This window comes from Reyranella sp., assembly GCF_030651995.1.
GTDB lineage: Bacteria > Pseudomonadota > Alphaproteobacteria > Reyranellales > Reyranellaceae > Reyranella.
The window spans coordinates 1-111,280 of the sequence record NZ_JAUSBN010000041.1; the positions used below are offsets into that span (position 1 = coordinate 1).

General features: G+C 66.0%; 107 protein-coding genes and 2 tRNA genes. 66 read left to right on the forward strand and 43 right to left on the reverse strand.

Translation table 11 applies throughout. The annotated features are described in order from the left end of the window. Positions 1-146, forward strand: a 146-nt coding sequence (locus tag Q7V45_RS12215; RefSeq protein WP_370692596.1) for an integrase core domain-containing protein, incomplete at its 5' end; no start/stop codon positions are given. 278 nt (positions 147-424) lie between these two features. Here the strand turns inward: Q7V45_RS12215 and Q7V45_RS12220 are convergent. The 4 genes from Q7V45_RS12220 to Q7V45_RS12235 are packed head-to-tail and all read right to left on the reverse strand — an operon-like array spanning position 425 to position 4,461. Beyond that, on the reverse strand, positions 425-793 hold the full coding sequence (locus Q7V45_RS12220) for a Bug family tripartite tricarboxylate transporter substrate binding protein (RefSeq protein WP_370692593.1): 369 nt from the start codon (positions 791-793) through the stop codon (positions 425-427). A 6-nt stretch (positions 794-799) separates the two neighbouring features. Further along, complete coding sequence (locus tag Q7V45_RS12225; protein ID WP_304852240.1) at positions 800-1,768, reverse strand: D-isomer specific 2-hydroxyacid dehydrogenase family protein; 969 nt, start codon at positions 1,766-1,768, stop codon at positions 800-802. A 12-nt stretch (positions 1,769-1,780) separates the two neighbouring features. Beyond that, positions 1,781-2,746: a peptidyl-alpha-hydroxyglycine alpha-amidating lyase family protein gene (locus tag Q7V45_RS12230; RefSeq protein WP_304852242.1), complete on the reverse strand. Its 966-nt coding sequence runs from the start codon at positions 2,744-2,746 to the stop codon at positions 1,781-1,783. Positions 2,747-2,757: 11 nt separating this feature from the next. After that, a complete protein-coding gene (locus Q7V45_RS12235; RefSeq protein ID WP_304852244.1) occupies positions 2,758-4,461 on the reverse strand; it encodes a GMC family oxidoreductase in 1,704 nt (567 codons plus the stop codon). Positions 4,462-4,579: 118 nt separating this feature from the next. Here Q7V45_RS12235 and Q7V45_RS12240 point away from each other — a divergent pair, with 118 nt between their 5' ends. From Q7V45_RS12240 to pobA, 5 genes are all read left to right on the forward strand, one after another. Beyond that, the gene (locus tag Q7V45_RS12240) at positions 4,580-5,002 is read left to right on the forward strand and encodes a nuclear transport factor 2 family protein (RefSeq protein ID WP_304852246.1); all 423 of its coding nucleotides are present in this window, start codon (positions 4,580-4,582) and stop codon (positions 5,000-5,002) included. Then, positions 5,002-6,720: an amidohydrolase family protein gene (locus Q7V45_RS12245; protein WP_304852248.1), complete on the forward strand. Its 1,719-nt coding sequence runs from the start codon at positions 5,002-5,004 to the stop codon at positions 6,718-6,720. The genes Q7V45_RS12240 and Q7V45_RS12245 overlap by 1 nt, the downstream gene beginning before the upstream one ends. 108 nt (positions 6,721-6,828) lie before the next feature. Then, positions 6,829-7,545: a bifunctional 2-polyprenyl-6-hydroxyphenol methylase/3-demethylubiquinol 3-O-methyltransferase UbiG gene (locus Q7V45_RS12250; RefSeq protein WP_304852250.1), complete on the forward strand. Its 717-nt coding sequence runs from the start codon at positions 6,829-6,831 to the stop codon at positions 7,543-7,545. After that, positions 7,542-9,707, forward strand: coding sequence for a hypothetical protein (locus tag Q7V45_RS12255; protein WP_304852253.1), 2,166 nt, complete (start codon positions 7,542-7,544; stop codon positions 9,705-9,707). Before Q7V45_RS12250 ends, Q7V45_RS12255 begins: the two co-directional genes overlap by 4 nt. 76 nt (positions 9,708-9,783) lie before the next feature. Continuing rightward, positions 9,784-10,965 carry a 4-hydroxybenzoate 3-monooxygenase gene (gene pobA, locus Q7V45_RS12260; protein WP_304852255.1) on the forward strand — a complete coding sequence of 394 codons (1,182 nt, stop codon included), beginning with the start codon at positions 9,784-9,786 and terminating at the stop codon, positions 10,963-10,965. Between the two features lie 13 nt (positions 10,966-10,978). Here the strand turns inward: pobA and Q7V45_RS12265 are convergent, their stop codons facing one another. The 4 genes from Q7V45_RS12265 to Q7V45_RS12280 all read right to left on the reverse strand — a co-directional run bounded on the left by Q7V45_RS12265 (position 10,979) and on the right by Q7V45_RS12280 (position 14,738). After that, a complete protein-coding gene (locus Q7V45_RS12265) occupies positions 10,979-12,010 on the reverse strand; it encodes a uroporphyrinogen decarboxylase family protein (RefSeq protein WP_304852257.1) in 1,032 nt (343 codons plus the stop codon). A 78-nt stretch (positions 12,011-12,088) separates the two neighbouring features. Continuing rightward, positions 12,089-13,495 carry an amidase gene (locus Q7V45_RS12270; protein WP_304852259.1) on the reverse strand — a complete coding sequence of 469 codons (1,407 nt, stop codon included), beginning with the start codon at positions 13,493-13,495 and terminating at the stop codon, positions 12,089-12,091. A gap of 11 nt (positions 13,496-13,506) precedes the next feature. Further along, a complete protein-coding gene (locus Q7V45_RS12275) occupies positions 13,507-13,869 on the reverse strand; it encodes a VOC family protein (RefSeq protein WP_304852261.1) in 363 nt (120 codons plus the stop codon). Continuing rightward, positions 13,866-14,738 (reverse strand): LysR family transcriptional regulator, encoded by an 873-nt coding sequence (locus Q7V45_RS12280; protein WP_304852263.1) that lies wholly within the window; start codon positions 14,736-14,738, stop codon positions 13,866-13,868. Before Q7V45_RS12280 ends, Q7V45_RS12275 begins: the two co-directional genes overlap by 4 nt. 96 nt (positions 14,739-14,834) lie before the next feature. Between Q7V45_RS12280 and Q7V45_RS12285 the strand changes: the two genes are divergently transcribed. Continuing rightward, positions 14,835-15,908, forward strand: a complete 1,074-nt coding sequence (locus tag Q7V45_RS12285) for a nitronate monooxygenase family protein (RefSeq protein WP_304852265.1) — start codon at positions 14,835-14,837, stop codon at positions 15,906-15,908. An 11-nt stretch (positions 15,909-15,919) separates the two neighbouring features. Here Q7V45_RS12285 and Q7V45_RS12290 read toward each other — a convergent pair whose 3' ends face one another. Continuing rightward, complete coding sequence (locus Q7V45_RS12290; protein ID WP_304852267.1) at positions 15,920-16,900, reverse strand: LysR family transcriptional regulator; 981 nt, start codon at positions 16,898-16,900, stop codon at positions 15,920-15,922. Between the two features lie 81 nt (positions 16,901-16,981). Here Q7V45_RS12290 and Q7V45_RS12295 point away from each other — a divergent pair, with 81 nt between their 5' ends. Both Q7V45_RS12295 and Q7V45_RS12300 read left to right on the forward strand, forming a co-directional pair. Beyond that, positions 16,982-18,583, forward strand: a complete 1,602-nt coding sequence (locus tag Q7V45_RS12295) for an arylsulfatase (RefSeq protein ID WP_304852269.1) — start codon at positions 16,982-16,984, stop codon at positions 18,581-18,583. Between the two features lie 116 nt (positions 18,584-18,699). Continuing rightward, complete coding sequence (locus Q7V45_RS12300) at positions 18,700-19,614, forward strand: formylglycine-generating enzyme family protein (RefSeq protein WP_370692594.1); 915 nt, start codon at positions 18,700-18,702, stop codon at positions 19,612-19,614. On the opposite strand, the gene Q7V45_RS12305 is transcribed toward Q7V45_RS12300, so the two are convergent. After that, on the reverse strand, positions 19,595-20,188 hold the full coding sequence (locus Q7V45_RS12305; protein ID WP_304852273.1) for a TetR/AcrR family transcriptional regulator: 594 nt from the start codon (positions 20,186-20,188) through the stop codon (positions 19,595-19,597). The two genes, Q7V45_RS12300 and Q7V45_RS12305, sit on opposite strands and share 20 nt — an antisense overlap. Positions 20,189-20,233: 45 nt before the next feature. Here Q7V45_RS12305 and Q7V45_RS12310 point away from each other — a divergent pair, with 45 nt between their 5' ends. After that, on the forward strand, positions 20,234-20,701 hold the full coding sequence (locus tag Q7V45_RS12310) for a VOC family protein (RefSeq protein WP_304852276.1): 468 nt from the start codon (positions 20,234-20,236) through the stop codon (positions 20,699-20,701). Here Q7V45_RS12310 and cutA read toward each other — a convergent pair. After that, positions 20,698-21,012: a divalent-cation tolerance protein CutA gene (gene cutA / locus Q7V45_RS12315; protein ID WP_304852278.1), complete on the reverse strand. Its 315-nt coding sequence runs from the start codon at positions 21,010-21,012 to the stop codon at positions 20,698-20,700. The genes Q7V45_RS12310 and cutA overlap by 4 nt on opposite strands. Positions 21,013-21,135: 123 nt before the next feature. On the opposite strand from cutA, the gene Q7V45_RS12320 reads away from it, so the two are divergent. Next, positions 21,136-21,588, forward strand: coding sequence for a nucleoside deaminase (locus Q7V45_RS12320; RefSeq protein WP_304852280.1), 453 nt, complete (start codon positions 21,136-21,138; stop codon positions 21,586-21,588). Between the two features lie 3 nt (positions 21,589-21,591). On the opposite strand, the gene Q7V45_RS12325 is transcribed toward Q7V45_RS12320, so the two are convergent. Genes Q7V45_RS12325 through Q7V45_RS12340 form a run of 4 tightly spaced genes read right to left on the reverse strand, consistent with a single transcriptional unit; the run spans position 21,592 to position 26,447 of the window. Then, complete coding sequence (locus Q7V45_RS12325) at positions 21,592-23,022, reverse strand: glutamine synthetase family protein (RefSeq protein WP_304852282.1); 1,431 nt, start codon at positions 23,020-23,022, stop codon at positions 21,592-21,594. Between the two features lie 4 nt (positions 23,023-23,026). Further along, positions 23,027-24,358 carry an aromatic ring-hydroxylating dioxygenase subunit alpha gene (locus tag Q7V45_RS12330; RefSeq protein WP_304852285.1) on the reverse strand — a complete coding sequence of 444 codons (1,332 nt, stop codon included), beginning with the start codon at positions 24,356-24,358 and terminating at the stop codon, positions 23,027-23,029. A gap of 46 nt (positions 24,359-24,404) precedes the next feature. Next, on the reverse strand, positions 24,405-25,034 hold the full coding sequence (locus tag Q7V45_RS12335; protein WP_304852287.1) for a hypothetical protein: 630 nt from the start codon (positions 25,032-25,034) through the stop codon (positions 24,405-24,407). After that, complete coding sequence (locus tag Q7V45_RS12340) at positions 25,035-26,447, reverse strand: hypothetical protein (protein ID WP_304852289.1); 1,413 nt, start codon at positions 26,445-26,447, stop codon at positions 25,035-25,037. 84 nt (positions 26,448-26,531) lie between these two features. On the opposite strand from Q7V45_RS12340, the gene Q7V45_RS12345 reads away from it, so the two are divergent. Genes Q7V45_RS12345 through Q7V45_RS12370 form a run of 6 tightly spaced genes read left to right on the forward strand, consistent with a single transcriptional unit; the run spans position 26,532 to position 32,203 of the window. Next, a complete protein-coding gene (locus Q7V45_RS12345) occupies positions 26,532-27,419 on the forward strand; it encodes an alpha/beta fold hydrolase (protein WP_304852291.1) in 888 nt (295 codons plus the stop codon). Next, entirely contained in the window at positions 27,416-28,435 is a 1,020-nt protein-coding gene (locus Q7V45_RS12350; RefSeq protein WP_304852293.1) for a zinc-binding dehydrogenase, read from the forward strand. The genes Q7V45_RS12345 and Q7V45_RS12350 overlap by 4 nt, the downstream gene beginning before the upstream one ends. A gap of 40 nt (positions 28,436-28,475) precedes the next feature. Further along, entirely contained in the window at positions 28,476-29,090 is a 615-nt protein-coding gene (locus Q7V45_RS12355) for a glutathione S-transferase family protein (RefSeq protein ID WP_304852296.1), read from the forward strand. A 22-nt stretch (positions 29,091-29,112) separates the two neighbouring features. Next, positions 29,113-30,276 (forward strand): NEW3 domain-containing protein, encoded by a 1,164-nt coding sequence (locus Q7V45_RS12360; RefSeq protein ID WP_304852298.1) that lies wholly within the window; start codon positions 29,113-29,115, stop codon positions 30,274-30,276. 9 nt (positions 30,277-30,285) lie between these two features. After that, positions 30,286-31,242: an ABC transporter ATP-binding protein gene (locus Q7V45_RS12365; protein ID WP_304852300.1), complete on the forward strand. Its 957-nt coding sequence runs from the start codon at positions 30,286-30,288 to the stop codon at positions 31,240-31,242. A gap of 49 nt (positions 31,243-31,291) precedes the next feature. Continuing rightward, complete coding sequence (locus Q7V45_RS12370; protein WP_304852302.1) at positions 31,292-32,203, forward strand: ABC transporter permease; 912 nt, start codon at positions 31,292-31,294, stop codon at positions 32,201-32,203. Between the two features lie 69 nt (positions 32,204-32,272). Here Q7V45_RS12370 and Q7V45_RS12375 read toward each other — a convergent pair whose 3' ends face one another. Beyond that, a complete protein-coding gene (locus Q7V45_RS12375) occupies positions 32,273-33,109 on the reverse strand; it encodes a GntR family transcriptional regulator (protein WP_304852304.1) in 837 nt (278 codons plus the stop codon). Positions 33,110-33,146: 37 nt separating this feature from the next. Here Q7V45_RS12375 and Q7V45_RS12380 point away from each other — a divergent pair, with 37 nt between their 5' ends. The 7 genes from Q7V45_RS12380 to Q7V45_RS12410 all read left to right on the forward strand — a co-directional run bounded on the left by Q7V45_RS12380 (position 33,147) and on the right by Q7V45_RS12410 (position 39,448). Then, a complete protein-coding gene (locus Q7V45_RS12380; RefSeq protein ID WP_304852306.1) occupies positions 33,147-34,124 on the forward strand; it encodes a tripartite tricarboxylate transporter substrate binding protein in 978 nt (325 codons plus the stop codon). 10 nt (positions 34,125-34,134) lie between these two features. Next, positions 34,135-35,241, forward strand: a complete 1,107-nt coding sequence (locus Q7V45_RS12385) for a TauD/TfdA family dioxygenase (protein WP_304852309.1) — start codon at positions 34,135-34,137, stop codon at positions 35,239-35,241. A 150-nt stretch (positions 35,242-35,391) separates the two neighbouring features. Further along, positions 35,392-36,267 (forward strand): oxaloacetate decarboxylase, encoded by an 876-nt coding sequence (locus Q7V45_RS12390; RefSeq protein WP_304852311.1) that lies wholly within the window; start codon positions 35,392-35,394, stop codon positions 36,265-36,267. 38 nt (positions 36,268-36,305) lie between these two features. Further along, a complete protein-coding gene (locus tag Q7V45_RS12395; RefSeq protein ID WP_304852313.1) occupies positions 36,306-37,181 on the forward strand; it encodes an oxaloacetate decarboxylase in 876 nt (291 codons plus the stop codon). Between the two features lie 34 nt (positions 37,182-37,215). Then, positions 37,216-38,352, forward strand: a complete 1,137-nt coding sequence (locus tag Q7V45_RS12400) for an amidohydrolase family protein (RefSeq protein WP_304852315.1) — start codon at positions 37,216-37,218, stop codon at positions 38,350-38,352. A gap of 164 nt (positions 38,353-38,516) precedes the next feature. Next, on the forward strand, positions 38,517-38,789 hold the full coding sequence (locus Q7V45_RS12405; RefSeq protein ID WP_304852317.1) for a hypothetical protein: 273 nt from the start codon (positions 38,517-38,519) through the stop codon (positions 38,787-38,789). Continuing rightward, complete coding sequence (locus tag Q7V45_RS12410; protein ID WP_304852319.1) at positions 38,786-39,448, forward strand: hypothetical protein; 663 nt, start codon at positions 38,786-38,788, stop codon at positions 39,446-39,448. Before Q7V45_RS12405 ends, Q7V45_RS12410 begins: the two co-directional genes overlap by 4 nt. Here the strand turns inward: Q7V45_RS12410 and Q7V45_RS12415 are convergent. The 3 genes from Q7V45_RS12415 to Q7V45_RS12425 form a co-directional block, all read right to left on the reverse strand. Continuing rightward, complete coding sequence (locus Q7V45_RS12415; protein WP_304852321.1) at positions 39,420-40,190, reverse strand: RluA family pseudouridine synthase; 771 nt, start codon at positions 40,188-40,190, stop codon at positions 39,420-39,422. The genes Q7V45_RS12410 and Q7V45_RS12415 overlap by 29 nt on opposite strands. Continuing rightward, entirely contained in the window at positions 40,175-41,596 is a 1,422-nt protein-coding gene (locus tag Q7V45_RS12420) for an amidase (RefSeq protein ID WP_304852323.1), read from the reverse strand. Before Q7V45_RS12420 ends, Q7V45_RS12415 begins: the two co-directional genes overlap by 16 nt. A gap of 132 nt (positions 41,597-41,728) precedes the next feature. Further along, positions 41,729-42,865 carry a fumarylacetoacetate hydrolase family protein gene (locus Q7V45_RS12425; protein ID WP_304852325.1) on the reverse strand — a complete coding sequence of 379 codons (1,137 nt, stop codon included), beginning with the start codon at positions 42,863-42,865 and terminating at the stop codon, positions 41,729-41,731. 59 nt (positions 42,866-42,924) lie between these two features. Between Q7V45_RS12425 and Q7V45_RS12430 the strand changes: the two genes are divergently transcribed. Then, entirely contained in the window at positions 42,925-43,866 is a 942-nt protein-coding gene (locus Q7V45_RS12430) for a dihydrodipicolinate synthase family protein (RefSeq protein WP_304852328.1), read from the forward strand. Positions 43,867-43,892: 26 nt separating this feature from the next. Here the strand turns inward: Q7V45_RS12430 and Q7V45_RS12435 are convergent, their stop codons facing one another. Next, on the reverse strand, positions 43,893-44,339 hold the full coding sequence (locus Q7V45_RS12435; RefSeq protein ID WP_304852330.1) for a nuclear transport factor 2 family protein: 447 nt from the start codon (positions 44,337-44,339) through the stop codon (positions 43,893-43,895). A 263-nt stretch (positions 44,340-44,602) separates the two neighbouring features. Between Q7V45_RS12435 and Q7V45_RS12440 the strand changes: the two genes are divergently transcribed. The 5 genes from Q7V45_RS12440 to Q7V45_RS12460 all read left to right on the forward strand — a co-directional run bounded on the left by Q7V45_RS12440 (position 44,603) and on the right by Q7V45_RS12460 (position 47,126). Further along, on the forward strand, positions 44,603-44,998 hold the full coding sequence (locus Q7V45_RS12440; protein WP_304852332.1) for a hypothetical protein: 396 nt from the start codon (positions 44,603-44,605) through the stop codon (positions 44,996-44,998). Beyond that, the gene (locus Q7V45_RS12445; RefSeq protein WP_304852333.1) at positions 44,961-45,386 is read left to right on the forward strand and encodes a hypothetical protein; all 426 of its coding nucleotides are present in this window, start codon (positions 44,961-44,963) and stop codon (positions 45,384-45,386) included. The genes Q7V45_RS12440 and Q7V45_RS12445 overlap by 38 nt, the downstream gene beginning before the upstream one ends. 188 nt (positions 45,387-45,574) lie before the next feature. Continuing rightward, positions 45,575-46,030, forward strand: a complete 456-nt coding sequence (locus tag Q7V45_RS12450) for a GNAT family N-acetyltransferase (protein WP_304852335.1) — start codon at positions 45,575-45,577, stop codon at positions 46,028-46,030. Next, positions 46,027-46,503 (forward strand): GNAT family N-acetyltransferase, encoded by a 477-nt coding sequence (locus tag Q7V45_RS12455; RefSeq protein ID WP_304852337.1) that lies wholly within the window; start codon positions 46,027-46,029, stop codon positions 46,501-46,503. Before Q7V45_RS12450 ends, Q7V45_RS12455 begins: the two co-directional genes overlap by 4 nt. A 104-nt stretch (positions 46,504-46,607) precedes the next feature. Further along, positions 46,608-47,126, forward strand: coding sequence for a hypothetical protein (locus Q7V45_RS12460; RefSeq protein ID WP_304852339.1), 519 nt, complete (start codon positions 46,608-46,610; stop codon positions 47,124-47,126). 3 nt (positions 47,127-47,129) lie between these two features. Here the strand turns inward: Q7V45_RS12460 and Q7V45_RS12465 are convergent, their stop codons facing one another. After that, positions 47,130-47,774: a glutathione S-transferase family protein gene (locus Q7V45_RS12465; RefSeq protein WP_304852341.1), complete on the reverse strand. Its 645-nt coding sequence runs from the start codon at positions 47,772-47,774 to the stop codon at positions 47,130-47,132. Positions 47,775-47,891: 117 nt separating this feature from the next. On the opposite strand from Q7V45_RS12465, the gene Q7V45_RS12470 reads away from it, so the two are divergent. After that, on the forward strand, positions 47,892-48,245 hold the full coding sequence (locus tag Q7V45_RS12470; protein ID WP_304852343.1) for a cupin domain-containing protein: 354 nt from the start codon (positions 47,892-47,894) through the stop codon (positions 48,243-48,245). A 158-nt stretch (positions 48,246-48,403) separates the two neighbouring features. Here the strand turns inward: Q7V45_RS12470 and Q7V45_RS12475 are convergent, their stop codons facing one another. Together Q7V45_RS12475 and Q7V45_RS12480 are read right to left on the reverse strand one after the other, a co-directional pair. Continuing rightward, positions 48,404-49,936 (reverse strand): long-chain fatty acid--CoA ligase, encoded by a 1,533-nt coding sequence (locus Q7V45_RS12475; protein ID WP_304852345.1) that lies wholly within the window; start codon positions 49,934-49,936, stop codon positions 48,404-48,406. After that, positions 49,936-51,495 (reverse strand): long-chain fatty acid--CoA ligase, encoded by a 1,560-nt coding sequence (locus Q7V45_RS12480; RefSeq protein ID WP_304852347.1) that lies wholly within the window; start codon positions 51,493-51,495, stop codon positions 49,936-49,938. The genes Q7V45_RS12475 and Q7V45_RS12480 overlap by 1 nt, the downstream gene beginning before the upstream one ends. Positions 51,496-51,555: 60 nt before the next feature. Between Q7V45_RS12480 and Q7V45_RS12485 the strand changes: the two genes are divergently transcribed. From Q7V45_RS12485 to Q7V45_RS12500, 4 genes are read left to right on the forward strand one after another with little or no spacing between them, the layout of a single operon-like run. Beyond that, complete coding sequence (locus tag Q7V45_RS12485) at positions 51,556-52,791, forward strand: cytochrome P450 (RefSeq protein ID WP_304852349.1); 1,236 nt, start codon at positions 51,556-51,558, stop codon at positions 52,789-52,791. 17 nt (positions 52,792-52,808) lie between these two features. Then, positions 52,809-53,516 carry a PP2C family serine/threonine-protein phosphatase gene (locus Q7V45_RS12490; RefSeq protein WP_304852351.1) on the forward strand — a complete coding sequence of 236 codons (708 nt, stop codon included), beginning with the start codon at positions 52,809-52,811 and terminating at the stop codon, positions 53,514-53,516. Next, entirely contained in the window at positions 53,513-54,514 is a 1,002-nt protein-coding gene (locus Q7V45_RS12495; RefSeq protein ID WP_304852353.1) for an asparaginase, read from the forward strand. The genes Q7V45_RS12490 and Q7V45_RS12495 overlap by 4 nt, the downstream gene beginning before the upstream one ends. 8 nt (positions 54,515-54,522) lie before the next feature. After that, positions 54,523-55,776, forward strand: coding sequence for a class I SAM-dependent RNA methyltransferase (locus Q7V45_RS12500; RefSeq protein ID WP_304852355.1), 1,254 nt, complete (start codon positions 54,523-54,525; stop codon positions 55,774-55,776). A 28-nt stretch (positions 55,777-55,804) separates the two neighbouring features. On the opposite strand, the gene Q7V45_RS12505 is transcribed toward Q7V45_RS12500, so the two are convergent. Beyond that, a complete protein-coding gene (locus Q7V45_RS12505; RefSeq protein WP_304852357.1) occupies positions 55,805-56,560 on the reverse strand; it encodes a hypothetical protein in 756 nt (251 codons plus the stop codon). Positions 56,561-56,739: 179 nt separating this feature from the next. Between Q7V45_RS12505 and Q7V45_RS12510 the strand changes: the two genes are divergently transcribed. Beyond that, positions 56,740-57,507: an SDR family NAD(P)-dependent oxidoreductase gene (locus tag Q7V45_RS12510; protein ID WP_304852359.1), complete on the forward strand. Its 768-nt coding sequence runs from the start codon at positions 56,740-56,742 to the stop codon at positions 57,505-57,507. 124 nt (positions 57,508-57,631) lie between these two features. Here the strand turns inward: Q7V45_RS12510 and Q7V45_RS12515 are convergent, their stop codons facing one another. From Q7V45_RS12515 to Q7V45_RS12525, 3 genes are all read right to left on the reverse strand, one after another. Then, complete coding sequence (locus tag Q7V45_RS12515) at positions 57,632-58,420, reverse strand: exodeoxyribonuclease III (RefSeq protein ID WP_304852361.1); 789 nt, start codon at positions 58,418-58,420, stop codon at positions 57,632-57,634. Between the two features lie 93 nt (positions 58,421-58,513). Then, on the reverse strand, positions 58,514-58,846 hold the full coding sequence (gene erpA / locus Q7V45_RS12520) for an iron-sulfur cluster insertion protein ErpA (RefSeq protein ID WP_304852363.1): 333 nt from the start codon (positions 58,844-58,846) through the stop codon (positions 58,514-58,516). A 49-nt stretch (positions 58,847-58,895) separates the two neighbouring features. Beyond that, on the reverse strand, positions 58,896-59,792 hold the full coding sequence (locus Q7V45_RS12525) for a DMT family transporter (RefSeq protein ID WP_304852366.1): 897 nt from the start codon (positions 59,790-59,792) through the stop codon (positions 58,896-58,898). 73 nt (positions 59,793-59,865) lie between these two features. Here Q7V45_RS12525 and Q7V45_RS12530 point away from each other — a divergent pair, with 73 nt between their 5' ends. Genes Q7V45_RS12530 through Q7V45_RS12540 form a run of 3 tightly spaced genes read left to right on the forward strand, consistent with a single transcriptional unit; the run spans position 59,866 to position 64,187 of the window. After that, positions 59,866-62,109, forward strand: a complete 2,244-nt coding sequence (locus Q7V45_RS12530) for a CHASE2 domain-containing protein (protein ID WP_304852368.1) — start codon at positions 59,866-59,868, stop codon at positions 62,107-62,109. Further along, positions 62,090-63,010, forward strand: coding sequence for a DUF4392 domain-containing protein (locus Q7V45_RS12535; protein ID WP_304852370.1), 921 nt, complete (start codon positions 62,090-62,092; stop codon positions 63,008-63,010). Before Q7V45_RS12530 ends, Q7V45_RS12535 begins: the two co-directional genes overlap by 20 nt. Positions 63,011-63,020: 10 nt before the next feature. Further along, positions 63,021-64,187 (forward strand): acyl-CoA dehydrogenase family protein, encoded by a 1,167-nt coding sequence (locus Q7V45_RS12540; protein WP_304852567.1) that lies wholly within the window; start codon positions 63,021-63,023, stop codon positions 64,185-64,187. Between the two features lie 91 nt (positions 64,188-64,278). On the opposite strand, the gene Q7V45_RS12545 is transcribed toward Q7V45_RS12540, so the two are convergent. From Q7V45_RS12545 to Q7V45_RS12560, 4 genes are read right to left on the reverse strand one after another with little or no spacing between them, the layout of a single operon-like run. Next, the gene (locus Q7V45_RS12545; protein WP_304852372.1) at positions 64,279-65,394 is read right to left on the reverse strand and encodes an aromatic ring-hydroxylating dioxygenase subunit alpha; all 1,116 of its coding nucleotides are present in this window, start codon (positions 65,392-65,394) and stop codon (positions 64,279-64,281) included. A 21-nt stretch (positions 65,395-65,415) separates the two neighbouring features. Beyond that, positions 65,416-66,042 carry an exopolysaccharide biosynthesis protein gene (locus Q7V45_RS12550; RefSeq protein WP_304852375.1) on the reverse strand — a complete coding sequence of 209 codons (627 nt, stop codon included), beginning with the start codon at positions 66,040-66,042 and terminating at the stop codon, positions 65,416-65,418. Further along, positions 66,039-66,902 (reverse strand): CoA ester lyase, encoded by an 864-nt coding sequence (locus tag Q7V45_RS12555; protein ID WP_304852377.1) that lies wholly within the window; start codon positions 66,900-66,902, stop codon positions 66,039-66,041. The genes Q7V45_RS12550 and Q7V45_RS12555 overlap by 4 nt, the downstream gene beginning before the upstream one ends. Positions 66,903-66,908: 6 nt before the next feature. Continuing rightward, positions 66,909-67,364 (reverse strand): MaoC family dehydratase, encoded by a 456-nt coding sequence (locus Q7V45_RS12560; RefSeq protein WP_304852380.1) that lies wholly within the window; start codon positions 67,362-67,364, stop codon positions 66,909-66,911. A gap of 107 nt (positions 67,365-67,471) precedes the next feature. Between Q7V45_RS12560 and Q7V45_RS12565 the strand changes: the two genes are divergently transcribed. From Q7V45_RS12565 to pcp, 11 genes are all read left to right on the forward strand, one after another. After that, a complete protein-coding gene (locus tag Q7V45_RS12565; RefSeq protein WP_304852382.1) occupies positions 67,472-68,449 on the forward strand; it encodes an NADPH:quinone oxidoreductase family protein in 978 nt (325 codons plus the stop codon). Positions 68,450-68,465: 16 nt separating this feature from the next. Continuing rightward, positions 68,466-69,221: an SDR family NAD(P)-dependent oxidoreductase gene (locus Q7V45_RS12570; protein WP_304852384.1), complete on the forward strand. Its 756-nt coding sequence runs from the start codon at positions 68,466-68,468 to the stop codon at positions 69,219-69,221. Between the two features lie 684 nt (positions 69,222-69,905). Next, positions 69,906-72,986: a hypothetical protein gene (locus Q7V45_RS12575; protein ID WP_304852387.1), complete on the forward strand. Its 3,081-nt coding sequence runs from the start codon at positions 69,906-69,908 to the stop codon at positions 72,984-72,986. Next, a complete protein-coding gene (locus Q7V45_RS12580) occupies positions 72,986-73,780 on the forward strand; it encodes a hypothetical protein (RefSeq protein ID WP_304852389.1) in 795 nt (264 codons plus the stop codon). The genes Q7V45_RS12575 and Q7V45_RS12580 overlap by 1 nt, the downstream gene beginning before the upstream one ends. A gap of 227 nt (positions 73,781-74,007) precedes the next feature. Next, on the forward strand, positions 74,008-75,105 hold the full coding sequence (locus tag Q7V45_RS12585; protein WP_304852391.1) for a M14 family metallopeptidase: 1,098 nt from the start codon (positions 74,008-74,010) through the stop codon (positions 75,103-75,105). A 63-nt stretch (positions 75,106-75,168) separates the two neighbouring features. Further along, positions 75,169-77,100: a hypothetical protein gene (locus tag Q7V45_RS12590; protein ID WP_304852393.1), complete on the forward strand. Its 1,932-nt coding sequence runs from the start codon at positions 75,169-75,171 to the stop codon at positions 77,098-77,100. A 22-nt stretch (positions 77,101-77,122) separates the two neighbouring features. Continuing rightward, positions 77,123-77,587 carry a carbon monoxide dehydrogenase subunit G gene (locus tag Q7V45_RS12595; RefSeq protein WP_304852395.1) on the forward strand — a complete coding sequence of 155 codons (465 nt, stop codon included), beginning with the start codon at positions 77,123-77,125 and terminating at the stop codon, positions 77,585-77,587. 263 nt (positions 77,588-77,850) lie between these two features. Beyond that, complete coding sequence (locus tag Q7V45_RS12600; protein ID WP_304852397.1) at positions 77,851-78,336, forward strand: (2Fe-2S)-binding protein; 486 nt, start codon at positions 77,851-77,853, stop codon at positions 78,334-78,336. A gap of 4 nt (positions 78,337-78,340) precedes the next feature. Continuing rightward, positions 78,341-80,725 (forward strand): xanthine dehydrogenase family protein molybdopterin-binding subunit, encoded by a 2,385-nt coding sequence (locus Q7V45_RS12605; protein WP_304852399.1) that lies wholly within the window; start codon positions 78,341-78,343, stop codon positions 80,723-80,725. 15 nt (positions 80,726-80,740) lie between these two features. Continuing rightward, positions 80,741-81,538, forward strand: coding sequence for a xanthine dehydrogenase family protein subunit M (locus Q7V45_RS12610; protein WP_304852401.1), 798 nt, complete (start codon positions 80,741-80,743; stop codon positions 81,536-81,538). Positions 81,539-81,610: 72 nt separating this feature from the next. After that, complete coding sequence (pcp, locus tag Q7V45_RS12615; RefSeq protein ID WP_304852403.1) at positions 81,611-82,252, forward strand: pyroglutamyl-peptidase I; 642 nt, start codon at positions 81,611-81,613, stop codon at positions 82,250-82,252. A 176-nt stretch (positions 82,253-82,428) separates the two neighbouring features. Here the strand turns inward: pcp and Q7V45_RS12620 are convergent, their stop codons facing one another. Together Q7V45_RS12620 and Q7V45_RS12625 are read right to left on the reverse strand one after the other, a co-directional pair. Further along, positions 82,429-85,533: an efflux RND transporter permease subunit gene (locus Q7V45_RS12620; protein WP_304852405.1), complete on the reverse strand. Its 3,105-nt coding sequence runs from the start codon at positions 85,531-85,533 to the stop codon at positions 82,429-82,431. A 41-nt stretch (positions 85,534-85,574) separates the two neighbouring features. Further along, on the reverse strand, positions 85,575-86,729 hold the full coding sequence (locus Q7V45_RS12625; RefSeq protein WP_304852407.1) for an efflux RND transporter periplasmic adaptor subunit: 1,155 nt from the start codon (positions 86,727-86,729) through the stop codon (positions 85,575-85,577). A gap of 110 nt (positions 86,730-86,839) precedes the next feature. On the opposite strand from Q7V45_RS12625, the gene Q7V45_RS12630 reads away from it, so the two are divergent. Continuing rightward, positions 86,840-87,502: a TetR/AcrR family transcriptional regulator gene (locus Q7V45_RS12630; protein WP_304852409.1), complete on the forward strand. Its 663-nt coding sequence runs from the start codon at positions 86,840-86,842 to the stop codon at positions 87,500-87,502. A 3-nt stretch (positions 87,503-87,505) separates the two neighbouring features. Here the strand turns inward: Q7V45_RS12630 and Q7V45_RS12635 are convergent, their stop codons facing one another. From Q7V45_RS12635 to Q7V45_RS12650, 4 genes are read right to left on the reverse strand one after another with little or no spacing between them, the layout of a single operon-like run. Further along, complete coding sequence (locus tag Q7V45_RS12635; RefSeq protein WP_304852411.1) at positions 87,506-88,693, reverse strand: TMEM43 family protein; 1,188 nt, start codon at positions 88,691-88,693, stop codon at positions 87,506-87,508. A 30-nt stretch (positions 88,694-88,723) separates the two neighbouring features. Further along, on the reverse strand, positions 88,724-89,533 hold the full coding sequence (locus Q7V45_RS12640; RefSeq protein WP_304852413.1) for a phytanoyl-CoA dioxygenase family protein: 810 nt from the start codon (positions 89,531-89,533) through the stop codon (positions 88,724-88,726). Beyond that, a complete protein-coding gene (locus tag Q7V45_RS12645) occupies positions 89,530-89,832 on the reverse strand; it encodes a putative quinol monooxygenase (RefSeq protein WP_304852415.1) in 303 nt (100 codons plus the stop codon). The genes Q7V45_RS12640 and Q7V45_RS12645 overlap by 4 nt, the downstream gene beginning before the upstream one ends. Before the next feature lie 29 nt (positions 89,833-89,861). Beyond that, positions 89,862-91,547 (reverse strand): amidohydrolase family protein, encoded by a 1,686-nt coding sequence (locus tag Q7V45_RS12650; protein ID WP_304852417.1) that lies wholly within the window; start codon positions 91,545-91,547, stop codon positions 89,862-89,864. A gap of 115 nt (positions 91,548-91,662) precedes the next feature. Between Q7V45_RS12650 and Q7V45_RS12655 the strand changes: the two genes are divergently transcribed. Further along, on the forward strand, positions 91,663-92,730 hold the full coding sequence (locus Q7V45_RS12655; RefSeq protein WP_304852419.1) for a tartrate dehydrogenase: 1,068 nt from the start codon (positions 91,663-91,665) through the stop codon (positions 92,728-92,730). Positions 92,731-92,765: 35 nt separating this feature from the next. Beyond that, positions 92,766-93,749, forward strand: a complete 984-nt coding sequence (locus Q7V45_RS12660; protein ID WP_304852422.1) for a tripartite tricarboxylate transporter substrate-binding protein — start codon at positions 92,766-92,768, stop codon at positions 93,747-93,749. Between the two features lie 537 nt (positions 93,750-94,286). Here the strand turns inward: Q7V45_RS12660 and Q7V45_RS12665 are convergent. Next, on the reverse strand, positions 94,287-95,336 hold the full coding sequence (locus Q7V45_RS12665) for an alkaline phosphatase D family protein (RefSeq protein WP_304852424.1): 1,050 nt from the start codon (positions 95,334-95,336) through the stop codon (positions 94,287-94,289). A gap of 45 nt (positions 95,337-95,381) precedes the next feature. Between Q7V45_RS12665 and Q7V45_RS12670 the strand changes: the two genes are divergently transcribed. After that, positions 95,382-95,891 carry a hypothetical protein gene (locus Q7V45_RS12670; RefSeq protein ID WP_304852425.1) on the forward strand — a complete coding sequence of 170 codons (510 nt, stop codon included), beginning with the start codon at positions 95,382-95,384 and terminating at the stop codon, positions 95,889-95,891. Here the strand turns inward: Q7V45_RS12670 and Q7V45_RS12675 are convergent. Further along, the gene (locus tag Q7V45_RS12675) at positions 95,888-96,793 is read right to left on the reverse strand and encodes a LysR family transcriptional regulator (RefSeq protein WP_304852426.1); all 906 of its coding nucleotides are present in this window, start codon (positions 96,791-96,793) and stop codon (positions 95,888-95,890) included. The two genes, Q7V45_RS12670 and Q7V45_RS12675, sit on opposite strands and share 4 nt — an antisense overlap. 102 nt (positions 96,794-96,895) lie before the next feature. Between Q7V45_RS12675 and Q7V45_RS12680 the strand changes: the two genes are divergently transcribed. From Q7V45_RS12680 to Q7V45_RS12690, 3 genes are all read left to right on the forward strand, one after another. Continuing rightward, entirely contained in the window at positions 96,896-98,251 is a 1,356-nt protein-coding gene (locus Q7V45_RS12680; protein ID WP_304852427.1) for an arylsulfatase, read from the forward strand. Between the two features lie 211 nt (positions 98,252-98,462). Further along, positions 98,463-99,302 (forward strand): TauD/TfdA family dioxygenase, encoded by an 840-nt coding sequence (locus tag Q7V45_RS12685; RefSeq protein WP_304852429.1) that lies wholly within the window; start codon positions 98,463-98,465, stop codon positions 99,300-99,302. 51 nt (positions 99,303-99,353) lie between these two features. Next, positions 99,354-99,938 (forward strand): GNAT family N-acetyltransferase, encoded by a 585-nt coding sequence (locus Q7V45_RS12690; protein ID WP_304852431.1) that lies wholly within the window; start codon positions 99,354-99,356, stop codon positions 99,936-99,938. 269 nt (positions 99,939-100,207) lie between these two features. On the opposite strand, the gene Q7V45_RS12695 is transcribed toward Q7V45_RS12690, so the two are convergent. The 4 genes from Q7V45_RS12695 to Q7V45_RS12710 form a co-directional block, all read right to left on the reverse strand. Next, complete coding sequence (locus Q7V45_RS12695) at positions 100,208-101,401, reverse strand: CaiB/BaiF CoA-transferase family protein (RefSeq protein WP_304852433.1); 1,194 nt, start codon at positions 101,399-101,401, stop codon at positions 100,208-100,210. Then, on the reverse strand, positions 101,398-102,264 hold the full coding sequence (locus tag Q7V45_RS12700; RefSeq protein WP_304852435.1) for a hypothetical protein: 867 nt from the start codon (positions 102,262-102,264) through the stop codon (positions 101,398-101,400). Before Q7V45_RS12700 ends, Q7V45_RS12695 begins: the two co-directional genes overlap by 4 nt. A gap of 94 nt (positions 102,265-102,358) precedes the next feature. After that, positions 102,359-103,765, reverse strand: a complete 1,407-nt coding sequence (gene glnA / locus Q7V45_RS12705) for a type I glutamate--ammonia ligase (protein WP_304852437.1) — start codon at positions 103,763-103,765, stop codon at positions 102,359-102,361. Between the two features lie 55 nt (positions 103,766-103,820). Continuing rightward, positions 103,821-104,159: a P-II family nitrogen regulator gene (locus Q7V45_RS12710; RefSeq protein WP_092828392.1), complete on the reverse strand. Its 339-nt coding sequence runs from the start codon at positions 104,157-104,159 to the stop codon at positions 103,821-103,823. A gap of 197 nt (positions 104,160-104,356) precedes the next feature. Here Q7V45_RS12710 and Q7V45_RS12715 point away from each other — a divergent pair, with 197 nt between their 5' ends. The 9 genes from Q7V45_RS12715 to Q7V45_RS12755 all read left to right on the forward strand — a co-directional run bounded on the left by Q7V45_RS12715 (position 104,357) and on the right by Q7V45_RS12755 (position 111,278). After that, positions 104,357-105,520 (forward strand): aminotransferase, encoded by a 1,164-nt coding sequence (locus tag Q7V45_RS12715; RefSeq protein WP_304852442.1) that lies wholly within the window; start codon positions 104,357-104,359, stop codon positions 105,518-105,520. Positions 105,521-105,552: 32 nt separating this feature from the next. Continuing rightward, positions 105,553-106,344 carry a TetR/AcrR family transcriptional regulator gene (locus Q7V45_RS12720; RefSeq protein WP_304852444.1) on the forward strand — a complete coding sequence of 264 codons (792 nt, stop codon included), beginning with the start codon at positions 105,553-105,555 and terminating at the stop codon, positions 106,342-106,344. Beyond that, complete coding sequence (locus tag Q7V45_RS12725; protein WP_304852446.1) at positions 106,341-106,958, forward strand: TetR/AcrR family transcriptional regulator; 618 nt, start codon at positions 106,341-106,343, stop codon at positions 106,956-106,958. Before Q7V45_RS12720 ends, Q7V45_RS12725 begins: the two co-directional genes overlap by 4 nt. 180 nt (positions 106,959-107,138) lie before the next feature. After that, complete coding sequence (locus Q7V45_RS12730) at positions 107,139-107,354, forward strand: hypothetical protein (RefSeq protein ID WP_304852448.1); 216 nt, start codon at positions 107,139-107,141, stop codon at positions 107,352-107,354. A gap of 56 nt (positions 107,355-107,410) precedes the next feature. Beyond that, a tRNA-His gene (locus Q7V45_RS12735) sits at positions 107,411-107,487 on the forward strand. A 33-nt stretch (positions 107,488-107,520) separates the two neighbouring features. Then, positions 107,521-109,014 (forward strand): NAD(P)H-hydrate dehydratase, encoded by a 1,494-nt coding sequence (locus Q7V45_RS12740; protein ID WP_304852450.1) that lies wholly within the window; start codon positions 107,521-107,523, stop codon positions 109,012-109,014. 88 nt (positions 109,015-109,102) lie between these two features. Beyond that, positions 109,103-109,187 (forward strand) — tRNA-Leu (locus Q7V45_RS12745). Between the two features lie 18 nt (positions 109,188-109,205). After that, complete coding sequence (gene tig / locus Q7V45_RS12750) at positions 109,206-110,552, forward strand: trigger factor (RefSeq protein ID WP_304852452.1); 1,347 nt, start codon at positions 109,206-109,208, stop codon at positions 110,550-110,552. Positions 110,553-110,627: 75 nt separating this feature from the next. Next, on the forward strand, positions 110,628-111,278 hold the full coding sequence (locus tag Q7V45_RS12755) for an ATP-dependent Clp protease proteolytic subunit (protein WP_304852454.1): 651 nt from the start codon (positions 110,628-110,630) through the stop codon (positions 111,276-111,278). Positions 111,279-111,280: the final 2 nt, after the last annotated feature.

The following is a 111,280-nucleotide window of genomic DNA, read 5'->3' on the forward strand; positions in this document are numbered from 1 at the left end:
ACGACACTTCAGACCAGCGTGCCCAAGAGCTACCCTTCTGGATCCATCGCTATAACTGGCATCGACCGCACGCCGGCATCAAGGGTAAAACACCCATCAGCAGACTGGCCCTCGCCGAGGACAACCTGTTGAGGCTCCACACCTAGAGCCGTGTGACCCCAGGTTCGAGCGCTACCCGCCGGGCGGCGGCATCGCGGTATATGGATACCACTCGCCCCGGGACCTCCTCCAGGCGCCGGTTATTTCGTTTATTTCGTTTATTTCGTCTGGACCCCCTCATTGAGGTCATCGGGCGGTCGTTTCGCTCTGGGCGCCGTAGCCGGCAGAGGCGGCCGACTCCAATTTTGCCTTACTGAAGCTTAATGCCGGCTTCGGCGGCCAGCTTCCCGAGCAGCTCGCGCTGGCCGGCGATCCAGGTCCTGAACTAGACCGGCGTGTTGGCGACCAGATCGGCGCCGGTCGGGTCGAGCCGTTCCCTGACCTTGGGGTCCTTGATGGCCTCGGCCACGACGGCCTGCATGCGGTCGACGAGGGCGGGCGGGATGCCGGTGGCGGCAAAAAGGCCGTTCCAGTCATTCAGGTCGAAATCCGGATAGCCACTCTCGGCGAGGGTCGGCACGTCCGGGAGTGCCACGGACCGCTTCAGGCTGGTGACCGCCAGCACGCGGGCACGGCCAGCGGCGACGGGCGACGACCCAGCGGACCGGACCCTTGGGTCAGTCGCCTTGGGCAAAGCCCTCGCGGGCGAGGAAGGGAGCGGCAAGCGCCGCTCCCAGGAGTGCTCTGCGGGCAATTCCGCTCATTTCGGCTCCAGCAATTCAGGCACCACCCAGAGCGCGGGTTCGCCGCGGGCAACCCTCTGGACGTTGTCGAAACCGTTGCGGAGGCGCGTGATGTTGCTCTCGAACGTAGGGCCGGCGAGGTGCGCGGTGAGGACGACGTTGTCGAGTTTCAGGAGAGGGTTGTCCGGCGGGGTCGGCTCCTCGTCGAACACGTCGAGGCCGGCGCCGAACAGGTTGCCGGCCGAAAGCGCCGCGATCATCGCCTTCTCGTCGATGACGGGCCCGCGCGACGTGTTCACGATGATCGCCGACTTCTTCATGGCCGCGAGTTCGTCCTTGCCGATCATGTGCCGCGTCGAGTCGTTCAGCGGCACGTGCAGGGAGACGATGTCCGAGTGCTTCAGGATCTCGGGCAGCAGGCGGAAGCGGACGCCCAGCGCGTCTTCCTCTTCCTCCTTGAGGCGGGCGATGTCGTAGTAGTGGACGGTCATGCCGAAGGCGAGCGCCAGCTTGGCGACCTTCTTGCCGATCGTGCCGAGGCCGATGATGCCCAGCACGCGGTTGCGCACCTCATGTACGGTCGGCGGCGAATTGCCGTGCCAGCGCCCGGCCGTGACATTGGTGTGCTGGGTGATCAGCCGGCGCGAGACTGCCAGCATCAGCAGCATCGCGTGCTCGGAGACGGCGACCGAGTTGGCGCCGCCATTGGCGCAGAGCGGCACGCCGCTCGCGCGTGCCGCTGCGAGGTCGGCGCGATCGTAGCCGGCGCTCAGCATCTGGATGAGCTTGAGGTTCGGCGCATCCTTGAAGAGCTGCGGCGTCACATACTGCTGAATGAAGCCCACGAAATAATGGGTGCCGGGCAGGGCGGCCTTTTGCTCCGGCGAATTGTGCAGCGCCTTGACGATTTCGTAGCCCTTGGGGGCGAGGTCATCGACCATGGACAGGGTGTCCTTGGGCCCGACGACGAGTACGCGTTCAACCATAACAAGATCTCCTCAGATGACTTTCTCGAGTTTCTGCAACGAGCGCAGGTGTTTTGGCACCGGAGTGCCGGGGAAGGTGCTCGGCCAGTTGGTGTAGCTCACCTCGCCGACATAGATGGCGCCGCGCGAATCGACGGCCAGCCCATGGGGCGAGAGGAACCGACCGGCCTGCTCGCCGGGCCCTTCCTGGCCGCCCAGCCGGGCCAGCGTCTTTCCCTTGCCGTCGACGATCGACAGACGGGGGCCGAGATTGGTGTGCTTGCTGTTCACCGGCATGCCGGGACCCAGCTCGCCGATGATGAAGGTCGGGTTCTTCGCGCCGCCGCAGCAATAGAGCGCGCAAGGCCGGTGCATGTTGTTCCACTGCGTCTCGTACTTGCCGTTGCCGTCGAACACCTGCACGCGATGGTTCTCGCGGTCGGCGACATAGACCCAGCCGTCGGCGTCGGCGGCGATGTTGTGAGGGATGTTGAATTCGCCGGGATCGGTCCCGGTCGTGCCCCAGCAGGTCAGGTGCTTGCCGTTGGGCGAGTACTTGTGAACGCGGCTGTTGCCGTAGCCGTCCGAGACGTAGATCTCGCCCTTGGGCGAGAGGGCGGTGTGGGTGCAGCGGTTGAACGGCCTGCCGCTCAGGAAGGGTGCGGGCTGGTCAGGTACACCAATGGTCATGAGGACCTTGCCGTCGGTCGTGACCTTGCGGACCGTGTGGTCGCCGTCGTCGGTACAATAGAGGTTATCGTCGCTGTCGATATGAATGCCGTGGGCCCGGTTGAACAGGCCTTCGCCCCAGGAGCGCAGGAAATTGCCGTCCCTGTCGAACACCATCATCGGATGTTCGCCGCGGTTGAAGACATAGACGCGGTCCTTGCTGTCGCAGGCGACGGCGGCGACGTCACGGAACTCCCAGCCGTCCGGCAGCTTCGCCCAGTTCTCAACCACCCGATAGCGGTGCTCGCCGCTGCCCAGCACGACCGACATGCGACTGCTCCTCAGTGTCCGGCGAGGACGGCTTCCGAGATCTTCTCGGCCGTCATCAGAGTGGGGAAATTGGTGTTGGCGCAAGGCACCACCGGGAAGATCGAGGCGTCGACCACGCGCAGCCCCTGCACGCCGCGCACGCGTCCCTGGGTGTCGACAACGGCCATCGGATCGTCGTTGCGGCCCATGCGGCAGGTACAGGAGGCGTGCCACACGCCGATCGCCGCCTTGCGCACGAAAGCCTCGAGCGCGTCGTCGTCATTCAGTACCTGGTCGAAGGTGAAGCCCTCGACCACGTACTTGTCGATCATGTAGCGGCGCAGGGCGGCAGGGCCATCGAGCATCGTCGCGACCAGCCGGGTCAGCCACTTGTTCTTGGTGTTGACCACACCGATCTGGCGTACCCGGTCGCTGTAGGAGGTCGGGAAGGGGGCGTCGGTGACCTGGCGCAGCGCATCGGTCATTTGCACCGCGGCCATCAGCTTGAAGCCGCTCATCAGGCGGTCGAGGTCGCGTTTGTCGGACAGGAGATTGAACTCGACGAGCGGCTCGCTGCGCCAATCCCGCGTGGTGAGCTTGACCTGGCCGGTCTCGGAATAGGTCTTGTTGATGAAGGTCAGCAGCGAGCCGATCTGTTCGCCCACAGCGTGCCAGGCCGACTTGCTGGCCACGGCCACAAACATGTCGCCCTTGGGGACGCCGGGCAGGTTGGACGAGTAGCGCAGCCCGACATGGATGTGCCGCCGCGTGTGCTCGCGCAGGCGGGCGCTGCGCTTGATGAACGACGACAGCGCGATCGAGGGATGGTCCATCAGCCGCTGGCCGACGCCGGGCAGGGCGGACACGACCGGAATGCCGAGGTCGGCGAGTTGCCCGACCGGACCGATGCCGGCCCGCATCAGGTGCGCCGGCGAATGGATGGCGCCGCTCGACAGGATCACCTCGCGGGCGCGGAATTCCTGCTCCTGGCCGGCGACCCGGGCGGTGACTCCGACGCAGCGCGTGCCCTCGAGCAGCAGCGACATGACCTGCGTGTCGGTCGAGATCGTCAGGTTGGGGCGCTTGCGGGTCTCGGCGTCGAGATAGCCCATCGCGGCCGAGACACGCCGCTCCTCGGCATTCGAATGGGTGACCGGGAAATAGCCGTCGACGAACTCTCCGTTCTGGTCGGGCAGGTACTTGAAGCCCTTCTCCTCGAAGGCGCGGCCGACCGCCTGGGCGTGGCCCGCCCACTTCTCGCGCGGGATGCGGCGCACCGGGATCCGGCCGTCCTTGCCATGCAGCGGCCCATCGAAATCGAGGTCGCGCTCGACCTTCTTGAAATACGGCAGGACATCGTTCCAGCCCCAGCCGGCCGCACCGCGACTCTCCCATTCGGCGTAGTCGGTCGGTGCGCCGCGGTTCGCCATCTGGCCGTTGATCGACGAGCCGCCGCCCAGCACGCGGGCCTGCTCGTACTTGCGCAGAGGCGGGCGGTTCTCCTGCGGATTGTTGTGGCTGACGACCTGTGTATGGACCTTGAGGTCGGTCCAGTGGAAACGCGGATCGAAGTAGGCTGTGCCCGAATAGCTGTCGGCGATTTCCTTCGGCTCCTGTCCAGGCGGCGTGTCCGGACCGGCTTCGCAGAGCAGCACCTTGTTGGCGCTGCGGGCGGACAACCGATTGGCCATGACCGAGCCTGCCGACCCGCCGCCGACGATGATGTAGTCGTACACTTGGCGTTTCCCCGTTTATTGCGGCCACGCTAGCACGGTTACGGACGGTTGTGTCCGTCCGCTTGCCGGAAGCGGAGAAGCCTGCAATCGTCGGCAAAAGCAGCAAGGGAGGTTTCGTATGCCGGACGTTGCAGCCGCGGATGCCACCGACGATCGCGACATCGCCACGCCTGAGCTCATGAAGGCGATCTCCGCCGCCTTCAACAGCCGCGACGTCGATTGCATCGTTTCCCACTTTACCGACGATGCCACCTTCTGGCTGGCGCGCGGCCCCGAACCGGTCGGCCGCACGCTCGCGGGCAAGGAGACGATCCGCAGGACGCTTGCCGAGCGCTTCAAGGTGATTCCTGACATGCGCTGGGACCACAAGGAGTACATCTACGCCGGCAACCGGGCGATCTCGGTCTGGACGGTGAAGGGCAAGGGCGCCGATGGTGAGGACCTGAACTACCAGGGCTGCGACATCTATACGTTCCGCGACGGGAAGATCGCGGCCAAGGACACCTACTGGAAAATCGTCGAGAAGAAGGATCGGCTGTGATGACCCACGATCTCGTCATACGCGGCGGCACGGTCGTCGACGGCTCCGGTGCCGCCCGGTTCACGGCCGATGTCGGCATCAAGGATGGAATGATCGCCGAGGTCGGGCGGATAACATCCGCGGCTTCGCGCACGATCGACGCCGACGGGCTGATCGTCTCGCCGGGCTTCATTGACGGTCACACCCACATGGACGCCCAGGTCGCCTGGGATCCGCTGGGCAGCTGTTCCTGCTGGCATGGCGTCACGTCGGTGGTGATGAGCAATTGCGGCTTCGCGCTGGCGCCCTGCAAGCCCGAGGATCGCGACCTCTATGCGCGCTGCCTCTCGGCGGTCGAGGATATCCCGACCGAGGCGATGGCCGCCGGCATCGACTGGACCTGGGAGACCTTCCCCGAATATCTCGCCACCGTGGAGCGCCTGCCCAAGGCGATCAACTACGGCATGTATATCGGCCATTCGGCGCTGCGCATGTACGCGATGGGCAAGCGTGCCTTTACCGAGAAGGCGACCGAGGACGAGATGGTCCGCATGGCCGACCTCGTGAAGGAGGCGCTGCGCGCCGGGGCCATGGGCTTTTCCAGCTCGCGCGCCTCCACGCACGTGACGCCGGACAACACGCCGGTCGCCAGCCGCATCGCCGAGTGGGAGGAGATCGACCGCATCGTGGCAGCCATGGCCGAACTTGATGCCGGGATCTTCCAGGTGGGCCCGGACGTTGCAAGCGGGCCGGCGCACCGCGCCTTCCTCGCGCGGCTGCGCGAGCTGGCGCTCGCCTACAGGCGCCCGGTCATGTTCGGCGTGCTGGCCACCAAGCAGGGCGACGATCCGACCGGCTGGGCCTACCAGACGCGTTACATCGACGAGACCGTGGCCGCCGGAGGCCGCATGTTCGGCCAGGGCACGACCAGGTCGATCAACGCGATCTTCTCGCTCAAGTCCTACCTGCCGTTCGACGTGCTGCCGGCGTGGCGCACGGTCCGCGACCTGCCGATGGAGGAGCAGAAGCGGCGGCTGGCCGATCCCGCGGTGCGGCGCGAACTGGTGGCGGCGGAAAGCCGGATGAAGCCGCGCGACAACGTCTTCCAGGGTGGAGGGGCGGCGACCACGGATCCACGCAAGCCCGATTACGCCAACCTTTTCGCGATGACCGGCGTCGACTGGGACGATCCCACGGTCGAGCAGCTCGCCCGGGCGCGCGGGCAGCATCCGGTCGAGGTCATGATCGACCTGTCTCTGGCCAACGAGAACCAGGTCTACGTCCAGCCGCTGGTCAACGAATCGCCGGACGACGTGCTCGGCATCCTGAAGCACGACCGCACGCTGGCGACCTTCTCCGATTCCGGTGCCCATGTCGCCCAGGAGATGGGTTCGTCGCTGCAGACGCATCTGCTCAGCTACTGGGTGCGCAAACGCGGTGCCTTCACGCTCGAGGAGGCGGTGAAGAAGCTCACCCGCGACAATGCCCTGGCCTGGGACCTCGCCGACCGGGGCCTCGTCCGCAAAGGTTATCGAGCCGATCTCGTCCTGTTCGAGGAGGATCACATCCGGCCGACGTTGCCGACGGTCGAACGCGACCTGCCGGGTGGCGCCCGCCGCCTCGTCCAGAAGGCGGAGGGGATCCGGGCGACCCTGGTGAACGGCGCCCTGGCGTTCGAGAACGGGGAGGCGACGGGCGCTTATGCCGGCACGGTGCTCAAGGGACGGCTTGCCCGCTGACCGGCTCTTGCCACTTCACCTGCCGAGGTCCAAGACGTTCCCGATGGGCTTGCAGGCTGATGGTCTTGCAGCCGTCTTTATGCGGCCACGAGACCCTGACAAGCAGCGATGGAAGAAGCCGTCTACGACTATGAAACCAGGATCCCGGCGGGATTCTACGACAAGGTCTATCGGCGGAAATTCGGCGTACGCTATTGCTGGCACGACCTGAAGTTCCGGACGGTCGCGGCTCTCCTGGGTAGTCCTCGCCGGGTGCTCGACATCGGCTGTGGCCCCGGCACCTTCATCGGCAACTATCTGCCGGGCGTCGAGGCACTCGGCATCGACATCAGCGCCGCGCAGATCGAGTACGCGACCCGGACCTACGGAAGTTCGGCACACCGCTTTTCCACCGGGTCGCTGGCCGGTCTGTGCGAGGCCGGGCAGCGCTTCGATGCGGTGACGGTGGTCGAACTGATCGAGCACCTGACGCCGGAGGCGGCGATCCGCCTGCTGTCCGAGGCGCGGGCGCTGCTGGCACCAGGCGGCGTGCTCGTCGTGACGACGCCCAACTACCGGTCGCTCTGGCCGCTCATCGAACTCGGCGTCAACGCCCTGTCGCCGGTGGATTACATCGAGCAGCATATCAACAAGTACCGGCGCGGCCTGCTCGCCGCCCATCTCTCGTCTGCCGGCTATGGCGATGTCTCGGTCAGGACGGCCCTGGGCCTCGCGCCCTTTGCCGCCGCGTTCGGCCTGGGGGCGGCCAACGCATTGCACGCCCTCGAGACCGGCGTGAACCATTTCGGGATCGGCAATCTCCTTCTGGCCACGGCCCGGCCGTGACGGCGAGCCAGGGTCTGATCTGCCTCGCCGCGGCGGCGCTGCTGATTCTCGAGGTCGCAATCCTCGAGTCGAGATCTGGCTTTCTGCTCGCCGCTCTCCCGACGGCGGTCGTGGCCCTGGCCCTTGTCCATCAGATGGCGAGACGGCGCGGGGAAGGACCTGGTTCAGTGCTCTACGCGGTGGGGCTGCTCGGCGCCGTCGCGGGCTATTGCTATCTGGCATTGACACCCGCAGGCGCCATCTCGCCACAGGACGAAGTCATCGAGTGGGGCCGGATGGACAAACGGCCCCTGATCTTCGCCTATCTCGGCATTGCGGCCTTCATCGCCTTCCACTGGCTCTGGGTGGCTTTCGTCCATGGCGCACCGCCGGCCGTTCGCCCGTCGCCGGCCATCACGTCGTCGCGTTGGCCTCTGCGGTTGGTGGGCGCGCTCGGCATCGCCGTGCTTGCCTTTTGCTGGCTCGGGCTCCCGGCGCTGCGCGGCGCCGACGTCGTTGCCGGTGACGGCCTGGCGAGGTTCTACGACGTCCACGCACACGTTCACTTGAGTGCGCTGCAGCAGATCCGGCTCGGCGCGATTCCCTATCTCGAGGCGCAGACCCAGTATGGACCCGGCAATCAACTGCTGCTGTGGGGTCTCACGGACTTCGTGCATTTCAGCAACCACGGCTTCCTTGCCGCCAACCTCCTGCTCAACGTCATCTGCGTCATCCTCTTCTTCGTCCTCGTGCAGCAGTTCCTGGGCTTTGGCTGGGCGGTGGCCGGGCTCCTTGGCTGGGTCCTTTGGCCGAGCCCCACCGAGCGGATCGATCTGGCGGGATGGGCGGTGCTAACGCGATGGCTGGTGATTCCCATCCTCTCGCTTTGGCTGGCCTGGTTTCTTCTGGGCGCAGGGACGACGCGACGTGGCGGGACGACGGCTGCCCTGGCAGGGGTGCTTTGGGGGCTGGGCGGTTTCCTCAGCCAGGAGAACCTGAGCGGCGGACTTCTCGTCCTCTTCTTCTCGCTCACCCTGTTCGGCCCCGCGTCCGGGATGACAGCGAAGCGGCTCGCGCGGTTCACGAGCCTGTTCGTCCTGGCAGGCGGCTTGACCTTCGTGACCCTCGTTTCGGCCCTGGTGGGACCGTCGCATCTTCTCGAGGTGGTGGCGCTCGCGAACGCAAAGTCCGGGCTGGTGATGGCCGGGGTCTCCAACTCGATATGGTCGGACAATCTCGGTCTGCAGTTCACATGGAACATCGTGGACGGTCGGCTGGAAACGGATCTGCGGGCCGCGGGTGAGTTCAGGGAACTCATCCTCACCTATGGTCTGGTCTTGCTTCTGCTGCTGGCGCTCGGTTTCCTGGCGGCGTTTCTCGGGCGGAGGTGGAGATCCGCCGACGAGGCGACACGGGAGTTCTGCCGGAAGTTCTCCGGCGTGGCGGTCGGCGCCTTCGTATTGCATCTCTTTTCACTGCTGCGTTCCGACACGTCGCATCTGGCGGGCCCGTCGTTCCTGCTACCGTTGTTCCTGCTGATGCTGCCGCTCTTCCTTTGGCGCTGCCTTGCCCCCGGCCGGGCGCGGACCGCGCTGATGGTCGTGTCGCTGGCCGTCATTGCCGAGGGGGCGATTGCCGGACGGGTCGAGGTCGAGCGGAGAGCGGCGGGTCTCGCCGGCATCTGGCGCGATTCGGGGGCGGTGCTCGATCTCTATGGCGAGCTGCGAAGCCATCGAGGCGAGATTTCCGATCTCGCCGGGCTCTATTCGCCACTTCCCCGGGCGCAGTCGGCCTTTCGGAACCATCCGGATTTCGCGGAGGCCGACGAGTTTTTCGGCCTGCTGCGCGACCGTCTCAAGGGCCGTTCCGTCGAGCTGGGATCCTACAGATTCGACGATCTCGTCGCCCATCCCGACACGGCCTATTTCCTCGGCGGGCTGCGGTCGCTCTCGGGCATCACCTCGCCGAAGAACAGCCTCTGGCTGCGGTCGGAGCAGGAGGCCTGGATCGCCAGGGTCGCCGGCATGCGCAGCGGCTGCCTCTTCTTCGACGCTGATTCCAACAAGCAGCTGGTCGAGGCCTGGATGCGGTCGGTCAAGCCGCCCCAGACCATGGCGATCGAGCCGATTGCAGGCCGGCGCGACTACGGCATCCTCGCCTGCAAGTCGAGTTCCCAGATGTAAGGGTGGCAAGGCAGGTGCGGTTATGCTTGGGACACCGGGCGTCCCATCCTAATCCCTTCGAGGAAAGAGAATCCGAATGGCACGTCAGCAGCGCACACAAGTGGGGATCATCGGCGCGGGACCGGCAGGACTGCTGCTCGCGCGGTTGCTGAAATTGAACGGGATCGAGAGCGTCATCCTCGAGGATAGGTCGCGTGCTTACGTCGAGGCCCGAATCCGAGCCGGCGTTCTGGAGCACGGCACTGTCAAGCTCCTGGAAGAGGCTGGCGTCGCTGAACGCCTGCACCGCGAGGGGTTGGTCCACGAGGGGGTCGAACTCGGAGTGAACGGCGGGCGCTTCCGCATCGACCTGGCCGGGCTGGCGGGCAAGACCATCACGGTCTACGGCCAGAGTGAGGTGGTGCAGGATCTGATCGCGGCGCGCCTCGCCGGCGATGGACCGATCGTCTGGGAGGCGGCGGACGTCACCCTGCATGACCTCGGGACGGATCGGCCGCGGCTGACCTACCGAGCCGACGGCATCGAGCAGGAACTGGCCTGCGATTTCATCGCCGGCTGCGACGGCTTTCGGGGCGTGAGCCGTGCCTCGCTGCCAGCGTCGAACCTCCGCATCTACGAGCAGGACTACCCGTTCAGCTGGCTGGGTATCCTGGCCGACGTGCCGCCGTGCAGTGAGGAGCTGATCTACGCCAGTCATCCGCGCGGCTTCGCACTGGCCTCGATGCGGTCCCATACGAGAAGCCGCTACTACATCCAGTGCGGCCGGCATGAGAGGCTGGAGGACTGGCCCGACGACCGGCTGTGGGACGAGCTGAAGCGGCGCCTCGGCCCGGACGTCGCGCCGAATGTCACGACGGGACCCGCGCTCGAGAAGAGCATCACGGGACTGCACAGCTTCGTGTGCCTGCCGATGCGACACGGCCGGCTGTTCCTCGCCGGCGACGCCGCCCACATCGTGCCGCCGACCGGTGCGAAGGGCCTCAATCTGGCAGCCTCCGACATCCATTATCTGTCGCGGGCGCTGGTCTCGCACTACGCCCGCAACGACGGCACGCTGCTCGGCGCCTACAGCGACCAGGCCTCGGCGCGCGTGTGGAAGGCCGAGCGCTTCTCATGGTGGCTCACCCTGCTGATGCACAAGGTGCATCCGGAGGGGAGCTTCGCCGAGCAGATGCAGCGGGCCGAGATCGACTATCTGCTGTCCTCGCCGGCCGGCCAGACGGTGTTCGCCGAGAACTATGTCGGCCTGCCATTCTGAGAGGTCAAACGATCTAAGCCAGCTCCCGACGCACGATCGCGGCGCCTTCGCTCAGGGCCTTGAGCTTTCCGAATGCGGTGGCGCGCGGCAGGTACTTCATCCCGCAATCGGGGGCGGGCAGGAGCTTGTCCGGGCCAATATGCTTCAGGCCGGCACGGATGCGCTCGGCGACCTTCTCCGGCGTCTCGACCTCGGGGTCGCTGAGGTCGATCACGCCCAGCATCACCTTCTTGGGCGCCAGGTCCTTCAGCACGCCGAGGTCGAGCTTGGGCTGGGCCGATTCGATCGAGATCTGCTGGGCGATCGTGTCCGAAAGCTGGGGCAGGAAGGAATAGCCGGTGGGCTTGAGGCCGGTCACCACGGCGGCATAGCCGAAGCAGAGGTGGATGACGGTCGGCACGGTGATGCCCTCCAGCGCCCGGTTGATCGCCTTCACCGCGTAGCGCTTGGCTTCCTCGGGGTTGTTGCGCAACCACGGCTCGTCGAGCTGGATCACGTCGGCGCCGGCCTTGACCAGTTCGTGAGCCTCCTCGTTCACCGCGGCGGCATAGTCCATGCACATCGCCTCGGCATCCTTGTAGAACTCGTCCTTGACCTGCTGGCTCATCGTGAACGGGCCGGGCAGGGTGATCTTGGCCAGCCGCTCGGTGTTGGCCCGCAGGAACTGCATGTCGCGCAGCTCGACCGGTCCGGTTCGCCGGATTCTGCCCACGACCCGGGGCACAGGCGTGCGGTTGCCGGTGCGGTTCACGATCTCTGCGGGATTCTCGTCGTCGATGCCTTCCAGCGCCGTCGCGAACCGGTTGGAGTAGCTCTCGCGCCGCATCTCGCCGTCGGTGATGACGTCGATCCCGGCGCGCTCCATGTCGCGGATGGCGAGCAGGGTGGCGTCGTCCTGGGCCTGCTCGAGCCAGGGCTCGGAGATGCGCCACATGTCCTTCACGCGGGTGCGTGGCACGCCCTTGCTCAGCATCTCGCGATCGACCAGCCAGTCCGGCTGGGGATAGGAGCCGACGACGGTGGTCTGCAGAAGCGTTTCGCCCATTGTGAATTCCATTTCGCGAGAACTTCGATGGCGCGGCACGCGCCGGGTACCGTCCGTCAGTTCGTCAAGCGGGCGACGTCAGGCGCTCACTGGATCGATCGGAGTCACGATACCTTCGCATGCTTCGATCACCTCGCCGGCATCGAGGCAGAGGTCTTCACGGTTGCGCATCGCCATGATCTGGACACCGGTGCGCAGCTTGCCGTGGCTGCCGACCGGCACGGCGAGGCCGGGCAGGCCGAGCAGTGGGGCGATCAGGGCGGAGCGCATCGATTCGAGCACCTCGCGCTGGCCGTCCGGCGTGATGTCGGCCACCTGCCGGGGCGGCAGGTCGCACAGCGTCGGGAAGATGACCAGCGGCCATTGCTGGAAGAAGGTCATCCAGCGATAGGCCAGCGCCTCGCGCTCCGTCAGCGCCGCGATGTAGGTCGCGAGGTCGACCGGCTTGTGGATGGACAGCCAGGCCTGCATCGCCGCAATCCCGTCGGGGTCGCCCATTTTCTGCATCATGGGCCACAGGCCGCCGAACACGTCGGTGACGCAGATCTGGTGCCACAGCTCGACGGCGCGCTCGATGTCCGGCGGCAGCACTTCCTCCACGACATAGCCCGCGCCGCGGAGATGCCTGCCGGCCAGCCGCACCGCTTCCACCTGGGCCGGGTGGCTCTTGCCGCCCGGCACTTCGGGCACGATCGCAACCTTGATGGGGCGCGCGGGGGCGGGGCCCCGCATCGGCACGTCGTTCCAGCGCCAGTCGCGCCGGTCACCGCGCGACATCGCTTCCAGGGCAAGGCGGGCGTCGCGGACCGTGCGTGTATGAGGCCCCTGGGTCGCCATCAGGATGGCGCCGATGGGGCGGCCCGAGGCGACGCCCGTCGGATTGAACGAGGGGATGCGGGCAAAGCCTGTCCGAAGGCCGACCACGCCGTTGCAATAGGCCGGGATGCGCACCGAGCCGCCGATGTCGTTGCCATGGGCGATGGCGCCGATGCCAGTTGCCGTTGCTGCACCCGCGCCGCCGCTCGAGCCGCCCGGCGTCACGCTGGGGTCGCGCGGGTTGAGGGTGCGGCCGTGCAGGGCATTGTCGGAAAAGATGCGCATTGAGAAGGCCGGCGCATTGGTGCGGCCGACGATGATCGCCCCGGCATGTTTCAGGTTGGCCACGACCGGGCTGTCTTCCTGCGCGATCAGGTCCTTCAGCGGGATGACGCCGTTGTCGGTGGGCAGGCCCGCCTGGTCGACGTTGATCTTGGTGGTGACGGGAACGCCGTGCAGCGGCGGCAGGGCATGGCCGCGCGCGCGGGCGGCATCCGCCGTCTCGGCCTCGGCGCGGGCTTCGCTCTCCAGCACCCGGACCACGGCGTTGATGGCGGGATTGACCTTGTGCAGGCGGTCGAGGACGGAATCGACCGCCTCCCGCGCCGAAGCCTGCCCCGTGCGGATCAAGCGCGCCAGGTCGGTCGCGTCGTACTGCCAAAGCTCCATGATACCCTCGCTCAACTCTTACCCAGTTCCATGGCGAAGAAGATCATGTTGCCATCGGCGTCCGCAATGGCGAAGTCGCGCAGCCCGTAATCCTGGTCCTTTGGCGAATTGAGGATTCTTGCCCCGCGGCGTACGAGATCGGCATGAAGCGCGTCGACATCGTCGACGTAGATGCTGACGGCTCCGTGGCCGGACGGACGCGGCGCCTGCGCCGCCGCGATCAGGTGCAGGGACACTTCACCCGAGCACAGGCCGACATAGGAGGTCGGCGAGCCGTATCCGAAGGCGATGTCGAAGCCGACGCAGTCGCGGTAGTAGGCGAGGCTTGCGGCCACGTCCTGGACGGTGAAGATCGTGGTGCTGCCGCGCATCATTTCGTTTGCCTCTTGGTCACGTGCTTCTGGAAGGCGAGGAGGGCGCTGGAGGGGAGCATGTCCCGGCGGCGCACGAAGACGGTCTGCACCCGCGCCTCGGCCGCGGGCAGACGGTGCGCGCGAACCTGTCCACCCCGCCAGGCGGGGCCGATCAGGGCGCGGGGCATCAGCGTGATGCCAAGCCCGGCGGCCACGGCGCCCAGGATCGCTTCCAGCGTGCCGAACTCCAGCCGCCGCAGACCGACGACTCCGCGCCGCGCCAGAAGCTCCTCCAGCCGCTGGCGGTAGGAGCAGCCGGCCCGCAGGATGACGAGGCGCAGGTCGGGTCGCCGTAGCGCCGCCGCCAGCGTCGTCTCCGTCGGCGCGCTGAGCAGGGCGAGCTCCTCGCTGAAGGCTGGCGTCGAGACGAGCTGTGGATGCGCGACTGGCCCGCAGACGAAGGCGCCCTCCAGCTCGCGGCCCAGCACACGCTCGACCATCTCCGCCGTCGTGCCGGTCCGCAGTACGAGGTCGACCCCGGGATGGGCCTGCACGTAGGAGGCGAGCAGGGGTGAGAGTCGCAGCGCGGCCGTCGTCTCCAATGAGCCGACGGTGAGCGTGCCGCGCGGCGCGCCATCGTCGCGGGCGGCCCGGCCGGCCTCGCCGAGCAGCGCCTCGACCCTCGTGGCATAGGGCATCAGCCGCTCGCCGGCCGGGGTCAGGCGGGCGCCGGCCCGGCTGCGCTCGAACAGCGAGACGCCCAGCGCTTCCTCCAGTCGCCGCACGCGCTGCGTCACGTTGGACTGGACGGTGTTCAGTTCGCGGGCCGCGCGGCCCATGCCACCGAGGCGGGCGACGGCTTCGAACGTGGCGAGATCCCTAGCATCCATTCCATCAGAATATCAGATGAGCGCGATTAGTATAAATCGCTGATTGGAATGCCTGCCGCTGGCCTAGACTGGCAGCACAACAAGGAGAGAACAGCCATGCAGTGGCAGGACCGCCGCCTTCTCGACCTCTTCGGGATCGATCACCCCATCCTCCAGGCGCCGATGGCGGGCGTGACGTCGCCGCAGATGGCGATCGCTGCGTCCGAAGCCGGCGCGCTGGGATCCATTGCCGGCGCGATGCTGAGCCTGGAGGGGCTGCGGCAGGAATTCCAGGTGGTGAAGCAGGGAACGTCGCGGCCGTTCAACGTGAACTTCTTCGTGCACAAGGCGCCGACGGTCGACGCGGCGCGCGACGCCGCCTGGCGCAAGAAGCTCGCGGGCTATTACAGCGAGCTGGGCGTGGCTCCCGGGACCAAGGGTCCGTCGCGCGCCGCCTTCGACGCCGCGGCTTGCGATCTGGTGCTGGAGTTCAAGCCCAGGGTCACCAGCTTCCACTTTGGCCTGCCCGACAAAGCGCTGATGCAGCGCCTGAAGGCGGCCAGCATCCTGGTCATCGCCTCGGCGACGACGGCCGAGGAGGCGCGCTGGCTGGAGAGGGAGGGCGTCGACGCCATCATCGCACAGGGCGCGGAGGCCGGCGGGCATCGCGGCATGTTCCTGGTCGACGACGTCACGCGTCAGGCCGGAACGATGGCGCTGGTACCCCAGGTCGTGGATGCAGTGAAAGTGCCGGTGATCGCCGCCGGCGGCATCGGTGATGGCCGCGGCATTGCGGCGGCCCTGGCGCTGGGGGCGGCCGGCGCCCAGATCGGCACGGCGTTCATGCTGACCCCCGAGGCCAAGACGGCGGCTCTGCATCGCGCGGCGCTCAAGAAGGCCAACGACAACAGCACGACCCTCACCAATGTCTTCACCGGCCGTCCCGCGCGCGGCATCGTGAACCGCATTGTGAGCGAGGCGGGGCCGATGAGCGCAGAGGCGCCGGCCTTCCCATTGGCCGCGGAGGCGACCCAGCCGCTGCGCGGGCCGGCCGAGGCCAAGGGCTCCACCGACTTCACGCCGCTGTGGAGCGGGCAGGCCCCGACACTGGCGCGCGAGATGCCGGCCGGCGAACTGGTCAAGACGATGGTGCGCGAGACCGAGGCCGTTCTCGGCCGCATACGTGGATGACGGCGCCGAGGTCATCCACCTCTCGCGGGTCGTTTCCCCCGTCGTGATGCGGCAGACGACTCTGCGGCCTGCGCGGTGCGTACGTGACTGCGGATCAGCTTGATGAAGGCGCGGGCCGCCGGCAGCAGGGTCCTCTCTCTCTTCCAGGCGACACCCATTTCGGCCGAGGGCAGCCTTCTCAGCCACGGCAGATGCAGCAGCGCGAAGCGGCTGGCGGCAATGCCCTCGGCGATCTGTGTCGGATGGCCGAGACTGATCGCGTCCGTTGCCGCCACGATGTCGCTGGCGCTGCGGAAGGATGACACGGCGATCGAGGGCAGGACTCCGCCGCCACGTTCGTCGATCTTCATGCCGCTGTCGATGTCAGCGATGAAGGCGATGCGCGACACGGATATGCCGGGCATCACGAACGGGTAGTTGCGCAGGTCGTCCGGCTTCGGATCGGACGTCGCCAGAAGCGGATGTCCGGAGCGGCAGAAGTAGACGCCCTGGAGCACGCCCAGACTCTCGACGCGGAGCGACGGCATGTCCCGCAAGGCGAGAATGTCGGCCACGGCGAAGTCCGCCTGGTCGGACATCAGGGACGCCAGCGCCGCCGTCCACTCGCGCTCCAGGATTTCGAGACGAATCGACGGATTGGCCTTGATGAGTTCGATTGCCGCCGGCTGGACCGCGATGTCATCGATGTAGGCGCCCGCAACGACGCGCAACCGCCCGCCGCGGCCGTCTCGCACGAGTTCCAGGCGATTCGAGAGGACCTCGGCGCGGGCGACGAGTTCCTCGGCCATCCTGATCACCTCCTCGCCCGCCGGCGTCGCCACCACGTCGCGATTTGACCGCTCGAACACCCTGAGGCCGAGTTGTCTCTCGAGGGCTGCGATGTTCCGGCTGAGGGTCGGCTGGCTGATCTTCAGGACCGCGGCAGCCTGTCCGAAGTGCCGATGCCTCGCGAGCACGACGGCGTAGTGCAGGATCTTCAGATCGAGGCTCATTCTAAAACTGTATCGTTCCCCGCGTTGTATTGCATCGTACGTGATATGAGAGTTCGCCGGATCACCAGAAGGGGAAATGCCATGATCAGGAAGAGATTTGGGCGCCTGTTACCGGCGGCAGCACTGCTGGTCGGGCTTTCCGGCGGGGTGGTGCCGGCACAGGCCCAGGCTCCGGCCCCGGCCAAACCCAACATCCTCGTCATCTTCGGTGACGACATCGGCTACTGGAACATCAGCGCCTACAACCGCGGCATGATGGGCTACCGGACGCCCAACATCGACCGCATCGCCCGCGAAGGGGCGATCTTCACCGACTATTACGGCCAGCAATCCTGCACGGCTGGTCGCGCGGCCTTCATCACCGGCCAGTCGCCGATCCGCACCGGCCTGCTGAAGGTCGGCCTGCCGGGCGCCCCGGAAGGCCTGTCCGAGAAGGACCCGACCATCGCCGACCTGCTCAAGGGTCAGGGCTACATGACCGGCCAGTTCGGCAAGAACCATCTTGGCGATCGCAACGAGTTCCTGCCGACGGTGCACGGCTTCGACGAGTTCTTCGGCAACCTCTATCACCTCAATGCCGAGGAGGAGCCCGAGAACGTCGACTACCCGAAGGATCCGGCCTTCAAGGCGAAGTTCGGGCCGCGTGGCGTCCTGAAATGCGTCGCCACCGCCACCGAGACGCCGGGCGAGGATCCACGCTTCGGAAAGTGGGGCAAGCAGAAGTGCGAGGATACCGGCCCGCTGACCAAGAAGCGGATGGAAACGGTGGACGAGGAATTCCTCAACGCTTCGCTCGATTTCATGGACCGCGCCAAGCGCGATCAGAAGCCGTTCTTCGCCTGGGTGAACTCCACCCGCATGCACATCTGGACGCATCTCAAGCCGTCGTCCGAGGGCAAGACCGGACTGGGGGTCGTGGCCGACGGCATGGTCGAGCATGACGGCCAGGTCGGCCAGCTCCTGAAGAAGCTCGATGACCTCGGGATCACGCAGAACACGATCGTGATCTACACCACCGACAACGGCGCCGAGGTGATGAGCTGGCCGGATGGCGGCACGACGCCATTCCGCGGCGAGAAGAACACCAACTGGGAGGGTGGCTATCGCGTCCCGGCGATGGTGCGCTGGCCCGGCCTGGTTCGTCCGGGCACGGAAATCAACGAGATCTTCTCGGCCGAGGACTGGCTGCAGACGCTGACTGCGGCCGCCGGCGAGGGCAACCTCAAGCAGCGCCTGATGCAGGGCGCGAGCTTCAACGGCAAGCCCTTCAAGGTACATCTCGACGGCTACGACCAGCGCGAGCTGCTGAAGAACGGCACGGGCAGCGCCCGCAAGGAATTCTTCTACTGGACCGACGATGGCGGCCTGGCCGGCCTGCGCTACAACAGGTGGAAGCTGGCCTTCATGGAGCAGCGCAAGCACGGCTTCGATGTGTGGCAGGAACCCATGGTGACCCTGCGCTTGCCGAAGCTGTTCGACCTCAAGGCCGATCCGTTCGAACGCGCCGACCACGAAGGCATGGGCTACAGCCGCTGGCGCATCGACCGTGTCTACCTGCTGGTGCCGGCGCAGGCCTACGTCAACGATTTCATCAAGACGCTGGTCGAATTCCCGCCGCGCCAGAAGCCCGGCTCGTTCAACCTCGAAGGCGTGCTGAACAAGCTCACTCCAGGGGCGAACTAGCGACAGAGAAGGCAGGGGAGAGGGGCCGGCCGTCCGCGCGTAGCGGACGGCCGGTTCCGCGTGTAGGACTGGGTACCATGACTTGCGTCGCTGCAGCCACTTCACCACGCCCCGGAATGGTCTGGATTCCCGGTGGCACCTGCCGCATGGGCTCGGATCACCACTATGCCGAGGAGAAGCCCGTCCATACGGTGACGGTCGACGGCTTCTGGATCGACCAGACGCCCGTCACCAACGGCGAGTTCCGCCGGTTCGTCGAGGCCACCGGCCATGTCACCTGGGCCGAGATCGATCCCGATCCGAAGGACTATCCCGGCGCGCGTCCCGGCATGCTCAAGGCCGGCGGACTGGTCTTCACGCCGCCGTCGAAGCCGGTCGATCTCGCCGACTGGAGCCAGTGGTGGAGGTTTACCTTCGGCGCCACGTGGCGGCGGCCCTACGGCAAGGGCAGCCATATCGGCGGCCTCGACGATCATCCCGTCGTGCAGGTCGCCTTCCGCGATGCCGAGGCTTACGCGAAGTGGGCCGGCAAGGAACTGCCGACCGAAGCGGAATGGGAGTTCGCGGCGCGCGGCGGACTGGACGGCGCGGAATTCGCCTGGGGCGACGAGCTGACGCCGGGCGGTCGCCACATGGCCAATACCTGGCAGGGGCGCTTTCCCGCCGAGAACACACGGGAGGACGGTTTCGCCCGTACCTCACCGGTGCGCGCCTTCCCGCCCAACGGCTATGGCGTGCACGACATGATCGGCAATGTCTGGGAATGGACGACCGACTGGTATGCCGCCAAGCACGCGCCGGATGCCGCCAAGGCCTGCTGCGTGCCCGAGAATCCGCGCGGTGCGACGCTTGAGCAGAGCTACGATCCACGCGACCCGGTGCGCATCCCGCGCAAGGTGCTGAAGGGCGGCTCGCATCTCTGTGCCCCGAGCTACTGCAAGCGCTATCGCCCGGCTGCGCGCCACGCCGAGCAGATCGACACGACGACCAGCCATGTCGGCTTCAGGTGCATCAGCCGCGCGGGTGAATGACCATGTCGAGAAGCTGATCGACGAAGTCGCGCGTGATCGGCGCGTGGCCCATCAGCAGGCGGTAGAAGAGAGGACCGAAGACGAGATCGAGCGTGAGCTCCATGTCGTCTGGCGCTTCGATCGCCTTGTCGGCGATGCAGCGCGCCAGCAACGCGAGCGTCGCGTCGCGGTTACGGGCGATGAACTCGTTGCGGAAGGCCTTGGCGAGTTCGGTCTCGGACTGGGCCGCCGCCACCATGGCCGCGACGCTGCGTCCGGTCGGCGCGGCGAACGCGTCGGCGAGCGCATGGAGCTGGGCGCGCAGGGCTGCGAGAGCCGTTCGAGGTGACTTCGCGGCCTCGTCGGCCCCGGTCGTTTCCAGAAACGCCGCCATCGCGACGGCCGGCGCGTTCGGCCAGTAGCGATAGATGGTGGGGCGACTGACTCCCGCCTTCTGCGCAATCGCTTCGATGGTGACGGCCGTCAAGCCGCCGCGCCCCAGCAGATCGCGCGCCGCGACCAGGATCGCGGCGCGGGTGCGCGGATCGCGGGGGCGGCCGCGCACCGGTGGGGCCAAGGAGGGTTGACGGGACATCTATTAATATTACGATACGTAACGTAATATAACACGGGTGGTGCCATGGCTGCAAAGTCCGTCTCTTCGGGCCAGACCGTTCGGGCGCATATGACGGTGCACGACGCGCAGGCTGCGATCGACTTCTACGTTAAGGCCTTCGGGGCGGTGGAACTGTTCCGCCTGGTCGAGCCGGCGGGCCGGGTCGGCCATGCCGAGATCCGTATCGGCGACACGGTGTTGATGATGAACGACGAGTATCCCGACTTCGGCGCGCGGAGCCCAGGCGCCATCGGCGGGTCTCCCGTGGCCTTCCACATTGCCGTTCCCGACGCCGACAAGGCCGTCGAGCGTGCCGTGGCGGCCGGCGCCACTTTGGTGCGGCCGGTACAGGACCAGTTCTACGGCGACCGCTCCGGCATGGTCGCGTGTCCCTTCGGCTATCGCTGGTTCCTCGCCGCGCCGAAGGAGGTGGTCGGCCCGGAGGAGATGCAGAGGCGCTGGACGAAGATGCTGGAGGGCGGCCAGGGCTAGGCCGCCACGCTCTCCTCGATCCAGGCCGCATAGGCCGGGGCGACGTGCATCATGGGGAAGGCGTGGATCGCCGGCACCTCGTAGGGATGCAGGTCGAGGATCGCGCGCTCGACGGCGGCGTAATGCTCGTCGAGCGTCTTGAACAGGACTCGGTATTCCTTGCCGGTCTCGAGGGCGCCCTTCCAGGTGTAGATGCTCTCGATCCGCGAGATCTGGGCGCAGGCGGCGAGCTTCGCCTCGACCAGTGCGCGGGCGAGCGCGCGGGCCTCCTTGCGGCTGGCGACGGTTGTGACGACGGCAATGGCGGTCATGGCGATCTTTTCCGATCCCGGCGTTACGCTTGTGGGCGGGCTGACGTAAACTGAGAGAGACATTGGGTAGACCATTTTCCGCTCGGGCGGAAAGAGTGCAGCGGGACGCAGGCGGAGAAGTCCATGGCGAGTTCGGCGGAACTGGAACTGTTCGAGACGGCGCTGGCCGAGGCGCAGCAGGGGTTTAGCGAGAAGGGGATTCCTATCGGGTCCATCCTTGTCGAGGACGGCCGCATCGTCGGCCGCGGTCACAATAAGCGCGTCCAGGAGGGCGATGCCATCGCCCATGGCGAGATGGATTGCCTGCGCCAGGCTGGCCGCCGCCGGAGTTATCGCAACACGACCCTGTTCACGACGCTCAGCCCCTGCATGATGTGCTCGGGCACCATCGTGCAGTTCAAGATCCCGAGGGTGGTGATCGGCGAGAACCAGACCTTCGGTGGCAATGAGGACTTCCTGCGTTCCCATGGCGTCGAAGTCGTCGTCCTGAACGACCTGCGCTGCGTCAGCCTGATGAAGCGCTTCCAGGACGAGTATCCCGACATCTGGGCCGAGGATATCGGCGAGGAAGGCTGAGGCTCAGAACAGCGAGAAGTATTCGCGCTGCTCCCAGTCGCTGACCTCCAGTTCGAACCGGTCGATCTCGGCCTGCTTCAGGCGCAGATAGTAGTCGACGAAGAAGTCGCCCAGTCCCGCGCGCAGGACCTTGTTCTCCTTGAGCGCCGCCAGCGCCTCGCCGAGCGAACCGGGCAGCAGAGGCGCCCGGGTCTCGTAGGGCTTGTCGGCCGAGGGACCGGGATCGAGCCCGCGCTCCAGGCCGTCGAGACCGCAGACGATCTGGCTCGCCATGTAGAGGTAGGGATTGGCGGCGGGCTCGCCGACCCGGTTTTCGAGATGGGTCGCGAGATCGCCCGGCCCGCCCAGAACCCGGACCATCACGCCGCGATTGTCGCGGCCCCAGATGGCGCGGTCGGGCGCCAGCGAGAAGGGGCGGTAGCGCTTGTAGCCGTTGAGCGTCGGCGTGCTGAAGGCGGCGGCGGCGCGCGCGTGTTCGAGCAGGCCGCCCATGTAGTGGCGGCCGGTTGCCGATAACGGCTCCGTGCCATCGGCGAAGGCGTTGGCGTGCGTCTTCCGGTCGGTCAGCGACTGATGCAGGTGCCAGCCGCTCGACATCACGTTGGCGATCTTCGGCCGGCACATGAAGGACGCATGGAAGCCGTTGCGCTGGGCGATCTGCTTGGTGGCGCTGCGGAACAGGACCATCGTGTCGGCGGGGTCGAGGCCGGTGCCGGTGCGGAAGGTGAACTCGACCTGGCTGGGGCCGAACTCGACTTCGAGCGTGCGCAGCGGCAGGCCGAGATCGACGAGGTTGGTGCGCAGGATCTCCAGGATCGGGTCCATCTCGTCGTAGCGCTGCTCGGTCAGGTACTGATAGCCCTGGTTGAGCAGGGACACCTCGGGCGGTTCGCCCGGCTGGCCGGCATCTCCGGTGCCGAGCTTCGCTTTCTCCAGCTTGAACAGATGGAACTCGACTTCGAGGCCGGCGACGAAATCGTAGCCACGGTCGGCCAGGGTCGACAGCGTCCGGCGCATGATCTGGCGCGTGCAGAGCGGCATCGGCCGGCCGTCGGCGAAGTAGATGTCGCACAGCATCCAGCCGGAATGCGGCGCCCAGGGCAGGGCACGGAAGGTGGTCGGATCGGGCAGCATCACCACGTCGGCCGCGCCTTCCAGTTCCTTCATGCCGAACCCGCCGCCCGGCTGCCAGACGGGGAACACCGTGCGGTGCGACGTGTCCTTCAGCAGCATGGTGGTGGTGAAGCCGACGCCGTTCTTCAACGCCGCATCGACCTCGGAGGCCATCAGCGTCTTGCCGCGCAGGATGCCGTGCTGGTCGGCGAAGGCCAGCCGCACGACCGACATGTCGCCGGCCTTCATGCGGCGCTCGGCCTCGCGCGTCGCGGCCTTGCGATCCTCGGTCCACAGGCCCGCGCGTTCGACCAGGCTCATGGGTTCACGCGACCAGCGGCGGGACGGTGTCGGCCGCCCAGCTCGAGGCGCGGCGGCGGCGCACGTCGACATCCTTCCAGTAGGCTTCCCAGCCGTCGGTCGGCCCCATGCCGTCGATCGCCACGGGACCGCGGATCGCTGCTGCGCGCTGCGGGTCGAGCCACATGATCGGCCGTTCGCCGTTGCCGACCTGTCCGATCGCCGACAGCAGCATGCGGCGGTAGGCGACGATCGCCTTGTCGGTCGTGCCGAGATGCTCGCGCGTGCGGTCCTGGATGCGGCCCTGGCTCTCGACGGCCCATTGGTCGTGCACGTTGATGTCGAAGCCCATGCCGGTAAAGGTCTGGTTCTTCTGTTCGGCGACGCTGTAGCCGTAATCGTTGTGGCGGCCGATCAGCGGGCGGTAGTCGGGAAGCTGGTAGAGCTTCAGCCGCTGGTCGCGCATGGCGGCGTGGTCGACCGGTTTCCCGAAGCTGGTGAAGATCGCGTACCAGTAGCAGCTCGTATCGTCGATCGGCGCGTGCCACTGCGTGATCGTCATCTCGGCGCTCATCGGGATCACGAAGGCGTAGGGGAAGACGAGGTTGGTCACCCGCACATGCGTGTGCTGATCGTTGAGCTTGCGCAGCGCGAACAGGCGCAGGCCGTAGTCGGTGGCCTCGACGTCGAGCCTGGGCCGCGGGAACTCGCGCAGCAGCCGCGTCATCGGGATGTCGGAATCGGAGGAGGCTGAGCGGAACTGCTTGCCGTAGGCCGCACCGGTATCCTCGTCCTCGTAGAAGCGGTGCAGGTAGGAGGCGTGGGCGGGATCGATGCCGACCTCCAGCGCCTGCAGCCAGTTGCATTCGATCAGGCCCTTGAAGGCGAAGGCATGCGTGCCGGGCGCGAGGAAACAGTCGAAGTCGGGGAAGGCCGGCGCCTCGCCGTTACCGAGATAGGCGAAGACGATGCCGTTCTTCACCACGACCGGATAGCTGCGCTGGCGCACCCTCTGGCAGAGGACGCTGCCTTCCGGCTCGGCGGGCGTCTCCAGGCACTTGCCGTCGACATCGAACAGCCAGCCGTGGAACAGGCAGCGCAGGCCCCCGTCCTCGAGGCGACCGAAGGCGAGGTCTGCGCCGCGGTGCGGACAGTCGCGGTCGAGCAGCCCGTGCCGGCCGCGCTCGTCGCGGAACAGCACGAAATCCTGTCCCAATACGCGCACCGCCTTGGCCGGCCGCTCTGCGGGCAGTTCGTCGGCGAGGGCCACGGGATGCCAGTAGTGGCGCATCAGGGCGCCGCACATGGTGCCCGGACCGACGCGGGTCATCAGCTCGTTCTGCTCGGGACTCATCATCAGAAAACAGTGACGGAATAAGTCGGCGAACGGAAGAGTTTTTGGGTTAGGGCCGAGCCTGCAGATCGTCGGCGAGGCGCCTGAGCGTTTCGGCGATGGCGCCTATCTCGTTCGACGCGGCGATCACGCCTGATGTCGCCTGGTCGATGCGCGCCGTTTCCTGGTCGACGATCTGCCGGATGCCTGCAAGCGGCTGGAGCCCTGGCGATTCCTTAAGTCCTACGACAAGAGAAACCGTCTGGGATGACGTCGGCCCGGTCGGGATCTTGAAATCCTTCGTCTCTGGCTTGAAGGCCGGCATCTCCAGAGCAGCCACCGAATGGCCCGCGGTTACGACGGTCGAGTTCACCTTGCGGACGGCCGACGCGGCCTCGCGCAAGGCCGTGGTCGACCGGTCGAGGCCGTCGGCGGCAAGGCGGATCGCCGGGGCCAGCTTGTCGATGTTGCGCAGGAGGAGAAGGCCCATCCGCAGCAGGCGGAAGAATGCGGCGATTCCCCCGAAGTCCTGGGCGATCGACCACACCGCATACGCAAGCACGGCCAAGATGAACAGCATGATCAGCAGTGCCGGGCCGAAGACAAACAGCAGGATCGCCAGCAGCAGGCTGAACAGGACAAGGCGGCCAAACAATGTGGGGAGCGTCAGGCTCGAAAGGGCAGCGACGATAGCTTTCATTCATCCCTCCCACGGCGGATCGATCAGCCGCAATTCGCGGCAGCCGCCCTGCTGGCGAGCGGCACGCACCTGGCTCTGGAAGTAGATGAAAACGCCCCACATGAGCGCCAGAAAGACTCCCATCGCCGCCGCCGTCGCAGCGGCACTGCCGGGCTCCGATGCCATGCGCGGGGCCACGAACAGGAACTCGATCGCGGCGACGACGATGCCGAGGATCGCGGACAGGCCCACCACGATCTGAAGCGACCATTCCAGGTTGGAATTCATCCGGCACCAGTCGGCGCCGCAGCATGCCCACCAGAGCCAGCAGGTGAGGGCACCCAGAACGATCGCGCAGGCGAAGAGGATAAGGCAAACCACGCCGGCGATCGCGATGGTGAGGTCGAACATCGCGCCGATCTTGAAGTTCACCGCCTGGACCGCGGCCTGCGCGGCCTGGGCCGATGTCGAGCCCTGGCTGCTGGTCGCGGTCGCCGCGAGGGTCGCGGCGGCCTGGGTTGCGGTTTCGGAGGCCGCGCCGAGGATACCTGCCCGGGCACCGTGGAACACGGTCAGAGACATTCCGAGATAGAAGGCGAGACAGGCGACGATGACAGAGATCTTCCAGACCGAAAGGCTCCACCGGCAATCCACGACCGAGCATATTCCCGGCTGCTTCTGGTCTTCGATAATCGTTTCGCAACGCTCGACTTCGATCCTGCGGGTCTCCGCGCAGCCGGCATAGCCGACCTCGAAGGTCGCGGATGTGGTGCGGTTGGCGGCGGTGCCCGCCGGCAAGTCGATCTTGAGCGTGGTCGTGGTGCCGCCGCTGACGGGATCGAGCCAGCGGAATGGAACGTCGCGAGGCGGCGTGACCGTCAAGGTGACGCTATCCGAATTGATGCAGAGGCCGTCGTGCCATTCCGCGGTCACGTCCGTGCCACTCTGGTCCACGACCTTGATCGTCGTTCGATCGAGGTGCTTCTCCACCAGAGAGCAATCGCAGGGCGGGACGACTACCTTCTCTTCGACGGCGTTGGGAAACTCATGCCCAACCTGCACGAACTCGATTCGTGTTCGGTATGTTCGACCCGCTTCGAGGTTGAAAGTCGCCTCGTCATCCACGACTTGCTGGTCGTCCGGCGCGTTGCCCGGCACGTCTCGCTGAACCCGCTGAAGCGGTATGGAAGCGCTCTGCGGCAAGCCGGGAATGCCCGGATTGTCGTCGGCAATGGGCGGAAAGACCGACACGAAAAAGCTGCCGGAGACAAGGGCGGTGCCGCGGTCGACCCGGAACCGGATGCTCGCCGATTTGACGAGCCGGCCTTCGAGCGGGCGGCACAAGGTGCCGATTTGCGGTGCTCTGAACGTGATTCCCATCGCTCGCTCCCCTGCGCGCGAAAGATGCGAGCTTATGTTAGACACGGCAACCACTGGTCACAAGGGCGGCGGAATGCAGCCGGCCGGGCGGTGACGGCCACGGTTCCCGGCGAAGTCGTTCCATTCTATGTTGATGGCATGAATCCCTCTCTGAACGGCATGCCGGGGCCCACTTCCCGCGTCTTTTTTTCCCAGCGTCTGCGTCTGCACTATGTCGACTGGGGCAACCCGGAAGCGCCGCCGCTTCTCCTGGTCCATGGCGGCCGTGACCACTGCCGGAACTGGGATTGGGTTGCACAGGCTCTGTGCAAGGACTGGCACGTGATCTGTCCGGACCTGCGCGGGCATGGCGACAGCCAGTGGTCGCCGGACGGCAATTACTCGATGGCGGCCTACATCTACGACCTGGCCCAGCTCATCCATCAGCAGAATCTGGCGCCGGTGACGATCGTGGCCCATTCGCTGGGCGGCAACATCTGCCTGCGCTACACCGGCATCCATCCCGACAAGGTGCGCAAGCTGGTGGCGATCGAAGGTCTCGGGCCGTCGCCCAAGGTGATTGCCGAGCGCGGCAACAAGCCGATGAGCGAGCGCATGACCGACTGGATCGACGAGCAGCGCAAGCTGTCGGCCCGCGCACCGCGCAAGTACCCGACCATCGAGGATGCCTTCAAGCGCATGCAGGGCGAGAACAAGCATCTCTCCGCCGCACAGGCGCGTCACCTGACGGAGCAGGGCGTCAATCAGAACGAGGACGGCACCTATAGCTGGAAGTTCGACAACTATGTGCGGGTGAATCAGCCGTACGACATGAGTTACGAGGCGATCGAGGAACTGTGGTCGCGCATCGCCTGTCCGACCCTGCTGGTCTACGGCAAGGAAAGCTGGGCCTCCAACCCAGAGAATGACGGCCGCATCAAGCACTTCAAGACAGCGAAGGTCGTGGAGTTCGAACGCGCCGGCCACTGGGTCCAGCACGACCGGCTGGACGATTTCGTGGCCACGACGCGGGAGTTCATCAAGTGAGGGCGGCGGTCCTGCGCGACGGCGACATGGTCGTGGCCGAGGTGGCGGAACCCGTGCCGGCGGCAGGGCAGGTGCTGGTCAGGACTCTGTGCTGCGGCATCTGCGGCTCGGACCTGCACTATGCCAAACACGCGCCGCACATGGTCGAGCTGTCGAAGCGCATTCCCGGTCGCCAGCCTCTCGACCTGTCGCGCGACGTCGTGTTCGGCCATGAGTTCTGCGGCGAGGTGCTGGACTATGGTCCCGGTACGGAGCGCAAGCTGAAACCCGGCACGCTGGTCTGCTCGATGCCGGTGGTCCCGCAGGCGGATGGCATGCGCACGGTGGGCTATTCAAACGACTTTCCCGGCGGCTATGGCGAGCGGATGGTGTTGGCGGCGCCGCTCCTGCTCGAAGTGCCCAACGGCCTGCCGGCCGATCACGCCGCGCTCACCGAGCCGTTGGCGGTCGGCATCCACGCGGTCGAGAAGGCCGCGCTGCAGGAGAACGACGCGCCGCTGGTCGTGGGCTGCGGACCGGTCGGGCTCGCCGTCATCGTCGGCCTGCGCCTGAAGGGGATCCACCCGATCGTCGCCGCCGATTTCTCGCCCAAGCGACGCGAGCTGGCGGCGAAAATGGGCGCCGACATCGTGATCGATCCCAGGGACGAGTCGGCCTATGCAAAGCTGCCGCCGGGCCGGCGCGCCGTGATCTTCGAATGCGTCGGTGTGCCGGGCCTGTTGCAACAGGTCTTTGAGGCCGCGCCGCGCGACGCGCGCATCGTCGTGGCCGGCGTCTGCATGGAGCCGGACCGCATCGAGCCGCTGTTCGGAATCGTGAAGGAACTCTCGATCCAGTTCGTGCTGGGCTACACGCCCGAAGAGTTCGCTCGCTGCCTACGCCTGCTGGCGGACGGCGAGGTGCACGCCGAGGCGCTGATCACCGGCAAGGTCGGCCTCGACGGCGTGAAGGGCGCGTTCGCCGAACTCGGCAATCCGGAGAACCACACCAAGATTCTCGTGGAGCCGTGGCGCTGACTTTGATAGCGCTTCAGGACACCCGAGGGAGGAAAAGAAGATGAAGTTTTACAATTCGGTCGGCCCCAACCCGCACATGGTCCGGATGTTCATGGCCGAGAAGGGCTTCGACGTGCCGAGGGTCGAGGTCGACCTGCGCGGCGGCGAGAACCGGCGCGAGCCCTATCTCAAGGTCAATCCCGCCGGCCAGTGTCCGGCGCTCGAGCTCGACGACGGCACGGTGCTGGCCGAGATCACCGCGATCTGCGAGTACATCGATGAGATCAAGAAGGACACGCCGTCGCTGATCGGCGACACGCCGGAGGAGCGCGCGAACACCCGCATGTGGGTGCGCCGCATCGACCTCAACATTCTCGAGCCGGCGGCCAATGGCTTCCGTTTCTCGCAGGGACTCAAGATCTTCCAGGATCGTATCCATTGCATTCCCGAGGCGGCGGAGGGGCTCAAGGAAGCGGCGAGGAAGAAGCTCGTCTGGCTCGACGAGCAGATGGGCTCGAAGCCCTTCGTGACGGGCGACAGGCTTACCATGGCCGACATCCTGCTGTTCACCTTCCTGGAGTTCCTGAGCAAGGTCGGGCAGCCGCTCGACCCGGCGAACAAGAACCTGACGGCCTGGATGGGCCGCATGAAGGCCCGGCCGAGCGCCGCGGCCTGATCGGCAGAGCAGGAACACCACGATGCGCTCGTTGCTGGCTTTGCTTCTCCTGCTCGTCCTGCCGCTTGCCGGCGCGCAGGCCCAGGGCGATCCACGGGGGGTGAAGGGGCTGTTCCTGCTGACCGACTATCCCTCGCAGACCGTGCGGGCGGGCGAAGTTACGACCATCCGCGTGAAGGTGAACAATGCGGGGTTGTTGCCTCAGCCTCTGGCGTTGGCGCTGAACGGCGTTCCCGCCGGCTGGAGGATCGACCTGCTGGGCGGCGGGCAGCCGATCGGCGCGGTGATGGCGGGCGTCAACCAGGACGTCACTGTCCAGCTCCGCGTCGAGGTTCCGAAGAACGCGCCCCCCGGTTCGCAGACCGTCGTGCTCATGGCCAAGGGCCAGCTGGGGCAGCAGGCCAGCCTGCCGTTGACGCTCACCGTCGGCACCGAGGAGCCAGCCAAACTCAGCCTGAAGTCGCGCCTGCCATCGCTGCGCGGCACACCGCGCTCTGCCTTCGAATACACGCTGACGGTCGGAAACGATTCGGGAAAAGACCTGACCGTGGCGCTGGCGGCGCAGGGTCCCGCGAATTTCCAGAGCAGCTTCACCGAGGGTTACGGGTCGAACGAGATCAGCTCGATTCCGATCGAGGCCGGCCAGACCAAGGACATCAAGCTCAAGGTCACGCCGCCGCGCGACGTGAGGGCCGGCGACTATCCGGTGCTGGTCAGGGTCGCGGCCGAGGGGGCTACCGCCGAAACGCGGGTCATCCTGCAGGTGAGCGGGCAGGGCAGGCTCGCTCTCTCGACCAGGGACGGCCGGCTGAGCGGCGAGGGCGAGATCGGCGCGACTTCGACCTATACGCTGGTCCTGGCCAACGACGGCACCGCGCCGGTCGACGAGGTCGAACTGTCGGGCACCGTGCCGGCCAACTGGAAGATCGAGTTCAATCCGATGTCGATCGCTTCCATCGCGCCCAACGACAAGAAAGAGGTCCAGGTCCTGGTGACGCCGGCCGACAAGGCGGTCGCCGGCGACTACATGGCCTCGTTCCGCGCCGCCGCCCGGGGCGAGCAGGCCTCAGCCGACTTCCGCATCACCGTCACCACCTCGACCCTGTGGGGCATCGTGGGCATCGGCATCATCGCCGTGGCGCTGCTGGTGCTGCTGGGCGCCGTGGCACGCTTCGGCCGTCGCTAGACGCCGCCGATGGCCGACACCAAGCCCGATACGGTCATCGAGGCCCGCGGACTGACCAAAGTGTACGGCAGCCATCGCGCCGTCGACGCGATCGACCTCGGCATTCGGCGCGGCGAGATCTTCGGGCTGCTGGGACCCAACGGGGCGGGCAAGACGACCACCATCCTGATGATGCTGGGGCTCACCGAGACGAGCGGCGGCTCGGTCGACGTGCTGGGCTTCGATCCGGTGCGCCAGCCGCTCGAGGTCAAGCGCCGCGTCGGCTACCTGCCGGATGCCGTCGGCTTCTACGATCACCTCACGGCGCGCGAGAACCTGCGTTACACCGCGCGTCTGCTCAGCCTCCCGCGCAGAGAGGCCGAGACGCGCATCGCCGAGGCAATGGAAAGCGTGAACCTGGCCGAGGTGCTCGACAAGCGTGTCTCGACCTTCTCGCGCGGCATGCGCCAGCGGCTGGGCATCGCCGAGATCGTGATGAAGAGGGCCGAGGTCGCGATCCTCGACGAGCCGACGTCGGGCCTCGATCCGCATTCGACCTTCGAGCTGCTGGAGATGATCCGCGGACTGAAGCGGGCAGGCGTCGCCGTGCTGCTGTCCTCGCACCTGCTCGATCGCGTGCAAAGCGTCTGCGACCGGGTGGCGCTGTTCAACGAGGGCCGGATCGCGCTGATGGGCACCGTGGTCGAACTGGCCAACCAGGTGCTGGGCGCCGGCCATCCGATTCTCGTCGAGGCTGCAGGGATCGATATTGCCGCCACGTTGCGCGGCATCGAGGGCGTTCAGAGCGTGATGCCCGAAGGCGAAGGCGAAGGCGCCTGGCGGGTCGTGGCCGATCGTGACGTCCGCGCCGCCGTTGCGCATCGCATCGTGACCTCGGGCGGTGCGCTCACACGACTCGCCGACCTGCAGCCCAGCCTCGAAGAGGTCTACACGCGCTACTTCGAGGGGGCACGCCGTGCCGCCTAGCATTCCACGCCGTCAGGGATCGCCTTTTACCGGGATTGGCCCGGTCTTCATGAAGGAGCTGGCCGATCATCTGAGCAGCGTCCGGATGCTCATCCTGACGCTCTTCGTGATCGCCTTCGGCGCCTTCCCGGTGGCCTCGTCGCTGCAGACCCTGCGGACGGTCGTCGACCCGAATTCCTTCCTGTTCCTGCGCATCTTCACGCTGGAGCCCGAGCAGGTCGGCATCTCCTTCGTCGCGGCGCTGAACTTCATCATCCCCCTGATGGCGATCGGGCTGGGCTTCGATTCGGTGAACAGCGAGTTCAACCGGCGCACGCTCAGTCGCGTCCTGTCACAGCCGATCTATCGCGACGCGCTGCTGATGGGCAAATTCCTGGCAGGCCTCGCGACCTTCGCCGTGGTGCTGGTGGCGCTGTGGCTGATCGTGCTCGGCGCCGGCCTGCTGCTGCTGGGCGTGCCGCCGCGCGGCGTCGAAGTGGCGCGCGGCGTCGGGTTCCTGGTCGTGGCGATCGCCTATGGCGGAGTCTGGCTCGCGATCTCGATGCTGTTCTCGGTGCTGTTCCGCTCGACCGCGACCTCGGCGCTGTGCGCGCTTGGCCTCTGGCTGTTCTTCTTCCTGCTGTGGCCGCAGCTCGCCTCGGCAATCGTGTCGGCCGTTGCGCCCGGCGAGATCCGCAGCGTCGAGGACTATGCGGCCCTCCAGGACCTCGCCATGGGCCTGATGCGCCTGTCGCCCGGCACCCTGTTCAGCGAGGCGGTACTCGGCCTGCTGAGCCCGGAGACGCGGACCCTGGGGCCGATGTTGCCGGCCCAGATGCGCGGCGCGATCCTGGGGGCGCCGCTGCCGTTTGACCAGAGCCTGCTCTTGATCTGGCCGCAGATCACCGGTCTCATCGCCGGCATGATCGTGGTCTTCGCCGCCGCCTACGTGGTCTTCCAGCGCGAGGAAGTGCGCGCGTAACTTCAGGACTGCACCCGAGGAAGTGGTCGATGGCGCCGGCGGTGTGGCTGTCGAATGCGCGCTCGAAGGTCACGGATTTACGTCATGGAGCAACCGTCCGACGTTGTATCCGTCGATGTCGCTGGCAGCCACCTCCATGACGAGGCGCGTGCGAAGAGGCGTGGTCCAGAAAGTCAAATAGTGCACCGGCTGGCCTTCAACATTGTACACGAGACGATTGGTCTTGAGGGTCGGGGAGTTGATCTCGATGTTCAGCGCTTGGGCGACGATTGGATCGGCCAGCGCTGCGTTGACCTCTTGCGCGACTCGTCCGAGCTTCCGGAAGCTGCCGGCGATAAGCTCGTGAAGGGATGTTTTTTCGAGCGCTTTTGCGGTGATGGCCTTTGCGAATTGTAGGGGAATCCAGCCGTCAAGGAGAGTGACCGGCTGGTCGCGATAGGATCGCGTGCGCACGAGGTGCAATGCCTCGCGGTGTTCCGGCAAGCCGAGCGATCGGGCGATCACGGTCGGACATTTCTGTACTTCAAGAATCAGGATTTGCATCGTCGTTTCCTTCATCGCGCGACGCATGTCGCCGATGAAGCTGAAGTCGGGGCCGTGCTTCGTCTCTACGGTGGCGACGAACGCGCCCACGCCCTGGCGCATGCGAACCAGGCCTTCGTTTGCGAGATCTGCCAAGGCGCGACGTACGGTGATCCGCGAGATCGAGAACTGCCGGCATAAGGCATCCTGAGTGGGCAGCAGATCACCGGGGCGATAGCCACCGCTCAGGATCTGCTCCTTCAACAAGACGTAGAGCTGATGGTGCAGAAGAGCGCCTTTTGTATTGAGCTTGAGGCGTTCCGCCGGCGTTCTGCTGTTTGGAATGGACTTGATTCGGCTGCTTGTGCCGGAGCGGGTGAGCATGTTGTACTATACCTATACCAACTAGGGAGGAAACAAAGTGAAAAAAACCTTTTCCTGGATCGCCGCGCTGACGGCTACGCTTTTCTCCATCGGCGTTGCGCCCGCCGCGGCGGAACAGAAGCCCGCCTTCCGTCCAAGCAAGCAAGTGACAATCATAGTTCCCTATAGCCCCGGCGGGGGGACCGACACAGTGGCTCGCCTGCTGGCCAAGGCCCTCGACGAAAAGTGGGGACAGACAGTCATTGTCGACAACCGTACCGGCGGCAGCGGTTCGATCGGGGCCGGTTTCGTGGCTCGTGCTGAGCCCGATGGCCACATGATGGTGCTGGCGGTCACTGGCATCGCCATCAACGCCCATCTCCTCAAGTTACCCTACGATACTGTGACAGCCTTTGCTCCGATAACGGCGGTTGCGTATCCGGTCTCGACATTGCTTGCGACGCCGACCCTCCCGGTCAACGATCTCAGAGGGCTCAAGCAGTTGGTAGAGAAGGAGGGGCCCGAAAAGCGTTCCTTCGCCAGTCCGGATCCGGGCAGCCGCTTGGCGGCTGAGCTGATTTTCGAGAAGGCAGGCATCAAGCTCTTGAACGTGCCGTACAAGGGAGCCGCTTCCTTCGTCACAGACATAGCAGCCGGCCGCGTCGATGTCGGCATCGCCAGCGTCACGTCGGGTCTGTCGCTGATCAAGGCCGGCAAGCTCAAGTCGCTCGGCATTGCCGGCACAAAACGTATTGCCGCCCTGCCTGACACCCCGACATTCGCCGAACAAGGCTTCCCGGGAATCGAGAACAACTGGTACGGCTTGTTCACCACTGCGGGTACACCCCCAGCGGTCGTCGAAGCGATCTACAAGGACATCGCCGAGGTGATCGCGCGTCCAGATTTCCAGGCGAAGCTGGTCGACCACGGTGCGGTGCCAGGCGGCGACACGCCGGCTGCATTCAGTGCGCGCTTCCAACGTGACATCAAGGAGGCGGGGGCTGCCATCGCCCGCCTCGGCATGAAGGCCGAGTAAGGAGAACCCGATGCTTGAGAAGTCACCCGCCGCCTGGACTGTCCCCGAAGTCCAGGCGGACAAGAGCTGGATTTATGCGCTGTCTCCGCCGGAAAGCGCCGAACTCTTGGAGGCCGTGCGCGCGGCGGTGCGAACCGCCGGCTTGGTCGACGGGTCGATCCTCGACTGGCGGCGTGACGACTTCGCTCTGCGGCGATCGTTGCCAACCCTGGCCGCTGCCTTCCGCCAGGTACGTGACGGTCGTGCGATGGCCCTGGTCAAGAACCTTCCGCGCGACGGCGTTACGCCGGCGGAATTCAGGCTCATGACGTGGGCGATCGGTCTGCATTTCGGCGTTGCGCGGCCCCAGAACCGCGCAAGCGACTACATCACCGAGGTCAAGAACGCGGGCTTCTCCTATCGCAGCGCAACGGGCCGCGGCTACAATTCCAATGCCGAGCTCGACTTCCATGTCGACGGGTCCGACGTGGTGCTGCTGTCCTGCTACAATCAGGCGCCACAAGGCGGCATGAGCATGTGCGCCAGCGCCGCCACCGCCTACGATGTCGTCCTCGCGGAACGTCCTGACTATGCCGAGGCGCTCACGTCCGACTATACGTTTAGTCGAAATGGCGAGGAGTCCGAGGGCGAGGAGCCATGGTACGCCGCGCCCGTTTGCACGCTCAGAGACGGCCGCGTCTTCTGCAAATGGAACCGCAATCGGATTCTGAACGCTCAGAAGCTGGAAGGCGTGCCCAAGCTCACCACTCTGCAGCTCGAGGCGATGGAGTACTTCGATACCGTGCTGCGGCGGCCAGAGAACATGTTCTGCATGAATCTCGAGCCTGGCGATCTCCAGATTCTATGCAATCAGACCATGCTGCACTCGCGTACCGGCTTCGTGGACCATCCCGACGAGGACCGGAAGCGAACCTTGTACAGACTGTGGCTGGCGCGCCCCGATTCGCGGCGGTTGCCGGACAGCTGGGAGGTCTTCTACGGCACGACGGAGCCCGCCAGCGTGCGGGGCGGCATGAAAGGGCATCACTACGACGAAGCGCGGCGCATCTTCGATGCACGCCAGGCGGCGGCATTGGGCATGCGCAACATGGACCCGGAGACAACAAGAGCCGCTTGAACGAACGTGAGTATGCGATCGCGACGCCGGCAGGCTGCACTTCGTTGCTGGCTACGAGATGGCCTTACGTTGCTACCGACTACATCACCGGTCACGGGACCGCCTATGCGGTCGATCTGCGACCTAAAACAAGGGTGAAGAGAGATGACGATGAGCAGGCCAGCGGCTTTTCGCAAGGCGATGAAGGAGGGGATGATCGTGGCCCCCGGTGCATATGACTGCATGACCTCCCGCGCGATCGAGCGGGCGGGCTTCTCCGCAGTCTACATGACTGGCGGCGGCAGTGCCTCGTACTTGGGCTATCCCGACTATGGGCTGCTCACGATGACCGAGATGGCCGACAACGCCGGCCGCATTGCCGCCTCGGTGAAGTTGCCGGTGATCGCCGACGCCGACACCGGTTACGGAAACGAGTTGAACGCGATCCGCACCGTGCGTGAGTACGAACGTCGCGGCGTGGCCGGCTTGCACATCGAGGACCAGGGCTTTCCCAAGAAGTGCGGTCACCTGGAGGACAAGGTCATCGTGCCCCTCGAGGACTATGTCGCCAAGATCCGCGCGGCGGTAAGCGCCAAGACCGATCCCGACTTCATGGTGATCGCCCGTACCGATGCGCGGGCGCCGCTTGGCTTTGAGGAAGCGGTGCGGCGGGCCAACGCCGCAATCGAGGCTGGGGCCGACATGGCCTTCGTCGAGGCGCCACAGACACTTGATGAAGTGAAGGCGGTGCCGCGTCTGGTCAAGGGACCGTGCATGCTGAACATGGTGTGGCGCGGCAAGACACCCGATGTAGCGCTGCCCGATGCCGAGAGCATGGGCTACAAGCTCTCCATCCTGCCCGGCATGTTGTTCCAGGAGGCCCTGGGCATCTGCGACAGCATCCTCGCGGAGGTGCTTGCCACCGGGCGGCATCCCCCACCCAAGCTCGATATCACGCCGCACCAGGCGTTCCAGCGTGCCGGCGCCGACGAGTGGGATGGTTACAGAACCCAGTTCCGTACTCCCGCGAAGCAGGCGGCCGAATAGCTACCCCAGTTGGACACCCACGTTTCTGGAGCAACCCAATGACTGTGACGAAGTCTTTTCGCGACGCAATGAAGGCGGGAATGGTCGTGGCCCCTGGTGCCTACGACTGCATCACTGCGCGCTCTATCGAGCGAGCGGGCTTTTCAGCCATTTACATGACCGGTGGCGGCACCGCCGCCAGCTTGGGCTATCCCGACTTTGGGCTGCTCACGATGACCGAGATGGCCGACAACGCCGGCCGCATCGCTGCCTCGGTGAAGTTGCCGGTGATCGCCGACGCCGACACCGGTTACGGCAACGAGTTGAACGCGATCCGCACCGTGCGTGAGTACGAACGTCGCGGCGTGGCCGGCTTGCACATCGAGGACCAGGGCTTTCCCAAGAAGTGCGGTCACCTGGAGGACAAGACGATCGTGCCGATCGAGGACTATGTCGCCAAGATCCGCGCGGCGGTAAGCGCCAAAGCCGATCCCAACTTCATGGTGATCGCCCGTACCGATGCGCGGGCGCCGCTTGGCTTTGAGGAAGCGGTGCGGCGGGCCAACGCCGCAATCGAGGCTGGGGCCGACATGGCCTTCGTCGAGGCGCCGCAGACACTTGATGAAGTGAAGGCGGTGCCGCGTCTGGTCAAGGGACCATGCATGCTGAACATGGTGTGGCGCGGCAAGACACCGGACATGCCGCTCTCCGACGTGGAAGGCCTTGGTTACAAGCTCACGATCCTGCCGGGCGTACTGTCGCGGTCGGTTCTTGGCGCCTGCGAGATCGCGCTCGCCAACCTGAAGCAGCAGGGTCGCCATCCCATGCCGACGTCGGACATCACTCCGCATCAGGCCTTCCAACTCGCTGGTGCGGATGAATGGGACCGGTACCGGACGCAGTTCCGCCAGCCTTCGAAGCAGGCAGCGGAATAGGCATCGAATTGATATTGGACAAGGAGAGCGGACGATGAAGTACGACGTTATTTCGGCCGATGGTCATATCGATCTGATCTGGCTGCCGACGGACCTGTTCACCGCCAACGCCTCGGCGAAGTTCAAGGACCGCATGCCTCACGTCGAGGATGGCCCCGACGGCCCGCGCTGGATCAGCAAGAACGGCGCGCAGTTCGGTCTGGTCAACGGCATGGGGTCGGCTGGCCGCAAGTATGTACCGGGCGAGATCTATCGGTCGGACCGTATGGCGGCGACTGGTCTCTATGAAGACGGCAAGAAGGGCATTCGGCGACTGACCGATCCCGACTTGCGGCTGAAGGACCAGGATCTCGACGGTGTCCAGGCTGAGGTGCTTTACGGCGTGCTCGGGTCCAGCGGACGCTTGAACGATGGCGAGGCCGCATGCGAAATGCTGAGCATCTACAATGACTGGCTGCACGACTTTTGCAGCCATCATCCGGACCGTCTGATTGGCCTCGCCAACGTGCCGAGTCACGACATGAAGGCGGCCGTAGCCGAGGTGAAGCGGGCGGCCGACCGAGGCGTGCGGGGCATCGATGTCGCCAATCGGCCCGACATGATCCCGCTCTATGACGAGTTCTACGAGCCGCTCTGGCAGATTGCGCACGAGACCAAGATTCCTGTGCACTTCCACACAATCGGTGGCCGTTCGCCGGACTACACCAAGATGACGCCGAAGATCGCGCGCCGCGCCTTTGCAACGCACATCACCGGCTTCCAGATGCATATGAGCTATATGCTGATCCAGCTCATGTTCAGCGGCGCATTGGAGCGCTATCCGGATCTCAAGGTGGTGATCGGCGAGGCCGGCCTGGGCTGGATTCCCTACGTGCTCGAGCACATGGACCTCGAATGGGAAGACCAGTTCAAGGATCTCGAGCTCAAGATGAAGCCCAGCGAATACTGGCGTCGCCAGTGCTTTGCGACCTATCAGACGGACCTGGTCGGAATCAAGCTGCTGGAGGAACTCGGCGAGGACAATGTCATGTGGGGCTCCGACTACCCTCATCCCGATGGCATCTGGCCGGATTCGCGCGACTTCATCAAGAAGGAGCTTGGCCATGTGCCGGCAGCAACCCGCCGCAAGGTGATCTGCGACAACGCCGCCAAGCTCTATCGCCTGGCGTAGAGCGGAGGCGGAAAAGACCCGTTCACAGCACCCCGGAATGCGGCGGTGAGGGAAAGGGGGGTGGTGGACCGCGCTGTTCATCACCCCTGCTGCTTATGATTTGATCGCTCCGGCATGCGTTGGGGATCAAGCGCGCTGATGGTGGCCTCGCTACCAAGTCCCCGGTGCTCACCACGGATCCAGAGATCGCCGCGCGACTGATCACACTGACCGGTGGCTCGGGCACCTTGTCGATGTCCGTCTCGGCCTATTCCCCGATATCGAAAAGATCCGCAGGCTCACGCTCCGCAAAGCCCGTCAAGACCATGCTCTTCGCGCTGCCGTTTTGCCGTGGCAAGCTGCAGCTGCCGAATAATAACGAGATTGCATCCGGCATCCGTCGGGCATTATCTGCGGGAGGACGGATACACGAGAATTTCGAGGAAGGGCGCAATTGAAGGACTGGACCGTCGCGGCGGCCCTAAATAATGCCCGCTGGTGCGATGCGGTGTGCCGGGCGCACGGTCATGCGGGCCGCTTCCTGCCGCACATGTGGGTGAACGCGGCGACCGTGCCGCGCTTCTATCCCAACGCCGTCACCCTGGCGGTTGGCGACGCGGCGCTGGAAGAGCAGCGGACCACGATCGAGATCCTGCAGAAGTCGAACCTGCCCGGACGCTGGTCGGTGAAGGACAGTTTCGGCACGCTCGACCTGTCGCGCCGCGGCTTCGAGCTGCTGTTCGAGGCCCAGTGGATCCGCGGCGGCATGCCGGCCGAAGGACCCTCGACGGACATCGTCTGGACACGCGAGGACAAGGGCGCCGAAGGATGGCCGATCGACGATTCGGGCTTCGCGATGTTCAAGGGGCGGCGCGGCTTCAAGGTCGTCGCCGGATTCATGCTCTATCGCGCCGAGGACGTGGTCGGCGTCTCGAACGTCGTCGCCGAAGCCGCCGATGCGCCGGCGGTGTGGCGGTCGCTTTCCCTTTTGGCGGCGCAGACGTTTCCGCGCCTGCCCCTGGTCGGCTACGAATCCGGCGACGAGCTTCAGGCTGCCGTCAACTCGGGCTTCGAGGCCGGCGACCAGCTCAGGGTTTGGGTGACGGCCCGGGACTGAAGCCGCAGGCCGTCAGGGCGGCCAGCATGTGCGCCGGCGGCGGCGCGGTGACGACCACCGGCGGCTTGCTCTTGGACAGCGGCAGCACGATACCATGCGACTGCAGATGGAGTTGGCTGTCCGGCACGGCGCGGCCATAGAGGCGGTCGGCGATGACCGGGCAACCGGCGGCGGCGCAGTGGACGCGGATCTGGTGGGTGCGGCCGGTCTCGGGCTTGAGCTCCAGCCAGGTCATGCCTCCTCCCGAAATGTCCGGCGCGCGCCCCATCACCTTGTAGCGCGTCAGCGAGGGCTGGCCCTTGTCGGAGACCTTCACGGACCAGCCTGTGCGTGTGTTGAGCTTGAGCAGCGGCATGTCGAACACGCCTTCGTCGGCCGGGGGCGCCCCCTCGACCACCGCCCAGTAGGTCTTCTCGGTGTCGCGGCCGGAGAACAGGCGCCCCAGCTTGGCCAGTGCCTTGGGATGGCGGCCCAGCACCAGCACGCCGGCCGTGTCGGCATCCAGCCGATGGGCGAGCGCCGGCGGCCGCGGCAGGCCGTAACGCAGGTCGTCGAAACACTCTTCGAGGTTGGGCGCGCCGCTCGGCCCGGCATGCACGGCGAGGCCCGCCGGCTTGTCGATCACCAGGATCAGCCCGTCGCGATGCAGCACCCGGGCCTGGATCTGCTCGGCCGTCAGTGGGGGAGGTCTTTTGGGCGGCGGCCTGCGCTCCGCCGTACGGGGTCTCAAAGGTCGGGCCATCGGTCGAGCCAGCTCTCGCTGCCCTCATAGAGGGAAGCTGCGTGCAACACCGAGACCTCGTCGCGGAAGCGACCGACGATCTGCCGGCTGGTCGGCAGGCCTTCGGAATCGTAGCCGTTGCAGATCGAGAGGGCGGGGTGGCCGGTGATGTTGAACGGCATCGTGTAGGGGAACCAGTTGCGCCTCAGCTCGCCGGCCTCGACGCCGTCGATCGTGATCGGATCGAACAGGTCCTGGTCGATCGGCAGCGCGGTGCGCGACACGGTCGGCGTGACCAGGAAGTCTGCGGTCTCGAACCAGCCCTGGACCATGCGGAAGAGGTCGCTGCGCTGGAACATGGCGCGCTGATAGTCGGCGCCCGACCAGTCCGCCGCTTCGGCGACCTGGCGCACCAGCGACGGCGTCATGCGGTTGCCGTCGCGCCGGATCATCTCGTCGAACCGCGCCTTCCAGGTCGTGTGGTTGATCACCTTCCACGCCGAGCTGAGATCGGGCAGCTCCTCGGTGAGTTCCACCAGCTCGGCCCCCAGTTCGCGTAGCCGCACCAGTGATTGCTCGAAGGCGGCGCGGACGTCCTTCGCCACCAGCGTGTTGCCGAGCGTGGCGCTGTAGAGGATGCGCTTTCCCTTGAGATCGCCTTCGGCGCGGGCCGCCGCCAGATAATCCGGCGGCTCGATGCCGATCGACCACGGGTCCGAGGGATGCGGCCCGGCCATCGCCTGCAGCATCAGGGCGGTGTCCATCACCGTGCGCGTCATCGGCGTCACATAGGTGTAGTTGCCGAACGCGTCGGCCACCTGGCTGTGCGGGATGACGCCATTGCTCTGCTTCAGCCCGACCATGCCGTTGATCGCGGCGGGGATGCGGGTCGAGCCGCCGCCGTCGGTGGCGATGCCGATCGGCCCGATGCCGGCCGCAACCGCAACCGCGGCGCCGCCGCTGGAACCGCCGGACGTATGCGCCGCACTCCAGGCGTTGCGCGTGCGGCCGAACAGCGGCCCGTCGGTCAGCGACTTGTGGCCGAACTCCGGCGTTGTCGTCTTGCCGAACAGGATGCCGCCCGCGCCCTTCACCCGCGCCGCGCACACCGCGTCTTCCCTCGGCACGTTGTTCTCGTAGAGCAGGGACCCGAAGGTGGTGCGCACGCCCGCCGTGTTCACGAGATCCTTGGCGGCGAACGGGATGCCGTGCAGGAGTCCCAGCGGCTCGCCCTTCATGACGGCGTCTTCCGCCGCCTTGGCCGCGGCGCGGGCCTGATCCGGCACCAGGGTGACGAAGCAATTCAGCACCGGCTGGAGCCGCTCGGCGCGTGTCAGCACGGCGTCGGTGAGTTCGACGGGCGAGATTTTCTTCGCGGCGATCTGCTCACGCAGTTCGGAGGCGGGCAGGCGGGTGAGGTCGGTCATGGTCTCGTTTCATGTTCCTCTCCACCGCTAGGGGGAGAGGCTAGGTGAGGGGGCGTCGAAGATCGCGTGCAACCCCCTCACCCTGCCCTTCCCCCCTAGCGGGGGAGAGGAGTTTGAAAAGGTGTGAAGGCTTTACCGCAGCAACCCTCGTGCCGCGAGGTTTCGCATCAGGGCTCCCGTGCCGAAGGTCCAGGGCGCGATCTTGTCGCAATGGGCCACCCTGTTGGTCAGCGTGCCGAGCTTCGGCGAGCTTATCGAGACCAGGTCGCCCACCATGTGCGTGAAGCCGGTGCCGCCCGGCTTGCGCGGTTCGGTCGGCGCGAACAGCGTGCCGGTCATCAGCGCCATGCCGTCGGGATACTGATGCGCGCTCATCGCCTGGGCCACGAGGTCGGTGGGATCGCGGCTGATCTTCGAAAGGTCGCTCGAGCCGCGCAGGCGGAACTGGTCGGGGCCCGTCACTTCGAGATCGACCTTGGCCTGGCGGACATCGTCGAGCGAGAAGGTATCGTCGAACAGGCGGATGAAGGGACCGAGCGCGCAGGAGGCATTGTTGTCCTTGGCGATGCCCAGCAGGAGCGCGCTGCGCCCTTCGATGTCGCGCAGGTTCACGTCGTTGCCGAGTGTCGCGCCGACGATCCGACCCCTGGCGCTGACGATCAGCGTCACCTCGGGCTCGGGGTTGTTCCAGTCGGAATCAGGTCGGATGCCGATCTCGGCGCCGTAGCCGACCGCGGCCATGGGGGGCGCCTTGGTGAAGATCTCGGCATAGGGGCCGATTCCCACTTCGAGGTAGGGCGACCAGGCGCCGCGCGCCACCAGCGTCTTCTTCAGCGCCTCGGCCTCGGGAGAACCGGGTTTGATGGCGCTGACATCGGCGCCGATGATCGAGTTCAGCTCGCCGCGCACCTGCTCGGCCCGCGCGGGATCGCCCTTGGCGTGTTCCTCGATCAGCCGCTCCAGCAGGCTGACGGCGAAGGTGACGCCGGCCGCCTTGAGCGCCTGCAGGTCGACCGGGGCGAGCAGGTCGCCCACCCGCTCCTGCAGGGTGCCGATCCGCTCGCCCGGCGTGTTGCGCGCAAGGCCCGTCGGATCGGGCGCATTGCAGAGATCGGCCATGGTCGGCACGGTCGCCGAAAGATCGAAGACGCCGTCGCCCCGGATCGCAATGACTGAAGGCCCCTCCGGATTTCCGCGGCGCCAGACGCGGCCGACAAGGGTTCCGGCCGTGCCGTCCTCGGGCAGGATTTCGCTGAGAGAGGGTGACACTGGACGTCTCCGGCGCTTCGTTGCAGAAAAGGCGCGCCATTCCCGGGAGAAACAAGATCATGGTCGCAGCACGGATCAAAGGCGTTCTTTCGCCTGTCGTCACGCCCTTCAAGCGCGACCTGTCGCCGGATGTCGGTCGTTTCATCGCCCACTGCAAGTGGTTGATCAGCCAGGATTGCGGCCTCGCGGTCTTCGGCACCAACTCGGAAGCCAATTCGCTGTCTGCAAAGGAGCGGATGACCCTGCTGGAGGCCGTCGTCGCCGCCGGCGTGCCGACCGCGCGCATGATGCCCGGCACCGGCGCCTGCTCGATCACCGAGGCGGCCGAAGTGAGCGCCCATGCGGTGAAGCTGGGCGTCGGCGGCGTGCTGATGCTGCCGCCGTTCTATTACAAGGGCGTTCCGGAGGAGGGGCTGTTCCGCTTCTTCTCGGAAGTCGTGCAGCGCGTCGGAGACGACCGCCTTCGCGTCTATCTCTATCACATCCCGCCGGTCTCGGCCGTGCCGATCACGCACAAGCTGGTCGAGCGGCTGATGAAGGCCTACCCGAAGCAGATCGCCGGCATGAAGGATTCGTCGGACGACTGGCCCCACACCAAGAGCATGATCGACGCCTTCGCCAAGGACGGCTTCGACGTCTTCTCCGGCAACGAGAAGCCGATCCTGGAGAACCTCAAGGCCGGCGGCGTCGGCTGCATCAGCGCCACGGCCAACATCAACCCGGGCAAGATCGCGGAGACGATCAAGGCCTACGGCACGCCGGAAGGCGACAAGCTGCAGTCCTGGATCAACGAGGTCCGCGGCGTCATGCAGGGCTATGTGATGATCCCGGCGCTTAAGCACGTAATCGCGCACTACGGCGCCGACCCGCACTGGAACCCGGTCCGCCCGCCGCTCGTCGAGATCGACGAGAAGACCGGCCGCGACATGATCGAGAAGCTCGACAAGCTCGGCTTCACGATGCCCGGCCTCAAGCAGGCGATGTCCGTCGCGGCCGAGTAGGTCCGGCGAATTCAAACGCGCCCGGACTACTGTCGCGTCGCCGCCTTGGGCGACGAATGATGATGCTGGGGGGTCCATCGACCATCTCGCTGCACGATCAGCATGGTGAAGCGGGACGGAAGCGGCACGTCGCCCTCTGACGCCCGCGCGAAATTGTAGAACCCGGTGCTGACTACGGCGTTCTCGTCGAGAATGATCGTTCGCCGCTCAACGATCGCGTTCTTGCGTCCGCTGCCGTTGAGATCCTTGAAGTAGGTGCGGATCTGCTCGGTCCCTTCCGACATTACGGGGCTCGTCGTGCCGAGGGGGATGGCATCCGGTGCAGATAGTGCAACCAGAGCTTCGCGATCGTTAGCGCTGTAGGTGGCCGCCCACTGGTCGATCAACGTGTTTGCATCTTCTGCGGGGCCGGCGAAAGAGGTCATGGATATCAGCAGGAGCGGCAGGCAGAGAAGTGCCCTGAACGGCTTCATGATGATCTCCCTTCGTTGTCGTCCGGCCAGCGATTTGACAGCGCCGCCGCCTGGACATGCTATGGCGGCCATCGCCCCTGACCAATTCACATACTGCTTGATTCTTGAGGGCCACCACATCGGCGGTGCGAGAGGTCATAACGCAACGAGGTGTATCCGCTGCATGGTGCGGATTCTACTGAGGGTTGTTTATTGACCTTGTAGATCGCCGCGGTGCTCTCTAGTCTCCCTGCGTCAAAAAACGAGAATGAGTTGGGGGAAGAATGAATTCTACGCGTGTTTTGCGAGCCGTGCTGGCAATCGGGACAGCCGCGTTGCTCGGCGCCTGCGCGGACGGCTGGGCCACGACGCAGGTGACGCCGACGGCAGCGGCGGCCGGGCGGGCACGGACGCCTGTCGACAAGATTCAGATCATCGAGGGCGACGTCACGGACAGGCCTTACAAGTCGCTGGGCGACGTCTCGGCAACCGTCAACAAGACCACGCTCTTCAATGCCGATCCGACACGCGAGATGGTCAACAACAGGTTGAAGGCCGAGGCGGCAAAGCTGGGCGCCGACGCGGTGATCCAGGTTCGCTACGGGACGGTCGGAATGGGCCTAGTCAGCTGGGGATCGCTGGATGGCAAAGGGCGGGCGATTGCCTATGACAACCAGTAGAGCGGCGGCTCTGGTCCTGGCCGTCGTGTTGGCCGGGTGCGCGCGCAATGCGCCGCAGTTGCCGCCCGATCTCAGCCATCTTCCGCCCGAGCAGAGACTCCTCGTCGGCGATCAGGAAAGCCCGGAGGGCAAGCTGACCTGTCCGGAGCTGAAGGAAGAGGCCGTGAAAGCCAATACCGCCAGCCGACAACTCGAGGGAATCATTGCTTCCAACCGAGGTTACAATACCGCGATCATCTATGTGAGCAGCTTCCTGCCTCCACTGGCACTCGCTGCGCGTACGGATGAGGAAGCGAAGACGTCCCTGGACAGTCTTCAGGCGCGCCGCGACCGTATCGATCGGCTGGCAAAGGCGAAGAACTGCGTCGCGATGCCGTCGAGCAATTGACAGTCGCAAAGGCAAAGGATTATAAAATCGGGATGCGCAAGACCCTGTCCCACAACGCTTGGTATTTTACGCCCCTTACATAGGCGGCGCGAAGGGTCATGACTCAACGAAGCCGCCGCATCCCGGCGGCTTTCGTGTTCTAGGACTTGGCCTCCGGGCCGCGGCGGAACCCGCAACCGGAGGACGACATGTCGATCATCGAAGCAGAAGTTGAACCGCATCAGTTGCCGCTCGCCATCCGCGTGAGGCTGGCGGGGCCCCGCGACATCGAGGATCTCACGGATCTTCTCGACAGTGGCGAGAACGGGCGCGAGCAGGTGCTGACCTGGCTTGAGACACCGGGCACGACTTTGCTGGTCGCGCAGAGCGAGCTGGGCGTGCTCGCGGTCGCCGTGCTCATGACGCGGCTCGTGCCGCTGGAGGGGATGGGCGCCCACAAGGGTATCGAGGTCGACAATCTCGTCGTACGCGCCGATCAGCGCGGCCGTCGCGTCGGAAGGCGTCTCCTGGCAGCCGCAGTCGAATGGTCGCGCCAGCGTCATGCGGTGCAGGTCGAGGCCGTGGTGGGCGAGGGACCGGCCAAGCGCTTCTACGAGAATTTCGGTTTCGCCGTCGCCAACGATCGTCTGGTGCTGGCGGCGTGAGCGTCACGACCCGCCCGGCGCGTCGCGACGATTACGAGACGCTGTGCGCCCTGTTCGACGAGCTGGACGAGTTCCACCGCCAGGCGCGGCCGGACTTCTTTCGCCCGTTCGACGGCCCGGCGAGGTCGCGCGAGCAGGTCGAGCGATGGTGCGAGGGTCCGGGGTCGGCGGTTCTCGTGGCGGAGTGCGACGGCGAGGTCGTGGGACTGGCCGTCCTGCTGACGCGCCCACCGATGGCCTTTGCCGGCGCCGTCCCCCGGAACGTCATCGAGCTCGACAATCTCGTGGTGCGGCGCGACTGGCGCAGCCGCCAGGTGGGTCACCACCTGCTGGAGGCGACGAGGCGATGGTCCCGGGAGCAGGGGGCCACGCACATTGAGGTGGCCGTCCATGCCTTCAATCGTGACGCGCGACGGTTCTACGAGCGATTCGGGTTCTTTCCCTCGATCGACCGGCTGGCGCTGGCCGTCTGACGGCCGGTTTTCGCGATGTGAACAAGCGGGTTGCCAGTCGAACAATGTGATATGGTGATTTTTCTTGCACACCCAGTGCCGGACATTTGTGCAGGAGTAGCCCCGTGGCAAAGCGTTCTACGAAGCGTGCGAACGTGCCCGTCGAGAAGGCACCCGTCGCCCTCAAGCAGACGATGACCAAGCCGATCTCCAGCTACACCGACCCGGAGCATCTGCGCACGCTCATGCAGAACGCCAAGCGCATGGGCCGCGAGGATATCTGGCGCGAGGCTTTCGACCAGCTCTGCTCGCTCGAAGGCGCCACCCAGACGGAGCCGCTGGACCGCGCCTTCTACAGCACACTGGCAGCCTACGAGCAGTTGCTGACGCAGAAGAACCGTCGCGCCACCCGGGCCAGCCGGACCCGCCTCAAACTGAAGGGCAAGGGCGTGGTCGCGTGCCTGGAGGACTGGGCGAAGAGCAAGGAACCGCCCGAATCCTTCGAGTTGCTGGTCGCCAACGGCATGGTCGAGATGACGGGCGAGCAGCTGGTGCTGACTTATCCCGACAAGTTCACGCCGGAAGCGGTCGCGGGCGCCACGGCGCGTCTGGCGACGTTGACCGCAGCGGCGCCCGAGAGCTGATCTCTAGGCCGGCTCGGCGTCGCGCGCGGCCCACATCTTCATGAAGGCGGGGCGCGCCTGGCAGGCGGCGAGCCAGGCCTTGACGCGCGGCGCGACCTCGAACAGTTCCGGGGCCGGCAGAGCATAGCGCACGATCTCGGCGGCGTTGAGGTCGGCCACGGTGAAGCGGTCGCCGACCAGCCAGTCGCTCTTTGCCAACGCCTTGTCGAGCACGGCGAAAGGTCCCTTGAGCGATTCGACGGCGGTGTCGGCGATCTTCGGATCCTTCACGCCGGTCGGATTGCCCATGCGGTGATAGAGGATGTTGATGGCATGCGGCTCGACGCCCGTTGCCGCCCACAGCGACCACATCGCGATCTGGCCTTCCTCGGCGACGTTCGCGCCGGCGAGCGGGCCGCCATGCTTGCGGGCGAGATAGAGATTGATGGCGAGCGACTCGTGCAGCACCAGCCCGTCATCGTCGATCGAGGGGATGAGGCCGCTCGGATTGATCTTCAGGAATTCCGGCGACTGCGTGTGCAGCATCCCGGCCGGCACGGTGCGATAGTGCTGGATCACCGGCACCTGCTTGAACGGGATGCCGAGTTCTTCGGCCAGCCAGATGTTACGCGACGCGCGGGACCGGTAGACGCCATAGATCGTGAGCATGGAAGACCCTACCTTATCGAACTGATTGCTTGACGGGATCACGCCCGTTCTTAAGGCTTGGCGTGTTCAAGGCACAGTGAAAAACCGGACCGGGCTCTCCAGCAAGGAGGATCGACGATGTCGGCACCCAGTACACTCGAGGCGGTGAAGGATGCCAGCCACCTCTACGAGGTCGAGCGGCGCGCCTACCATCTTCAGCGGCCGGGCTTCCGCGTCGCCGAACTGCAGCTCTCGCCCACGCAGAAGGTGCCCTGGCACTATCACAACAACATCAGCGACACGTTCTACGTGGTCGAGGGCACGATGCGGCTCTTCCTGCAGGAGCCGAAGCAGGAGGTGATCCTCAAGCCGGGCGAGAGCTTCGTCGCCGGGCCCGGGAGGCCGCACCTCGTGACCAACGGGGGAACCTCCTCGCTCACGTTCCTCATCATGCAGGGCGTGGGCGAGTACGATTACGTGCCGCTGGTCTGAGTTCAATTCAACTCCGTCGTCCTGAGCGAGCGCCGAAGGCGCGTAGTCGAAGGACCTCTTTTCGCTTCGATAGACCGTGCGCGGGAAAAGAGATCCTTCGACTGCGCCACCCTTCGGGCGGCTCCGCTCAGGATGACGGAATTGCTTATCGCCGCTGGCTAACTGATCGCCGGGGCGTCCTGGCCCACGAACTGAACGCGCAGTTCGCGCTTCAAGACCTTGCCGGTGGCGTTGCGCGGCAGGGCGTCGACGAAGGTGACGGATTGCGGGACCTTGAACTTGGCGAGCCGGGCGAGGCAGTGGCGGATCACGTCGCCCTCGGCGAGGTCCTGTCCGGGCTTGCGCACGATGATCGCCATGCCGACCTCGCCCCAGCGCTGGTCGGGGACGCCGATGATCGCGGCGTCGGCGACGGCGGGGAGCTGGAACAGCACGTTTTCGACCTCGGCGGGATAAACGTTCTCGCCGCCAGAGATGTACATGTCCTTCCAGCGGTCGACGATGTAGACGAAGCCCTCCTCGTCGAGCCGGGCGGCATCGCCGGTGTGCAGCCAGCCGTCGGTGAAGCTCTTCGCCGTGGCCTCGGAATTGTTCCAGTAGCCCGGCGTGATGTTGGGGCCCTTGATCAAGAGCTCGCCGATGCCGCCGGCCGACACGTCGTGGCCCTGGTCGTCGACCACGCGGATCGCGGTGTGCATCATCGCCTTGCCAGCCGATCCCAGCTTGCGGATCGCGTCGGCGGCATCGAGCATCGTGCCGGCGGGGCTGGTCTCGGTCATGCCCCAGCCCTGCACGAGAGGCACGCCGCGGGCGGTCCAGGTTTCGAGGATGGCCAGCGCGCAGGGCGCCCCGCCGACACCCGCGATGCGCAGGCGCGAGAGGTCGGCGGTCTCGAACTTCGGATGCTGCATCATGAACTGGTAGGGCGCCGGCACCGCGAAGAAGTGGGTGATGCCGAGCGACGGATCGGACAGGCAGTCGAGCGCCTGGCCGGGATCGAAGCTGCGCATGATCAGGATCGTACCGCCGGCATGCAGCACCGGGTTGGCGTAGCAGTTGAGGCCGCCGGTATGGAACAGCGGCAGGACCACGAGCTGCACCGTCTCGGGCGTGATCAGCGCGGGAATCCCGAGGTTCACGCAGTTCCAGAACACCATCCCGTGCGTGATGATCGCGCCCTTGGGATGCCCCGTGGTGCCCGACGTGTACATGACCATGCCGATATCGTCGTGCGTCAGGGGCACGCCGGCCGGCGCCGGCCCGGCCCCGGCAAGCGCGCGCTCGTAGTCGCCGTCGACCCGGTCGTGGTCGATCTCGAGCAGGTCGTTCGAAAGAGCGGCGGCCTGCGCCGCAAAGCCCTTGTCGTGGATCAGCAGCTTTGGGCCGGCATCGCCCAGGATGTACTCGAGTTCCGGCACGGTGAGCCGCCAGTTCAGCGGCAGCATGATGGCGCCCAGCCGCCCGCAGGCGAATTGAAGCTCGAAATATTCGGCACAGTTGGGTGCGAGCAAGGCGATGCGGTCGCCCTTGGCGATGCCCCTCGCGGCGAGGGCCGAGGTCAACCGGCCGATGCGCGCGTCGAGGTCCGCGTAGGAGAATTTCCGTCCCGTCTGCAGGTCATGGATCGCAAGGTGAGTGGGACGCCGGCCCGCATGGTGGGCAATCCAGTCGAAGTAGGGAATCGCCGGCATCAGTTCACGGCCTCAGTGAAATTCTTCCAGTACGGCTCGCGCAGCTCGCGCTTCAGGACCTTGCCGGCGCCGGAGAGCGGCAGGGGCGTGTCGCGGATGTCGACGCTACGCGGGCATTTGTAGCCCGCGATCTGGTTGCGGCAATGGTCGATCACGTCGTCGGCACCGACCGACGCGCCCGGCTTCGGGACGACGATGGCGTGGACCCGTTCGCCCCATCGTTCGTCTGGAACGCCGATGACCGCCACCTCGGCGACGCCCGGCATCGTCGAGATCGCATTCTCGACCTCGGCCGAATAGACGTTCTCGCCACCGGAAATGATCATGTCCTTCAGCCGGTCGACGATGAACACGAAGCCTTCCTCGTCCATGTAGGCGCCGTCGCCGGAATAGTACCAGCCGTCCTCCAGCACCGCCTCGGTTTCGGCCGGCTTGTTCCAGTAGCCCTTCATCACGTTGGCGCCGCGCACGGCCAGCTCGCCGGTCGTGCCGCGCGGCACTTCCAGCCGGTCGGCATCGACGATCCTGATGTCGCAGGCGAGCACGGCCTGGCCGCACGATTTGAGCCGCCCGGCGAACGGACCGTCGAGGACGGTGTAGCGCGGGTCGAGCAGGGTGACGATGGGCGCGGCCTCGGTCATGCCGTATCCGTGCATCAGGCGAACCTGCGGCATCCGCTCGATCGCCTTACGCAGGATGCCCTCGGGCATGGGAGAGGCGCCGTAAAGAATGAACGAGAGCGTGCCGATGTCGAACTCCCCAAAGCGATCGTGGTTCACCAGCATGTTGATCATGGTCGGCACGAACTGCGCGTGGGTCACCTTCTCGGTCTGGATGGTCAGCAGCACCTCGACCGGCTCGAAGCGCGGCACGAAGGCGTGGCGTCCGCCGGACAGGGTGACGCCGAAGGTCGAGGCGCCGTCGGCGAGATGGAACATGGCGCCCGAATGGAGATAGGCGGTGTCCGAATCGAAGCCCATGCCGGCCACGCCGTTCAGTGCGTTCACCACCAGGTTGGTGTGGGTGAGCATGACGCCCTTGGAGCGGCCCGTCGTGCCGCCGGTGTAGAAGAGGCCGGCCAGGTCGTCGTCATGGGCCCCGACATCGTCCATCGCCTCGTAGCTCGTGAGGTCCTCGTAACGGAGGATGCCGTCGGGGCTCGCCAGATCGTCGAGCCAGATCACCTCGCGCACCGACGGCGTCCGGCCTTGGAGGGCCGTCAGGTGGTGCGACATTCCTGTATCGACGAACAGGGCCACCGCGCCGGAATCGTTCAGGATGTATTCGATCTCGGGCGCGGCCAGCCGCGTGTTGATCGGCACCATCACCGCACCCAGCCAGGGGAGGGCGTACATCAGTTCGAGATAGCGGTCCGAATTGAGGGCGAGGATGGCCACCCGGTCGCCGCGGCGCACGCCCAGTGCGGAAAGCGCACCGGCCACCCGGCTGATCCGGTCGGCGCTCTGCTGCCAGGTGCGGCGCCGGCCGGCGAAGGAGCTGGCGATGCCGTTGGGTCGGGTCTGGACCGCGCGGCGAAGTCCCTGGGTCAGTGCGAACATGGGGAGATGCTAGGGGCTCGTTCGTTCGCGCCGCAAGGGGCTTCGTGGTAAAAGGGCAGTATGGACACCATCGCCCAGCCGACCGCACCTGCGAAGGACCTCGAGTTCAATCCGCTCGACCCGGCCTTCATCGCCGATCCCTATCCCTTCTATCGCCGGCTGCGCGAAGCTGCCCCGGTGCTGAAGACGCCGCAGGGCTTCTGGCTGCTCACGCGCTACGACGACGTGGCGCTGTCCCTGCGCGACAGGCGCTTCGGCAAGGACTTCGAAGGCAACATGAGGCGTCGCTATGGCGAGAACCGCATGGACGAGCCCGCGGTGGCGAGTCTGGCGAAGACGATGCTGGTGCAGGACCCGCCCGATCACACCCGCCTGCGCGGCCTGGTCACCAAGGCCTTCACCGCCCGTCGCGTCGCCGACATGCGGCCGCGCATCGAGGCACTGGTCAAAGAACAGCTCGACCGGGTCGCCGACAAGGGCGAGATGGACGTGATGCGCGACCTGGCGCATCGCCTGCCGGTCATCGTGATCTGCGACATGCTGGGCATACCCGAAGAGCATCGCGCCCCGTTCCTGGCGGGCAGCAACGTCAATGGCCGCATCCTCGAACCGGTTCCGATGACCCGCGAGGAACTCGACCTGGCCAACCGCAACACCCAGATGGCCGGCGTCTACTTCAACCAACTCTGCGAGTTGCGCCGCCGCGAGCCGCGCGACGACCTCACCACCGAGCTGGTGAAGGCGGAGGAGGCAGGCGACAAGCTATCGGCCGAGGAGCTGCAGGCGAATATCGGCCTGCTGTTCGGCGCTGGACACGAGACGACGACCAACCTGATCGGCAACGGCCTGCTGGCGCTGCATCGCAACCCCGATCAGTGGGAGCGGCTCAAGGCCGACCCGTCGCTGATCCCCAACGCGATCGAGGAGCTGCTGCGCTACGACTCCTCGGTGCAGATCACCGGCCGCGTCACCCATGCCGAAGTCGAACTGGGCGGCGTGACGATCGGCGCGGAGCAGAGCATCGTCGCCCTGCTGGGCGCCGCCAATCGCGATCCTGCTCAGTATCCCGATCCCGACCGGCTCGATGTCGGCCGCGAGCATATCCGGCCGATGTCGTTCGGCGGCGGCATCCATCACTGTCTGGGCGCGCAGCTCGCCCGGCTCGAAGCCGAGCTGGTCTTCACGGCGCTGATCGAGCGCATGCCGAACCTGACGCTGCCCGAGAAGAATACGCCGGCGTGGCGCCGCAGCTTCACCCTGCGCGGCCTCAGCAGGCTCCCCGCAGTCTGGCACTGAAGGATTCGACCAAGGACATGGCGACGCGGTGGCGGGGCGAGGGCGGCCAGCATCAGGGGGCGCGCCCTTATCAGGAAGATTGTTGGCGTCTGGCGACGCTCGGAGACGGATCCCTTCTGGCGGTGGTGGCCGACGGGATGGGCGGACATGCCGGCGGCGCGGTCGCGAGCCAGCTTGCGGTCGACGCCTTCCTCCATGCGGTGGAGCAGGGCGGCGACCTGGACGACGGGCTGCACGACGCCAACCAGGCGGTCGGCCGCGGCGCCCTCGCGAGGCGCGAACTCACCGGCATGGGCGCCACCCTGGTGGCCGCCCAGCTGCGCGGCGACGAGGTGCGCTGGATCAGCGTTGGGGACTCGCCCTTCTACCTGGTCGAGGCCGGCAAGCTCGTCCGACTCAACGCCGATCATTCGATGGCGCCACAGATCGACGCGCTGGTCGCCCGCGGCATGCTTTCGGCCGAGGATGCCGAAAATCACCCGGGCCGGCATACCTTGCGCGAGGCGGTGATGGGCGAGCCGCTCACCCTGATCGACCGGGGCAAACGCCGGCTCGGGCCGGACGCGCGCCTTCTGGTGTGCAGCGATGGCGTGCACAGTCTGAGCAACGAACAGCTGATGGCGCAGGCGTCGCTGCCGGTGGAGCGCATCATCGCAGGCGTCCTGGCGGTGACCAAAGCGCACCAGGACAATATCACCGTCGTCAAACTGGAGCGCGTCCGATGAACCGGAGCCCTGTCGTCATCGAAGTCACGCGCGGGCCGGTCGTCGAAAGCCGGCACGAGGGCATCGCCGCGGTTGTGAAGGCCGACGGCACCGTGGTCGAGTCGTGGGGCGACATCGATGTGGCCATCCTGCCGCGTTCGGCCAACAAGCCGATCCAGGCGATGGCCTTCGTCGAGAGCGGCGCGGTCGAACGCTTCGGCTTGGGCGACGAGCATGTGGCGTTGTCCTGCGCCTCGCACAGCGGCGAGACCCGCCATGTCGAGACGGTGCGCGCCTGGCTGGCGAAGGTGGGCCTCAGCGAGGCCGATCTCGAATGCGGCACCCACGCGCCGCGCCTGCAGTCGAGCATCGAGGCGCTGGCCCGGGCGAACACCCTGCCGACGGCGGCGTTCAACAACTGCTCGGGCAAGCATAGCGGCTTCCTGACGACGGCCGTGCACTATGGCGAGCCGACCAAGGGCTACATCACGTACGACCACCCGGTGCAGCGCCGGCTGCGCGACACCATGAGCGCGCTGTGCGGCCTCGACGCCGACGCCTTTCCGCACGGCACCGATGGCTGCGGAATTCCCACGCTGGCCACGCCGCTCAAGAGTCTCGCGCAGGCGATGGCCTCGATGGCCGATCCGTCGCGCCTGTCGAGCAAGCGCGCCGACGCCGCGATCCGCATCCGCAAGGCGATGAACGCCGAGCCTTTCATGGTGGCCGGTAGCGGCCGCTTCTGCACCCGCATCAACGAGGCTGCGCCCGGCGTCATCCAGGTGAAGACCGGCGCCGAGGGCGTGTTCTGCGGCATGCTGCCGACGCTCGGCCTCGGCGTGGCGCTCAAGGTCTGGGACGGCGCGGGCCGGGCGGCCGAGGTCGCGATGGCGGCGCTGCTAGATCATCTCGGCGTGCTGCCGGCGGGGCAGCGCGAGGAGGTGCTTCATCCGCCGATCAAGAACGTCGTCGGCCTGCTGGTCGGCGAGATGAGGCCGGCGAAGAGCTGGCTGGGCTGAGGCCCGTCATGAGTCTCACGCTCGACATCCTTGAAGTCGGCGCCCGCGGCGACGGCGTCGCCGATCTCGAAGGCAAGCGGTACTTCGTGCCCTATTGTTTACCGGCCGAGACGGTCGAGGCCGAACCGCTCGACAAGCGCGGCGACGGCATCGCCTGCGAGCTGCTCGAAGTGCTGGCGCCGTCGCGCCACCGCGAGACGCCGCCCTGTGTCCACTTCGGCACCTGCGGCGGCTGTGCGCTCCAGCACTGGCGCCGCGACATTTACACCAATTGGAAAAGCGAGCTGATCGCCAAATCCCTGGCGCAACGCGGCGTGAAGGCCCCGCGCTTCGAGGCGCCGGTCACCTGCGAGCCGGGCGAGCGCCGGCGTGCCGATATCGTGCTGCGGCGCGAGGGCAAGCGCGTCCTGGCCGGCTACCATGAACGGGCCAGCCAGAACGTCGTCGACGTCGGCACCTGCGTCGTGGCCCGCCCGAAGATCAATGCGGTCCTCGCGCCCCTGCGCACGGCGATGGCCGCCATCCTGCGCGACGGCACCTCGGCCGATGCCGTGGTCAACGAGACCGACACCGGCCTCGACGTGCTGATCCGCCCGCACCGGCGCTTCGACCTGACCCTGCCGATCCGCGAGACGCTGATCGCGCTGGCCGAGAGCGCCGACATGGCGCGCGTGAGCTGGGGCGACCGTGCGACGGCCGAGCCGGTGCTGGTGCGCCGCACGCCGCAGCTGATCCTGGGCGATCTGTCGATCGAGCCGCCGCCGGGCGCGTTCCTGCAGGCGACCAAGCGCGCCGAACTGGTGATGCGCGCCGGTGTCAACGCCTGGGCCGGGGAGGCGAAGCATCTCGCCGACCTGTTCGCCGGCATCGGCGCGCTGTCGCTCGGCAAGCCGGGCAAGCTCAGCCTGTTCGAATACGACCGCCCGTCGGTCGCCGCCGTCGACGCCGCGGCACGCAAGCTGGGCGGCAACCGCGTGACCGTGCAGCTGCGCGATCTCTTCCGCCGGCCGCTCAGTACCGCCGAACTCGCGCCCTTCGACGCCGTCGTGCTCGACCCGCCGCGCGCGGGTGCGGCCGCGCAATGCGCCGAACTCGCCGGCTCGAAGGTCAAGCGCATCGTCTACGGCTCCTGCGACCCCGCCAGCTTCGCCCGCGACGTCCGCACCCTGCAGGACGGCGGCTACCGGCTGGAAAAACTCATGCCCATCGACCAGTTCCTCTGGTCCGCGCATGTCGAGCTGATCGCGCTGCTGACGCGGTGATGAGGGGCTGTCCGCGCCTGCGGACTCCCTATAGGCCTTTCAGGACCTCGCTCAGCGCGGCCCCGGGCTGGTGAGGCATGAAGACCTGGAAGGGCGCCCCGAAGATCGCGGTGAGGACCAGGCAGGTGCTGAACGACACTGTGAAAAGGCTCACGGCGACCCTCATCGGCCGTCTCTGGCCGAGATGCACGAGCATCAGGGCGATCTGGGTGATCGCCCCGAAGATCACCATGGCGAGGCCCTTGAGCGGCACCGTGGCATCGCTGGCGAGATGCACCCTGTCCTCCCGCGCCCTCATCATGGTCTGGGCCTCGCCGATCAGGATGGCCCGCGACGAGGAATCGAGGCCGGGCTCCCGCACGATCGCGCCCACGAGGTCATCGAACGCATTCTCGGTCTTGCCGCGGGCCGCCTGGATCACCTTCCCTCGATCCATCTCGCCGCTGGAGGCTTGCAGGTAGGTCCTGAGTTTCGGGATCACGGCCGCCGTGACGCCCATGGCGTGCGCGGTGTGGGCGATCAGCCGCGCGGCATTGGTCTCGCCGTTCACGAAGCGGCGGGCCTGGATGTCCTTCTGCCAGGCATCGCTGGCCAGCAAGGCGGCATAGAGGCTGAACAGCATGGCGATGCCGTTGAAATAGGGCGCCACCACGCCCTTGCAGGACTGGATCGACGCCGAGAGCGGACCACGGGCTTCGGCCGTGAGGATTACGATCGCCAACAGGGCCGGGACGCAAACCGCCAGCACCAGTTTCCAGCCTATGCTCAGCTCCAGGTACATCATCGACTTTCCTCCCCCGACGAAGCCGTTGAACGTCCCAGATACCATCATTCGGCCGGGCACGGGGGGCGTGTTCGGCCGACTCTGTGCCGACTGGAGAAACTCATGCCTATCGACCAATTTCCCTGGCCGGTTCATGTTGGGACGATTGCATTGCTGACAGGAAAACGAGGAGACGACCGATGATGTTCGATCTTACCGGCAAGGTGGCCGTGGTGACCGGCGGCAGCCGTGGCATCGGCCGCTCGATCTGCGAACAGATGGCCGCCCATGGCGCCAAGGTCGTGGTGTCGAGTCGCAAGCTGCCGGCCTGCGAGGAGGTGGTGAAGGGGATCAAGGAGAAGGGCGGCGAGGCCACGGCGGTCGCGGCCAGCATCTCCGACAAGGCCCAGCTCGAGAACCTCGTCGCCGAGGCGCGCAAGGCCTATGGCAAGATCGACATCATGGTCTGCAACGCCGCCTCCAACCCGTATTTCGGCCCGCTCACCGGCCTGAAGGACGAGGTGTTCCAGAAGATCATGCAGAACAACGTGATGTCGAACCTGTGGCTGATGAACATGGTCGGCCCGGAGATGGCGGAGCGGAAGGACGGCGCCTTCATCATCGTGTCGTCGATCGGCGCGCTGGTCGGCTCCGCGCACATCGCCGCCTACAACATGAGCAAGGCGGCCGATCTCTCGCTGGTGAAGTCGCTCGCCATGGAGTGGGGCAAGCACAACATCCGCGTCAACGCCATCGCGCCTGGCTTGATCCAGACCGACTTCGCCAAGGCACTGTGGGACAATCCGCAGATCCGCGCCGCGCAGGAGAACAAGGCGGCCCTGAAGCGCATCGGCCAGCCCGACGATATCGGCGGCGTTGCGGTGTTCCTCGCCTCCAAGGCCGGCAACTTCATCTGCGGCCAGTGCATCATCGCCGACGGCGGCGTCATCGGCGCGGGCGCGGAGTAGCCCAAGACCCCATCCGAACTAAAGAAAGTACCCGTCATCTCGACCGGAGCGCGCAGCACGTAGCGGAGAGATCTTCTCTCCACTTCGCGCCTTCGGCGCTACGGTCGAGACGACGGTGTGGGGCTTAAGCCGCCACGTCCAGTTCACACCAGACCGGGACGTGGTCCGACGGTTCAGTCTTGCCCCGTTCGGCCTTGTCGATGCCGACCGCGGTGAGGCGGTCGGCGGCCTGCGGCGAGAGCAGCAGGTGGTCGATGCGCAGCCCGTTGCCCTTGGGCCAGGCGCCGGCCTGGTAATCCCAGAACGTGTACTGCTCGCCATCGGGATGGAACGCCCGCACCGCGTCGGTCAGGCCGAGATTGAGCAGCTTGCGGAACGCGGCCCGCGATTCGGGCTGGCAGAGCGCGTCGCCGGCGAAGGCCTTGGGATCGAACACGTCCATCTCGGTCGGGCAGACATTGTAGTCGCCGCACAGCACGAACATCTCCTCACGCGCCAGCAGTTCGCGGGCGTGGCCGAGCAGGCGCTCCATCCAGGCGAGCTTGTAGGTGAACTTCTCGGTGCCGACCGGATTGCCGTTGGGCAGGTAGAGCCCGCCGACCGTCAGCGGCCCGCGCGGCGTATGGACCCGCCCCTCGACATAACGCGCCGGCTCGTCCTCGGCGGCGCCGGGCAGGGCGCGCGCCGTCACGTCGAACGCATGGTGGGACAGGAAGGCGACGCCGTTGAACCCCTTCTGGCCGACGATCGCTGCCTTGTAGCCGGCCGCCTCGACCTCAAGAGTCGGGAACTGCGGCTCCTGAGCCTTGATCTCCTGCAGCACGACGATGTCGGGCTTGGCCTCCTGCAGCCACGCCACCAGATTGCCGGTGCGCTTGCGGACGGAGTTCACGTTCCAGGTCGCGATTTTCATGAGTTCAGGCTGCCTCTCCGCCTGACCTCATAGCACGCCTCGCCCTGAAGAGTGGTCGTAGCGCGCGCCTCTTCCAGGTGAGACGGCGAAAAATCAGACGCTGAACGAGTTGCCGCAGCCGCAGGCGGAGGTGGCGTTCGGGTTCTTCACCTGGAACGCCGCGCCGACCATTTCCTCGACATAGTCGAGCTGGCTGCCCTTGAGGAACTCAAGCGAGGTGGCGTCGACCAGGACGGCGGCGCCGTCGTGTTCGATGACCAGGTCGTCTTCGTTGCGCGCTTCCTCGAACGAGAAGTTGTATTGGAAGCCCGAGCAGCCGCCACCCAGGACCGCCACCCTCATCATGACGGGCTTGGGCTCTTTGGAGGCCAGGAAGGCGATCCGCTTGGCCGCGTTGGAAGTCACGGAAAAGGTGGTGTCGGTCATGCCTACAAGATGTGGTGGGCGAGGCGATTCGTCAATCCCGACAAAAACCCTAGGAGATTAGGGTTTTCCGGAGGGCCCTCGCCCGAACCCGCTCGCGGTGGAGGATGTAGAGGCCCGAGCCGATGACCAGCGGCAGGCCGTACCAGACGGTCCAGGAGGGCTCTTCCTCGAACCACAGGTAGCCGTAGGCCATGGCGAGCACGATGGCGGTATAGTCGAATGGGGCCAGGATGGCGGCGGGCGCCAGCCGCCAGGCGCGGGTGATCAGGATCTGGGCGCAGCCGCCCAGCAGGCCGAGGGTCAGCAGCCAGACCCAGTCGAGCAGGGGCGGCCATTTCCATTCCGGGATGGCACAGGCGATCGAGACGACGGTGCCCACGACGGCGAACCAGAACAGGGTCACGACGTCGGGATCGTGGCGGCTGAGCAGGCGGACCAGCACGGTCGAGAGCGAGTAGCAGAAGGTGGCCGCCAGGATGACCAGCGAGACCAGGTGGAACTCGATCGCCCAGGGATCGAGCATGATCAACACGCCGGCAAAACCCACGCCCACGGCGGTCCAGCGCCGCCAGCCGACCGGCTCGCGCAGGATCGGCACCGACAGCGCCACCATGAAGAGGGGGGCTGCGAAGGAGATGGCATAGGCATCGACCAGCGGCATGCGCGGGAAGGCGTAGAAGAAGCCGAACATGCTGCCGAAGCCGATGGTGACCCGAAGCGCCTGCAGCCCCGGGCGGGTGCTGCGGACCACGCGGAGGCCTCCCGCGTGCCAGATCAGCACCGCGACGGGGAGCAGGGCCACGGCGCTGCGGAACACCATGAGCTGGAAGGAGCCGTAGGTGCCGCCCAGCCCCTTGACCATCGCGTCCATCGTGCAGAACAGCACGAGCGCGCTCATCTTGAAGTAGATGCCGTGCAGGGCGGTCTGGCTGGGAGCGTGCGGCAAGGTCGCGCTATTTGGCTCGCGCTGCATACTCTGTAAAGTGAACTTGTCGGGGGATCAGGGGAAACGTGAGCGCGTGAGCTGGCTGTTGCGCTGCATCAATTCGCGACGGGCGCCGATCGTCGTCGCGATGCTCGTCCTGCTGGGCGCCCTCGTGCTCCGCATCGCCGATCCGGCGGCGGTGACGCGCATTCGCGATTTCGCCTTCGACAGCTACCAGCGCCTCGAGCCGCGTCCCTACAATCCTGAGACCCCGGTGCGCATCGTCGATATCGACGAGGCAGCGCTGAAGGAATACGGCCAATGGCCGTGGCCGCGCACGATCATCGCGCAGATGGTCGACAGGCTCACCGAGAAAGGCGTCGCCGTGGTGGCCTTCGACGCCGTGTTCGCCGAGCCGGACCGGTCCTCGATCAGCCGCATGGTGCGCGACCTCGTGGCCTTCACCGATCCCGAGACGGTCCAGAAGCTGGCCGCCGCGGTGCAGGACAACGACAAGGTGCTGGCCGACGCCATGGCGCAGTCGAGGGTCGTCACGGGCTTCGGTTTCGACGTGAAGGGCTCGGGAAAACCGCCGCGCACCTTCCATGGCATGGCCTTCGCCGGCGACCAGCCCAGCCAGTTCCTGCCGCAGCAGGGCGGCACGGTGAAGTCCCTCGACCTCCTGGAAGCCGCGGCGAAGGGCAACGGCAGCGTCAACACCGACGTCGACAGCATCGTGATTCGCCGCGTGCCGATGCTGTTCCGTGTCGCCGGCTACCAGGGCCTGTTCCCGTCGCTGTCGATCGAGGCGCTGCGGGTCGCGCAGGAGGCGTCCTCCTACCTGGTCAAGTCGTCGGGCGCGAGCGGCGAGATGTCGTTCGGCGAGAAGACCGGCATTGTCGCCATCAAGACCGGTGCCCTCGAAGTGCCGACCGACGGCCGCGGCCGGGTCGTGCTCTACGATACCGGCCACCAGCCGCAGCGGTTCATATCGGCCCGCGCCGTGCTGAAGGACGAGGTGCCGGCCGAGAAGCTGGAAGGCCAGGTGATCTTCGTCGGCACCAGCGCCATCGGCCTCAAGGACCTGCGCAACACGCCGGTCCAGGACGGCGTGCCCGGCGTCGAGGTCCATGCCCAGCTCGCCGAGCAGATGCTGGAGCAGCGGTTCCTTGCCCGGCCCGACTATGCCGACGGTGCGGAGTTCCTCTACCTCGCCGCCATGGGCCTGCTGATGGTCGTGCTGCTGCCCCGGCTGACGGCAGGCAGGATGGCGCTGGTCGCGACGATCCTCATCGGGGCGGGGCTGATCGTGCCGTGGCTCGCCTATTCCCGGTACCACCTGCTGTTCGATCCGATCTATCCGCCCGCGACCCTCGCGGCGATCTATGTCAGCGGCACGGCGCTCGCCTTCATGCGAACGGAGCGGGAGCGGGCGGAGATCCGCGGCGCCTTCGGCATGTACCTCTCGCCCGACCTGGTCGAGCAGCTTGCGCGCAATCCCAGCCTGCTGCAGCTCGGCGGCGAGCAGCGCGAGATCACGGTGATGTTCACCGACGTGCGCGGCTTCACCACCATCTCGGAGCAGTTCGATCCGCAGGGGCTGACGCGGTTCATGAACCGCTTCCTGACGCCGATGACGGACCTGATCCTGGGTCTCAAGGGCACGATCGACAAGTACATGGGCGACGCCATCATGGCGTTCTGGAACGCGCCCCTGCCGGTCGAGCGCCACGCCGCGCGCGCCTGCGATGCGGCGCTGGCCATGCAGGCGCGCCTTGCTGTGCTGAATGCAGAATGGAAGGCCGAATCCGAGGCCGAGGGGCGCCGGCACATCCCGGTGAACATCGGCGTCGGCCTGAACACCGGGCCCGCGTCGGTCGGCAATTTCGGCTCGACCCAGCGTTTCACCTATTCCTGTCTGGGCGACGACGTGAACCTGGCCTCGCGCCTCGAAGGCCAATGCAAGACCTATGGCGTCGGCATCATCATCGGCCGCAAGACGCGCGAGGCAGTCGAAGACTACGCTACGTTGGAGATCGATCTGATCACTGTGAAGGGCAAGACCGAGCCCGAGCGGGTCTACGTGCTCCTGGGGGACGCCTCTGTTGCGAAGACGCCGGCCTACGCCGCGCTGGTCGAACGGCAGGACGAGTTCCTCCGGCTCTATCGCAGCGGCGCGTTCGCCGAGGCCCTCGCGACCATCGAGGCCTGCGAGACGGCGGCCGCCGGGGCGGGATGGCCCCAGAGTTACTATCAGATGATGCGCGGGCGGCTCGACGAGCTGATCGACGATTCGCCGGTGGACTGGAAGGGAGTTTATGTCGCCAAGGACAAGTGAGCAGGATCGCCGCCTCACCGCCATCGAGGACCTCGTGTGCCGCGACGTGGGCCGCAAGACGCAGCAACTGATCGACGCCAATCGCGGCGGCCTGGCCGAGTCGGCGACGTCGCTCGCCACCGCCACGCGCGTGGGGCTGATCACCGGCTTCTTCGTGCCGCGCGGCGACGTGGCGGCGCCGGAGACCGACGGGCCCGTGGGAACCGCGCTGCTGGCCGCTTCTCTCGTGGCCTGCGGCGTGCCGGCGCGCATCGCCGTCGACACGCCCAGCGTCGAGGCCGTGCGCTCGGCCGTGCGGGCGACTGGCGAAGACGTGACCGTCGATGAGATCGTTCTCGGGGAAGACGGCGCCATCGAGGCGCAGGCGCGGATCTGGCGGCAGGACAATCTCTCCCACGTCGTCGCCATCGAACGGTGCGGGCGCAGCGCCGACGGCCGGCCACGCAACATGCGCGGTGTCGACGTCTCGCCCTGGACCTTGCCGCTCGATGCGTTGTTCGAGGGCGGCGACTGGGCGAAGCTCGCGGTCGGCGACGGCGGCAACGAGATCGGCATGGGCAAGCTGCCGCCCGGCCTGATCGCCCAGCACGTGCCTAACGGCGCGGAGATCGCCTGCGTAACCTCGTGCGACCACCTCGTGGTCGCCGGCGTCTCGAACTGGGGCGCCTACGGGCTCATGGCGGCGCTCGCCGTCCTGCGTCCCGACTGGCGTCCGACAATCGCGAAATTCCTGACCGCGGAACGGGACTTCTTCGTCACCGATACGATCGTCAAGGAAGCCGGCGCGGTGGACGGGGTGACGGCGCTGCGCGTCGCCACGGTCGACGGATTCGGCCCGGAAATCCACGGACCGCTGGTAGACAGGCTTGGTCGCATTGCATGGGGAGAGGGCGCGCATTAGCTTGCGCGCCATGGAAAATCCCTACGCTCCGACGCATCCCGAGATCCGCGACGCCGTTCGCCAGCTCTGCCTGAAGTTCGATGGCGCCTACTGGCGCGATCTCGACCGCGAGCGCGGCTATCCGACGGCCTTCGTGAAGGCGCTGACCGAAGCCGGCTGGCTGTCGATCCTGATTCCCGAGGAATATGGCGGCGCGGGCCTCGGCATCTCGGCGGCCAGCGCGGTGCTGGAGGAGATCCACAAGGCCGGCTGCAACGCCGCGGCCTGCCACGCCCAGATGTACATCATGGGCACGGTGCTGCGGCACGGCAGCAAGGAGCAGAAGGAACGCTACCTGCCGAAGATCGCGACCGGCGAGCTGCGCCTGCAGGCATTCGGCGTCACCGAGCCGTCGAGCGGCACCGATACGCTGAGCCTGCGCACCACGGCGGTGAAGAAGGACAACAGCACCTACGTCGTGAACGGCCAGAAGGTGTGGACCAGCCGCGCCGAGCATTCCGACCTGATGCTGCTGCTTGCCCGCACCACGCCGCGCGAGCAGACCAAGAAGAAGACGGACGGGCTGTCGGTGTTCCTCGTCGATATGCGGTCCGCGCTGGGCAAGGGCCTGACCATCCGGCCGATCCGCACCATGATGAACCACAACAGCACCGAAGTGTTCTTCGACAACATGGAAGTGTCGGCCGAGAACCTGATCGGCGAGGAGGGGCAGGGCTTCCGCTACATCCTCTCCGGCATGAATGCCGAGCGGGTGCTGATCGCCTCGGAATGCATCGGCGACGGCAAGTGGTTCATCGAACGTGCGGTGAACTACGCCAATGAGCGCAAGCTGTTCGGCCGCCCGATCGGCCAGAACCAGGGCGTCCAGTACCCGATCGCGCGCGCCTACACGCAGATCGAGGCCGCCGACCTGATGGTGCGCAAGGCCGCCGCGATGTTCGAGGCAGGCATCAATGCCGGCGCCGAGGCCAACATGGCCAAGATGCTGGCCTCGGAAGCCTCGTGGGCGGCCGCCGAGATGTGCGTGCAGACCCATGGCGGCTTCGGCTTCGCCGAGGAATACGACGTCGAGCGCAAGTTCCGCGAGGCCCGCCTCTACACGGTGGCGCCGATCTCGACCAACATGATCCTGAACTTCGTCGCAGAGCACGTGCTCGGGCTGCCGCGGTCGTATTAGCTTTTTTTGTCATCCCGAGTGTAGCGAGGGACCTTTACTGCCACCGCACAAAGGTCCCTCGCTACGCTCGGGATGACACCTGTTTCGTAATCTATGCCTCTGCCCCCACAGCCTCGACGATCATCTTCTGGAAGTGGATGACGAGGTGTTCGCTGTTGGTGAGGAAGCGACCCGTGTCCGGAATCCCGCCCAGCAGGCCGCGCTGGACCGAATCGGTCAGCGCATCGTCTTCCGCCGCAACCTGCTTGTTGAAGGCGACGAGTGACTTCGCGAAGTCTTCGGTCACACCGGGTCCGAAGAACTGTTCCGAGAAGCCCCTGGTCGCGTTCGGTCCGTCCGGCGTCCAGACATCGATCGACAGGTTCGGGAAACCTGGATTGATGTTGATCGTCACGTTCGGCCACAAGAAATGGTACTGCGACTGCCTCACGGCGCCCGAGACGTCGTACAGCTTGCCCCTGGCCTTGCCGTCGAGCGCCGCCGGCCGGACAGGGCCGCTCTGGCTCGAGAAGTAGCCGTGGGTCTTCAGCGTGTAGACATCCGGGCGCACGTCGATCGCGGCGTTGAAACCGGGATGGGCGACGGCGCAGTGATAGCATTCGAGATAGTTCTCGAGCATCGTCTTCCAGTTGGCGTTCGAACGCCATTCCTCGCGGCTGTAATGCACGAGCGTATCGAGCGCGACGCCACTTCCGGCGATCAGGTCGAGGACCGGGCCGTAGCAGGACGCGGCCGTCGGCCCCTCGGGGTCGAGGTTGACGAAGACGAACGGCCCGAGCGCCTCGGCGCGGATCGGCACCAGCGGGAAATCGGCGAGATTGAAGTTCGGCTCCGACGCCGAGCGCGGCACGCGCTTCAGGCCGCCGGCCAGATCGTAGGTCCAGGCATGGTAGCCGCATTGCAGGCTCTTCGCATTGCCGCGGCCTTTCAGGACTTCGTGGCGGCGATGGCGGCACACGTTCACGAGGCCTGCCAGGCCATTCTCGTTGCGCACGACCGCGACCGGCACGCCGCCGGCATAGCCGGTCACGTAGTCGCCGACCTCGACGAGCTGCGACAGCGGGCCGACATAGTTCCAACTCCTGCGGAAGACGCGCGCGATCTCACGCTCGGTGATCGAGGGATCGGTGTACCAGCAGGCCGGAAGAGACTCACCGCGATCGAGCGCGGCGAGCAGGGTGGCGGGAACGTCGGCACGTAATGTCATGGCGGCAGCTCACTATGGTGGCTAGCCGAAGATAATCCCCCGCAGGGTCGAAATTGCGGCCGAGATTGCGGCATGGCCGACCATCAGGAGAAACACGGTCCAGACGGCGGTGATCGCCGTGAGGAGCCATCCCAGAATGGCCATCAAACCGTCATCTTCGATGAGGGCGAAACAGAAGAAGAGGATGGCCCAGGCCGGGAAGAAGTTGTCGAAGGGAATCGGCAGCGCGAGAATCAAGACGTCCAGCGACCAGGCCAGCAGGAGCAGCCGGCGTGGCACGCCGTTCACCCACCATTCGTAACGCGCATGCACGGTGTTCTCGAGCCAGCGGATGAAGCGCCGCGCACGGGCGAGGAAATCCTGCAGCTTGCCGCGTGGCAGGCCGCGTTTGCCGATCATGAGCGGCAGCGATGGCACCGGTCTCCCGGCGAAGTACTGCGCCAGGAGGTAGAGCATCGGCACGCCTGTGATCGTCGACAACCACGGAATGCCGGTCGGTATGACGTTCGCGATGTTCAGCGCCAGGATGGCGAAGGCATAGGATCGCCCTTCGAGTCCGACAAGGAACTCGTTCAGCGTGAGGATCGACCTGCGGTCGCCGCTGAACAGCCGATCGAGCGTGTCCAGAAGGCCGAAATTGTCCTTCATCCACCCGTCCGCGAGACCAGGCGGCGGGCCAGCACGAGATGAGGTTTGTCGAGCATCTTGCCGTCCATCGTGAGGACGCCGGCGCCGGGATTGCCCTCGAACGTCGCGATGACGCGCGTTGCCCAGTCGATCTCGGCCGCGGTCGGCGTGAAGACTTCGTGGATGATGGCGACCTGGTCGGGATGGATCGCGATCTTGCCGCCGTAGCCCATGCGCCTTGCGTCGTGCGCCTCGGCACGCAGGCCTTCGACGTTGCGGATGTCGGGATAGACTGTGTCGTAGGCAGTGACGCCGGCGGCGACCGAGGCCATCAGGTTGACCGTGCGCGCCATCTTGAACGTGTCATCGTAGACGCCGGGAGAGGGACCTTTCGCCAGGGCGCCGAGATCGGCCATCAGATCCTCGCCGCCCCACGAGTGACCGATCAGGCGGGCATGCTTCGCCGGCGCGGCGGTGAGCGCCAGGATCGCCGCCGCGCTCTCGGTGGCGATCGTCAGGATGCGGGTTGCGCCAGCCTCGATGCCCTCGCGCGCTTCCAGCGCATCGAGATAGTTCGACATCAGGTCGAGGTCGGCCTGGCCGACGCATTTCGGGAAGACGATGCCGTCGGGCTTGCCCTGCATCACGGTGGCGAGGTCGCCCAAGGTCAGGCCGGTGTCGAGCGCGTTGACGCGGACGTAGAGTTTCGGGCCGGCCCGGTCGGCGCTCCGGAGATAGGCCAGCGCCATGTCGCGCGCGATCATCTTGCGGTCGGTGGCGACGGAATCCTCGAGGTCGAGGATCAGCCCGTCGGCGCCGGAGGCGGGGCCCTTGGCGAGCTTGCGCTCGGAATCGGCGGGGACGAACAGGAAGGATCGCATCGGTTCTCAGTCCTTGGGTTTCTTGCGCATCAGCGCCTGGCGGGTGCATTCGGCGACGGTCTCGCCGCGCTGGTTGATCGCGGTATGGGCGAATTCGACGATACCGGCATCGGGACGCGATTTGCTCTCACGCAGGCCGAGCACGCGGGTTCGCACGCGCAGCGTGTCGCCGTGGAAGACGGGCTTGGGAAAGCGCACGTCGGTCATGCCGAGATTGGCAATCGTGGTGCCGAGCGTCGTGTCGTTCACGGTGATACCGATCATCAGGCCCAGCGTGAACAGGCTGTTCACGATGCGCTGCCCGAACTCGGTCTTCGAGGCGAATTCCTCGTCGAGATGCAGCGGCTGGACGTTCATGGTGAGCGAGCTGAACAGGACATTGTCCATTTCGGTCACGGTGCGGGTCCATTCGTGCTCGAACACACGCCCGACGGTGAAGTCCTCGTAATGAAGTCCTGCCATCTTTCTCCTCGCGGAAGGGGAGCCTTCCTAGCATGGATGGACGCTGGCCGGCTCGCCATCGTATCAATGCCGCCACAGGATGAAACACCGGTATGGGGAGTAAGACGATGCGCGCGATGCTGAGCGAAACGCCGGGCGGGCCAGAGAGCCTGAAGCTGGTGGAGATGCCCTCCAAGCCGCTGGGCAAGGGCCAGGTGCGCGTCGCGACCAGGGCGGCCGGCGTCAACTTCCCCGACACGCTGATCATCCAGGACAAGTACCAATTCAAGCCGCAGCGCCCGTTCGCGCCGGGCCACGAGATCGCGGGCGACATCACCGAGGTCGGCGAGGGTGTCTCCGGCTACAAGGTGGGCGACCGCGTGATCGGCATGATCGGCCATGGCGGCTATGCCAGCGAGGCCGTGGTCGACGAGATCCAGCTCCTCCCGATGCCGAAGAACATGAGCTACGAGGATGGTGCGGCCTTCACCATGACCTACGGCACCTCCTACTACGCGCTGAAGCAGCGCAGCAGCTACAAGCCGGGCGAGACGCTGCTGGTCACCGGGGCCTCGGGCGGCGTCGGCCTCACGGCGGTCGAGCTGGGCGCGCTGATGGGCCTCAAGGTGATCGCCGCCGTAGGCTCGGACGAGAAGATGGAAGTCTGCCGCAAGTACGGCGCCACGATGTTCGTGAACTACGCCAAGGAGAAGATGCGCGACAAGGTCAAGGAACTGACCGGCGGCGCCGGCGCGGACATCATCTACGACGCGGTCGGCGGCGATGCGTTCGACGAATCGATCCGCTGCATCGCCTGGTACGGCCGCCTGCTGGTGGTGGGCTTCGCGGCGGGACGCATCCCGTCGCTGCCGGCCAACCTCGCGCTGTTGAAGAGCTGCGACGTGCGCGGCGTGTTCTACGGCGCCTGGCGCGGCCGCGAGCCGGCCGAGGCGCGCAAGAACTTCGACGAGATGCTGGCCTGGTACGGCGAGGGCAAGCTGAAGCCGCATATCTCCATGCGCTTCCCGCTGGAGAAGGCGGCAGACGCCATGAACGCTTTGCTGTCGCGCAAGGCGACCGGCAAGGTCATCATCGAGGTCGCCTGACAACACGGAGGCTTCGATGGGCAGACTGGCCGGCAAGATCGCGATCGTGACAGGGGCCGCCTCGGGTATCGGGGCGGCGTCGGCCAAGCTGTTCGCGGAGGAGGGCGCCCAGGTGCTGGCGGTCGACCGGCCGGAATCGGCGATCGACACGGTCCATGCCGGGAACACGGCGATCGAGGCCTTCGCGGCCGACATCACCGGCGACGACGCGCCGAACAAGATCGTGGCCGCCGTCCTCGACCGGTTCGGGGCGCTCGACATCCTGTTCAACAATGCCGGTGTCAGCGGCCGCGCCTTCGTCGAAGAAATGACTGACGAGATGTGGGACCGCGTGAATGACGTCAACGTGCGCGGCATGTTCCGGCTGTGCCGGGAAGCCATTCCAGCGCTGAAGCTCAGAGCCAGGGAGAAGGGCCGCGCGCGGATCGTCAACACGGCCTCGGTCATGGCCTTCGACACCGATTACGGCCTGGCGGCCTATTGCGCGTCGAAGGCCGGCGTCGGCGGTCTCACGCGGACGCTCGCGCTGGAACTCGGCAAGTTCAACATCACCGCCAACTATGTCTGCCCGGGCGCGATCTACAGCGGCATGACGCAGACCAACTTCGACAAGCCGGAGATCCGGGAGGTCTGGGAGAAGAAGGCGGCGCTGCGCCGGCTCGGCCAGCCGATCGACATCGCCCGCGGCGCTCTGCTGCTGGCGTCCGACGACGCCGACTTCATCACGGGCCACGAGTTGGTGGTGGATGGCGGCCTCACCTTGCGGACCTGAGACGCAGGCCCTCTTAGTAGTCTACTACGCGGCGCCATCCTTCCTGAGGTTATGGGCGCGCGCCTGCAGTCCATCCGCTGCAGCATCTTGCCGACCGCGAACCCGGTCGCGCAGCGTCGGACGATCCATCCCGCAGGCCTACACGGCCTCTGTGCGCGACCATCCTCCAGCACCAGCGCCATCGCGGATCTGGCCAGACAAGCGACCGTCCTAACTCGGCGATGTAGCGAGGCAGCGGCGTAAGGCAGCTCCAACCGCGTCACCTCGATCTTGGCGCCCAACCTGTCGTCCCTTCCCGCACGCAGGGCGGTTCGCTTCGAGATTTGACGCTTGAATATTCAAAGTCCGGCTCATCAGTAACTCGAGGGCTCGCTTCTCACAGGAGAGATGTCTTTGAGAACATTTGATGCCCCTGGCGATGATACTGCCTATCCCTCGTTCTCGTCGCCCCTGTTGCCGCCTGCCTTGTCGCGGCCAGTGAGCACCGGTCACCCGGAAGGCTGACCTCGCGGTGTAACTGAACACCGTCGCATCGATCGGGTCGAGCGCGCCGAAATCGCCAGCCAACGAGAAGTCGATCACCGGCGGGGCTGTCCGGGGCGTTGGAGCCGCTTTCCTTTTCGATGCGGCACGCGACGGCAAAGCGCCCTCCAGGCCCCGATGGGCCGCTGAACGGAGACGAACATGGCAAGCATCGAGACAGAAGGGCTGCCCGTGGCAGCGCCTGCCGCGCAACCATGGCCTCGCAAAGAGCTTGGGGGCGACAGCCCGCTCGGTCTCCAGGCCGACGAGATGTTCGCGCGCCAACTCGACACCCGGTTCGCGGGCGAGGTGCGCGGCCTGGTGACCGATCCTGTGACGGGTCTCGCGGGCCGTGACCCCGAGGGCGCACTGGCCGGGATCGCCGAGACCAACCGGCTTCTGGGCGCGCTGAAGGACCGCTATCTCGCGCAGGCGATCGGACCGCGCCAGAAGGCCCTGCTCGAACCGGTGATCGACCGGCGTCTCGACCGCGCCGCCGGCGACCTCGGCCGGATCGCGGAGCAGGCGACGTCGGTGCTGGACGACCGCATCGTGGCTGAGCGCCTCGCCGACCTGCGGCAGGACGCGTCGCTGTCCTGGCAAGACCCGGCCCATCTGCGCATGCTGGGCCGCACCGCGGTGGGCGAGCTGCGTTACCAGGGCGAACGAAAAGGCTGGGACGCGGGCCGGACCGATACTGCGGTGCGCACTGGCCTGAGCGATCTCTATGCCGGCGCGGTCGAGGCCGCGATCGGCCAGGATCCCGAGCGCGCGGCGAAGCTCTACATCCACGCGCGCGATGTGATCCAGCCGGCGCGGCAGGCCGCGGTCGAGCGCCAGATCGAACGGGCGCGCAACGAGCGTCGCGTGACGGAGATCGTCGGTGGTTTGGCCGACACGCCGGACGATCCGACACGGCGCCCCGACCTCGACGACTACCAGGCGCGGGCCGCCGAGGCGACGCCCCCGGACGCCTCGCCCGAGGTGCGGGCGCAGGTGACTCGGATGGCGCGGATCGAACAGGCGCACGCCGACCGGGCGTGGCAGGCGGCGCGGGGCCGCGCGGCCACGGGCGCGCTCGACTGGCTCGGCGCCAATCCCGCGGCGCCGCTGATGGCGATGCCGACGGCGCTGCGCGACGGGTTGAGCCCGGAGCAGAGGGAGGCGCTCGACCGGACGGCCATGAACGGCGGGCGGGTCGTCACGGACCGCGACCTTTACGACAGGCTCGACGAGCGGGCCGTGCACGAGCCGGAAAGCTTTGTTGGCGTTGACCTTTTGCAATACCGGCTGTCGCTCGGCGACAGCGACTACAACCGCCTGACCAAACTCCAGAAGACTCTCGCCGAAGGCAAATCCGATCCGGCCTTCGAGCGCCACCGTCTCGGCCGCCTGTTCCTGGGAGAGGGGCTGCGCAATGCCAACCTCGATCCCGACGGAGAGGAGGCTCGGACCGCGCGGCAACAGCTCGACAGGCTTTTAGGCGCCTTCGTATCCGTCGAGGGCAAGCCGCCGACCATGGCGGACATTCGCGGCCTCGTCGGCGACGTGCTGCCGCGCGTAAATGGCGATCAGAACATCTTCCGGGTCCCGGGCGGCGAGCCGGTCAAAGCGAACAGCAATACGCAAGTTGCGCCGCCGCAAGAGCCAGTCGAGGGGCGCCGAGGGATTGCACCGCCAACGGAGACAGCTCCGAGCGGTTCTGAAAATGCGGTGAGGGGTGCGTTCGATGGGGCGGAGCCCCGCGTCGTCCATAACGACGACGGCAGCGCAGAGGTCACGGCCTGGAAGATTCCGACGCGGGGCGGCCCGGCCGAGGCCACCATCCGCATCGATCGCGACCGGTTGGGAGCTTCGGCGGAGATGGTCCTGCCCAACGGGCACCGGGTCGAGAGCCGACGAACTAATGACGGCGGCACCTGGTCTCAGATCGACACGATCCGCGATCCGCAAGGCACCGCAGTCGGCACACAAACGACCATCTTCGATGGCACGCGCGTCACGCAGACATGGGAGCCGGCCGATGGCCCGGGGCGGACGGCGAGTTGGGAAGCGGAGCCGCCGTCCGGGGATTTGCACTTTGCGAACGCCGGCATTGGCGCTCTTGGAGGTCTCGGCACCGCGAGATCGCTGACGGCCGGTTCGCTGTCCGCAACCGCCACGTCCATCGCGGGTGACGTGCTGGCGCTGGGAACGAGAGCCCTCGGCCTGGCTGGTGCCGCAGTCAGCGGAGCCGCGGCCGGAGTCGCGGCAGGTGCTGCGGTGCTCCTCACACCAACGAACAGCCAGGGCACAACGGTCGACCTGGGCGATGGCATGCGGCTGCGCCAACCGCCGGGAGATTCCAGCGGCGTCATCGAGAAGAGCGTCCTCGGCGGCAGCCTGTGGGATCGCATGCCCGTAGCGGTGCACATCCAGGATGGTGCCACCTCGGATCGCCCGCAGATATTGATGATCGACGCCACGGCGCTGGAAAGGGCGACCGGGCCGGAGGCCGCCGACCGCGTGCTGGGGAAGGCCGAGACGCGCTTCGATGTGGTGCCGATCTATTCGAGCCGTCCGCCGGTCAAAGAGGATCGCCGCGATGGCACCGGAAATCCCACCGCAGTCAGCCCGAACAGCCCGCTGCCCGAAGAGCCCGACCACAAGGAACTCGAGCACATTGCTCGTTGGCTGAGCGAGAGAAACTTCCGGGCCGACAAGAAGCATTACCCGGGCGCCGACGGCATCGATACGGCCATCGGCGTCCGGCTCGATCCCCGCGTCGGCGAGCCGGCGGCAGGGCAAGAGTACCTGCCCAACCACCCGAGCCATCGCAAGGGATTGGAGGGAGAGTACGATCTGGCCAACGAATTCGCGCGGCAATTCCCCGACCACACGATCATCGAGTTTGGTCGCAAGGCGGGCGAGCACGGGCCGGACATGATCTCGGTCGACCCCAACGGCAAGATCACCCTCTTGGATTCCAAGTGGCGCGGGGCGGATACGTCGATCAGTCCGAGTCGGCGCGCACATCAGACAGAATGGTCCCTCGAAAATGCCCTGGGGCGCGCCGAGAAGAGCATCCCCAAGGCAGTGGCCAGCGGGCGCCTATCGCTTGAAGCCGCGGCCAGGGCGCAGGAGAATGTGGACAAAGGTAAAGTGACCATCGTAACGGTCGGCACTGGAAGTGCGCGCAACGGTGTGATTGAACGAATTGTCGGCCGCGAGCGCGCTGTCGTCCATCCGAAGCGGAAGCCGTGATGCCGGAAGTTTTCGAGCCTGGAAAACGTCGTCAGCTCTTTCTCGACTTCGATTTGGCGATTGCGACGAAGTTCGAACTGGAGACAACTGGCCCGTCCATTCGCTCGCATTATATGGCTAGTAAACTGAGGCGTTTGATCCATGCCCATCTCCTGGGACTGCGAGACCGGGTGCTGCCGGCGATGCGGGCGCTAGAGGACTGGATGGCCAATCAGCCTGGGCCAGCCGAGGGTAAGGATAGCAGCGAATGCTTTCGAGGCTATCAATGGTGGGAGACTCTGGGCCTGTTCAAGTGGCTGATCGAGGGTGATCCGGCGGTAGCCGAGTTCGGCCGCGCGAGCGAGGCGGTCTGGCGGCAGTGGGACAAGTTCGACCGCCTCCTGCCCAACAGGAGGAAGCTGCTGAAGCGGGAGGTACTCGAAGTTGCGCTACCGCTCAACTTGGTGGCGCGACGCCATGAAGTCGGCCTGAAGCTCTGCCAGGAGGCGGGACTCACCTCCAAGGCCTCGTCGGCGCCAGCCATCTCGCGGGCGGAACTGATGTACGGGCAATGGGCCTGTCGTCATCTCGCCGACGGTGGCAAGCCCGACGCGGCCTATGTCGCCAAGGGCGAGGAGATGCTGCGCAAGGTCATGTCGGAACGCTTCATCGAAAACGGCTACTACACAAGGATGGCGATGTGGCTGAAGGCGATCTACCACGACAGCGGCGTCACGAAGACGCCAGAGGAGACAATCCTCAGGGCCTATGACACGATGACCGGCGTCGAGAAGCCCGCCTTCGCAAAGATCTGACGTTGGGAAGAGTTTGGCTAGCAACTGCATCGGTAGAAGCGATGCAGGTGAGCCAAGCAATGGCCGTCGGCGCTTACAGCCCGGACGCCGTGCTCAAGCCCATCGATTTCCACCCATGAAGTCGGCTAATTTGTTATGTGTTCGCCATGTCTCCGTCCCAAGCAACAGGGAGGAGTCTGACGGCGTCTTTTGGAATGTGTGAAGCTTTGGACGAGGTATCGTCGACCATGAACAACATTGCCTCCTTCGCCGCCGACTACAGCGAGGCGCGCGACAAGTTCCTGGCCGCCGCCCGGCTCGCCGACGCAGCGACCTTTCGCTACGACAATTCGACCAAGGGCCCGAAGGGCGAGGCGCTGTCGACCGACGTGGCCTGGATCGGGCCGGCCGACGCCTCGAAGGTCATGGTCACGATCTCGTCCACGCATGGGGTCGAGGGCTATTGCGGCTCGGGCTTCCAGGTCGACTGGCTGGCCGGCGTCGGCGCATCGGGGCTGCCGAAGGGCACGGCGGCGCTGTTCGTGCACGCCATCAACCCCTACGGCTTCGCCTGGACGCGGCGCGTGACGGAGGAGGGCAACGACCTCAACCGCAACTATGTCGACCATTCCAAGCCCTATCCGGTGAACGAGGGCTATCTCGAGATCGCCGACGATCTCGTGCCGGCGGATTTCAGCGAGGCGGGGCGGGCGGCCGCCGATTCGAGGCTGGCGGCCTTTCGCCGGAAGGTCGGCGACGTCGAGTTCTTCCGCGCCGTCTCGGGTGGCCAGTACAGCCATGCCGACGGCATGTTCTTCGGCGGTGGCGGAGCCTCCTGGTCGAACCGCACGCTTCACGCCATCGTCGACCGCTACCTGAAGGGCCGCGAGGACGTGGCCGTGGTCGACTTCCATACCGGGCTCGGCCCCTACGGCTATGGCGAGCCGATCACCCATTACGACATCGGCACCGGCGGCTCGCGCCGGGTGCGGAGCTTCTGGGGCGAGTCGGTCACGGAATCGAAGCGGGGCCAGACGGCCTCCCAGGCGCGCGACGGGCTCGGCCACTACGGGCTGAACCGCGTGCTAATGGAGCCGCAGACCCGGCTCACCATGTGCACGCTGGAATACGGCACCTTCGATCGCGAAAGCGGCCAGAAGGCCTTCCGGGCCGATCACTGGCTGCACAAATACGGCGACCCGCTGGGCAACGAAGCCGAGGCCGTGCGCAAGGCGATGCGCCGCCAGTTCTACCCGGACACCGACGACTGGAAGGAGGCCGTGCTGTTCCGCGGCCACCAGGTCGTGCGCCAGGCCATCGCCGGGCTGCAGCGCGGGCCGCTCTAGCTTTTGGGGACAAGCCCTCGAAAAGCCATACCTCCGCTCAGCGATCCTGCTACAAGTCTGTCCATGCGTGCACTCGTGGCGCTGCTGGCTTTCGCGGTCGTGGCGGCTCTCAATTTCCTGTGGTGGTGGGTTCCGAACCGGCCGGTCGATATCGCCGGCTGGAACGCCGCGCCTCTCCAGAGCGTCTCCTTCGCTCCCTACCGGCCGGGCCAGAGCCCGCTGACGCGGACCTTTCCAACCCCCGATCAGATCGAGGCCGATCTCAAGCGTCTGCAGGGCAAGGTCAAGGCGGTCAGGACCTATTCCTCGGGGGAGAACCTTGAGACGGTGCCGCAGCGCGCTGGCAAGTACGGGCTCAAGGTCTGGCACGGCGCCTGGCTGAACGACAACGACAAGGAAAACCTCGAGCAGATCAACCTGCTGATCGACCATGCCAACAAGTACAAGGACACGGTCGAGCGGGTGATCGTCGGCAACGAGGTGCTGCTGCGCAAGGACCTCACTGCGAACCAGTTGCGCCGCTATATCCGCCAGGTGAAGCAGCGCGTTACCCAGCCGGTCACCTACGCCGACGTCTGGGAGTTCTGGCTGCGCAACCCGTCGCTGGCCGACGAGGTCGACTTCATCACCATCCACATCCTGCCGTACTGGGAAGACGAGCCGATCGGGCTGGACCGCACGGAGGCTGACGGCAAGCTGGCCATCGAGAAGCACCTCGTGGACATCTACAGGAAGGTCCAGGAGCGCTTTCCCGGCAAGAAGATCGTGATCGGGGAGACCGGCTGGCCGAGCGACGGCCGCATGCGCTCGGACGCGCGCCCGGGCCGGGTCGAGCAGGTGAAATACTTCTCGATCTTCCGCGGCGCCGCGGAGCGGGAAGGTTTCGACTACAACTTCATCGAGGCGTTCGACCAGTACTGGAAGGCGCGCCAGGAAGGGACCGTCGGCGCCGCCTGGGGACTGCTCGACGCCCAGCGCCACGACAAGTTCGAGCTCGGCAAGCCGGTGAGGGCGGAGCCGCACTGGCAGATCCTGTTCACCATCTCGACGATCGCCGGCGCGTTGCTGCTGCTCGCCTACGCGTCGCAGCGCAAGGCGGGTCGCTGGAAGGGCATCTTCATCTTCGCGCTGTTCGCCCAGCTCGTGGCGACCTGCTACGTGCAGACGACCTGGATCGATCTGTCGCGAAACTTCTATTTCGAGCGCACGCTGGGCGTCGCCTTCTGGGGCATCCTGCTGGCCCTGTTCAGCTACGCGCTGCTGCGTGGCATTTCCGACAGCCTGACCGGCCAGATGGCCGACCCGTCGCTCTACAGCGCGCGGGTCCGCGACTCCTGGCGGGCGTGGCGCGAGCTGCCGCGCTACCGCATCCTGCGGCGGGTCGACCTGCTGGCGCAGGTGCTCTACCTCGCGCTGACGGTCCTCTGCATCTTCTACCTGATCGTGATCAGCATCGACTGGTACGACGGGGTGATCCGGATCGGCGACTGGTTCCGCCAGATCGCCATTGACGGCCGCTACCGCGATTTCCCGATCTGGAGTTTCGTGATCCCGAGCATCGTGCTCATGCTGTGGAAGACCATCACCATCCTGCGCGCCGAGCCGGTGGTGCGCGACCATCGCTTCGCCCGGGCGCTCTCGTTCGGCCGCCTGCTGGGCTACGACGGCAGTCGCGGCTTCGTGCGCATGGACCGCCGCCTGAGCCGCTTCGGGCCGGTCCTGCCCGAGATCGTGCTGGTCTCGATGCTGGTCTTCTGGGCGATCGTGCTGGTCGTCACCGAAGGCGCCATCAAGTTGCACGATGGCGGTGCCGGGGGATTCGTCTCGGCCGATGGCGGCCGCTGGGTCATCCGGACCCTGTTCTGGAACACCCAGGCCAACTGGTTCGCGTTCCTGGCGCTGCTGATGGCCGTTCCCTATGCCGCCACCATCTACCTCTCGGTACGAGAGCCACTGGCAGAACTGCCGCCGGACTCCTATACGAACAAGTGGTAGGCGCTAAGCCGGGAGTTACGACATGGAAATCAAGGGTGAATACAGGATTGCGGCGTCGCGGGAGAAGGTCTTCGCGGCACTGAACGATCAGGCCATTCTGCAGGCCTGCATTCCGGGCTGCGAATCGCTGGAGATGCTTTCTCCCACCGAGATGACGGCCAAGGTGCGCCTGCGCATCGGCCCGGTGAGTGCCGCTTTCTCGGGTAAGGTCACGCTGTCCGACATCGATCCGCCGAACGGCTACCGGATCAGCGGCGAAGGGCAGGGCGGGGTCGCCGGCTTCGCCAAGGGGGGCGCCGTGGTGACCCTCACCGAGGATGGCGGCGACACCATCCTGAAGTACGAAGTCGACGCCCAGGTCGGCGGCAAGATCGCCCAGGTCGGCGCCCGCCTGATCACGGGCACGGCGAAGAAGCTGGCCGATCAGTTCTTCGGGAAGTTCGCAGAGAGTGTCGGTGCGCCGCCGCCCGTTGCCGCCGCTTCGTGACGATGCCGTCGCTGGACCCGGCGGGAGATCCGCCGCCGCCCGTGCCGTCTGCTGCAGCGCAGCGTGGCTATCGTCACTGGACTGTCATCGGTATCGGCGCCGTGGTGCTGATCCTCGTGTTTCTTGCGAGTCGCTAGCAGCTGGCGCTCGGCGCCAGCAATTCCCTTGACCTCAATGTGGCGGGCTTGTCAGAGTCCCGCCCAACGCCCGGCGGCCGTGTATGGTTGCGGCCGCGCAAATCAATACGTGAGGGGAGATCGAGTATGACCATTTCCGTCGCCATGACCGTCAACGGCAAGTCCGTATCGGGCAAGGTCGAGGCGCGCACGCTGTTGGTTCAGTTCCTGCGCGAGAATCTCGGCATGACCGGCACCCACGTCGGCTGCGACACCAGCCAGTGCGGCGCGTGCGTGGTGCACGTCGACGGCCAGTCGGTGAAGTCCTGCACCATGCTCGCGGTCCAGGCCGAGGGCGCCAAGGTCACGACCATCGAGGGTCTCGCCGAGAGCGCCGAGAAGCTGCACCCGATGCAGGAAGCCTTCCGCGACAACCATGCCCTGCAGTGCGGCTTCTGCACGCCCGGCATGGTGATGAGCGCCATCGACATGGTGAAGCGCCACAACTACGTACTCGACGAGGCCACGGTGCGTCGCGAACTCGAAGGCAATCTCTGCCGCTGCACCGGCTACCACAACATCGTCAAGGCCATCCTGGCCGCGGCTCCGGCCATGAAGTCTGCAGGAGTGTAGCCCCATGACCTCCGCCACCGGAATCGGCGCCCGCGTTCTGCGTACGGAAGACAAGCGCTTCCTGACCGGAACCGGTCGCTATGTCGACGATCTGCCCCTCGCCCGGGCGACCTACGCGTATTTCCTGCGTTCGCCGCATGCCCATGCGAAGATCAAGAGCCTCGACATTTCGGCAGCGGAGAAGAGTCCTGGCGTCGTCAACATCTTCACCGGCAAGGATCTTGTCGACGCCAAGGTGGGCGGCTTGATCTGCGGTTGGGTGGTGAAGGACAAGCACGGCGAGCCGCACAAGGCGCCGCCGCATCCGGTCATGGCGGTCGATACCGTCCGCTATGTCGGCGATACCGTCGCCATGGTCGTGGCCAACAGTCACGACGAGGCGAGGGACGCGGCCGAAGCGATAAAGGTCGACTACGAAGTGCTTCCGGCCAACGTCGACCTCGCCAAGGCGTTCGACAAGAATGCCCCGCAGGTTCACGCCGAGGCGCCGGGCAACCTGATCTACGACTGGGAGATCGGCGTGAAGGCCGATGTCGAGGCGGCGTTCGCCAAGGCGGCGCACGTCACCAAAATGGACATCGTCAACAACCGCCTGATCCCCAATGCGATGGAGCCGCGTGCGGCGGCGGCGGAATACGACAAGGGCACCGGCAACTATACGCTCTGGTCGACCTCGCAGAACCCGCACGTGCTGCGGCTGATCCTGTCGGCCTTCGTTCTGGGCATCCCCGAGCACAAGCTGCGGGTCATCGCGCCCGACGTCGGCGGCGGCTTCGGCAGCAAGATCTTCTGCTACGCCGACGAAACCATGGTGTGCTGGGCGGCCTCGCGGGTCGGCCGGCCGATCAAGTGGACGGCCGAGCGCAGCGAGTCGTTCCAGACCGACTGCCACGGCCGCGACCATGTCACCCATGCCGAACTTGCTCTCGACAAGGAGGGCAAGTTCCTGGCCCTCAAGGTCGAGACGATCGCCAACATGGGCGCCTATCTGTCGACCTTCTCGACGGCGGTCCCGACCTATCTCTACGCGACGCTACTGGCCGGCCAGTACACGACGCCGCTCATCTACGCCAACGTGAAGGCGGCGGTGACGCACACGGCGCCGGTCGACGCCTATCGCGGCGCGGGACGCCCCGAGGCGACCTTCGTCATCGAGACGATCGTCAGCAAGGCGGCGGCGGAGCTCAAGATGGATCCGGCCGAGCTGCGCCGGAAGAACTTCATCCCGTCGACGGCCTTCCCGTACCAGACGCCGGTGGCGCTGCAATACGATTCGGGCAACTACCCGCCGATCATCGACGAGGCGATGAAGATCGCCGACTACCCGGGCTTCGAGGCCCGCCGGGCCGAGGCCAAGGCGCGCGGCAAGCTGCGCGGCATCGGCTTCTCGTCCTACATCGAGGCCTGTGGCCTGGCACCGTCGCAGGTGATCGGCCAGCTGGGCGGCGGCGTCGGCCAGTGGGAGTCGGCGCAGATCAAGTTCAACCCGACGGGCAACGTGCAGGTCATCACCGGCTCGCACAGCCACGGCCAGGGCCATGAGACCACCTTCGCGCAGCTCGTCCACGACCGGCTGGGCGTGCCGATGGACCAGATCGAGGTGGTCCACGGCGATACCTCGACGACCCCCTTCGGGATGGGCACCTACGGCAGCCGTTCGCTGGCCGTCGGTGGCTCGGCCATCATGAAGGCGACCGACAAGATCATCGCCAAGGGCAAGAAGATCGCGGCCCATCTCATGGAAGCCGACGTGGCCGACGTCGTGTTCGAGGACGGCACCTTCAAGGTGGCCGGCACCGACAAGGCCGTGCCGCTGGCCCAGGCGGTTTTCGCCGCCTACGTGCCGCACAACTATCCGCTCGCCGAGATCGAGCCGGGCATGGACGAGAACGCCTTCTACGATCCGGCGAACTTCGTCTATCCGGCCGGGACACAGATCTGCGAGGTCGAGATCGACCCCGAGACCGGCATCGTCGAGGTCATCGCCCATACCGCGGTCGACGATTTCGGCAACATCATCAATCCGATGATCGTCGAAGGCCAGGTCCATGGCGGCATCGTCCAGGGCGTCGGCCAGGCGCTGTTCGAGGGCGCGGTCTACGACAAGGAGACGGGCCAGCTGCTGAGCGGCTCGTTCATGGACTACACGATGCCGCGCGCCGACAACTTCCCGTCGTTCAAGCTCGGCTACAAGGTCACCCCGTGCCCGCACAATCCGCTGGGCGTGAAGGGATGCGGCGAGGCGGGGGCCATCGCGGCGCCCGCGGCCGTGATGAACGCGGTTCACAACGCGCTGGCGCCGATCGGCGTCAAGCATGTCGAAATGCCGGCCACCCCGCTCAACGTGTGGCAGTCGATCCAGGGCGCCCAGCGCGCGGCGGCCGAGTAAACGGAGGAAATCCAGATGTACGATTTTGCCTATCATCGCCCGAAGTCGGTTGCCGACGCGATCGCCCTGCTCAAGGGCAATGAAGAAGCCCGTCCGATGTCGGGCGGCATGACGCTGATCCCGACGCTGAAGCAGCGCCTGGCGCGGCCGAGCGACGTGGTCGATCTCGCCGGACTCAAGGAACTCGCCGGCATCAAGGTCGAGGGCGACACCGTCGTCATCGGCGGCATGACCAAGCATGGTGATGTCGCGACCTCGGCCGACGTGAAGAAGGTCATTCCGGCCCTGGCCGACCTGGCCGGTCATATCGGCGATCCGCAGGTCCGCAACCGCGGCACGATGGGCGGCTCGGTCGCCAACAACGATCCGGCGGCCGACTATCCGGCGGCCGTCGTGGCGCTGAACGCCACGGTGACCACCAACACCGGCAAGCATGCGGCCGGCGCCTTCTTCAAGGGCCTGTTCGAGACGGCGCTGGGCGACGGCGAGATCATCACCGCGATCAGCTTCCCCAAGGCCGAGAAGGCCGCTTACATGAAGTTCCCGAACCCGGCCTCGCGCTACGCGATGGTCGGCGTGTTCGTCGCCAAGACGGCGGCGGGCGTCCGCGTCGCAGTGACCGGCGCCGGCCCCAGCGTGTTCCGTGTGAAGGCGATGGAAGAGGCGCTGTCCAAGAACTTCTCGTCGGCTGCCATCAAGGACATCAAGGTCCCGGCCGACGGCCTGAGCAGCGACATCCACGGCAGCGCCGAATATCGCGCCCACCTGGTCGGCGTCATGGCCCGCCGCGCGGTCGACAAGGCCAACAAGTAGCCCTTCGGGTTTCCTGGGACTAACGTCGGGGCGCCCTCAATCGGGCGCCCTTTCGTTTGAGGTGAGTAGAGCATGAAGGCCTTGGTGACGGGCTTCGATCCGTTCGGCGGCGACGAGGTCAATCCCTCGTCCCTGGCGGTGAGCCGGCTGAAGAAGAAGATCGGAAAGGTGACCGTGGTGACGGCGGTCCTTCCGACGTCCTATGCGAAGTCCGCGAAGGTGCTGCGCAAGGCGATCGACGAGGTGAAGCCCGACATCGTGCTGTGCGTCGGCCAGGCCGGCGGCCGCACCGAACTCTGCCTCGAGCGGGTCGGCATCAACGTCCAGGACGCGCGCATTCCGGACAACGACAGGAAACAGCCGCTCGACGTGCCGGTGCGCGCGGGCGGTCCGGCCGCCTATTTCGCAACCCTGCCGATCAAGGCCTGCGTCGCGGAGATGCGCAAGGCGGGCCTGCCGGCCACCGTGTCCAACACCGCCGGGACCTTCGTCTGCAACCATATCCTCTATGCGCTGATGGACATCATCGAGAGCCATCCGGCGAAGATGCGCGGCGGCTTCCTGCACATTCCCTACGTGCCCGAGCAGGCGGCGCGGCTGGGCGGTGCGCCGTCGATGGCGGTCGACGACATCGTGCGCGGCATCGAGATCATCGTCGAGACCAGCGCGGCGCGGACGACAGACATACACACGGCCGAGGGCCGGATTTCTTGAAGCTCGATCACCCCGTCGTCTCGACCGGAGCCGAGCCCCTCGAATACTCGGGATAAACTCCGCGAGGCGAAGTGGAGAGACCTTCTCTCCACGATTTGCCGGGTCTTGGAGGAGAGAAGATCTCTCCACTCCGCGCTGCGCGCTCCGGTCGAGATGACGGAGTAGGGGGCCGCAGTCTACTCCGCCGCGATTGCCAGCGGGGGCGGGGCGTGGTGGAACGGTGCGACCTCCGCCGCGGCGTCCGGCTTCTTCACCCTGAACCAGGCCGCATACAGCGCCGGCAGGAACAGCAGCGTGAGCGCGGTCGCGACCAGCAGGCCGCCCATCAGCGCCACGGCCATCGGACCCCAGAAGACGCTGCGCGACAGCGGGATCATGGCGAAGATCGCGGTGCCGGCAGTCAGCACGATCGGGCGGGCGCGGCGCACCGTGGCGTCGATCACGGCGTCCCACTTGCTGTGGCCGGCTTCGATGTCCTGGTCGATCTGGTCCACCAGGATCACCGAGTTGCGCATGATCATGCCGGCCAGCGCAATCACGCCCAGCAGCGAGACGAAGCCGAAGGGCTGGTTGAACAGCAGCAGGAACAGCGACACGCCGATCAGGCCGAGCGGGGCGGTGAGCAGGACCAGCGCCAGCTTCGAGAAGCTCTGGAGCTGCAGCATCAGGAACAGGATCATCAGGAAGGCCATCAGCGGCATCATCTTGAAGATCGAGGCCTGGCTCTTGGCCGATTCCTCCTGGTCCCCGCCGACCTCGATGCGATAGCCGGGCGGCAGGGTCGCGCGGATCGGCGCCAGCGCCTTGTCGAGGCGGGCGGCCACGTCCGGCCCCTGCACGCCGTCGGCGACGCCGGCGCGGACGGTCATCAGCAGGTCCTTGTTGCGTCGCCACAGGATCGGCTCCTCGAGCTCGTACTTGAGCGTCGCGAGCTGGGCCAGCGAGACCACGCCGCCGGTGGAGGTGCGGAGGTTGATCGACTCCAGCCCCTCGACGCTCAGCCGCTCCGGCGCGACGGCACGGGCGACGACGTCGATCGATTCGGTGCGCTCGCGATACTGGGTGACGGTGATGCCGGTGAGCAGGGTCTGCAGCGTGTTGCCCAGCGCCTGCGAATCGACGCCCAGCGCGCGCGCCTTTGCCTGATCCACTTCCAGGCGCACCGTCTTCGCGAGTTCGTTCCAGTCGAAGTTGATGTCGCGGGTCGCGGGATCGGCCTTGAAGACCTGGCGCACCTGTTCTGCCACCTGTCGCACCTGCTGCGGGTCGTCGCCCAGCACGCGGAACATGACCGGGTAGCTGACGGGCGGACCGTTCTGCAGGCGCTGCACGCGCGCGCGGACGGCTTCGAAATCCTTCTTGAAGAGGTCGTCGAGGGCGGCGACGACCCGCTCGCGCGCCACCAGGTCCTTGGTCATGACGATGATCTGGCCGAAATTTGCGTTGGCCAGCTCAGGGACCGTCGGCAGGTAGAAGCGCGGACTGCCGGCGCCGACATAGGCGGTGTAGGAGGCGACGTCGGAATCGTTGGCCAGCCAGGTTTCGAGCTTTCGGATCTCGGCGTCGGTCGCGGCCCACGAGGCGCCCTGCGCCAGCTTCATGTCGACGATCAGCTCGGGGCGGTTGGCGGTCGGGAAGAACTGCTTGGACACCAGGCCGAAGGCCGCGAGCGAGCCCACGAAGGCCAGCGCCGTGATGACGATCGTGGTCTTGCGCCAGGTGACGCACCACACGACGACCTTGCGGAACAGCGTGTAGAGGCGGCTGTTGTAGGGATCATGGTGCTGGACCTTGGGCGTCGGCAGCAGGTGGTAGCCCATCCACGGCGTGAACAGCACGGCCACGAACCACGAGATGATCAGCGACAGGCCGACGACCCAGAAGATCGAGTTGGTGTACTCGCCGGCACTGGAGCGCGCGAAGCCCACCGGCACGAAGCCCACCGCGGTCACGAGCGTGCCCGTCAGCATGGGAAAGGCGGTGGAGGTGTAGGCGTAGGTCGCGGCCTCCAGCCGGCTGGCGCCCTGTTCGAGTTTCACCATCATCATCTCGACCGCGATGATGGCGTCGTCGACCAGCAGACCGAGCGCAATGATCAGCGCGCCGAGCGAGATGCGCTGGAAGTCGATGCCCAGCATCAGCATGCCGACGAAGGTGATGGCCAGCACCAGCGGGACGGAGAGCGCCACGATCACGCCGGTGCGGACGCCGAGGCTGATGAAGGAAACCACCAGCACGATGGCCAGCGCCTCAAGCAGCGCCGAACTGAACTCCTCGAACGACTTGGTGACGACCTCGGGCTGGTTGGCGATGCGATGCACGGTGATGCCGACCGGCAGGCCGGCTTCGACCTCTTCCATGGTCTTGTCGAGGGCGGCGCCCAGTTTCTGGACGTTGCCGCCCGGGGCCATGACGACGCCGAGGCCGATCACGGCCTTGCCGTTGTAGCGCATGGCAAGCTGGCGCGGATCCTGGTAGCCACGGCTGATCTCGGCCACGTCGCCCAGGGTGAGCGTCTGGCCGTTGGCGGTGAAGGGCAGGGCTATGAGCTGCTCCGCCGAGGTCGGCGCGCCATCGACCCTGACGGCGACGCGCTCGCCCTTGGTCTCGACCGTGCCGGTGGCCACGATCGCGTTCTGGCGGCGCACGACCTCGAGGATCTGGTCGACCGGCACGCCCAGCATGGCCAAGCGCGTGTGACTGAACTCGATGTAGATCTTCTCGTCCTGCAGGCCGAACAGGTCGGCCTTGGTGACGTCGGGCACGCGCAGCAGGCGCTGGCGCACCGCCTTGGCGATCTCCTTGACCTCGGCCGGCGAGAAGCCGTCGGACTCGAAGGCCCAGATCATGCTGTAGGTGTCGCCATACTCGTCGTTGAAGAACGGACCGACCACGCCCTGCGGCAGCGAGTTCCTGATGTCGCCGACCTTCTTGCGCACCTGGTACCAGAGGTCCGCGACCTTGGAGGGCGGCGTGTCGTCCCGCAGCGAGACATAGATCACCGTCTCGCCGGGCTTGGTGTAGCTCTGGACGTTGAAGAAGTAGGGCAGCTCCTGAAGCTTGGTCTCGATCTTCTCGGTGACCTGCTGCTCGACCTCACGCGAGGTGGCGCCCGGCCAGGCGGCCGAGACGACCATCTGCTTGATGGTGAAGGGCGGGTCCTCGGCGCGGCCGAGATTGAAGAAGGCATAGAAGCCAGCCAGCGTCAGCGCGATCATGAAGAACACGGTGAGGGTGCTGTACTTCAGCGCCAGCGCCGAGAGGTTGGTGCGCGTCGTCATGGATCGTCTCCCCTTGGAGCGAAGTCGGCCGGGCAGAGTCGCTAGCGGGCCGCCTGTTGCTGCGGCGGGAGCGGCTTCACCTTCTGGCCGGTCTCGAGCTTGTGCACGCCCGCGGTGGCGATCAGTTCGCCCTCCTTCACGCCCGACAGGATGGCGGCCGTGTCGTCGCGCCACCGCGCGATGGACACGGGGCGCAGTTCCACCGTGCCGGTATCTCGATCTACCACCCAGACAGCGGGCTGCGTGCCGCGCTGGAAGATGGCGGAGAGCGGTACCTCAGCCACCGGCGTTGCGTCGGGCCGCTCGAATCCCAGGGTCGCGGTCATGCCGAGCCCGATGAACTCCGGCGGCTCGAGGACACTGAAGCGCGCGGCATAGGTACGTGTCACCGGATCGGCGCTGGGCGAGAGTTCGCGGAGCCGGGCGGCGTGGCGCCGGCCGGGATCGGACCAGAGTTCGAAGCTCGCACCCTGCGCCGCGCGCACCACCTTCAACCGGTGCTCGGGAACGCCGACCACGATCTCCAACTCTTCCGTTCGAGCCAGGCGGATCACGCCCTGGCCTTGCGACATGACCTGACCCACCTCGGCCTGCACGGCGGTGACGACGCCCGCCGCGTCGGCGCGCAGCACCGTGTAGGCGAGGTTGTTCTCCGCCGAGGAAAGCTGGCTTCTGGCCTGGTCGACGCGGGCGAGGGTGGTCGAGGCCAGCGATTGGCGCTGGTCGAGGGTCTGCGGCACGAAGGCCATGCTGCCGCGCAAATTCAGGTAGCGATCGTGATCGGCCTTGGCGCGCACATAATCGGCTTCAGCCGACGCGAGCGCGGCGCGCGCATTGTCTACGGCCAGCTGGTAGTCGGCGGGATCGAGGACAGCGATGACGTCGCCGGGTTTCAAGACCGCGCCGACATCGACCGAACGCTGCACGATCTTGCCCGCAACGCGGAAGCCGAGCGTGCTCTCGATGCGAGGCACCACCGTGCCAGCCAGCAGCAGGGTCCGGCTCTGGGTCTTGTAGCTGATTTCGGCAACCCGGGCCGGCCGGATGACCGCCTCGGCGCCGGCCGAGGGGCCGGCGGGATCGCGGGTGAGCGAATAGGCCGCGAAGGCGCCGCCTGCCATGGTGACACCGATGGCTGCCAGAACGGCCAGCTTCGTCACAGAGGCGTGAGGGAGACGAACGTTGGGGAGACGCATGGCGGGCCTTCCTTCAGACGTTTACAATGGATCTAAGAATCTAAACGCCGTTAACTTACCATTGATAAGTTACCGACGTTAATATAAGAGTCAAGGGCAGGAGAACCCCGGTGAACGCTTTCTCGACAGCGGCGACGGGCGGCCGGAAGAAGCGCGGTGAGGGCCATACCCGCCGCGAGGAAATCCTCCAGGCTGCCAAGGAACTGTTCCTGGAGCAGGGTTACGAGGCCACGACCATCCGCAGGATCGCCGACCGGGTCGGCGTGTCGGCGCCCGCCCTCTATCTCTATTTCCCCGACAAGGAACAGATGATGCTCGCGCTCTGCGATCAGACCTTCGGGTACCTGATCGAGAGGATCGCTGAGATCGAGAGCACCGTGAGTGAGCCGCGCGAGCGCATCCGGCGCTTCGGCGAGGCCTACCTCAAGTTCGGCCTGGCCCATCCCGACGAGTACAAGCTGATCTTCCTGGGCACGAACATTCCCGAGTCGATCCGCAAGCTGGGACATCGCATGCCGACGGACGATCCGACGCGCCCCGGCATCGGCGGTGCCATCGTCTTCCAGCGGCTCGTGGGAATTCTGGCCGAGGCCGAAGCTTCCGGCCTCAAGCTCAATTACCCGGCGGACACCTGCGCGGAGCTGTGCTGGATGGCCATGCACGGCGTCGTCGCGGCCCTGATCCTGAAGGCCGACTTCCCGTGGTCCAATCGCGACCTGCTCGGCACGGGCATGCTCGACATCGTGATGAAGGGCATCATCCGCACCGACTGAAGATCAGGCCGCGAGACGCGCGGGCTTCTTCGCCGCGGCCCGTGTGTGCAGCAGCTTGCTGAGGCCCCAGGTCGCTGCTGCTCCGACCACCAGCACACCGACGCCGACGAGCGGCCGGTACCACAGCCATCCAAAGGCGATCACGATCGGCGCGATGGCGGTGGTGCAGACCAGCGCCACGAGGAAGGTGCCGGCGCCGATCACATCGCCCAGCAGCGGAATGACGCTGCCGGCGACGGCCAGCGGGCGCAGCACCAGGTTGAATCCGATCAGCATGAAGATCATGCCGATCAGGCGCAGCACCCAGGTCATGGTGACGTTCTCTTCCTGGGCATGCTGGAACATCACCTTGGGCGGCACGGTGCCGGCCGCGATCAGCTCGACCGTCGTGCCGGTATGGGTGGAGAAGGGTGCGAAGCCTGAGCCGGCCTGGGCGGCGACCACGCTGGCCGTCTGCAAGGGCACCTCCGCAAACGAGATGCGCATGTCGCCGATCGCTGGCTGGGACGGATCGCGGCCGACATAGAGCACGCCGTCGTTCACGGCGACCGGCTTGTTGACGCGAATCTGCAGGGCATTGGCCTGGACCTCCGTCGCCGCCACTCGCTTCGCCTCGCCAAAGCCGCGCAACAGCGAATCGGGAACGGCAAAGGCGCCGAGCCGCGTGCCGGCGGCCAGCAGGTCGCGCGACTGGTAGGTCATCACCGGGTTGGTATGGCCGCGCGGCTCCTTGAACCGGTCCGAGTCGATGGGCTTGTCCGACCAGGTGCGCACATACTTGTAGGTCGTGGTGCGCTCCTCGCCGCCGCCGAATTTCGCGCGGGTCTCGCTGTGGGTCTCTTCCTTCCATTGAAAGACTTCGACATGGCGCACGAGCCGCACGCCCTGCACCTTTAGGCCGAAGTCGGGATCGGACACCGGTCCGGCCGTCGAGAGCATACCGGCCACATGGATCAGCCGGCCGTCGTTCGACCGGTCCACGGAATCGGCCGAAACGCTACGCACGATGCCGGCGCCCTCCGCCAGGCCCTGCGCTGTGCGAATCGCGCGGCCTTCGTTCCAGAACAGAACGCCGATCGACACGACGACGAACATGAGGCCGATGAGGACCCCGACGATCGCCTGCCCGAGGCGGGCGAACCAGGAGGTATTGGTAACCTCGGTGATCTGATCGACGCCGCGCTCTTCCATTGAACCTGCCCTCGGGAACGGGGGCGGAGACTAACGCCTCGGCCAGACTCTCGGGAAGAGGTCGCAGGTCATCGCGGTGCCGGCGGCGAGGTCGGGCGTGTGGGGAAACTGGAAAGTGCCGGGGCGCGGGTCGTAGCGGGCATCGTCGCCTGTATAGCGCAGCGACAGGCCGCGCCGCCGTGCGCCCGGCGTGTCGTTGCCCGGTGCGCCGTGCACGATCATGGCGTGGAAGACCAGGCAATCGCCGGGCTCCATCGTCCACGACCTGATGTCGTACTTGCCGCGCTCGGCGTCGATGTCGGGGATCTGGACGAGATCGCTCGACGTGAACTTGGCCTCGTGTCCCTTGCGGAAGGGCGTCGGCCGGTAGTTGATGCCCCAGCGGTGGGACCCGGCAACAAATTCGACCGCGCCGTTGCCGAGATCGATATTGTCGAGGGCGATCCAGACGGAGGCGATCTGTTGGCCCGTGACCGGCCAGTAGGGCTGGTCCTGGTGCCAGGGCGTCGGATGCGCCGTGCCGGGCTCCTTCACGAAGAGCTGGTCGTAAAAGAAGTCGACATTCCGCGAGCGCATCAGCGCGGCGGCGATTTCACCGGCCGGCGATGTGAGGGCGGCGAGGCGGAAATCGTTGTCCCGGCGCCACATGAACATGTCGCCGAAGAATTTGCCCGACGTGCTGCCTTCCGCGAAGTTGGTCGCATGCGGGCCCGGCTTGAGGAGGTCGCGCTCGACCGCCTCGCACAGGATTCCGACCCACACGGCATCGAAGGCGCCGCGCAGGCAGACGACGCCGTCGCGTTCGTACGCGGCGACGTCCGTTTCAGTGACGGGGATCAAGCGTTCTGCAGGACGTGGACGGCGCGATTGGCGAGCAGGTCCTTGTTCTTGGCCGCATAGGCCTTCATGTGCTCCGACGCGCCGTGGGCCTTGAGGTCGTCCATGCTCTCCCACTTTTCGATGACGACGAAGGTATCGGGACCGAACTTGGCGAACGGACCGCCATCGATGTCGACGGCCGCGCCATATTCGATGCAGCCCTTCTCGGCATGCACGGCCGGGACGTTGTCCTTGAAGTTCTTGAGGACTTCGTCGCGCTTGCCGGGCTTGGCCGTGATGATGGCAATGACGTGGATCATGACTGTCTCCCTCTGGTCTTGTTCGTGGCCTAGGCGGCGCGTCCGTGTCTTAGCAGACGACCGGGCAGCTTGTCGTCGGCCGAGACGGTGTCCTTGTTGTCCTGGCGAATGATCTTGCCGTTGACGACGACGGCGTCGATGCCACTCGCCTCGGAGACGAGGCGGTCGGCGCCGGCCGGCATGTCGTAGACCCGCTTCAGCGGGCCGGGGCTCACGGTCTTCGGATCGAAGACGACGATATCGGCGGGACGGCCTTCGGCCAGCACGCCGCGATCGGTGATGCCGAACATCTCGGCCGGCCGCTGGGTGAGATTGTGCACGGCTTCCTCGAGCGTGAAGACCTTGCGGTCGCGCACCCAGTGACCGAGCAGATAGGTCGAATAGCAGGCGTCACAGAGCTGGCTGGCATGGGCGCCGGCGTCGGACAGCGCGATGATCGTGTTCGGATCGGTGATCAGCTCCGCCACTTCCTTCTCGTCGAAGTTCATGACGGCCATGCGGAAGCGGGTCTTCAGGTCGTCGGCCAGTGAGACGTCTAGGGCGAGATCGACCGGGTCCTTGCCCAGCCGGGCGGCCGCCACGGCCAGCGGCATCTCTTCGAGCTCGCGATGCGATGGCGACCACGAGATGACCACGCGGTCCCACCATTTCTGGAACAGCGGCGTGACCTCGCTGCGCAGCTTCTCGCGCCAGGCCGGATCGGCATAGGCGCGGCGGCGGGCGCCGGGATCCTTCGCGTCGGCTTTCGCCAGCTCGTTCATGAACGGCATCACGTCGAAGATGAACGGCTCGGCGAAGGTGACCTCGAAGTTGAGCGGCCGGCAGCTCACCTGCGGGATCACCATGGCGCCGGACTTGCGCTGTTCGGCGGCGAGGTCGAGCTGCTTGCGATGGCCGCCCGGGCCGTAGAGGTGAGAGAGCAGGGCGGTCCAGGTGACCGGGATGTTATACTTGCGGCTGACCTCCGCCATGTGGCGGGTCGAGAAATCGCGGCCGATGGTGATCTGCATCAGGCCGCGCTTCATCTCGCCCATGACCGAGACGAGGGCGTCCATTTCCTCGGGCGTCGCCTGGCGGCTGGGCACAGGCTTGCCGGCATAGCCATTGTGGCTGACCGAGACGGAAGTGCCGAAGCCGATGGCGCCGGCTTCCATCGCCTCGTGGACCAGCTTCTTCATCGCGCCGACCTCGTCGGCCGTCGCGGCCCGCTCGGTCGATTCTTCTCCCATCACGTAGAGGCGCAGCGGCGTGTGCCCGAACAGGGCCGCCACGTTGATCGCCGAGCCGCGCTTCTCCAGCGCGTCGAGATATTGCGGGAAGGTCTCGAACGGCCAGTCCATGCCGAGGCCGGCTTCCAGCACCTCGAGACTCATGCCTTCGACCTTTTCCAGGGTCTGCATGATCATCTTGCGGTGGATTTCGCGGGTCGGCGCGACGCCGAAGCCGCAATTGCCGATCACTGTCGTGGTGACCCCATGCCAGGGCGAGATGGTGAGCATTCGATCCCACAGGATCTGGGCGTCATAGTGCGTATGCACGTCGACGAAGCCCGGGGAGACGACCTTGTCCGTGGCGTCGATCGTCTGCACGGCAGGCCCCTCGACCTTGCCGAGCGCGACGACCTTGCCGTCCTTGATTCCAAGATCGCCGACGAAGCCCGGCTTGCCGGTGCCGTCGACGATGGTGCCGCCGGTAATCTTGAGGTCGAAGGTCATGGCCACTCCGGGGTAAACACCTGTTCATATTGGCGCGGGTGCGTCGCAGGGGCAATGCCGTGCTTGCATGGCAAGGTCGCGCTGCTACGTTCCGCGCGGTTCGGGAGGATTATTGATGGCCAAGCACAAGATCGCGCTCATTCCGGGTGACGGAATCGGTAAGGAAGTTCTGCCGGAAGGCGTGAAGGTTCTGGAGGCCGCGGCGCGGCGTTTCAACTTCGAGCTCGAGTTCACCGATTTCGACTGGTCGTGCGATCGACTGGTGAAGACCGGCAAGATGATGCCGGATGACGGCATGGAGCAACTCAAGGCCTTCGAGAGCATCTTCCTCGGCGCCGTGGGCTGGCCGGGCGTGCCCGATCACGTTTCCCTGTGGGGCCTGCTGATCCCGATCCGCCGCGACTTCGACGAGTATGTGAACCTGCGCCCCGTGCGCCTGTTCGAAGGCGTGCCGTCGCCGCTCGCCAACCGCAAGCCGGGCGAGATCGACTTCTGGGTCGTGCGTGAGAACACCGAGGGCGAGTACAGCTCGATCGGCGGCCGCATGTTCCAGGGCTCCGACGACGAGATGGCCATTCAGCAGTCCATCTTCACCCGCAAGGGCGTCGACCGGATCCTCAAGTTTGCCTTCGAGTTCGCCCGCACCACGAAGAAGAAGCATGTGACGTCGGCCACCAAGTCCAACGGTATCATCCACACGATGCCGTTCTGGGACGAGCGCTTCGCCGAGATGTGCAAGAAATATCCCGACATCAAGGCGGACCAGTATCACATCGACATCCTGACGGCGCATTTCGTGCGCAACCCGGACTGGTTCGACGTTGTGGTGGGCTCCAACCTGTTCGGCGACATCCTCTCCGACCTCGGTCCGGCATTGACCGGTTCGATCGGCGTGGCGCCGTCGGGCAACATCAATCCGGAGCGCAAGTATCCCTCGATGTTCGAGCCGGTCCACGGTTCGGCCCCCGACATTGCGGGCAAGGGTATCGCCAATCCGATCGGCCAGATCTGGTCCGGCGCCATGATGGTGCGCCATCTGGGATATCCCGAGGCTGCCGAGGCGATCGAGCGGGCCATCGCGGCCTCCCTGGTTGAGGGCGGTCCCCGCACCAAGGACCTGGGCGGCAACGGCGACACCAAAACCGTGGGCGCAGCGATTGCAGAGCTCGTGAAGACGGTGTAGCAGCCGCTTTACAGTGAGTCTTGGGAGGTAACCCTATGAAGAGACGCAACCTGCTTGCCGCCGCGGCGGCAGCCGCTCTGGCCGCGGCGCCCGTCGGCGCCATGGCGCAGGCCTATCCGACGAAGCCGATCACGGTCATCGTGCCGTTCGCGGCCGGTGGCCCGACCGATGCCCTGGCCCGCGTGCTGACCGCCCGCATGGGCGAGGCGCTCGGCCAGACGATGATCGTCGAGAATGTCGGCGGCGCCGGCGGCACCATCGGCGTCAACAAGGCCGCGAAGGCGACGCCCGACGGCTACACGATCCTGTTCGCGCACATGGGCACCCTGGCGGTGAACATCGCGCTCTACAAGACGCTGCCCTACGACAGCCAGAAGGACTTCGAGCCGATCGGGCTCGGCGGCACGAACCCGATGGTGCTGGTCGCCAAGAAGGGCCTGCCGGCCAAGGACTTCAAGGAATTCGAGGCCTATGTGAAGGCCAACCAGAAGAAGGCGCAGTACGGCATGGCCGGCATCGGCGCCGCCTCGCATCTCGGCGGCCTGATGCTGAACAACATGATGAAGGTCGACGTGCTGGAAATTCCCTACAAGGGAACCGGCCCGGCGCTGAACGATCTGGTGAGCGGCCAGTTCGACTACATGGTCGACCAGGCGGTGAACGTGCTGCCGCAGATCAAGGCCGGCACCATCAAGGCGCTGGGCGTCAGCACGCTGAAGCGCCTGCCGCAGCTGCCGGACGTGCCGACGATCGACGAGTCGGGTCTGAAGGGCTACGAGGTCACGATCTGGAACGGCTTCTTCGTGGCCAAGGGCACGCCGAAGGATGCCATCGACAAGCTCAACAAGGCGTTGGTCACTGCGCTCGGGGACGAGAAGGTGCGGTCTCGCCTGATCGAGCAGGCCGTCGATCTGCCGGAACCCAAGGACGCGACGCCCGCGGCGCTCGCCGCCCAGCTCAAGGCCTCGATCGACAAGTGGGTGCCCACCATCAAGGCCGCCGGCGTTCAGCCGCAGTAATCCCGACCACCGAAGACACGAAGGGCCGCCGCAGGGCGGCCCTTCTTTTTTGCGGACGACGCATCAACCCGGATTGGCGGCCGCCGATGGCGTCGTCGGCTGTTGCCCGCGAGGAGGCCGCTGCCTGTCAGGAGACTTTCCTGGGCCTGCACCCGTTGGCTGTCCCTGCTGTCCCATGCGGGGCGGCTCGGGAGGCGGCGCGCTGCTTCCTCCGCGTCCGTTCGGAGGAGGCGGTCGACGCTCGGCCTGCGTGTTCGCGCCGTCATCGCGTGCCTGGGCGCCGGCCTTGCCTTTGGGTGGCGGTCCCTGCGGCCGGTCGGAGGATGCGTCCGTCGATGACTGGGTAGAAGAGGGCGGCGGCATCCGGTCTTGGGCGCAGACCGCGGTGCTGGCGAGCGCAAGCAATAGAAGAGAGACCGAGGCAACGGATTTCACCGATTGCATGCAGATTCCTTTGGGCCGAGATCGGCGGTCGATACCGCCTTGTCCTCGCTACGCCCTCCGGTGAAGCCGCATCCCCCGATTCAATCTGGGCAATCAGGTGGCAATGCCCAGAGTGTCGAAACCAACGTCGACCGCGCGGCGCGTGTCGCCTCTCTCGTCGCGCAACGCCAGCAGGAGCGTGCGCGCCGACCAGTCGATCTCGACCACGCCGAAATTGGCAGCGGCGAAGAGGGGGCCGAGGCGGTTGGGTCCGGGCTCCTTGGCAGCCCAGTACACCATGTTGAGGCCGCTCGAAGTGGCTTCGTACAGCGGATAGAGACCTTCGGGACTCTCGCGGTAAAGCGCGCCGATGTGGCGATCGCCCGACAGGAAGACGACGCCCTTGGCGCCAATCTCGCGAATCGTATCGACGAGCTTCTGCTTCTCCAGAGGCATGTTCCCCCAGCGCTCCCAGCCATGGCCCTCGGCCAGGACCTGCGTGCTCGACACGATCAGGCGCAGCTCGGCCGGCTTGCGCAGTTCAGCCGCGAGCCACGCCCATTGCTCGGCGCCCAGCATCGTCTTGGCCGGATCGGGGTCGGGAAGGTAGCGCTGCTTGCCCGGCGCGCCGCGCTTGTCCGTGATCTTGAGCGGCGAGCGGAACCAGCGCACGTCGAGCAGGATCACCTGCACGCGCTTTCCCGGCGGTCCGATGATCCGCGAATCGTAGATGCCGCCGCGCGTGCGCCGGATGTCGCCCGCCGGTGCGCCCCAGAAATCGAGGAACAGGTCCTTGGCGATCTCCTTGTGAGCGAACTCCACGCCGCCGTCGTTCACGCCGTAATCGTGATCGTCCCAGACGGCGAGATGGGGCACGGTCTCGCGCAACCTGGCGTAACCCGCGACGAGCCTGGCTTCGTCGTAGGCCCGCTTCAGATCCGCTGCATCCGGGGAGTGGAAGTCGCCATAGACATTGTCGCCGGCGAAGATGAAGAGGTCCGGCCGGTAGGCGAGGATGGGCTCCCAGATCGGCTGCGGCAGGGTCTGCTTCGCGCATGAGCCGAAGGCAATGCGCGACAGGGGCTTTTCAGGCTGCGCCAAAGTGGCGGCGGGGATCAGCGAAGCGGCGCCCGCTAGGCGGGCGAACGTGCGGCGGGAGAACATGGTAAACACCATAATGACATTTTGTGTGGTTTGGATGGCGGCAGCATGAAGCGCCACTTGAAGCGTGCCCTCGAACTGCTTCTGATGCCCCTAGCCGCGGCGATCGTCTTCATCGAAGACGTGCTGCTGCACTACCTGGGCGTCGCCATGGCGGCGTTCGCCAAGTGGCCGCCGGTCGCCCGGCTTGAGGCGTGGTTGGCGCGGCTGCCGACCAAGGCCGCCCTGATCGCCTTCGTCGCGCCTTCGGCGCTGGTACTGCCGATCAAGCTGGCGGCCGTCGGCTTTGCCCTGCATGGAAAGTTCGCCCTGGCGACGGGCAGCATCCTGCTCGGCAAGATGCTTGCGACCGCGCTGGTCGCGCGCCTCTACAAGATCCTGCGCCCGACCCTGGTCACGATGCCATGGTTTCTCGCCACCGAGACGTGGGTCTTCAAATGGCGCGACAGGCTCTACGCCTTCGTCCAATCCCTGCCGGTCTGGCAGAGGACGAAGGCCATGGTGCACCGTCTGCGCCGCTGGCTGTCGGGTTTGGTGGCCGGGCTACTGGCACGCTAACCAGGTCCGAGGCGGGTGCCGGCCTCCTTGGCCGCGCGCCGCAGAGCTTCGAGAAACTGCTCGACCGAGCGCGACGGCGGAATCAGCGCCGGCAACAGCATGCCGACGTGAAACAGGGTCCTCGGACGCCACGGCACCATGGCGAGCCGGCCTGCACCGAGAGAGGCCGGCGTGAGCGGATCGGCGATGGCGACGCCGGCACCCCGGCCGACGAGACGGCAGGCGAATTCGAGCGAGTCGACGACGATGCTCGGGCGAATGGCGACGCCTTCCGCCGCGAACATGGCCTCGACGTCATCGCGCAACTGCGTGCCGGGGCCGAGAACCACCAGGGTCTCGGCTGCAAGATCGCGGGCGCCCAGCGACTTTCGCCGGGCGAGGGGATGCCGGGCCGGCAGGACGACCATCGCGGGCAGGCTCAGCAGCGGTTGCGCCTCGATGCCGGGATTGTCGAGCGGCAGGGCGCCGATGCCGAGGTCGAAGGACTGGTTGGCGACAGCCAGTTCGAGTTCGCGGCGATGAACGATCGCGATGTCGACCTCGACCCCGGGATGATGGCGATGGAAGTCGGCTACGGCCGGCGCCAGCAGGCTGGCGGCGAAACGCGGCATGCTCACGATCCGGAGACGGACCTGCGTGCCACCCGCCACACGCTGGGCGATGCGGGGCAGGTCGTCGATCGCCACCAGAACCCGCCGCACCTCGGCAAAGAACGTGGTCCCTTCGGTCGTCGGCACGAGGCGCGTGCGATCGCGGTGGAAGAGCCGAAGCCCGGTTTCATGTTCGAGGCCTGCGAGCAGGCGGCTTGCCGCGGACTGGCTCATGTTCAGCGACTGGGCGGCGGCGCCGAGGCTTCCCAGCTCCATGATGCGCAGGAAGAGCCGCAGCGCCTGCAGTTTCACCTGATACCTCTTGCGAGAATCGCAACGACCCGTCCGCTGTTTGCATTTTATACATGAGCAGGCGCCTGTCACTCTTTGCGAACCCACAGAGGAGCGTGATCCATGACCGTTCGCCCGCCCAATATCCTGCTGATCCTCGCCGACAATCTCGGATGGGGCGAACTCGGCTGCTACGGCGGCGGTGTGCTGCGCGGGGCACCGACGCCGAGGATCGACGCCCTGGCAGAAGAAGGCCTGACCTGCCTGAACTTCAACGTCGAGAGCGACTGCGTCCCGACCCGCTCGGCGCTGATGACCGGGCGTCATCCGATCCGCACCGGCGCGATGCAGTCGGTGCCGGCCGGCCTTCCCCAGGGCCTGATCCCCTGGGAGATCACGATCGGCGAACTGCTGCAGGGTGCCGGCTACGCGACGGGCTGCTTCGGCAAATGGCATCTGGGCGACCGGGAAGGGCGCCTGCCCAAGGATCGCGGGTTCGACGAGTGGTACGGCATTCCACGCACCTCGAACGAGGCGATGTTCACGTCGGCTCCCGGCTTCGATCCCACGATCGTGCCGATGCCCTACGTGATGGAAGGCGTGAAGGGCGCGCCGGCGCGCGACCTCGCGGTCTACGATCTCGAGCAGCGCCGGTTGATCGACGGCGAGCTGACGCGCCGCACGATCGACTTCATGGAGCGCCAGTCGGGCGCCGGCCGGCCGTTCTTCGCCTACGTGCCGCTGACGCAACTGCACTTCCCGACCTTGCCGCATCACGACTTCGCGGGCCGCACCGGTGCCGGCGACTTCGCGGATGCGATGGCCGAGATGGACCATCGGGTGGGGGAAATGCTGGATGCAATCGACCGCCTCGGCTTGCGCGAGGATACGCTGGTGCTGTTCGGCAGCGACAACGGCCCGGAGTTCCGGCGGCCCTGGCGCGGCACCGCGGGGCCGTGGCGCGGCACCTATCACACGGCCATGGAAGGCGGGCTTCGGGTTCCCTTCATCCTGCGTTGGCCGGGCCGCATCGCGCCGCGCCGCACGACGGAGGTGCTGCACATCACCGATCTTTATCCGACCCTGGCGAAGGTCGGCGGTGCTCGCCTGCCAGCCGACCGGCCTATCGACGGCATCGATCAACTCGGCTTTTTCCTCGGCGATCGGCCAACCTCGGCGCGCGACGGGTTTCCCTACTACATCAAGACCGAGCTGCGGGCCGTGAAATGGCGCGACTGGAAGATGCATCTCATGTGGGAAGTCGAGCCCAACGAAGGGCCGATCAAGCTGGAGACGCCGTATCTGTTCAATCTCGTGAAGGATCCGAAGGAGGAGACCGACACGAACATGGACGAAGGATGGGTGCGCGGCCCGATCCGCCGCCTGATCGAATCGTTCCAGGAGAGCCTCAAGGCCCATCCGCCGATTCCACCCGGCGCGCCGGACGCTTTCGTGCCGGGCGGAAAGGCGGGCGCATGAGACGCGCGCTCCTCCCGTTCCTCGCGGGCTGCGTCGCGCTTTCGGCCTTCGCAGCCGCGGCGCAGGACTGGCCGAACAAGCCCACGTTGAAGGAGTTGGGCTTCAAGGCCGAGTAGGGCGCCTTCCGCTCTCCGGCTTGCGCCTTTGTGCGGCCGCCCGCACTTGCGTTAGGCTCTCCGCTCACAGTGAACCTCACGGGAGTCGCAGGACCATGCCGGAAGTCGTCCCCAACAAAGCCGCCCTCGGCGCACGCATCGAAGGGCTCGATCGCGCCACAGCGAACGAGCCTGCGGTGGCCGCGACCCTGAACCAGGCGCTCGCCGAGCATCTGCTGGTGGTGATTCCGGGAGATCCGATGACGCTGGAACAGACGCGGGAGTTCTCGAAGGCCTTTGGCGCGCCGCAGAGGCAGCTGCTGCGCTACAAGCGTAGCGGCGCCGTGCCCGACGTGTCGGTCATGGTGAGCACACTGATGGCCGACGGCACGACCGACAAGACGGCCATTCGTGCGGAAGACTGGCACACCGACGATTCCTACTTCGCGGTGCCGGCCAAGGCGACCCTGCTGCACAGCATCGAGATTCCGAGCCACGGCGGCGCCACCTGGTTCTGCAACATGCACTCGGTCTACGACGCACTGTCGGATGCGACGAAGAAGCGGATCGAGGGCAAGCGCGCGATTCACGGCTACGACACGCCGCGCGCCCGCAACCGGCCGTCGCCGCGCACACCGGAGGAGATCGCCGAGACGCCGGATGTCGAGCATCCGCTGGTGCGGACGCACCCGGTGACCGGCCGAAAGTCGCTCTACCTGAACCCCAACCGCCTCGACCGTATCGTCGGGCTGGAGCGCGCCGAAAGCGACGCGCTGCTCGACGAACTCGCCGACGAGGCGCGCAAGCCGCAGCATCACTTCGGTCACGTCTGGAGCAGGGGAGACATCGTCGTCTGGGACAATCGCGCCACCATGCACCGTGTCGTCATCGATTATCCGGTGGGCGAGGAACGGATCATGCAGCGCGTGCTGATCGAGGGCGAGCCGCCGATCTGAGGGATTGATCGCCGCCGGACCAGCTCCGATTGGTGACAAAGGAATGACTCGATGAGCGACGTCGTCTTCCGCAAAGGTGAGCACGTACTGTTGCGTCCCCTCCAGCGAGCAGACATCCCGGCAATCCGGCGCTGGATGAATGATCCGGAAACAACCCAGTACCGGTTGGCGCGGGCGTTTCCTCTCATGGAAAAGGCCCAGGAGGAGTGGCTGGACAGGCTGTCGGGTTCGACGACGGAGTTTGGCCTCGGCATCGTGACGATCGAGGACAACAAACTCATCGGTTGGATCGGCTTGCATGAAGTCGATTGGGCACACCGCACGGCCACCACCAGCACAACGATCGGCGAGGCGGATCATCTCGGCAAGGGCTACGGAACCGAAGCGAAGATGCTGCTGCTCGACTTCGCCTTCAATGCGCTCGATCTGTATGCCGTCCGCTCACGCGTGATGGACGACAACAAGCGCAGCCTCGCTTACGCCCGGAAGAACGGCTACGAGGAAGTAGGACGCCTTCCAAAGTGGATCCGCCGGCAGGATGGAGAACGGTGCGACGAAGTCGTGCTTGTCGTCACGCAGGAACAATGGCGACCGCTGTGGCAGGAGTATCTCAGGAACAGAAGAAGTCCTGGGTAGTGCGGGCACAGTGGCGATGCGGCCCGCCGGCGGCGAGGTCATCCAGCACGTCCATACGCGATCTCCGCGGTATTTAAGTACCGTATTGTCCCCCCTCCCCAGGCGGGTCATTTCGTTTGTTTCGGTTATTTCGGATATTTCATTTGTGCGGCTTGGCCGCGCCGGCGAGGCACGCAAGCCGGTGCATCGTTTCGGGCAAGCGGAAAGGTCCTTCGCTGCGGTCAGGATGACAAGTTTGTCGGGGCCGGCGCGGTGCGCCGAAGGAGCGGTCAGCGCACCGCGCCCGACGTCCGCATCTTCTCGATCTCTGCCTCGCCGTATCCGGCCTCGCTGAGAATCTCGGCGGTATGCTCGCCAAGGCGGGGCGCATGCGTCTCGGCCGCGCGTTCTCCGCCGGAGAACTTGTTGGCGCGGCGCGAACGGCGGATGCGGCCTTCGCTGGGATGGTCCTCGGGCTGGAAGAAGCCGACATCGGCCAAGTGGGGATCGGTGAGCAGGTCGTCGATCGTGTTGTAGCGCGCGGCCGGCACGTCGAGCCGGTCGAAGATCTCCAGCCATTCCGCCGTCGTCTTCTGTGCAAGGCCGGTCTTGCGGACCTCGAAATAGGCGGCGGCGTTGTTGGTGCGGGCGAAGGCGCTGTCGAAGCGCGGGTCGGTCTTCAGTTCCGGCCGGCCGATGGCGTCGAAGAAGGCGAAGGCCTGCGGGTTGGTGTTGGGCCCGACGGTGATGTAGCCGTCCTTCGTGGGCAGCGGGCGGTAGTCGGGGCTGAGCAGGCGGCCGTCGCCGCTGGGACCGATCGGCGGATCGAAGGTCGCCGCGCCGAGATGCTCGCTCGACACGAACGAGGCCATATTCTCGAGCATGGGCACGTCGATCGCCTCGCCGCGGCCGGTCTTCTCGCGCCGGTACAGCGCGAAGCCGATGCACTGGGCGGCGATCAGGCCCGTGGTGTGATCGCTCATCACCATGGGCACGAAGCGCGGCTCGCCGGTGGCGCGCTCCAGGGTGCCGGCGACGCCGGACAGGCTCTGCACGATGGGATCGTAGGCGGGGCGGTTGTAGTAGCGGCCGCCACGACCGAAGGCCAGGATCGAGCAGTGGATCAGCTTCGGGTTCTTCTTCGCGAGGCTCGCATGATCGAGCCCGGCGCGGGTGAGGGCCTCGGGCCGCACGTTGCTCACGAACACGTCGGCCTTCTCGATCAGGCGATGCAGCGCCGCGAGCCCGTCCGGCTGCTTGATGTCGAGCACGATCGACCGCTTGTTGCGGTTGAAGTTGATGAACTTGCCCGACATGCCGGGATTGCGGCTGCCCTGCGCCATGGTGCGTAAAAGATCGCCGCCCGGGGCCTCGACCTTGATGACCTCGGCGCCGTAGTCGGCCAGGGTGCGCGTGCAGATGGGACCCACGACCACCGTCGTCAGGTCGACCACTCTCACGCCGGAGAGCGGACCACCGCTCACGCCGCGAACTCCAGATCCATCTCGCCGCACAGCACGCCGTTCTTGTCGGCGGCCCAGAGCTTCAGTTTGCCGTCCTTCTGTTCCTCGCCGCGCACGTCGATCAGGTCGCCGACCCAGAGCGGATGGACGAGGCGGGCGCTGTAGCCCTTCAGCTCGCCCCTGGCGTGCTTCAGCGCGGCATCGACCATCAGGTGCATCGACAGGCCGCCATTGGAGACGATGGCGGGATAGCCTTCCTCGTTGCGCGTGTAGTCGCCGTCATAGTGGATGCGGTGGGCGTTCCAGGTGATGCCGCCGTAGCGGAAATTGAGCGTGTTGGTGAGCTGCGTCGTCTCGCTCCAGGCCTGGTCGGTGCGGGCCTGCGTGGCCACGGTGGCCGTGGTCTTCTGGCCAGGCGGGACGGCGGGCCGGTAGATGGCGTCGAACGTGTCGGAGGCGATGGTCCGGCCGCCCTGTTCGATCGTGTGGCGCATCGTCAGCACAAAGATGTCGCCCGAGCGGCCGGTCTTGGGGACGATGTTCGCCACCTCGGCCTTCTTCAGCGCCGGCTCGCCGGCCTTGAGGCGTCCCATGATCTCGACCCGGCGGCCAGCGCCCATACGGCGTGGCATCGGGATCGGCGGCAGGACGATGCCCTTGTTGGGATGGCCGTCGGGACCCAGCTCGCCCTGGCGGACGGTCTCGGCGAAGAAGACGGTGAACCAGTGCGGCGGCAGCTCCTGGCCGCGCTTGATCGAATCAGGGTCGACGTCGAAGGTCGCGGCGACGCGGCGGACGGCCATCATGCCGATATCGTCCTCGACCGTGCGTACCCGCCCGATCCAGGGCCGCAGGGTCTCCATCGTCTCGTCCATCCAGCCCATGTCCGTTCCCTCAGAAGTGTTGCGACGCGCATCCTCCAACAAAAGAAGGGCCCGCAACAGCGGGCCCTTCCATGATCCGAAAGTTCGGAAAAGATCAGATCGAGTAGTACATCTTGTACTCGATCGGGGCCGGCTGGTGTTCCCAGTTGTAGACCTCTTCCCACTTGAGCTCCATGTAGGCGTCGATCTGGTCGTCGGTGAACACGCCGCCCTTGGTGAGGAACGAGCGGTCGGCGTCGAGGGCGTTGAGGGCCTCGCGCAGCGAGCCGGCGACGGTCGGAACCTTCGAGAGTTCTTCCGGCGGCAGGTCGTACAGGTTCTTGTCCATCGGGTCGCCCGGATGGATCTTGTTGTTGATGCCGTCGATGCCGGCCATCAGCATCGCCGCGAAGGCGAGGTACGGGTTGGCCGAGGGATCGGGGAAGCGGACCTCGACGCGCTTGCCCTTGGGCGAGGACGCGTAGGGGATGCGGCACGAGGCCGAGCGGTTGCGCGAGGAGTAGGCCAGCAGCACCGGCGCCTCGAAGCCCGGGATGACGCGCTTGTAGGAGTTGGTGCTGGCGTTGGTGAACGCGTTCAGCGCCTTGGCGTGCTTGATGATGCCGCCGATGTAGTACAGCGCCGTCTCCGACAGGTCGGCATAGCCCGAACCGGCGAACAGCGGCTTGCCGTCCTTCCAGATCGACTGGTGGGTGTGCATGCCCGAGCCGTTGTCGCCGTAGAGCGGCTTCGGCATGAAGGTCAGCGACTTGCCGTAGCTGTGGGCGACGTTATGCAGCGAGTACTTGTACTTCTGCACGTTGTCGGCGGTCTTCACGAGCGTGTCGAACTTGAAGCCGAGTTCGTTCTGCGCCGGAGCCACCTCGTGATGGTGGATTTCCATGGTGAGGCCCATGTCGGTGCAGACCGACATCATCTCCGCGCGCAGGTCGTTGTGGGTGTCGACCGGCTGGACGGGGAAGTAGCCACCCTTGACGCCCGGACGATGGGCCAGGTTGCCGCCTTCGACCGCGATGCCGGTGTTCCACGGCGATTCGTTGGAGGAGATGCTGTAGAAGCTGCCCTGCATCTGGACGTCGTAGCGGACGTCGTCGAACACGAAGAACTCGAGCTCGGGTCCGAACACGGCGGTGTCGCCGATGCCGGACGACTTCATGAAGGCCTCGGCGCGCTTGGCGGTCGAGCGCGGGCAGCGGGCGTAGAGCTGGCCGGTCGAGGGCTCGACGACGTCGCAGCTGACGATCAGCGTGGTCTGCGCGGAGAAGGGATCGAGCACGGCGGTGGAGGGATCCGGCATCAGGATCATGTCGGACTCGTTGATCGCCTTCCAGCCGGCGATCGAGGAGCCGTCGAACATCACGCCGTCTTCGAAGGTGCCTTCGTCGGTGGCGGACGCCATGCGGGCCGTGTGCTGCCACTTGCCGCGCGGATCGGTAAAGCGGAAGTCAACGAACTTGACGTCCTTTTCCTTGATCAGCGCGAGAACCTGTTTGGCATCCATTGTCGATCGTCCCTCTACTTGTGGTTTACTGCTTCAGCCCCCAAAGGCCGGGTCCTCATACGGCGGCGTCACCACGCTCACCAGTACGAATTCGAATCGCGTCGTCGATACTCGACACGAAGATCTTGCCGTCGCCGATGCGACCGGTGTGCGCGGAGCTGCGAATCGCCTCGACCGCCTTTTCCACCATCTCATCCTCGATGATGAGTTCGAGCTTCACCTTCGGCAGGAAGTCGACGACGTATTCCGCGCCACGATAGAGTTCGGTATGGCCTTTCTGGCGGCCGAAGCCCTTGGCCTCGAGAACCGTGATGCCTTTCAGGCCGATCTGGTTGAGGGCGTCCTTCACCTCATCCAGTTTGAAGGGCTTGATGATCGCTTCGATCTTCTTCATTTGGCTTGAGACACTCCGCGCGCAGGCACCGGGTCCTCCCAATCGGAAGAGCCCGTGTGAGATACAGGGAAGCACATTCCATGCCAGAAATTTCCACGACCTGAAACGGGAATTGTCGATTCACTCTGTCTGTTTATCAGGCGGGTTGAGCAAACATTCATCAGCTAAATGATCAAATATCAGGCAGTACAGAATCCATGAAACCTGCAAACTCGACGATGGCCGGCTTGGGCACGACCGTGTTCGAAGTCATGTCGGCGCTTGCCCGCGAACACAATTCCGTCAACCTCGGCCAGGGATTTCCCGACGACAAGGGACCGGAGGAGGTTCGTGCCGCGGCGGCAGACTATCTGCTGAATGGCCACAACCAGTACCCGCCGATGATGGGAATACCGGAACTGCGGCAGGCGGTGGCGGAACACGCGAGGCGTTTCCAGGGGCTGGAGGTTGACTGGCAAAGCGAGGTGCTCGTCACGTCCGGCGCGACAGAGGCCCTTGGCGACTGCCTGTTCGGCCTGATCGAGCCGGGCGACGAGGTCGTGCTGATCGAGCCGCTCTACGATTCCTACCTGCCCATCGTGCGGCGAGCGGGCGGAATCCCCCGGCTGGTGCGACTGGAGCCGCCCGAGTGGCGCCTGCCGAAGGAGGAGCTGGCTGCCGCTTTTGGCCCCAAGACCAAGCTCATCCTCTTCAATACGCCGATGAACCCCTGTTCGAAGGTCTTCGACCGGGAGGAACTCTCCTTCATCGCGGAGCTCTGCGTGGGGCATGACGTCTACGCCATCTGCGACGAGGTCTACGAGCACATCATCTTCGACGACCGGCGGCACATCTCGCTGATGACCCTGCCGGGCATGCGTGATCGCACGGTGCGGATCGGCTCTGCCGGCAAGAGCTTCAGCCTGACGGGGTGGAAGGTGGGGTACATCACCGCCGCGCCGGGGCTGATGACGCCGATTGCCAGGACGCACCAGTTCATGACCTTCACGACCCCGCCCAACCTCCAGTGGGGGGCGGCAACGGGGCTGCGGTTGCAGGACGGGTATTTCTCGACCTTGGCCGCCGACATGCAGCGCAAACGCGACCGACTCGCAGGCGCTCTGGCGACGATCGGTTTCGACGTCCTGCCGGCCCATGGGACCTACTTTGTCACCACGGACTTCCGGCCGCTGGGCTTCAACGGCACGGATGAGGAATTCTGCCGTCACATAACTGTAAAGGCGGGAGTAACAGCCGTCCCGGTCAGTGCCTTTTACCAGTCGCCCGAGGCTCCCCGGTATTTCGCGCGCTTCTGCTTCTGCAAACATGACGCCACGTTGGACAGCGCCATCCAGCGGTTGGCGGCCCATTTTGGAGACTAAATCTCTGGTATTTGCAGTTTCCAAGCTATAGGATGCAATTGTCATCCACTTTTCAGGCCGCTTTGGCCCTGAACCAAGAGAGTTACTGCATTGGCATTGCCAATATCTGCATATCCGGGCCATATCCGGCGCGCATGGCGTTCCATGGTGAGCTTGCTGCCGAAATGAATTGGACCGACGACGCTGCCCCCGCAGCGGCGGCCCCCAAGCCCATTCGCATGGATGGTCGTCGTTTGCGCAGCGAACGGACAAAGCAGCTCATCATCGAGGCCTACCTGGATCTGATCCGGGAGAACCCGTCGGTGCCGATGCCGACCGCGGCGGAGATCGCGGCGCGGGCCGGCTACTCCGTCCGGTCCATTTTCGAGCGCTTTCCGGACCTCCACACGCTGCGAGTCGCGGCGGCCGATTATAGCCTGGCTCATGCGGCGGCGTTGGCGCCGGCGCGCGACGTCGATGGTGATCGCGCCACACGCATCAGGTCGCAGGTGGAGACAAGGGCAGGGACGTGCGAGCGTGGGGTCGCGCTGTGGCGTGCGCTGCTGTTCAATGTCGACGAGAACGACGCCCTCAAGGCACGCATCAAGATCGCGCGCGACCGAACGATCCAGCGGATGGAGCTCATGTATCGACCAGAACTGTCGATGCTCTCCCTGATCGAACGCCGCAATCTCCTGATCGCTCTGGAAGCCGTGACCGATATCGAGAGCTGGGCGCGGATGCGCGACATGCACGGCCTTTCGTTCGCCGAAAGCTGTGGCGTCTGGATCCGGGCCATTGACCGAATCCTGCCACCGACCCCGCAAGAACTCGCACCATCATGAATTCTGGACCAAACAAGATCGACGGCCGCCGACTTCGCAGCGAGCGGACCAAGCAGTTGATCATCGAAGCCTACCTTGCGCTGGCCCAGCAGATGTCTCCGCGTGTACCGACGGCCGCCGAAATCGCCGAGACGGCGGGCTATTCGGTGCGCTCGGTGTTCGAGCGATTTCCCGATATCCGCGCACTTCAGGTGGCGGCCGTCGACTATTCGCTCGCGCAGATGGCGGCGCTGGCGCCGCCATGGGGAGCCGATGGCGACCGCAAGACCAGGATCGACTCACATGTCCGGACTCGCGGTCAGACCTGCGAGAGCTGGCTGCCGCTGTGGCGTTCGCTGATCGTGAACCAGGGCGACTCGCCGGAACTGAAGTCGCGCATCCGTCTGGCGCGTGACCACGTCACAGCTCGCATGGAGCTGATGTTCGCACCGGAGTTCGCCTTGATGCCTCATGGGGAGCGACGCCGGATCCTGATTGCACTCGAAGCGCTGACGGATGTCGAAAGCTGGGCCAGGATGCGCGAACTGTTCGGCCTGTCCATCGACGAGGCTTGCCTCGTCTGGACGCAGGCGATCGATCGCCTGCTACCTGGGAATTCCGGCGGCACGGAATGACGGAGCGGGGCATGCAGCCATGCGAAGTTTCGGTCCAGGCTCAACCCGTCGACGGCCGAAGGCGGCGCAGCGCGAGGACACGGCAGGGTCTGCGAGGAATGGCTGCCACTTTGGCGGGCGCTCAACGCCAACCAAGGGGATTCGCCGGATCTCAAGGCGCGGATACGGCTGATTCGCGAGTTGGTCATCCGGCGAATTGAGGAACTGTACGCGTCGGAACTCACGGCACTCGACAAGCGCGAGCGGCACCAGACGATTCTGGCCATTGACACGCTGGTCGATTTCGAAAGCTGGGCGCGCATGCGCGAGCAGTTCGGATGGTCGTTCGAGGATGCCTGCGATGCCTGGAAGCGGGCCATCGATCGACTTCTGCCGCCGACCCCGCCTGTTTCTTGACGCTCCCGCCGCCGGGGCGTAGGAAGGCGCCGCTTCGTCGGGAGCGATCCGCGATGGCGGCCGTAGCTCAGTTGGTTAGAGCGCCAGATTGTGATTCTGGATGTCGCCGGTTCAAATCCGGTCGGCCGCCCCAATCGCCCTCACGAGAAGCCCCCCAGGTCTGAAAATGCGCGATCTCCTTCCCCGAGGCGAACTGGCTCTCCTGAACTGTGCCGAGATGGCGCGGGCCGATGCCTTTGCGATTGCCGGCGGAGTGCCCGGCCGGGTCCTCATGGAGGCCGCGGGCCGCGCCGTGGCCGCGGCTGCGATGCAGCGTTACACCAGGCGGCCGGTGGTGGTGCTCTGCGGGCCGGGAAACAATGGCGGCGACGGCTTCGTCGCGGCGCGACGGCTGCAGGAGGCGGGATGGCCCGTCCGTCTCGTTCTGTTCGGGGCAGTCGGCAATCTCAAGGGCGATGCGGCCTGGGCGGCCGGGACCTGGGCGGGATCGGTCGAGCTATGGTCCGCCACGATGCTCGACGATGCGCCTCTCGTGATCGATGCCATATTCGGGGCGGGCCTCAGTCGGCCGATCGATGGCGAGATCGGTGCCGCCATCGAGTTGGTGAATGCCCGGAAGCTGCCCGTCGTCGCCGTCGATGTGCCGAGCGGCCTGCACGGCGATACCGGGGAAATCCTGGGCCATGCGCTCGAAGCGGCGACGACCGTGTCTTTCTTTCGGGCGAAGCCCGGCCACTATTCGGTCGAGGGCTTGCGGCGCTGCGGCCACCTGCACATCGCCGACATCGGCATCCCAGCCGATGCCCTGACGGAGATTGGTCCCCGGGTCTGGCTGAACGGCCCGGCTCTGTGGGCGCATCTGCTGCGGCGTGACGACCTCGCCGATCACAAATATGCGCGCGGTCACCTCACGATCCTGGCCGGCCCTCATGCCACGGGCGCAGCGCGCCTCGCCGCGCTGGCCGGACGCCGGGTGGGCGCCGGACTGGTCACGATCGCGGCCTTTCGTTCGACGTTGCCTGCGTTCCAGGCGGCGGAGCCCGGCAATCTCATCGTCGAAGCCGACGACGGCGCGATGTTCGCCCATCTGCTGAGCGACGAGCGGCGCAATGCCATTCTCATCGGGCCGGGATCGGGCACGGGCGAGCGGACGAGAGAGGCGGTCCTCGCGGCCCTCGATGCCAGACGCAGCGTGGTTCTCGACGCCGACGCGCTCACCGTGTTCGCGGCGGACCCGAAGCTGCTCTTTCGCAGAGTTCGGGGCCCGACATTGCTCACTCCCCATGAAGGCGAGTTCCGCCGGCTCTTTCCGGACCTCGGTGGCCGGGCCGGCAAGCTGGACCGGGTGAGGGAAGCGGCGGCGCGCAGCGGGGCGACCGTGCTGTTGAAGGGACCCGACACGGTGATCGCCGATCCGGATGGCCGCGCCGTCATCAACGTGCACGCCACGCCCGCACTGGCCACGGCGGGGTCGGGCGACGTGCTCGCAGGACTGATCGGCGGACTGCTGGCGCAGGGTCTCACGCCGTTCGGCGCGGCCTCGGCGGCGGCCTGGCTGCATGGAGACTGTGCGCGGCTGTTCGGCGGTCCCGGCCTGATCGCCGAGGATTTGCCCGCGCTTCTTCCTCGCGCACTTCAGTCGGTGTCGTCCTTCAATTGACCGGTCGGCGGGGTCGGGCTAAGAGGCGCGCGATTCGGCCTTCGCGGCACGCCCCGATGGCTCAGAATGTGGTTTGGGCTGGCTTCGGGCGGGCGTGGTGGAATTGGTAGACACGCGAGATTTAGGTTCTCGTGCCGCAAGGCGTGGGGGTTCAAGTCCCTCCGCCCGCACCAGGAAATGGAAGTGAGACAATGCAAGTTACGGAACTCTCGGCTGAAGGCCTGAAGCACCAGTTCAAGATCGTCGTACCGTCGAGCGAGCTCACGTCGAAAATCGACGAGCGCCTCGCCGAAATGGCGAAGACTGCGGCCCTGCCGGGCTTCCGTCCGGGCAAGGTGCCGGTCAGCCTCCTGAAGAAGCAGTATGGCCAGGCGCTGTTCGGTGAGGCGGTCGAAGCGGCCGTCAACACCAGCACGGCGAAGGCGATCGAGGATCGCGGCCTGAAGCCCGCCCTGCAACCGCGCGTCGACCTCAAGCAGCTCGAGGAGGGCAAGGACGTCGAATTCGAGGTCGTCGTCGAGGTGCTGCCCGAAATCGGCCAGCTCGATTTCTCGGGCGTCGAGCTCGAGCGGCTCAAGGCCGAGGTTCCGGAGAAGGACATCGATGAGGCGCTCGAGCGCATCGCCAAGGCGAACCGCGAGCAGAAGCCCGTCGATCCGCCGCGTGCCGCGCAGAAGGGCGATGCCATCAAGCTCGACTTCGTGGGATCGGTGGACGGTGTCGAGTTCCCCGGCGGTGCAGCCCAGGACTACGTGCTGGAGATCGGCTCGGGCTCGTTCATCCCGGGCTTCGAGGATCAGCTGATCGGCGCCGAGCTCGGCAAGCCCGTCGACGTGAAGGTCACCTTCCCGGCCGAATACGGTGCGCCCGAACTCGCCGGCAAGGACGCCGTGTTCAAGTGCACGGTCAAGGAAGTGCTCGAGTACGTCGACACGCCGGCGGACGATGAGCTGGCCAAGAAGAACAACTTCGAGAACCTCGAGGCGATGCGCAAGGCGATCGGCGAGCGGATCGGGCAGGACTACACGCAGATCTCCCGCACGATGATCAAGCGTCAGTTGCTCGACAAGCTCGCGGACAGCCACAAGTTTGCCGTGCCGGAAGGCCTCGTCGAGGGCGAATTCAACGCGATCTGGCAGCGCATCGAAGAAGCCAAGAAGAACGGCCAGAAGGTCGAGGAAGACGAAGAGAAGATGCGCAAGGAGTATCGCGACATCGCCGAGCGCCGGGTTCGCCTGGGCCTGCTGCTGGCCGATGTCGGACGCTCCAACAGCATCGACGTCACGCCGGAGGAACTCAACCAGGCCGCGATGCGCGAAGCCATGCGCTACCAGGGCCAGGAGCGCCAGGTTCTGGAGTACTTCAGCAAGAATCCGGAAGTGAAGGACCAGCTTCGCGCGCCGATCTTCGAGGAGAAGACGGTCGACTTCATCCTCGAGCTCGCCAAGGTTTCCGAGAAGTCGGTTACACCGGAGGAACTGCTCAAGGCCGCCCGCGAGGCGGAAGAGGAAGAGGCCGGCGAGAAGGCCGCAGACTGATCTTGGGCCGGTGGCCTTGAACGGGATCACCGGCGCTGCCACTTTTCATCGATCAGTCACTCAAGGGGGCCCGCGATGATTCGCGACCGCGATCCGCTGGAAGTCTACAACAACTACTACGTGCCGATGGTGGTCGAGCAATCGGCGCGCGGCGAGCGCGGCTACGATATCTGGTCGAGGCTGCTGAAGGAGCGGATCATCTTTCTGAACGGTCCGGTCGAGGACCATGTGGCGGGCGTAATCTGTGCCCAGCTGCTCTACCTCGAAGCCGAGAACCCGACGAAGGACATCTCCTTCTACATCAACTCGCCGGGTGGCGTGGTGACGTCGGGCATGGCGATCTACGACACCATGCGCTACATCCGCCCGCACATCTCGACCCTGGTCTACGGTCAGGCGGCGTCGATGGGCTCTCTCCTGCTGACGGCGGGCGAGAAGGGCAAGCGTTTTGCCCTGCCGAATGCCCGGATCATGATCCATCAACCCTCGGGCGGCGCCCAGGGCCAGGCCACGGACATCGAAATCCACGCCCGCGAGATCCTTGCGACCCGGGCCAGGCTCAACCAGATGTACGTGGAGCATACCGGCAAGCCGATCGAAGTGATCGAACTGGCCATGGAGCGTGACAAGTTCTTCGCTCCCCTGGAAGCCAAGGAATTCGGCCTCATCGACGATGTACTCGAAAAGAGGCCGACCCCGACCACCATCCAGGCTGCTGCCTCCTGAGC

Excerpts from the sequence above, each read along its gene's own strand:
- Q7V45_RS12720 (WP_304852444.1), top strand. The coding sequence starts at position 105,553 with ATGCAATTGTCATCCACTTTTCAGGCCGCTTTGGCCCTGAACCAAGAG.
- Q7V45_RS12625 (WP_304852407.1), bottom strand. The coding sequence starts at position 86,729 with ATGCGTCTCCCCAACGTTCGTCTCCCTCACGCCTCTGTGACGAAGCTG.
- Q7V45_RS12395 (WP_304852313.1), top strand. The coding sequence starts at position 36,306 with ATGACTGTGACGAAGTCTTTTCGCGACGCAATGAAGGCGGGAATGGTC.
- Q7V45_RS12570 (WP_304852384.1), top strand. The coding sequence starts at position 68,466 with ATGGGCAGACTGGCCGGCAAGATCGCGATCGTGACAGGGGCCGCCTCG.
- cutA (WP_304852278.1), bottom strand. The coding sequence starts at position 21,012 with ATGACCGCCATTGCCGTCGTCACAACCGTCGCCAGCCGCAAGGAGGCC.
- Q7V45_RS12300 (WP_370692594.1), top strand. The coding sequence starts at position 18,700 with ATGGTCTGGATTCCCGGTGGCACCTGCCGCATGGGCTCGGATCACCAC.
- Q7V45_RS12650 (WP_304852417.1), bottom strand. The coding sequence starts at position 91,547 with ATGACCTTCGACCTCAAGATTACCGGCGGCACCATCGTCGACGGCACC.
- Q7V45_RS12440 (WP_304852332.1), top strand. The coding sequence starts at position 44,603 with ATGAATTCTACGCGTGTTTTGCGAGCCGTGCTGGCAATCGGGACAGCC.
- Q7V45_RS12505 (WP_304852357.1), bottom strand. The coding sequence starts at position 56,560 with ATGATGTACCTGGAGCTGAGCATAGGCTGGAAACTGGTGCTGGCGGTT.
- Q7V45_RS12355 (WP_304852296.1), top strand. The coding sequence starts at position 28,476 with ATGAAGTTTTACAATTCGGTCGGCCCCAACCCGCACATGGTCCGGATG.
- Q7V45_RS12385 (WP_304852309.1), top strand. The coding sequence starts at position 34,135 with ATGCTTGAGAAGTCACCCGCCGCCTGGACTGTCCCCGAAGTCCAGGCG.
- Q7V45_RS12370 (WP_304852302.1), top strand. The coding sequence starts at position 31,292 with ATGAAGGAGCTGGCCGATCATCTGAGCAGCGTCCGGATGCTCATCCTG.
- Q7V45_RS12310 (WP_304852276.1), top strand. The coding sequence starts at position 20,234 with ATGGCTGCAAAGTCCGTCTCTTCGGGCCAGACCGTTCGGGCGCATATG.
- Q7V45_RS12690 (WP_304852431.1), top strand. The coding sequence starts at position 99,354 with ATGAGCGACGTCGTCTTCCGCAAAGGTGAGCACGTACTGTTGCGTCCC.
- Q7V45_RS12715 (WP_304852442.1), top strand. The coding sequence starts at position 104,357 with ATGAAACCTGCAAACTCGACGATGGCCGGCTTGGGCACGACCGTGTTC.
- Q7V45_RS12465 (WP_304852341.1), bottom strand. The coding sequence starts at position 47,774 with ATGCTCACGATCTATGGCGTCTACCGGTCCCGCGCGTCGCGTAACATC.
- Q7V45_RS12670 (WP_304852425.1), top strand. The coding sequence starts at position 95,382 with ATGAAGCGCCACTTGAAGCGTGCCCTCGAACTGCTTCTGATGCCCCTA.
- Q7V45_RS12480 (WP_304852347.1), bottom strand. The coding sequence starts at position 51,495 with ATGTTCGCACTGACCCAGGGACTTCGCCGCGCGGTCCAGACCCGACCC.
- pcp (WP_304852403.1), top strand. The coding sequence starts at position 81,611 with ATGAAGGCCTTGGTGACGGGCTTCGATCCGTTCGGCGGCGACGAGGTC.
- Q7V45_RS12280 (WP_304852263.1), bottom strand. The coding sequence starts at position 14,738 with ATGGATGCTAGGGATCTCGCCACGTTCGAAGCCGTCGCCCGCCTCGGT.
- Q7V45_RS12265 (WP_304852257.1), bottom strand. The coding sequence starts at position 12,010 with ATGGGCGAAACGCTTCTGCAGACCACCGTCGTCGGCTCCTATCCCCAG.
- Q7V45_RS12555 (WP_304852377.1), bottom strand. The coding sequence starts at position 66,902 with ATGCGATCCTTCCTGTTCGTCCCCGCCGATTCCGAGCGCAAGCTCGCC.
- Q7V45_RS12590 (WP_304852393.1), top strand. The coding sequence starts at position 75,169 with ATGCGTGCACTCGTGGCGCTGCTGGCTTTCGCGGTCGTGGCGGCTCTC.
- Q7V45_RS12620 (WP_304852405.1), bottom strand. The coding sequence starts at position 85,533 with ATGACGACGCGCACCAACCTCTCGGCGCTGGCGCTGAAGTACAGCACC.
- Q7V45_RS12475 (WP_304852345.1), bottom strand. The coding sequence starts at position 49,936 with ATGCCGGCGATTCCCTACTTCGACTGGATTGCCCACCATGCGGGCCGG.
- Q7V45_RS12585 (WP_304852391.1), top strand. The coding sequence starts at position 74,008 with ATGAACAACATTGCCTCCTTCGCCGCCGACTACAGCGAGGCGCGCGAC.
- Q7V45_RS12240 (WP_304852246.1), top strand. The coding sequence starts at position 4,580 with ATGCCGGACGTTGCAGCCGCGGATGCCACCGACGATCGCGACATCGCC.
- Q7V45_RS12415 (WP_304852321.1), bottom strand. The coding sequence starts at position 40,190 with ATGGCCCGACCTTTGAGACCCCGTACGGCGGAGCGCAGGCCGCCGCCC.
- Q7V45_RS12375 (WP_304852304.1), bottom strand. The coding sequence starts at position 33,109 with ATGCTCACCCGCTCCGGCACAAGCAGCCGAATCAAGTCCATTCCAAAC.
- Q7V45_RS12445 (WP_304852333.1), top strand. The coding sequence starts at position 44,961 with ATGGCAAAGGGCGGGCGATTGCCTATGACAACCAGTAGAGCGGCGGCT.
- Q7V45_RS12360 (WP_304852298.1), top strand. The coding sequence starts at position 29,113 with ATGCGCTCGTTGCTGGCTTTGCTTCTCCTGCTCGTCCTGCCGCTTGCC.
- Q7V45_RS12710 (WP_092828392.1), bottom strand. The coding sequence starts at position 104,159 with ATGAAGAAGATCGAAGCGATCATCAAGCCCTTCAAACTGGATGAGGTG.
- Q7V45_RS12755 (WP_304852454.1), top strand. The coding sequence starts at position 110,628 with ATGATTCGCGACCGCGATCCGCTGGAAGTCTACAACAACTACTACGTG.
- pobA (WP_304852255.1), top strand. The coding sequence starts at position 9,784 with ATGGCACGTCAGCAGCGCACACAAGTGGGGATCATCGGCGCGGGACCG.
- Q7V45_RS12495 (WP_304852353.1), top strand. The coding sequence starts at position 53,513 with ATGAACCGGAGCCCTGTCGTCATCGAAGTCACGCGCGGGCCGGTCGTC.
- Q7V45_RS12545 (WP_304852372.1), bottom strand. The coding sequence starts at position 65,394 with ATGACATTACGTGCCGACGTTCCCGCCACCCTGCTCGCCGCGCTCGAT.
- Q7V45_RS12680 (WP_304852427.1), top strand. The coding sequence starts at position 96,896 with ATGACCGTTCGCCCGCCCAATATCCTGCTGATCCTCGCCGACAATCTC.
- Q7V45_RS12565 (WP_304852382.1), top strand. The coding sequence starts at position 67,472 with ATGCGCGCGATGCTGAGCGAAACGCCGGGCGGGCCAGAGAGCCTGAAG.
- Q7V45_RS12605 (WP_304852399.1), top strand. The coding sequence starts at position 78,341 with ATGACCTCCGCCACCGGAATCGGCGCCCGCGTTCTGCGTACGGAAGAC.
- Q7V45_RS12740 (WP_304852450.1), top strand. The coding sequence starts at position 107,521 with ATGCGCGATCTCCTTCCCCGAGGCGAACTGGCTCTCCTGAACTGTGCC.
- Q7V45_RS12305 (WP_304852273.1), bottom strand. The coding sequence starts at position 20,188 with ATGTCCCGTCAACCCTCCTTGGCCCCACCGGTGCGCGGCCGCCCCCGC.
- Q7V45_RS12420 (WP_304852323.1), bottom strand. The coding sequence starts at position 41,596 with ATGACCGACCTCACCCGCCTGCCCGCCTCCGAACTGCGTGAGCAGATC.
- Q7V45_RS12490 (WP_304852351.1), top strand. The coding sequence starts at position 52,809 with ATGGCGACGCGGTGGCGGGGCGAGGGCGGCCAGCATCAGGGGGCGCGC.
- Q7V45_RS12635 (WP_304852411.1), bottom strand. The coding sequence starts at position 88,693 with ATGGAAGAGCGCGGCGTCGATCAGATCACCGAGGTTACCAATACCTCC.
- tig (WP_304852452.1), top strand. The coding sequence starts at position 109,206 with ATGCAAGTTACGGAACTCTCGGCTGAAGGCCTGAAGCACCAGTTCAAG.
- Q7V45_RS12285 (WP_304852265.1), top strand. The coding sequence starts at position 14,835 with ATGCAGTGGCAGGACCGCCGCCTTCTCGACCTCTTCGGGATCGATCAC.
- Q7V45_RS12335 (WP_304852287.1), bottom strand. The coding sequence starts at position 25,034 with ATGAAAGCTATCGTCGCTGCCCTTTCGAGCCTGACGCTCCCCACATTG.
- Q7V45_RS12470 (WP_304852343.1), top strand. The coding sequence starts at position 47,892 with ATGTCGGCACCCAGTACACTCGAGGCGGTGAAGGATGCCAGCCACCTC.
- Q7V45_RS12655 (WP_304852419.1), top strand. The coding sequence starts at position 91,663 with ATGGCCAAGCACAAGATCGCGCTCATTCCGGGTGACGGAATCGGTAAG.
- Q7V45_RS12580 (WP_304852389.1), top strand. The coding sequence starts at position 72,986 with ATGCCGGAAGTTTTCGAGCCTGGAAAACGTCGTCAGCTCTTTCTCGAC.
- Q7V45_RS12230 (WP_304852242.1), bottom strand. The coding sequence starts at position 2,746 with ATGTCGGTCGTGCTGGGCAGCGGCGAGCACCGCTATCGGGTGGTTGAG.
- erpA (WP_304852363.1), bottom strand. The coding sequence starts at position 58,846 with ATGACCGACACCACCTTTTCCGTGACTTCCAACGCGGCCAAGCGGATC.
- Q7V45_RS12550 (WP_304852375.1), bottom strand. The coding sequence starts at position 66,042 with ATGAAGGACAATTTCGGCCTTCTGGACACGCTCGATCGGCTGTTCAGC.
- Q7V45_RS12330 (WP_304852285.1), bottom strand. The coding sequence starts at position 24,358 with ATGATGAGTCCCGAGCAGAACGAGCTGATGACCCGCGTCGGTCCGGGC.
- Q7V45_RS12595 (WP_304852395.1), top strand. The coding sequence starts at position 77,123 with ATGGAAATCAAGGGTGAATACAGGATTGCGGCGTCGCGGGAGAAGGTC.
- Q7V45_RS12245 (WP_304852248.1), top strand. The coding sequence starts at position 5,002 with ATGACCCACGATCTCGTCATACGCGGCGGCACGGTCGTCGACGGCTCC.
- Q7V45_RS12535 (WP_304852370.1), top strand. The coding sequence starts at position 62,090 with ATGTCGCCAAGGACAAGTGAGCAGGATCGCCGCCTCACCGCCATCGAG.
- Q7V45_RS12320 (WP_304852280.1), top strand. The coding sequence starts at position 21,136 with ATGGCGAGTTCGGCGGAACTGGAACTGTTCGAGACGGCGCTGGCCGAG.
- Q7V45_RS12685 (WP_304852429.1), top strand. The coding sequence starts at position 98,463 with ATGCCGGAAGTCGTCCCCAACAAAGCCGCCCTCGGCGCACGCATCGAA.
- Q7V45_RS12645 (WP_304852415.1), bottom strand. The coding sequence starts at position 89,832 with ATGATCCACGTCATTGCCATCATCACGGCCAAGCCCGGCAAGCGCGAC.
- Q7V45_RS12560 (WP_304852380.1), bottom strand. The coding sequence starts at position 67,364 with ATGGCAGGACTTCATTACGAGGACTTCACCGTCGGGCGTGTGTTCGAG.
- Q7V45_RS12345 (WP_304852291.1), top strand. The coding sequence starts at position 26,532 with ATGAATCCCTCTCTGAACGGCATGCCGGGGCCCACTTCCCGCGTCTTT.
- Q7V45_RS12665 (WP_304852424.1), bottom strand. The coding sequence starts at position 95,336 with ATGTTCTCCCGCCGCACGTTCGCCCGCCTAGCGGGCGCCGCTTCGCTG.
- Q7V45_RS12510 (WP_304852359.1), top strand. The coding sequence starts at position 56,740 with ATGATGTTCGATCTTACCGGCAAGGTGGCCGTGGTGACCGGCGGCAGC.
- Q7V45_RS12275 (WP_304852261.1), bottom strand. The coding sequence starts at position 13,869 with ATGATGCGCGGCAGCACCACGATCTTCACCGTCCAGGACGTGGCCGCA.
- Q7V45_RS12400 (WP_304852315.1), top strand. The coding sequence starts at position 37,216 with ATGAAGTACGACGTTATTTCGGCCGATGGTCATATCGATCTGATCTGG.
- Q7V45_RS12450 (WP_304852335.1), top strand. The coding sequence starts at position 45,575 with ATGTCGATCATCGAAGCAGAAGTTGAACCGCATCAGTTGCCGCTCGCC.
- Q7V45_RS12325 (WP_304852282.1), bottom strand. The coding sequence starts at position 23,022 with ATGAGCCTGGTCGAACGCGCGGGCCTGTGGACCGAGGATCGCAAGGCC.
- Q7V45_RS12270 (WP_304852259.1), bottom strand. The coding sequence starts at position 13,495 with ATGGAGCTTTGGCAGTACGACGCGACCGACCTGGCGCGCTTGATCCGC.
- Q7V45_RS12390 (WP_304852311.1), top strand. The coding sequence starts at position 35,392 with ATGAGCAGGCCAGCGGCTTTTCGCAAGGCGATGAAGGAGGGGATGATC.
- Q7V45_RS12500 (WP_304852355.1), top strand. The coding sequence starts at position 54,523 with ATGAGTCTCACGCTCGACATCCTTGAAGTCGGCGCCCGCGGCGACGGC.
- Q7V45_RS12365 (WP_304852300.1), top strand. The coding sequence starts at position 30,286 with ATGGCCGACACCAAGCCCGATACGGTCATCGAGGCCCGCGGACTGACC.
- Q7V45_RS12430 (WP_304852328.1), top strand. The coding sequence starts at position 42,925 with ATGGTCGCAGCACGGATCAAAGGCGTTCTTTCGCCTGTCGTCACGCCC.
- Q7V45_RS12660 (WP_304852422.1), top strand. The coding sequence starts at position 92,766 with ATGAAGAGACGCAACCTGCTTGCCGCCGCGGCGGCAGCCGCTCTGGCC.
- Q7V45_RS12435 (WP_304852330.1), bottom strand. The coding sequence starts at position 44,339 with ATGAAGCCGTTCAGGGCACTTCTCTGCCTGCCGCTCCTGCTGATATCC.
- Q7V45_RS12485 (WP_304852349.1), top strand. The coding sequence starts at position 51,556 with ATGGACACCATCGCCCAGCCGACCGCACCTGCGAAGGACCTCGAGTTC.
- Q7V45_RS12540 (WP_304852567.1), top strand. The coding sequence starts at position 63,021 with ATGGAAAATCCCTACGCTCCGACGCATCCCGAGATCCGCGACGCCGTT.
- Q7V45_RS12725 (WP_304852446.1), top strand. The coding sequence starts at position 106,341 with ATGAATTCTGGACCAAACAAGATCGACGGCCGCCGACTTCGCAGCGAG.
- Q7V45_RS12515 (WP_304852361.1), bottom strand. The coding sequence starts at position 58,420 with ATGAAAATCGCGACCTGGAACGTGAACTCCGTCCGCAAGCGCACCGGC.
- Q7V45_RS12290 (WP_304852267.1), bottom strand. The coding sequence starts at position 16,900 with ATGAGCCTCGATCTGAAGATCCTGCACTACGCCGTCGTGCTCGCGAGG.
- Q7V45_RS12250 (WP_304852250.1), top strand. The coding sequence starts at position 6,829 with ATGGAAGAAGCCGTCTACGACTATGAAACCAGGATCCCGGCGGGATTC.
- Q7V45_RS12295 (WP_304852269.1), top strand. The coding sequence starts at position 16,982 with ATGATCAGGAAGAGATTTGGGCGCCTGTTACCGGCGGCAGCACTGCTG.
- Q7V45_RS12225 (WP_304852240.1), bottom strand. The coding sequence starts at position 1,768 with ATGGTTGAACGCGTACTCGTCGTCGGGCCCAAGGACACCCTGTCCATG.
- Q7V45_RS12575 (WP_304852387.1), top strand. The coding sequence starts at position 69,906 with ATGGCAAGCATCGAGACAGAAGGGCTGCCCGTGGCAGCGCCTGCCGCG.
- Q7V45_RS12610 (WP_304852401.1), top strand. The coding sequence starts at position 80,741 with ATGTACGATTTTGCCTATCATCGCCCGAAGTCGGTTGCCGACGCGATC.
- Q7V45_RS12600 (WP_304852397.1), top strand. The coding sequence starts at position 77,851 with ATGACCATTTCCGTCGCCATGACCGTCAACGGCAAGTCCGTATCGGGC.
- Q7V45_RS12700 (WP_304852435.1), bottom strand. The coding sequence starts at position 102,264 with ATGGGCTGGATGGACGAGACGATGGAGACCCTGCGGCCCTGGATCGGG.
- glnA (WP_304852437.1), bottom strand. The coding sequence starts at position 103,765 with ATGGATGCCAAACAGGTTCTCGCGCTGATCAAGGAAAAGGACGTCAAG.